This window comes from Streptomyces sp. NBC_00210 (assembly GCF_045160975.1).
GTDB lineage: Bacteria > Actinomycetota > Actinomycetes > Streptomycetales > Streptomycetaceae > Streptomyces.
The window spans coordinates 5055760-5171102 of the sequence record NZ_CP108120.1 but is presented as its reverse complement, the minus strand read 5'-3'; the positions used below and the strand labels follow the sequence as shown (position 1 = coordinate 5171102).

The window sequence follows — 115343 nt, the reverse complement described above, 5'->3', positions numbered from 1 at the left end:
TCTCGTCCCGGAGCCGTTCGACCTGCTGCCGGGCGTCCGCCATCCGGCGCTCCTGGTCGCTTATGTCGGCACGCTGGGACACGTACTGCCGCATCGGATAGGCAAGCGCGACGACCAGCGAGCAGACCACCAGTGCCAGAAAGGCCGCGCGGCCGGTGAGCCGGGAGCGGCGGTCCTGGCGGCGGCTCTGCGAACGGTAGACGCGCGCGGCGGTCTGCTCGCCGAGCAGCCGCAGCCGTGTCGCGGTGGAGAACCGGTCCTGGTCCCCTTTGCGTGCCATGATCTCGCCTCCCCGTTACGCGCGTACGTCCCCGGACACGGTACGGGACCGCGACCGGGGACGTATGCAGGCGGGAGCCTCAGCCTCTTACGGGCGTCAGCGCCCTGCGGGCCTCAGCCCCTTGCGGGCGTCAAGCACCCTACGGGCCTCAGCCCTTGAAGCGCGGGAACGCCGAGCGGCCCGCGTACACCGCCGCGTCGTCGAGGATCTCCTCGATGCGCAGCAGCTGGTTGTACTTGGCGACGCGCTCGGAGCGGGCCGGGGCGCCGGTCTTGATCTGGCCGCAGTTGGTGGCGACGGCGAGGTCGGCGATGGTGACGTCCTCGGTCTCGCCGGAGCGGTGGGACATCATGCACTTGAAGCCGTTGCGCTGGGCAAGCTCCACGGCGTCCAGGGTCTCAGTCAGCGAGCCGATCTGGTTGACCTTGACGAGCAGAGCGTTCGCGGCGCCGTCCTCGATACCGCGGGCCAGGCGCTCCGGGTTGGTGACGAAGAGGTCGTCGCCGACGATCTGGACCTTGGTGCCCAGCTTGTCGGTGAGGACCTTCCAGCCGGCCCAGTCGTCCTCGAAGAGCGGGTCCTCGATGGAGACGAGCGGGTAGGCCGCCACGAGCTCCTCGTAGTACTCGGTCATCTCGGCGGCCGAGCGGGACTTGCCCTCGAACTCGTACAGGCCGTCCTTGTAGAACTCGGACGCGGCGACGTCGAGCGCCAGCGCGATGTCCTTGCCCGGGGCGTAACCGGCCTGCTTGATGGCCTCGAGGATGAGGTCGAGGGCGGCGCGGTTGGAGTCCAGGTTCGGCGCGAAGCCGCCCTCGTCGCCGAGGCCGGTGGACAGGCCCTTGGTCTTCAGAACGGACTTGAGGGTGTGGTAGACCTCGGCGCCCCAGCGCAGCGCCTCGGAGAAGGACTCGGCGCCGATCGGCGCGATCATGAACTCCTGGATGTCCACGTTGGAGTCGGCGTGCGAGCCGCCGTTCAGGATGTTCATCATCGGAACGGGCAGCAGGTGCGCGTTCGGGCCGCCGAGGTAGCGGAAGAGCGGCAGGTCGGAGGCCTCGGAGGCAGCGTGCGCGACGGCGAGGGAGACGCCGAGGATGGCGTTGGCGCCGAGGGAGGACTTGTCCGGAGTGGCGTCCAGGTCGAACATCGCCTGGTCGATCAGGCGCTGCTCGGTGGCGTCGTAGCCGACGAGCTCCGGGCCGATCTGCTCGATGACGGCGAGGACAGCCTTCTCGACGCCCTTGCCCTGGTAGCGGTTCTGGTCACCGTCGCGGAGCTCAAGAGCCTCGAACGCACCGGTGGAGGCGCCGGACGGAACAGCAGCACGACCCGTGCTGCCGTCGTCGAGGCCAACCTCGACCTCGACCGTGGGGTTGCCTCGGGAGTCCAGGATTTCCCGGGCTACGACGACGTCGATGGACGGCACGAGCATCTCCTTCTGGGATGTGACGCTTGAAGTGCAGGGTCTCTTTGGCCTTGCGACATGAGCCTAACCGGCTCCAGGGCCCTGGCCGGCCGATGCCCGCCCGCTGGGACAAAAAAGGACCTCAAGGCTCGCGACAGCGGACAAAGGGGTACGAGGTCTACCAGCGGGTAACAGCCTGCGGCGGCTGACGGGGGCGGCAGACAGAACCCCGGCCCGGCGCGTTCGGGGGAAAACGCGCCGGGCCGGGGTGGCTGGGGGGACGGGGGTCCGCCGCTTCCGGTGGGCCGCCGGGTCCACCGGAATCCGCGGGCCGGATGTCCGGTCCCGGACAACTGATGGCAGAAGTCCGGGGGCTGGGCCGGCTCAGACGGAGCTGCCGGGCCAGGGTCCTCGGGTCAGCTCAGGTGGAGCTGCTGGCCCGGGTAGATCACATCGGCGTCGCTGATGATGTCCTTGTTCAGGTCGAACAGCTTCTTCCAGCCGCCCTTGACCTTCTCGGTCTGCGCGATCTTGCTGAGCGTGTCGCCGGCCTTGACCTTGTACTCGCCGTCGCCCTTCTTGACGCCCTTGGCCGTGGCGGCGGGCTTCGGGGCGGCGGGGCGCGCGGAGCGGGTGGTGGGGGCCTCGGCGCGCTTCGGGGCGGGCTTCGCCTGCTGCGTGGTGCCGGAGTCGGCGGAGCCGCCGTCGTACGCGGCGTTGGACAGGCCCACGCCGCAGTTCGGCCATGCGCCCTTGCCCTGGCCCGCGAGGACCTTCTCGGCGACGGCTATCTGCTGCTCCTTGGAGGCCAGATCGGCGCGCGAGGCGTAGGCGGTGCCACCGTAGGCGGCCCAGGTGGAGCTGGTGAACTGCAGGCCGCCGTAGAAGCCGTTGCCGGTGTTGATGGACCAGTTGCCGCCGGACTCGCACTGGGCGACCTGGTCCCACTCGGCGGCGGTGGCGGCGGAGGCCGAGGTCGCGCCCAGCAGCGGGACGGCGGCACCGGTGACACCGGCGAGCGTGGCGATGCGAGTGGTCTTCGACGGGCGGCGGTGCTTGCCCTTGCTGGAAAACAGCATGGAACGTCTCCTCACCGACGCCTACGAGGTGAGCTGTCGGGTTCGGGCCTGTGAGTTGCCCGGTCGTGCGTCCTAGCGCGACTTCACCCCTAGCCGGTTGGTGACCACCTCTCAGTGGCCGGGGCCGGCGCTTACCTTGGGTCCCCCGCTCCTGCCTTCGGCGCTCTACGCGACGACTACTCCCCCCGACCGACGGCAGGATTCGGCGTGACGGTCAGTGGTGCCCGCGATGGCGAGCGGTCAGACCGTAGACACACCTCTCCCCGATGTTCAAAAGATGAACATCGGGGAGAAATCGCCCATCTCGCCTCTCCGGTAACACTCGTTTCCGCAGGTAGCGGGCGGAATGAGCGATTCCGCCCGACGAGTCATGCCAGTTGGGACAAAGAGACTCATGTCTCACTTGCGCAGACTCGGACATAAGCCCGCGAACTGCCGTTACTTCGCGCCCAGATCGAGGCTCTGGCCAGGAAGGATGAGGTCGGGGTCGTCGCCGACGGTCTGCCGGTTCGCCTCGTAGAGCGCGGTCCAGCCGCCGGACAGCTTCTCCTTGTTGACGATCGCGGACAGGCTGTCGCCGGCCTGGACGGTGTACTCGCCCGGCGGGACGTCCGAAGTGTCACCCTTGTCCGCTTCGGCGCGTGTCGGGCCGTCACTTCGCGAGGCATGACGTCCCGCTTCGCGCGTGTTGTCCGCATTGCCCGGCTCGGTCTCCTCCGGGGCGGACTCGCCGCGGTGCTTGCCGCTACCGCTGTCGACGCCCGCGTCCGCGCTCGGGGTGGCATCGGGGGTCGTCGGCTCCGTCGCGTCCGCGGACGGCTCGGCGGACGGCTCGGCAGGCGACTCCGCAGCCTCGGACGGCCCGGTCGACTTCGCCGACGCGTCCGGCTCGTCCGGCACATCCTTCGCCGCCGGGGCGCTCTGCCCGGGCAGGGGCAGGACGCCCGGGTCGACGCCGGTCGCGGCGCCGTCGTTCTGCAGCCCCGCGATCGCCGCACAGCCGGGCCAGGCCGCCGGACCCTGCGCCTCCAGGACCTTCTCCGCAACCGCGATCTGCTGAGAGCGGCTGGCGAGGTCGGCGCGGGCCGCGTACGCGGTGCCGCCGAAGCTCTGCCAGGTCTCCTGCGAGAACTGCAGCCCGCCGTAGAAGCCGTTGCCGAGGTCGGCCATCCACATGCCGCCGCTCTCGCACTCCGCGACCCGGTCCCACATGGAGGCGTCGGCGGCGGAGGCCGAGCCGGCACCGAGAAGGGGGATCGCGATGGCCGATCCGGTCACACCTGCCGCGACAACGATGGCCGGAGCCTGACGGGGGCGGCGGTGTCGACCATTACCGGAGAGCATGCGGTTGCCTTTCGCGTGACTGCCGAGACGGCAGTGAAAGTAACCGCATACGAACGCATGTCACAAGTCGATGCAGCGGAGATCACGTGAAAGTCACAGTCTTGACAGGCCGTCAGATCTGTCGAGCCCTGAACTCAACGGGCAAGGTGCGCAATCCACGCATAATGAGTCCTCCACGCCACCGCAAATCGGCCGGATCGCCCGCAAGCCGCAAGTCCGGCATTCTCCTGAGCAGCGTGGCGATCGCGGTCTGCCCCTCCAGCCGGGCGAGCGGCGCACCGAGGCAGTAGTGGATGCCGTGCCCGTATCCCAGATGCTGGTTGTCGCGCCGCGACAGGTCGAGGGTGTCCGGTTCGGCGAACCGCTCCGGGTCCCGGTCCGCGGCCGCGAGTACGACGAGTACGGGATCGCCCGCCGCGATCTCCTGGCCGCCGATGACGAGCGGCTCGGTGGCGAACCGCCAGGTCGCGAGCTCCACGGGCCCGTCGTACCGCAGGAGTTCCTCGACGCCGGTGGCCAGCAGGCCACTCTCGCCCGCGTCGAGGGACGCCTGGAGCCTGTGGCGCTGGTCCGGGTTGCACAGCAGGGCGTACACCCCGTTGCCGATGAGATTGACCGTCGTCTCGAAGCCCGCGAAGAGAAGGATGAAGGCCATGGCGGCGGCCTCGTTCTCGGTGAGGTGCTCGCCGTGGTCGCTGGCGCGGATGAGGCCCGAGATGAGGTCGTCGTCCCCTCCTTGCCGCAGGCCCTCCCTCTTGCGGTGGATGAGTTCGGCGAGATAACCGCGCATCTTCTTCACGGAACGGGCCACGCCTCCGCGCGGCCCACCGCCGTGCCGGATCATCATCCCCGCCCAGTCGCGGAAGTCGTCCTGGTCCTCTCGCGGGACGCCGAGCATGTCGCAGATGGCGTAGATGGGGAGCGGGAACGCGAACTCGTGAATGAGGTCCGCCTCCCCCTTCGCCACGAAGCCGTCAATAAGACGGTCCGTCAACTCCTGCACCCGTGGCGCGAATTCGGCGACCCGGCGCGGGGTGAACGCCTTCGACACGAGGCGGCGCAGCCGGGTGTGGTCGGGCGGGTCGATATTCAGCAGATGCGTCATCAGGTCGGCCTTGCGCTCGCCGGGGATCCCCGTCCTCCCCTTGGCGTGGGCGGGCTCGTCGTGATGCGCGGGATTCTTACTGAGCCGCTGGTCGGCGAGGGCCTGCTTGGCATCCGCGTACCGCGTCACCAGCCATGCCTCGACCCCGCTGGGGAGGGTGGTCCGGTGGACCGGCGAGTTTTCCCGGAGCCAGGTATAAGCGGGGTAGGGGTCGGTGGCGAACTCCCAGGTGAACAGCTCGGGCTGAGCGCTCACTCCTGCCCCTCAACGGCCCGGATCGCATCCCGGTAGGCCCGGGCAGCAGCCCGCAGCGCGGCCTCCGGGTCAGTGCCGGACGCCTCGGCACGGGCGGCGAGTGCGAGCAGTTCGTACCCGATGCCGTCGCCGGCGGGCAGCGGCACGGTCAGTCCCGCGGTACGGACCCGGCCCGCGAGCTTCGCGGCCAGCGCAAGGCCGGGCTGGCCGAGCGGCACGCCGTCCGTCACCGAGTCGCGCTGTTTCTCTATCGCCTTCGTGCGGAGCCAGTGCTCCTTGACGTCCTCCGGGGTCTCGGCGCTCTCGTCGCCGAAGACATGCGGGTGGCGGTGGATCAGCTTCTCGACGATCGTCCCGGCGACATCGTCGACAGAGAACGGCTCCGCACCGTCCTCCTCGCGGCCTTCCTCCGCGATGCGCGCGTGGAAGACGACCTGGAGCAGTACGTCCCCGAGCTCTTCGCGCAGCTCGTCACGGTCGCCGTCCTCGATCGCCTCGACGAGTTCGTACGCCTCCTCGATGCCGTACTTGGCGAGACCTTTGTGGGTCTGCTGCGAGGACCAGGGGCACTCGATCCTGATCCGGTCCATGACCTGCACGAGGTCGAGGAGGCGGGCGCCGGGCAGGTCGTACGAGCCCGGCAGCAGCTCCAGGTCCGGCATCTGCACCCGCCCGGACCCGGCGAGCCGGGCGAGCCCGTCGGTCAGGGCCTGGTCGCCCTCACCGGAGGGCAGCACCACGACGGTCCGGCCGCCCTCACAGGCGTCGACCAGTTCCTGGGCGGTGGGCGCGGTGATCTCGACCCCGATGCCCGCCTCGCGCAGATACGGCAGCTGCGGGTGCCCCTCGTCGGCGCACAGCACCCGGTCCGCTGCGTGCAGCGTCTGCCACGCGGGCCAGGACAGCAGTCCCGGGGCCACGCGGTGGCTGGCGGTGAGCAGGACGATACGGCCGGGGGCGACGGGTGCTTCGGTGGTCACCCCTCGAACCTACCCCGGGCCAGTTCCTGTCCGGTCGATCAGGCCGGATCAGTGCCAGGGCACGCGAGCCCGGCAAGATCGGCGGGACAGGGCCTACGCACCGGCCTCGACGGGCTCCTGCTCCTTGCTGACCTGGCTGATCCAGGGAGCCTTGTAGCTGCCGAGCTCGAGCTTGTTGTCGTCCCAGACGCCGAAGCGGGGGTTGACGTCGATGTCCAGCGACTTGGCGGCCGCGGTGAAGGCCTTGTTGAGCTTCTGCTGGCCCTCGGGGGTGTTCGTGGCGCCGAGAGCGGTGGCGAGCTTGCTGACCAGGATGTCGCGGCGTACGACGTCGTTGAGCTGGTCCGGGGCGACGCCGCGCTGCTGCAGATACATGGCGGCCAGCTGCTCCTCGCCGCCCGACTGCTGCACGAGCGCGGCCCGCGCGTCCAGGATCTCCTTGCGGTTGACCTTGACCCCGGCGTCGTCGGCGGCGCGCTGTACGACCTCCTCGACGATGAGGTCGTACAGCTTGGCGCGGCTGAGCTGCCCGCTGTCCTTGATCAGCTGGGCTGCCTGGGGCGAGCGCTGCTGTGCGGCGCGCACGTCCTTCACCTTCGCCTGAACGGTGGCCACCTCGATCCGCTCCCCACCGACGACGGCGGCGGCGCCCGGGTGGGCCTCGCTGCCGCAGGCGGCGAGGAGGGGCGCGGCGGAGAGGAGAGCGGCGGAGACGGCGAGCGCGGTGCGACGGCGGCGGTGCAAAGGAGCCTCCCGGCGTGATTGTGCTTCGGTGCACAAGACCCTGCGGTGATCGATGGTAGGCAGTCCCAGGGGTCTGGGCCACTGATTCGCCGAACGATTCCTCCGCAGTTGCGGATGCGCGGAGCGACAAAACGCCGCCGCTACGACTGGTGTCGCTTCAGGCGGGCGGCCAGGGCAAGGTCTCCGGGAGGTGCGCGCCCGACTCTCCGCACCCACACCGCAGACCGGCCCAGTCGTGGCGCACCAGCTCGAGCAGCGACGCCCTCATGGAATTCAACTCCCGCACAGTCACCGGAGGTTGGCCGAACGGCCACCCTCAAGCGTCAGGCCTGAGGGACCCGCTCCGGCTCCCGCTTCGGTTCCCGCTCCCGCCGGACCGGCTCCGGGCGCAGCATGATCGTGCGGGAGACGACGAAGGTGATCGGTATCGCCGCCCCCGCCGCGATCAGCGGGGCGTAGCGGCTGCCGAAGTGCAGCACGTCCACCAGCAGATAGACGCCGCTCGTGGTGACGACGAAGTTCGCGGCGTTGGTGAGCGGAAACAGCAGGAACTTCCGCCAGGTGGGCCGGGTCCGGTAGGTGAAGTACGAGGTCAGGAAGAAGGACCCGACCATGCTGAGCGCGAAGGCGACGACATGGGCCGCGACATAGGGCAGCCAGGTCAGCAGGGCCAGATACAGGCCGTAGTACGTCCCGGTGTTCACGACACCCACCAGGGCGAATCTGACCATCTGGACCTGGACTGTCATCGTCTTACGAGCTCCCCCGTGCGTTTGTGCCGGTCCGCTTCCCGCTGCTCGGGAAGGTCGGCATTGGTGGCCTTCACCAGGAAGTGCGGTCGCCGCTTCACCTCGTAGTAGATACGGCCGACGTACTCGCCGACCACCCCCAGCATCAGCATCTGGACGCCGGCGAGTGCGGTGACCGCCACCAGAAGGGTGACATACCCAGGGGTGTCCACGCCGTTCACCAGGGCGACACCGACGATCCAGGCGGCATACGCCATGGCGACGGTGACCAGGAGAAGCCCCAGATAAACGGCCGCGCGCAGCGGCTTGTTGTTGAAGGAGAGCAGTCCGTCGAGCCCGTAGTTGAGCAGTTTTCCGAAGCTCCATTTGGAGCGGCCCTGTTCACGTACCGCATTTTCGTACTCAAAGGTCGTGGTGCGGAATCCGACCCAGGCGAAGATGCCCTTGGAGAAGCGGTTGTACTCGGTGAGTTCGAGGATCGCATCCACCGTACGGCGCGACAGCAGCCGGAAATCGCCTACGCCGTCGACGAGCTCGACATCGACAAGGCGGTTGATCAGCCAGTAATAGGCCCGCGCGGTGACGGTGCGAGTGACCCGGTCGCCCTTGCGGGTGCGCCGCGCGATGACCTGGTCGAAGCCCTCCTCGTGCAGCTGCAGCATGCGCCTGACCAGCTCCGGAGGGTGCTGGAGGTCGGCGTCCATGATGACCACGGCGTCGCCCTCGGCATGCTGGAGTCCGGCGAGCATCGCCGCCTCCTTGCCGAAGTTGCGGCTGAAGGAGACATAGCGGGTGCGAGGGTCGGCCCCGGCGATCTCCTCAAGGAGAGGCAGGGTTCGGTCCTGGCTTCCGTCGTCCACATAGACCAGCTCGAATTCCTGCCCGAGCAGGGCGAGTTCCGTGGTCACATGGTCGTGGAAGCGGCCGATGATCTCCTCTTCGTTGAAACAGGGAACGACTATCGAGATCAGCACGGAAGAACAACATCCCACCCGAATGTCCGAGGTGGATTCCTCACATGACGCGTAGGCGACCATCCAGTGAACTGGGCTTCCTGCGGCATGTTTTCACGATCGGCGCTGGCATATTCGAGTAATCATGACTCTGCAATCCGCGCGCGGCCGCGCCGCCGCTCTCGCCGCGCTGATCACCGTGGGGACCGTGTGTGCCGGTGACGCCGTGGCCCGCAGCTTCCCCTTCGGGCCGAAGACCCGCAGCGTGAACGACCTCGGGAATCAGTTCGTGCCGTTCCATGCCCATCTGTGGGATCTGTTGCACGGCCGAGCGGACGGCGGGCTGCTGCTCAACTGGCAGTCCGGGTACGGCACCAGCTTTCTGCCGGACCTCGGGACCTATCTGACCAGCCCGTACTCGGTACTGGTCGGGCTCTTCCCGCGGGACGAGATCGACCTCGCCGTCTATGTCATCACGCTGCTGAAGATGGCGACGGCGGCCGCGGCCATGACCTGGCTGCTGTTCTGTCTGCATCGAGGCGGCGGCGAGGGCGGCCGCTGGTGGATGGCGGCGGTGCTCGGCGGCTCGTACGCACTGTGCGGCTGGTCGGTCGTCGAGGCCTCGTACAACCCCATGTGGATGGACGGCCTGGTCGCCTTCCCTCTGCTGTGCCTGGCGGGCGAGTGGGCGCGCACGGGACGGCGGCCGCTGATCGGCCCGCTGATCGTCGCGGTGGCGTGGATCGCCAACTTCTACACCGCCTACATGGCGACCATCGGGGCCGCGCTGGTGCTCGCGGTGCGGCTGCTGCTCGCGGATACGGACGTACGGGAGCGGACGCGGGCGCTGGGGCGGGCCACCAGGACGGTGCTGCTCGGGATCGCGCTGGCCGGGCCCGTGCTCATCCCCGTCTTCCTCGGTTCCCGGCACGCCTATCCGGGGTGGACGAAGCAGTTCGCGCCGGCCGGCTGGGCCGATGTGTTCGCGCGCACGCTGCCCGCGACGTACAGCTTCTTCACTCCCGCCCTCTTCCTGGGCAGCGGTGCGCTGCTGCTGGCGTGCACGCTCGCCTTCAACGGCGCGGTCCCGCGGCGCGAGCGCCAGGTGTGGACGGGGCTGGCCGTGGCGGTCGCGCTGTCCCTGCAGTGGGCGCCGACGCATCTGGTGTGGCATGCCTTCGCGACGCCCAACGGCAGCCCGTACCGGCAGACCTTCGTCTTCGCCGGAATCCTGGTGATCGCCGCATGGGTCTGTCTCTCGTACGACTGGCCGGGGCGGCGCGCCCTGCTCGGCGGCGGCGCCGTGATGACGGTGACCGCGCTCGGGGGCGCCACCAGCGAGCTGGTCACCGTCTGGACGTTTCCACTGTTCGCGGCCGGGTTCGCGGCGGTCGTCGGCGGTCTGGTCCTGGCCAGGCGCGGCAGGTACGCCGTTGTCGCCGCGCTGCTGCTCAGCGGCGCACTGGTCGGCCAGGCCGCGGCAACCACCGCGTACTCCGACCGGATGCGGCTCGGCAGGCTGGACGACTACCCGGCCTGGGGCGAGCCCCACAGCGAGCGAGCGGCGGCCGTGGCGAAGGCCGACGGCTGGCCGCGCTACCGCACCGACCCGGGCCGCGACCAGCTCACCGGCAACGATCCGGTCCTGGTGGGCGGCCAGGGCGGCTCGTACTACAGCAGCCACACCCCCGATGTGTACACCCGCACGCTGGCCGCACTCGGCGCGGGCTGGACGTCCAACGGCCGCAGTGTCCAGTCCCTCGACAACCCGGTCACGGACGCGATCTTCGCCGTCGGCGCCCGGGTGCGCACGGCGCCCGGCGCGCACCCGGCGGTGATCCGGGCCGACCGGACGCCACCGCTGATGACCGTGCGGCCGCCCGGGGCCGAGCCGCGCTACGACTGGAACCCGTTCCGCAACCAGGAGAGGCTGCTCGGCTCGCCGGTCTACAGCGCCCCCGCCGGTGGCTCCTGCCCGGTCGGCAGCGAGGTCTTCCTCTGGGCCCCCAACTACACCGGCAGGGCCAGGCTGGGCGACTCGCCGTGGGTGACGCTGCGCGGCGGACAGCCCAAGCGGCGTGCCGCGCTCACCTCACTAGGGACGGTGAACTCGCCCGGTGAGAAGGTCGGTTACAGCAAAGACCCGCACCGCACGACTCTCGGCTGTCTGGACCGGGCCAGACTGACCGCCGCCGTGGACCGGCTGAAGAGGACGGGCGCGGTCTCGGTGAAGGTCACCGACAGCGGTGTACGGGCCGAGCTCCCGCCCGGCACCGAGGGGACGGCCGTCCTCGCCGCGCCCCGGATCGCGGGCTGGAGCTGCAACGGCAAGCCCGCCGGCTCCTACCTGGGGCTCGTCGCCGTACCGCTGAACGGCTCGTCCACGACGGTGGACTGCACCTTCCGCCCGCCCGGCCTGAAGGCGGGATCGGCACTGGGGGCCGCGGGCCTGCTGGGGCTCGTACTGCTTGCGCTGCTGCCCAGGCTCCTCAAGCGCTCGAAACGCACCCCAGGTGCCCCCGAAACCACCGGCATCACGAGCAACAGCCAACTACAGCAAGCTCACTGACCGTTCATCAACCAGTGAAGCTGTCAGCGCAGGGGTACGCCCGGATGTGATCCGCCGCCGTTGAACTGCTGCTGCCTCTCGAGCGCACGACGCAGTTCGACCGGCAGCGGGTGGTACGGCCCGTACGCACGCTCAGCGTCGTGGAGCAGTCCCTGAAGCTGCCGCCACGCCGCCGTGTGATCGCCCACCGCGAGCAGCAGATTCCCGATGCGGTGGCGCACGTCGAAGGCGCGGGCGGGATCGGCGGCCTGCCGGCTCTCGTAGTACGGCAGCACGGCCCGGTACTCCGCGAGCGCGGCGGCCGGCTCGCCCAGCTGCTCCAGGCACTGCGCGGCGTCGTAGCGGTAGTGCAGTGTCTGCGGGTCGGCCGGGCCCGCCTCGGCGGTCCGGTCGTCGGCGAGCCGCCGCAGCTCGGGCAGCGCACGCCGGTACTGCCCGTCGTCCAGCAGCGTCGCCGCGTACTGCTTGCGCAGGATCCGCACCACCGGGGAGTGCTCGCCGTGCTCGGCGGCGGCCGCCGGGAGGATCCCGCCGAGGATGTCCACGGCCTGGGTGATGCTGCCCTCGCCGAGGAGACGCTTGGCCTCGTCGACGGCGGCCGCGACATCCGGGCGGGGCGCGGCCGGCTCCGGGGGCGCGGCGGGCGGCGGCGGGGTCGCCACGCGGTCCGGCCAGGGGGCGTGCGGGCGCAGGAAGGGGCGGGTCGGATCGAGCGGCCCTCCCCCGGGACTCCGCCCGGGCGCACCGCGGCTCGGCAGCAGCGGCACCAGCGCCTCGTACACCTCCTGCGCGCCGGACGGGCGGTGCTGCGGGTCCTTGGCGAGCAGCCGCAGGACGAGAGCTTCGAGCGGCTCGGGTATCTCCGGGCGCAGCTGGCGGACCGGGAGCGGCGGCTCGTAGAGGTGGCGGTGCAGCACGCCGAGGGCGGTGGAGCCCGCGAACGGGACGTTCCCGCTGAGCAGTTCGTGCATCAGCACGCCGAGGGCGTAGAGGTCGGTGTACGGGCCGACCGCGCCGCCCATCGCCTGCTCGGGGGCCATGTAGGCGGGGCTGCCGATGGGTGATCCGGTGTGGGTGAGGCGGGTGGTGTCCACATCGATGACGGACGCGACGCCGAGGTCGAGGACGGTGACCGTGCCGTCGGGCTTGACCATCACATTCCGCGGCTTGAGGTCGCGGTGGACGATCGGCACGGCGTGCACGGCGGCGAGCACCGCGCACAGCTGTGCGGCGACGGAGGCGGTCCACGTCCAGGGGTACGGCTCGTGCTCGGCGAGATGGTCGGCGAGGTCCGCGCCCTCGACGTACTGCATGACGAGATAGAGGTCGTCCCCGTCGCTGCCCGCGTCGTGGACGGTGACCAGGCCGGGGTGCGAGACCTGGGCGGTGACCCGGCACTCGCGCACGAACCGGCGGCGCATCTCGTCGGCGGCGGTGGCGGCGGCCATGCGGTCGGGGCGGAGCAGCTTGACGGCGACGCGGCGGTCGAGACGGCCGTCGTATCCGGTCCAGACCTGGCCCATGCCGCCCTGGCCGATGACGGCGGAGAGCTCGTAACGGTTCGCTATGACGCGTCCGTTCACCGGCCCTGCCCCCGGTCCTGCTCCTTGCGCAGGTAGTCACTGAGCTCGTCGAGCTCGGCACGGACCTGGTCGATGCGGGGCTTGTCGGACGGGGAGTGCGGCTGAGGCTGGGCGGCCTCCGACTGCTGCTGGGGCTGGGGCTGGGGCTGCGGCCGGGGCGGGGGCGGGACCGTCGGGTATCCGTATCCGGCCACGGGCGGCTTCGGCGGCAGCGGCTGTGCCTGCGGCGGCAGGCCGTAGGGCACGGTGGGCCCGTAGTGCGGCTGCACGACCCGGGAAGCGAAGTGCTTGATGTCCGTGTACAGGAAGTAGGGCACCACAGCCAAGGCAACAGCGAGCATGATGCCGATCGACACGTCCGACCGGGTCATGGTCAGGTTTTCGGTGGGGTCCGACAGCAACGTGCCGAAGCAGGCCATGAAGGAGACCAGCACCACTGCGAAGAGCACCCAGTCGAGCGCGCGCCGGGTGACGAGCGCGAGCCGCAGCATCGTGCCCCAGGCCAGCATCCCGCAGCTGAAGACGGGGAGTATCGCAAAGAGCACCCGCAGCACGATCACCGACGTCGGTATGTCGCGCGGAGACTGCGGCGGCATATAGCCGGGGCCATGCATTGGTGCTCCTGAAGGCCTGGGGACGAGGCGGTTTGCGAGAACGAGCGTATACACCGACACCGACGACGGCTGCGGGGTTGTACGGAACCGTTGTCGAACCGGTCACGCCGTGAGACTGCCGTCCGCCAGACCGTCGTACAGCCCCTGGACCAGCTGCTCGCCGAGCCGCCCGGCCTGCCTGAGCGCGTCCTCGAACGCGGCCAGTGCGCGGAAGCGTTCACCGTAGCGCTGCTGGTCGGCGAGCGGCAGCCGGGGCAGCTGCAGTCGGCGTACGTCCAGCCGGGTCGAGGTGGACGCATAGCTGCTGGCCTGCCGGGTGTTGGCGGTGCCGCGCAGGAAGCCGGCGAGGAACCAGGGGTCGAGCGCGGCCGGATCGGGGTGCAGCAGCTGGAGGTTTCGGCCCAGGGCCGCTCCTGCGGTGGCCTCGTCGATGACGCGTACGACGGATCCGCCGCCGAGCACGGGCACGACGACATCGCCCTCTTCGACGCGTACGGGCTCCTCGTCGGGGCCTTCGGGGAGCGTGCCCGAGGGTGCGGTGCCGGAGAGCACGTCCTGCTCGGTGAGTACGGGCACGGGCACGGTCTCGGCGCTCGTACTGCGCGTGCTGCCCGCGCCGCTCGTACTGCCCGTGCCGCTCGTGCCGCCCGTGCCGCTCGTGCTGCCCGTGCCACCGGCGCTGAGCACCAGAGCGCCCGCGCGGGCCAGTTCGCCGACGGTGGTGGCGGGCCAGGGCGCGGGCTCCGCGTGGGCGGCGGGCGCAGGGGTGAGCTCTCCGGCCAGCCGGAGGGTTTCGGCGAGCCGGTCCCGCACCCGCAGCAGCTCGGCCGCGCCGCCGCCCGCGGCGGGGGGCGGCAGATGCCGGGCGGGGGCCAGGTCCACGTCGTCGTCGAGGAGTTCGATGACGGGGACCGAGCGGCTGACGCCCGGCTGCTCCTCGGCCGTGCCGTGCTTCTCGAAAGGCTGCCAGGCGTCGAGTACGGCGTCGTGGACGGCCTGCCAGTCGAGCTTGTCGCGGCCGCCGCCCGCCCCGGCGTGCTCCGCGGTGTCGACGAACAGCAGCTCGGGCGGGGCCGGCCGGCCGGGGTCGGGCTTGCGCAGCACCCAGATGTGCAGGGGGATGCCGTACGGGGGCGCGGCCCCGGCGGGCAGGGCGACGACGGCCCGCAGCGCACCGCGGCGCAGCAGCCCGGCGCGGATCCGGCGGCCGGAACGGCGGGACGCGGCGGCGGGCGGCATCAGCAGGACGGCGGCGCCGCCGGGGCGCAGCCGGGCCAGCGCGTGCTGGACCCAGGCCAGTTCGGACTCGGTGCGGGCCGGGAAGCCGTACTCCCAGCGGGGGTCGTAGGCGAGTTCGTCGTGCCCCCAGTTGCGTTCGTTGAACGGCGGGTGGCAGAGCACGGCGTCGAAGGCGGGCTTCGGGAACGCGTCGCCGCGCAGGGTGTCGCCCGCGCGGGCGCGCACGGTGGCGTCGCAGTGCAGGGCGAGGCGCAAACCGGTGAGCGCGGCGAGGTCGGGGTCGGCGTCCTGCGCATACAGCTCGGCGGGCCGCTCGACGGCTCGCAGCAGCGTCCCGGTCCCGGCAGCGGGATCGAGCACGACACGGGCTCCGGCTCCGGCGAGCGCGGCCATGAGCGCGGCGGGCCCGGGCGGAGTGAGCGTGTACTGCCGCGGGTTGGCATCGAGGTAGCGCCCCAGCAGAAACTCGAAGGCCTGGCGGGCGCCGAGTTCGGCGGCCAGCTCGGCGACACCACGCAGGAAGGGCACGGACGCCTGCAGCGAGGCCTCCGGCCGGGAGCCCGCCGACTCTGTGAACAGTTCCGGGCGCGTCACCGAGCTCGCGTGCGCTGTGAACACTTCCGTGAAGAGCGCGACCGCATCCTCTCCGAAGCGCGCCGTGAGCACCTGCTCCAGCGCGCCGGGCAGCAGCTTCGCCAGGCGCTCGTCCGAGACCGCGGCCAGCTCCAGCCAGGCCGGGTGACGGTCCCTCACGAGCAGCAGCGTGCAGCCCGCCTGCACCAACGCCGGTACGGGTCCCGCGAGATGACCGGACAGCTGTTGCCAAACCCTTTCACGGAGCGGGACTTCGGCGAGCTTTCCCTGGTCACGGAGCCACTGCTCGACCTCGGCGAGAGCGAACGAAGGGCTCGTCTCCGTGCCGCCGACCGGCTTCGGGAAGTCGGCATGACGGCGCCGCCAGTTGCTGACCGCGGCGCGTCCGACTCCCGCAAGCCGGGCGATTGAGGCCGCGGTCACCTCGCTCGATTTCTCCGGCACCTGGCTGGCTCCCTCGCGTAAGCGCTGATCTGCACTTGCCTGTTGTGTGGCCGAGCATAGCGGCGCGCACAGGAGAAACCCCTTCACAGCGTGAGCGAATCACGATTCCGTGACGCACGTTGACTCGGTTCACAGGCTCTGCTCTCATTAACTCGTCGCCGCAACGGCACGCTGAACGGGGCCCATGACACGGTCCCGACCACACTCCACGTCCGGGAGGGCACCCATGTCCCACTCCACGCAGCAGCCCCAGTACGACCCGCAGCAGCCGCCCGGCGCGGCCCCCTACGCGCCGGCCCCGCAGCAGCTGCGGGGCGGGCTCGGCACGGCCGCTCTGGTGCTCGGGATCATCGGCACCGTCTCCGGCCTGATCCCCTTCTTCTTCTGGCTGGCCGGCATCCTCGGCCTGATCGCCCTGATCCTGGGCCTGGTGGGCCGCGGCCGCGTCAAGCGCGGCGAGGCCGCCAACAAGGGTGTGACCACGACCGGCGCGATCCTCGGACTGGTCGCGCTGATCCTCTCGATCGTCGGTGCGGTCATCACCTTCAAGGCCGTGGGCGACGCGGTGGACGAGATCAACAAGGCCACCTCGGGCACCACGGCGTCGAAGGCGCCGGCCGCCGCAAAGAGCGACAAGGGCAAGGCCGACACGGCCGAGAAGCCCAAGAGCGACGACAAGGCCGACCCGGCCGAAACCCTCGCGGCGGGCGACACGTCCATCTACGACGACGACCTTCAGGTCACCGTCTCCGCGCCCAAGGACTTCACCCCCAACGATTTCGCCGTCGGGCACACCAAGGGCCACAAGGCCTATGTGGTGACCGTCCTCATCGAGAACGCGGGCAAGGAGACGTTCGACGCCACCCTGGCGACCGCCGAGGCGCGCGCCGGCAAGGACGGCGTCAAGGCCGAGCAGATCTTCGACGAAGGGGTCGGCGACGGCTTCAACGGCAAGATCCTGCCCGGAAAGAAGGCCACGGTGAAGTTCGCCTTCGACGCCCCGGCCGAAGCCAAGATCCTCACGGTCGAGATCAGCCCCGGCATCTCGTACGACGCCTCCCAGTGGGAGCTGACGCTCTGACCCCCCGCCGCCCCTCGGGCGAAGAGGCCGCCTCCAAGGGCGGCCTCTTCTCGTTCCCCCGGCACGGGTTCTTCCCCCGGGACGGCTTGTTCCCGCGGCACGGCTCGTCCCACGGCACGGCCCGTTCCCCCGGCACGGCCTGATTCAGCCGCCGCACTGCGTGAGCATCGCCCTCTTGTCCGCCGCCGTCACCGGCAGGCCGTACTTGAGCGCCACCTGCGAGAGCCGTACCGCGTACGAGCAGCGGATCCGCTTGTTCGGGGGCAGCCAGGACGCCGGACCCGAGTCGCTCTTCGAGCTGTTCGCGGAGCCCTCGACGGGCAGCAGATTCAGCGGATCGTTGGCGAGCTGCTGCCGCTTCGCCCTGTCCCAGCGGGCCGCACCCATCTGCCAGCCGTAGGAGAGCGGCACGACATGGTCGATCTGGACCGCCGATGCCTTCTGCTTCTTCCAGTCGATGACGGTGCCGGTGTACGGGTCGTTGAGCGTCATCGCGATGACGACGCAGTCCGATCCAGAGCGGTAACGCAGCTTCCGGCCGTCGCGGGCGAGCAGATCGTTCCTCGTGTCACAGCCGTTGCGGGCGAGCGGCACACCGTCGGCGGTGTCCATCCAGGCGTGGCCGAAGCGGTCGCGGGCATAACCGGTTTTGGGACCACGCCCCTTGGTGGCCACCTTCTCGATCAGCCGACGGGCGGCGGCGCGGTCCTGCTCGGAGGTGAGGGCCCCGAGGCCGGGCTTCGTACCGTCGGGGTTGGCCAACGGGGAGGTGCCGGTGGCGGCGGAGTCACCGGGCGTCGAGCTGTCCGGGCGTCCGCCTCCGCCGAGTCCGTTTCCGTCGAGTCCCGCTCCGTCGCAGCCGGTGAGCACGGCGACGGCGACCAGCGCGGCCGAGAGCGCACGCGATATTCGTACCCCGAGTCTGTCCACCGTCGTACCTTACTGAGCCCAAGTCCGTTGTCCGGCGCGCGGGATGCGCAGGGCGGGCGTAGCGTCGAAAACGCACAGGCCCGAGCAGAGGCCTCCCACCCACCGGAGGCGACATCAGCAGACCGAGGCATCAGATACATACGCACACGCACCGCCCGCGGAGCCGAGCCGGCCCCCGCGGGCGGTGTCGCATTCGCAGGCTTTTCGCCGGCCCGGGCCTCACACCTTGCCGATGCCGAGGGTCGTCTCGGCGGGCAGCACACCGGCGCTCAGCACCTCGACCCACAGCGTCCCGAGCAGGTCCGTGAGCCGGTCCCGGTCCGCGGGCCCGAGTGCCGCCCAGGGTGCGGCGGCCAGTTCGTCCGTACGCCGCTCGACCTCGGCACGCAGTTCGCGCCCGGCCGCTGTGGCCGTGCCGTCCGCGTCCAACAGGCCGCGCGCGACGAGCCGTTCACGTGCCGCGCCCCACTCCTGATCGCTCCAGCCGCGGCTCGCGAACCTCTCCACAGAGGCCGCGCCGATGGCCGCGAAGGAGACGAGCGACTCGACGGGGTCGAGCCCCGCGGTCAGCAGCGCGGCGAGATGACCGTCACCGCGGTGCTCGCGCAGGATCGTCGCGGCCTGCCAGAGCACCAGATGCGGCTCGTCGGGCCAGGCGAGCTCGGCGTTGCCGGCGGCCAGCGGCCGCCCGGCCGGGTTCGCGGCCTCGGCCGCACGACGCAGAAGCGCGGCCGCCTCGGCGGTCTCGGGTGTGTCCACCCGCTCCCCGAAAACCTTCCGGTAGGTGCGGTCGACGGCCCGCAGTCGTGCGTCGAGTACGGCGCCGGGCGAGGCGATGTCCCAGACGGCGGGGACGTACTGCTCCACCATCCGCGGGCTGAAGCTGTAGAACGCCGAGGTCACCCGCTCCGCCCCGGCCGCGCCGAGCGGCGCGGCACGCCAGGCGAAGTAACTCGGCCAGCGTTCATCGGTCTTGTAGCCGAGGGCGGCGGCCTCCTCGAAGGCCTCCGGCGCGTAGTAGAGCACGGCGTGCAGGGGCTCCAGCAGATGCCACATCTGGCGGACCTTGCCCAGCTCAAGCTGCTCCGACATGTCCTTCTCCTCAACCCGTCGCCATCTTGACATCGACTAGATTGCTCCCTCGCGTCGAACTTGTCAATGCCTAGATTTCGCGTAGCCTGAACTCATGAGCCAGCGCACCTACCACCACGGCGATCTGCGGCAGGCCGTCCTGACCGCCGCCCTCGACGTCATCACCACCGAAGGGCCGTCCGCCCTGAGCCTGCGCGACCTGGCCCGCCGCGCGGGCGTCTCGCACGCGGCCCCCGCACACCACTTCAAGGACCGGGCCGGCCTGCTCACAGCGATCGCGACGGAGGGCTACGACCGCCTGGCCGCCTCCCTCGCGGGCGCGCCCGACCTTCGCGAACGAGGCGTGCACTACGTCCGTTTCGCGGTCGAGCACCCCGCGCACTTCCAGGTGATGTTCCAGCCGGACCTGTACCGCCCCGACGACCCGGAACTCCTGGCAGCCAAGGCCCGGGCCGCGGAGGAACTCCGCGCGTCAGTCGCGGACCGCAACCCCGCCGAGGACACCGGCCTGATGGGCATCGCGGCCTGGTCGATCGCCCACGGCTTCGCCACGCTGCTGCTGAGCCACAACCTGGACCGGCCGGTGGGCGACCGCGACCCCGAGGAGGTGTTCCGGGCCCTGACCGGCCTGACCTTCAAGGCCCCGCCGGGCTGACCGGCATTGGCACGCCTCCACGGCGACCGGATCAGCCTCATCCTGGTCGAGGGGTACGGCAAAGAGCTGACGCGAACTCACTTCGACGGCAAGGTCTTTGAATCGCGAGCCCGGCAAGATCGGCCGGACAGGGCCGAAGGCGCTACGACCCCAGGATCGTGGTCAGGAACTCCCCCGTCCACGCCAGCAGTTCACGCCCCACCACCGGCTTGCCGCCGATCTTCCCCGCCGTCGGGCGCGGCACCAGGACCTGGTGCACCGCCGGCTTGATCACCGTACGCGGATACAGGCGCTTCAGCCGCAGCTCCTGCGACTCCCTCAACTCCACCGGCGCGAAGCGGATGTTCGGCCCCTGGAGCACGATCTCGCCCACTCCGCAGGCGCGGGCCAGCATCCGCAGGCCCGCCACCAGCAGCAGGTTCTCGACGGGCTCGGGGAGCTTGCCGTAGCGGTCGGTGAGTTCTTCGCGGACCGCCTTGATGTCCTCCTCGCTGTTCGCCGAGGCGATCGCGCGGTAGGCCTGCAGGCGCAGCCGCTCGCCCGGCGCGTAGTCGTGCGGGACATGCGCGTCGACCGGGAGCTCGATCTTGACCTCGAGCGGGGGCTCCTCCTCCACGCCGCCCTCGACCGCGGCGCGGTAGTCGGCGACCGCCTCGCCCACCATGCGGATGTACAGGTCGAAGCCGACGCCCGCGATGTGGCCGGACTGTTCCCCGCCCAGGAGGTTGCCCGCTCCGCGGATCTCCAGGTCCTTCATCGCGACATACATGCCCGCGCCCATCTCGGTGTGCTGGGCGATCGTCGCGAGACGCTCGTGGGCGGTCTCGGTGAGGGGCTTCTCCGGCGGGTAGAGGAAGTAGGCGTAACCGCGCTCGCGGCCACGGCCCACGCGGCCTCGCAGCTGGTGCAGCTGCGAGAGACCGAAGTTGTCGCCGCGCTCCACGATCAGGGTGTTCGCGTTGGAGATGTCGATGCCGGACTCCACGATGGTGGTGGAGACCAGGACATCGAACTTCTTCTCCCAGAAGTCCACCACGACCTGTTCGAGCGCCGACTCGGGCATCTGGCCGTGCGCGGTCGCGATGCGGGCCTCGGGCACGATGTCGCGAAGCCGGGCCGCGGCCCGGTCGATCGACTCCACACGGTTGTGGATGTAGAAGACCTGGCCCTCACGCAGCAGTTCACGGCGGATGGCCGCGCCGAGCTGCTTCTCCTCGTACGGGCCGACGAAGGTGAGGACAGGGTGCCGCTCCTCCGGGGGCGTCGTGATCGTGGACATCTCGCGGATGCCGGTGACCGCCATCTCCAACGTACGGGGGATCGGTGTCGCGGACATCGTCAGCACGTCGACGTTCGCGCGGAGCTTCTTCAGCTGCTCCTTGTGCTCGACACCGAAGCGCTGCTCCTCGTCGACGATCACCAGACCCAGGTCCTTGAACGTGGTCTCGGCGGAGAAGAGGCGGTGCGTGCCGATCACGATGTCGACCGCGCCGTCGCGCAGCCCCTCCAGCGTCGCCTTCGCCTCCGCGTCGGACTGGAAGCGGGACAACGCCCGTACGTTCACCGGGAATTGGGAGTAGCGCTCGGAGAACGTGCCGAAGTGCTGCTGCACGAGCAGGGTCGTCGGGACCAGGACCGCGACCTGCTTGCCGTCCTGGACGGCCTTGAACGCGGCCCGTACCGCGATCTCCGTCTTTCCGTAACCGACGTCGCCGCAGATCAGGCGGTCCATCGGGACCGTCTTCTCCATGTCCTCCTTGACCTCGGCGATGGTGCTCAGCTGGTCGGGGGTCTCCACGTACGCGAAGGCGTCCTCCAGCTCCCGCTGCCAGGGGGTGTCCGCGCCGAAGGCATGGCCTGGCGCGGCCATCCGGGCGGAGTACAGCTTGATGAGGTCGGCAGCGATCTCCTTCACGGCCTTCTTGGCGCGCGCCTTCGTCTTCGTCCAGTCCGCGCCGCCGAGCCGGTGCAGCGTCGGGGCCTCGCCGCCGACGTACTTGGTGACCTGCTCCAGCTGGTCCGTGGGGATGTACAGCCGGTCGCCGGGCTGGCCGCGCTTCGCCGGCGCGTACTCCACCAGCAGGTACTCACGCGTGGCGCCCTGGACGGTGCGCTGCACCATCTCGATGTAGCGGCCCACACCGTGCTGCTCGTGCACGATGTAGTCGCCCGTCTCAAGGGTGAGCGGGTCGATCGTCTTGCGGCGCCGGGTGGGCATCCGCTGGCCGTCCTTGCCGGCCGCCTTCTGGCCGGAGAGATCCGTCTCCGTGAGCACGGCCAGCCTGAGCGCCGGGTCCACGAAGCCGTAGTCGATGGAGCCGCAGGCGACATGGACGACGGACGGCGAGATCTCGCCGAGCTCAGCGACCAGGCGTGCCGGGACTCCCTCGCCGCCCAGCACCTCGACGGTGCGGGCCGCGGGGCCGTGCGCCTCCGTCACGAACACCGTGCGCCAGCCGTCCGCCAGCCAGCCCTTGGTGTCGGCAAGCGCGCGGGCCGTGTCGCCGCGGTACACCTCCGGGGCGTGCATCCCCAGCTTGATCGTGTCGTCCGCCAGCTCCTCGTCCGCCGCGAAGGGGGACACCGACCACCACATCATGCCGAGCTCGCGCGCCCGGTCCCGGACATCGGCGATCCCCCACAGCGAGGCCGCGCCGACGTCGATCGGGGCCGAGCCTCCGCCGGCGGTCGCGGCCCAGGACGCCTGGAGGAATTCCTGGCTGGTGGCCACCAGGTCCGCCGCCCGGGTGCGTACCCGCTCCGGGTCGCAGACCACGGCCATGGAGCCCTCGGGCAGCACGTCGAGCAGCAGCTCCATGTCGTCGACGAGGACCGGTGCGAGGGACTCCATGCCCTCGACCGCGATGCCCTCGGCGATCTTGCCGAGCAGCTCGCCCAGCTCGGGGTGCGCTGCGGCGAGGGCCGCGGCCCTCTGCCGTACGTCCTCGGTCAGCAGCAGCTCGCGGCAGGGCGGCGCCCACAGCCCGTGCTCGGCGACCTCCAGCGAACGCTGGTCCGCGACCTTGAAATAGCGGATCTCTTCCACGTCGTCGCCCCAGAACTCCACCCGAAGGGGGTGCTCCTCGGTCGGCGGGAAGACATCGAGGATGCCGCCGCGTACGGCGAACTCGCCGCGCTTCTCCACCAGTTCGACCCGGGAGTACGCGGCGGCCGCGAGGCCGTCCACAACCTCGTTCAGATCGGCCTGCTGCCCGGTGCGCAGAGCCACGGGCTCCAGCTCCCCGAGCCCCTTGACCTGCGGCTGAAGTACGGAACGGATCGGCGCGACGACCACCGAGACCGGCCCGGCGCTCGGGTCGTCCTTCGACGGGTGCGTCAGCCGGCGCAGCACGGCCAGCCGGCGGCCCACGGTGTCGGAGCGGGGCGAGAGCCGCTCGTGCGGCAGCGTCTCCCAGGAGGGGTACTCGGCGATGCCCTCCTCGGGCAGCAGCGAACGCAGCGCTGCCGCAAGATCCTCGGCCTCCCGCCCGGTCGCCGTGACGGCCAGCACCGGCCGGCCGGTCTCGCGGGCGAGCGTGGCCACCGCGAAGGGGCGCGCGGCGGGCGGGCCGACCAGATCGACATGCATACGGTGACCGTCGCTCGCCGCCTTCACCGCTTCGGCGAGCGACGGGTCACGTACGACGGCATCGAGCAGACCGTGCAGGCTCATGAAGGGCTTCCATCCGGGGGCGAGACTGGGGCGGGGGTGGGCAACGCGAACCGCCCGACACGTCGAACGGGCCGGGGGTCTCCAGCGTACGACGTGGGTGCGACACCCGCCGTCCGGTTCCCCTTCTGCGGCAGGCTCGGGCGTCCGCCGCGGGCGCCACCCCGCTCGCCGGGCGCCGGGAACGGCAGGTCACATGCGGTCGGCCGGCATGTGCATGGCCCCGGTGAGCACAGATGTGCTCACCGGGGCCCGCCGGCCATCGGCCGGACAGGACGTCCCCCGCCCCTACTCCGTGGCGATCGCGTTCAGTACGTTCATCCGGCCCGCCCTGAAGGCGGGGACCAGGGCCGCGAACAGGCCCACGAACGCCGAGGCCACGAAGACCGTGATGATCGTCGGCCATGGGATCTCCAGGACCCCCAGCCCCTCCAGCGCCAGCAGCTTCTGGGCCGCCGTGCCCCAGCCCATGCCCAGACCGAGGCCGAGCAGGGCGCCGAAGAGGGCGATGACCACCGACTCCAGGCGGATCATCCGGCGCAGCTGGCGGCGCGAGAGGCCGATCGCCCGCATCAGGCCGATCTCCCGGGTCCGCTCGACCACCGACAGGGCCAGCGTGTTCACCACACCCAGCACCGCGACGATGATCGCGAGCGCCAGCAGGCCGTAGACGATGTTCAGCAGCTGGCCGATCTGGTCCTTCAGTTCCTGCTTGAAGTCGGTCTGGTTCTGCACCTTGTACTGCGGATACTTGGTCAGCGACGCCTTGAGCGCCGCGTACGCCTCCTTCTCCTTGCCGTCCTGGGCCGACGCGAACATGATCACGTTCTTCGGCATCCTGTCGGCGGGGACGTACTGCGCGGCGGTCGTGATGTTGGTGTACATCGCGCCCTTGTCGACGTTCGTGTCGTCGGACGTGATCGCCGCCACCTTCAGCTCGGCGGTCCGGCCGTTCTTGAACGCGACCTTGATCTTGTCGCCGACCTTGACGCCGTGCTCCTTGGCGTACGCGTCACCGACCGACATGGCGTCCTTGCCGTACGCCGCCGAGAGCTCGCCCGCGACCATCTCGCGGCGCAGATCCTGTGCGTACGTCGGGTCGGCGGCGATCAGGCCTTCGTCCTCGGTCTTGCCGTCCGGGGCGGTCAGCTTGGTCATGACCTCCTTGTACTCCGTGACATGGGAGAGGTACCGGGACTTCTCCAGGGCCTCCTGCGCCTTCGGCACGATCGTCTGGCCGTCTTCGCCGGCCCGGACGATGAAGTCCGCGCCGACCGACTTGTCGAGCTCCTGCGTCGCCGAGGCGACCATCGAGGAACCGACCACCGACAGGCACGCCACCAGGGCGAGGCCGATCATCAGGGCGGCGCCCGTGGCTCCCGTACGACGGGGGTTGCGCAGCGCGTTGCGCTCGGCGAGCCGGCCGACCGAGCCGAACATCCGCAGTACGACGGCGCTGAGCGCCTTCACCACGACACCGGCGAGCAGCGGGCCGATGACCACGAAGCCGATGAGGGAGAGGACCACGCCGAGGCCGAGGAACATCGAGCCCTCGCTCGCCTTGTCGGCCTGGGTGGCGACCAGCAGCGCTGCCGCGCCACCGCCCGTGAGGACCAGGCCGATCGCGGCCCGGATCCAGCCCGCCTTGCCGTCGGCCGGCGTACCGGACTCGCGCAGGGCGGCCATCGGGGAGACCTTGCCGGCCCGGCGCGCCGGGACGTATGCGGCGACGACGGTGACGACGATGCCGAGGACGAGGCCGACCGCAGGGGTCGTCCACTTCACGGTCAGATCCCGGGTGGACAGCTCCATGCCCATGGAGCCCATCAGCTTCATCAGCCCCACGGCCAGGCCCACGCCGGCGGCGACGCCCGCGATGGATCCGACGATGCCGAGCAGCAGCGCCTCGACCAGGACGGAGCGGTTGATCTGCTTGCGGCTGGAGCCGATCGCCCGCATCAGGCCGATCTCGCGGGTGCGCTGGGCGACCAGCATCGAGAAGGTGTTGACGATCAGGAAGATGCCGACGAGGAGGGCGATACCGGCGAAGCCGAGCATCGCGTACTTCATCACCTTGAGGAAGGAGCCGACGTCCTCGCGGTTGGAGTCGGCGGACTCCTTCGCCGTCTGCAGCTTGTACGTGCCGCTGCCGAGCACCTGGGCGACGTTCTGCTTGAGCTGCTCGTCGCTGACGCCCGCCGCGGCGGTGACGGAGACGCCCGTGAACAGGCCCTCCTTGCCGAGCAGTGCACGCTGGGCGGTGGGGGTGTCGAAGTAGACGACCGCCGCACCGGGGTTGGTGACCTTGAAGGAGGCGATGCCGGAGATCTTGGCGGTGAGGTCGCCGATGACGGAGATGGTGCGCAGTTCGTCGCCGAGCTTCAGATGGTGCTTCTCGGCGGTGTCGGCGTCGACCATCACCTCGGTGGGACCGCGCGGCGCGTGGCCGGAGCTGATCTCCATCGCCTTGAGGTCGTTCTGGTTCCAGTTGCCGGCGATCGTCGGAGCGCCGGTGCTGGAACCCATCTTCTCGTTCCGGGAGTTGACGACGGTCACGCTCATGCTGGTGACCGAGCCCTCGGCCGACTTCACGCCCTTGGCCCCCGCCACCTTCCCGACGAGCGAGGCGGGCAGCGACTCGGGCTTGCCGGTCCGCGGGTTGTCGTCGTCGCCTGCGCCCTTGGGGCTGACGGTGACATCGGACGCGGTCGCGGCGAAGAGCTTGTCGAACGTCGCGTTCATCGTGTCGGTGAAAACGAGCGTCCCCGAAACAAAGGCGACGGACAGCAGCACCGCCACCGCCGAGAGCGCCATTCTCCCCTTGTGCGCAAGGAAGTTGCGCAGGGAGGTCTTGAGTACGGTCACGACGTCCGCTCCCCGCCGTCGAAGTTGGGGGTCTGGGGGTGTCCCCCAGAAAAGAGGCGCATGCGGTCCAGTACGGCGTCGGCGGTGGGCCGGAACATCTCGTCGACTATCCGGCCGTCGGCGAGGTAGAGGACCCGGTCCGCGTACGAGGCGGCCACCGGGTCGTGCGTGACCATCACGATGGTCTGGCCCAACTCGTCGACCGAACGGCGCAGGAAGCCCAGCACCTCTGCGCCCGCGCGGGAGTCGAGGTTTCCGGTCGGCTCGTCACCGAAGATGATCTCGGGTCGGGCGGCGAGCGCCCTGGCCACGGCGACACGCTGCTGCTGGCCGCCGGAGAGCTGGGTGGGCCGGTGCTTGAGGCGGTCGGACAGGCCCACGGTCTCGACGACCCGGTTCAGCCAGGCGGCGTCCGGCTTACGGCCGGCGATGTCCATGGGAAGGGTGATGTTCTCCAGGGCGTTGAGCGTCGGCAGCAGATTGAAGGCCTGGAAGATGAAGCCGATGCGGTCCCGGCGCAGCTGCGTGAGCTTCTTGTCCTTGAGCCCGGTGATCTCGGTCTCGTTGAGGTAGATCTTGCCCGAGGTGACGGTGTCGAGGCCGGCCAGGCAGTGCATCAGCGTCGATTTGCCGGACCCGGAGGGACCCATGATCGCGGTGAACTGCCCGCGGGCGATGTCGACATCGACATGGTCGAGGGCGACGACACGGGTCTCCCCGGAGCCGTATGCCTTGACGACCTGCCGCCCACGAGCGGCAACGGCCGTACTCCCTCCGGTGCCCCCGTGCCGAGGAATGGTCACAGCCGTTGTCACGGTATTTCTCCTATGTCGGTGATGAGCGAGTGTCGCCGCGTACGGTTTGAGTCTGTCGGCGCAGACGGTCCGGGTCGCTGGTGCGCAGCGCAGTCTTGGGCCGGGGGTTTTCCCCACCCCCCGGTGGGGTTGGCCTCAGCTGCGGCCGTAAGACCAACCTAAGGAATCGCTCCCGCCTCCTCCTCGTCCCCCGGGACGAACCTCCCCTGGCCATCAGTAAGGAGGAGCCCCTAGGGGGACTCCACCTGCGGGTGGATCCGCACGGCTTGAGCCTGCACCCTCCCCCTGCGTAAGGCTCAAGTGAGATGGTGTCCCGGGAAAATACGTGCAGGGGGAAAGGATCCTGGGGTGAGCGCGGAGGGAAGCACGGACGATCCGGAGGGCATACGGACGAGGCCCCCGACAGACACGGCGCGCGGGGGCCGTGTGCCGCGTCGGTCGCCCGCCGGCGAGGTCCGGCGCGGGGGCCGCGCCACGGCCGCTCCGGCGGGGACCACGCCCGGCACTCCCGCCGCCGGGGCCAGGCCTGCGGCCGGCAGTGGGACTGCCGACACCGCGGCGGCCCCTGGTGCCGCCGCCGCGCCGGGAAGCGGCCCGCGGCACGCGGCCCGCACGAGACCTGCGGCCGACGCACCCGAGCCACCCGCGACACCCGCGACACCCGGCGCCGACGCCGCCCGCCGTGGGCCCGTCGTCGCCGCGCTCATGCTCGGCATGGCGCTCGCCGCGCTCGACGGGACCATCGTCTCCACCGTCGTCCCCCAAATCGTCGGCGACCTCGGCGGCTTCACCGTCTTCTCCTGGCTCTTCTCCGGCTATCTCCTCGCCGTGACCGTCACGCTTCCCGTGTACGGAAAGCTCTCCGACACCTTCGGCCGCAAGCCGGTCCTGATCGCCGGCATCGTCCTCTTCCTCGCCGGCTCGGTGCTGTGCGCCGCCGCCTGGAACATGGCCGCGCTGATCGCCTTCCGCGTGGTCCAGGGACTGGGCGGCGGGGCGCTGCAAGGAACCGTCCAGACCATCGCGGCCGACCTCTACCCGCTGAAGGAACGCCCCAGGATCCAGGCCAGGTTGTCGACCGTGTGGGCGGTCTCGGCCGTCGCCGGGCCCGCGATCGGCGGGCTGCTCGCCTCGTACACCGACTGGCGCTGGATCTTCCTGATCAACCTCCCCGTGGGCGCGGTCGCGCTCTGGCTGATCGCCCGCCATCTGCGCGAGCCGTCCCGTACACGACCGGCCGCCCGCCCCCGTATCGACTGGCCCGGCGCACTGGCCATCTTCGCGGCGGGCACACTCCTGCTGACCGCACTCGTCCAGGGCGGCATCGCCTGGCCGTGGCTGTCCGCGCCGTCACTCGCGCTGCTCGGCGCAAGCGCGGCCCTCGTCGCCGTCATCGTTGTCATCGAACGGCGGGCCGCGGAGCCGATCATCCCCGGCTGGGTCTGGCGGCGGCGCACCATCGCCGCGGTGAACCTGGCGCTCGGCGCGCTGGGCCTGCTGATGGTGGCCCCGACCGTCTTCCTCCCGACGTACGCACAATCGGTGCTCGGCCTCGGCCCGATCGCGGCAGGCTTCGTACTGTCGGTGATGACGCTCAGCTGGCCGGTCAGCGCGGCACTGTCGAACCGGGTCTACACCCGGATCGGCTTCCGACGGACGGCGATCATCGGCATCACACTCGCCGGCCTGATCCTCGCGGCCTTCCCCCTCCTCCCCTTCCCCGGCGAACCCTGGCAACCGGCCCTGATCATGCTGCTGCTCGGCGGGGCACTGGGCCTCTTCCAACTGCCGCTGATCGTCGGCGTCCAGTCGACGGTCGGCTGGTCGGAACGCGGCACGACGACCGCGTCCGTACTCTTCTGCCGCCAGGTCGGCCAGAGCGTGGGCGCGGCGCTGTTCGGCGCCGTGGCCAACACCGTCCTCGCCGCCCGCCTGGGCGGCACGGGCGACCTGGACTCGGTCGCGCACGCGCTCGCCCACCCGTCGTCGATGACGGCCGCGGCGACGGACCATCTGCGGCGGGCGGTGGACGCGGCGGTGGACTACGTGTACGTGGGCGCGGCAGCGGCGGCCGGAGTCGCCCTGCTGGTCCTGGTGTTCGTCGCCCCGCGCCGCTTCCCCGTAATCGACGAACCGAAGCCGGATACTCCTGTCCGCCAAGGGATTGTGCGATCTCCGTGAAGCTTTCACCACCGAGGCTTTCCCGCTTGGCAATCGCACACGACACCCGTCTACCGTGGAGCGGAGTGAAGTCATGCACATTGCAGTGATCACGACGGGGGCAGCCAGTGGCATGGGACGAGTGGGAGCAGGCCAAGTCCAGTTCGACGCAGACGCGGCTGAATCAACTGCCCGCGGAGGGCGGTGGATCAGGCGGTGGGAAGGACGACCTGACTGTCCACGACGATGAGTTGGGCAAACTCGGCGACCTGGCACGCTCCCTGCGCGAGCAGTTGTCCACCGATGGCGATCACGCCCGCGTAGCCACTTTCGAGGCCTCGAATCAGCTCTTCAACGACGGCCTGGACATGGGCTCCGGACTCCTTGAAGTGCACGACGCCTGGAGCACCAAGCTGGCCACGCTCAAGGAAGCCTGTGCGCACATCTCCAACCATCTCGACTATTCGCGCTCCACACATGCAAAGCAGGAGCACAAGATCGTGACGGGGATGCAGTCCCTGGACGGCAAGACGATGACCGTGTCGCGCATCTACGACGAGTTCAAGTAGGGCAAAGGGGAAGCTCGCCATGGTCACATGCCAGGAACTGCAGGACCTCAATCTCACCAAGCTGAACACCGCGGTCACGCAGTGGAAGCAGATGCTCGACAAGCTGGTCACGCTCGCCGACGGGGGCGACGGAGGCATCAACGCCGCCGATCTGGAGCGCAAGGCAAACGCCGCGGACTGGAAGGGCGACAACGCCACCGTCACCAAGGAGTTCACCACCACGACGGCGCGCCAGTTCGACGACATGGTCACCGAGGCCCGCAGCATCCACAAGATCCTTGAGGAAGCCCACGCCAACCTGAAGAAGCACAAGGAAGACCTGAAGACCACGATCGACACGTGGGCCAAGAAGTACGTCTACATCGACGAAAAAGGCAGCGCGATGTACTCCGGTCCGCAGCGCGAGGTCCCGGGCGGCCCCAAGGAGCAGACCAGCCAGGAAGAGGTCGACCAGGCGGCACGCGAGGTCGGCAGGATCCTGGAGGCGGCGAACGAGACCGACCGGATCGCCGCGCGTGCGCTGCGCAAGCACGCCCAGAGCAAGTACGACTTCGACGAGACGGGCTACAAGGGCCTCAAGGACGCCGACCGGCAGCAGGGCATCGAGGACGCCGACGCGATGGTGAAGCTCGCGTCCAAGGGCGACGGGATGACCGACGACGAGCTGAAGCGCTTCAACGAGATCTCCAAGTACCACCGCGACAATCCGGCCTTCGCCGAGCGGTTCGCGACCAAGCTGGGCCCCGAAGGCACGCTCGAGTTCTGGCGCAGCCTCGCTGACCCGGGCCGGGGACGCACACCGGACCCTGACGGCGATCGCGCGAAGATCCTCGCGAAGGTGCAGGACAACCTGGGCATCACCCTCGCCAACGCCACCCGTGTCGACACCCCTGAAATGCAGGCGTGGAAGGACCGGATGATCGAGCTGGGCGACGATCCGATCAAGGCCAAGAGCGGCATCCCCAGCGCACCGTACGGCTTCCAGGTCCTGGGCCCGCTGATGACTGAAGGCAAGTGGGACACGTCCTTCCTCAACAAGTACGGCGAGAAGATGCTCGAGTTCGAGCGCAAGTCCGACGACCCGGTGCTGGGCGGCCCGAAAGAGCTCTGGGAGAACCGCTTCAACCCTGCCCAGCTCTCATACCCGCCCGGCGGCACCAAGCCGGACAGTGACCCGGTCGCCAACCTGATGGAGGCGCTCGGCCACAACCCGGACGCCTCCCTGCAGTTCTTCAACGGCTCGTCCGGCAAGGGCGACGACGCCATGAGCAACTGGGACTACCTGGTCAACAAGGACGGTGAGGGCGCGCGCGAGTGGCCGACCGACGATGACGGGAAGACGACGGGGTTCAAGAACCTGGGCCACGCGCTGGAGTCGGGGACGCTCGGGTACGCGTACGACGACAAGGACCCGTCCATCCCTCCGATGAAGACCGATGAGCAGATCGCGGCGCGCGAACAGCGCACGTTGCTCATGGACCGCGTCGTGGACCACTATCAGAGCGCCGACATGATCGACAAGCAGGACGGAATCCGCGACAGCCTGGCGAACATGGCGGCCGGCCATATCGACAGCCTCGACTACACAATGGCCAACTGGGGCGGCACTGGAGAAGCCTCCGGCAGGGATGATCTGTTTCATGCCAAGGAGCAACACCTTCGCGACTTCGGAGAGATGGGCAGCAAGAACTTCCTGCGAGCCCTGGCCTCCGACGAGGGCTCCTACGAGACGGTTTCAACAGCCCAGCAGGTGTACGGGGCCAGCTCGATGGCCGCCCAGGGCGCCGACCACGAGGCCGCGCTGGACGCCGGGGTAAAAAGCGTCAGGATGCACGGTCTGCTGGACCAAGCGCGAGCCGAGGCCATCGGCCACGAATTCGCCGACGACAAGGACCGGCGGAATCTGGAACTCGAAAAGCAGGGCGAGTGGCGTAAGTTCGCCGGCGAGGCTGCAACCGGCGTCGGTGTCGGTGTGGCCACCGCCTTGATCGTCCCGACCGGTCCGGTGGCGGTGGTCGCCGTGCCCCTCGCCATCGAGACGATCGGCGGCGCAATCAACACCCAGATCTCCACGGACACGTTGCAGTACCTCAAGGACCATGAGTTCGACAACTTCGACGACTCGGTCGAGGGCATCGACAAGGCCAAGTACGACGGCCGCAGAAATGCGATGACTCCTCTCCTGAACTACGCAGAGGCGCACGGAATGAGCGAAAAGCAAGTCGGCGATCTGGCTGAACGCGCTGAGGGCCAGTACAACAACGGCGGGCATCTCAGCGACACCGGCGCCTCCCGAGGATGGTAACCATGAGAAACACGCTCACGCTCACCGCTGTGGCTGTCCTCCTGCTGGGTGCGTCCGCCTGCACGGCGGACAAGGAGCCGAAGGAGAAGGCCGGAGAGACGTCCAAGGACGCCGTTGCCGACGACGCCACCTGCAACGAACTCCTGGGCGACGCCGGACTGAAATGGCTCAGGGAGCGTACGGGAGGCAAAGCACGTCTGAAGGTCGTCGACGATCTCAAGAGGGCGCGCTCGCTGTTCTACCAGCAGGTGAAGAACTGGGGCCCGGAGGACAGCGGAGCCCGCACCTTCCAGCGGGCCGACGCCTGCTTGGCGAGGACGGACGTCGCGGATGCCGAAAGGCAGCTCGAAATCCGGTACGGGCCCTCGTACTTCCCCTTCGACGCTTCTTTCGACAAAGCCTCAGAAGTCAGCCCCGCGCAGACTGTGACTCCGGTCAATTCCGCCGTCAAGCTTGTCCACGGGAAGGACCGCGATGGCGCGGTCCGCTACCGCGTGTACGTCAAGTGCAAAATTCCGGGCACCTCGGCCAAGCAGGAGAACGAGATCCCGATCGAGGGCCAGCTGACCGACACGCTCACCGGCGACTCCGGTGCCCGCGTCCACCTCACCCATCTGCTGCACTCCGCCAAGGTGATGGCCGACAACCTGGACTGCCAGAACAAGCCCGTCGTCCCGGCCGAGCCGCCCGCCTCGGTGAAGTAGCGCCTTCCGCGGCGGAGGGCTGCTCAGCTCTCCGCCGCCGTGCGGACCGGCCGCTCAGCCCGAACCCCGGAACCCCCGTCAGCCCTCCGCCGCCGCCCGGCCCGTCAGTGCCGCCAGGCTGTTGCGAATGTGCGCCATGTGCGCCTGCATCTCCTCGCGCGACTCCTCGTGCTGCCGCAGCGCCCGCTCCACGTCCCGCCCGATCCGCTCCTCGTGGACCCGGGCCTCGGCAATCAGCTCCGCGGCCCGCGCCTGAGCGTCCTCCTGGCCGTGGCGGGCGCTCTCCTTTGCCTCCGCGAGGGTGCGCTCGGCCGCCGAAAGACCGGCCTCGGCGCAGGCCGTGAGCTCGGCGTGGTGGGCATCCAACACGGCCTCGCAGTCCGCCAGTTCACGCTCCATCCCGTCCCGGCGTTCGGCCTGCTCCTGCTCCAGCTCGGCCACCATGCCCTCGGCCCGGCGGCGCATCTCCTTCCAGGCGGCCACCGCCTCGCCGCGCAGCTCCTTCACCTGGCGGCGGGCCCGGACACGGGTCTCGTCGGCCTCCGCATGCGCCGCGAGCAGAATCTGCTGGACACGCGCCTCGGCATCCGCCCGTACCGCCTCGGCCTGTTCACGGGCCGCGTCACGCGCCTGCCGGCCCGCCGCGTCGGCGGCCTCGATCAGCCCCTGTGCCTCTTCCCCGGCCGCGGTGCGCACTTCCTCGGCCTCCTCCTCAGCGACCGCCAGCAGATACTGCGCGCGCGTGCCGAGCGTCTCGTACATCTGCGGGACGAGAGCGGAGACCACCTCGCGCAGGCCGACCGCCTCCGCCTCCATGTCCCTCGCGAGGACGGTGAGGCGCGCGGCACGCTCCCACGCGTCGTCGCGGTTCCGGGACAGTGCGGTGACATAGGCGTCGGCCTCCTCCATGCGGTAGCCACGGCCACGTACGGCGACGAAGCCGTGAGGTGACACCGATGCAGCACTCATCCTTCAAGCCCCTCTCCGACAGACAACGCGATTGGCGCACATCCTGCTCGATCGCAGCGAAGTACCCATAACCGACACTCCACCAGCCGCAGCGATCAGGGGTGCGCCATTTATCAAAAGAGGGATGAAAGAAGTCGGAATCAGACCTATCGGGGGCAAAAGGCAGGGGCGCCCGGCCTGCCGCAAGCAGGCAGGGCGCCCCGGTGATCCGTGAGTGCCGGGCTACAACAGTCCGTCCCACATCTGCTCGAGCAGCACCGACCACCAGCTCTCCGGCGACGCCAGCGCCGCCGGGTCCAGCGCCGCGAGCTGCGCCTGGAAGTCGACCGTCCAACGGCCGGCCTGCTCCGGGTTGAGGTTGAACCGCAGCCGCCACATCCGGCCGAGCAGCGCCAGGCAGCGGACGAACTCCGGCAGCCCGCTGTTCACGAACTGCGGCGCCACCGGCTGACCGCCCGGGCCCGCCTCCACCGGCACCGCCACGATGTGCGCCGTGCCGTACTGGACGCAGATCGCCCGGCCGAAGTCACTGCCCACCACCAGATACGAACCCGCGTCGGCCGCGGGCTGCACCTGCCGCTGCGCCGCCAGCTCCGCCAGCGTCGGAACGACCGGCTGCGCGGGCTGCGCCCAGAAGAACGGGTTGAAGTCACCCGGCAGCCCCGCCCACACCAGCGTGGCCGCGACGATCTCCGGCACGCCCTGACGCGACACGGCCCGCTGGTCGAACCGGCAGATGCCCTGCGGCCCGAACGCGGCCACCAGCTCCTGCGCGATCCCCTCCGGGGGAATCGGCGGAGCCGGCGGCAACTGCGGCAGCGGCGCCCGCACCGGCGCGGGGCGCGCCGGGCCGTCCGCGACCTGGTGCAACTCGCCCTGGTGGGTCAGCAGATGCTGCATGCCCTGCTGCCGGCTGGCGTGGTCCCTGCCGTACGGCGCGACGGAGGTGATCCGCACCTGCGGCCAGGTCTCCCGGATCATCCGGGCGCAGTAGCCGCCGGGCAGCTCGCACGACTCCAGCTCGGTGTGCAGCTCGAGCACCTGCTGCGGCGGCACGTTCATGGCACGCAGCTCATGCAGGATCTGCCACTCCGGATGCGGAGTGCCGGGCGCCGAGCGGCGGATCAGCTGGGCCTCGGAGCCGTCGGGCGCGCGGTAGCGCAACACGGCCTGGTAGCCGGGGCCGACGGTCGGCTGACCGGTCGGCTGCTGCGGATAGCCGTACGCGGGCGGCTGACCGCCGTGCGGGGGCTGCAGCGCATGCGGTACGGGACCGGGCGGCGAGCCGGGATTCGCACCGGGCGGTACACCGGGCGGACCGGGCGGCTGCGGAGCGCCGGGACCCATCTGGGCGGGTCCGGCGAGCATGGTCGCAGCGTGGTGCACGCCACCACCGGGCGGCCCGGGCGGCGTCGGCGCTCCGGGCGGACCGGGGGGCTGCGGCGCACCCGGACCCGGACCCATCTGACTCGGGTCGGCAAGCATCGTCGCCGCATGATGGACACCACCGCCCGGCGGCGGCGTGGACCCCGGAGGAGGACCGGGCGGACCAGGAGGCTGCGGAGCCCCGGGCGGACCAGGAGGCTGCGGAGCCCCGGGCGGGCCGGGCGGCTGGGGAGCCCCCGGACCCATCTGACTCGGGTCCGCAAGCATCGTCGCCGCATGATGCACGCCACCGCCCGGCGGCGGCGTGGACCCCGGAGGAGGACCGGGCGGACCAGGAGGCTGCGGAGCCCCGGGCGGGCCGGGCGGCTGCGAACCCTCCGGGCCGAGCTGCGAGACAAGCTGCGTCGGCAAATAGCCGGCCGCCGCACCGGGAGCACCCGGAGCCCCGGGCGGGCCCGGCGGAGTCGCACCCGGCCGCGCACCCGGAATACCGGGAGCGCCGGGTGGCGGCGGAGTCGTGGAACCGCTGCCGCGCGAACCACGCCGCGGCACCGCCGCCTTGCTCGTCGCCGCGTCCGCGATGTCACTGGCCCCGGGCGCAATCGGGCGGGAAGGAGCACCGGGACCGGAAGGCGCACCAGGACCCGAAGGGGCGCCGGGACCAGGCTGGTTCAGCGCTGGGGAGACCGTTGTCCGCGGCAGGCTGCTGCCGCCCGACATCAGCGCCGTCGGCGCGTCCGCGCCCACCACGGGCGACGGAGTGTCATCGTCGTCGGCCCCGGAGATCGGCGGCGCGAACACCGTCGCCGGCAACGGCACTGACGCATCGTCGGAGACGGCCGCGTTGGTGTCCGTCCACGGCGTGGCCCCGGACGGCGCCGGCGGAACTCCGTCGGAAGCCGTCGGCTCGTAGTCGCCGCCACCGGCGCTGGGCCACCCGGCCCCGCCCTGCGAGGCGCCGCCACCCAAGGAACCGGCCTCGGGCCACAGGGACCCCGCCGCGGACGAGCTCCCGCCGGCCTGCGAGGCATTGGGGCCCGTTGCGCCCGAAGCTGCAGCGGTAGCCGACCAGTCCGCCCCGGACGAAGGCGCGGAAGGCGGCGATGAAGTCGGCGCGGACGAAGGCGCGGAAGCCGACGCAGCCGCAGCCGCCCCCGAAGCGGCCACAGACTCCCCCGACCCCGACCCCGACCCCGACCCCGGCGAACGCCGGTCCGGGATCCCCAGCTTGTCCGCCGCATCCTGGAGCCACTCCGGCGGGCTCAACAGGAACGACGTCTGATTCAGATCGATCCGCTGCGGCGGCTCCGGCGCCGCCGAAGCCTCCTCCTGCGCCCCGTACTCCTCCTCGTACCGGCGAATAACCTCACCCACCGGCAGCCCCGGCCACAGCGTCGCCTCACCGCTGTCCCGGGCGATCACCAGACGCTGCTGCCCGCCGTCCGAGCGCACACCGCCCTCGCGGTCCTCCGCCCACACCACAAAGCCCAGCTCGAACTCCCGCACCCGCACCTCGCGGTGCTGATACGCGGGCACATCGCCATTCACCCACTCTTCCGCGCGCTCCTGCGCCTGCGCGAAGGTCACCATCGGACCGTCACCCCTCGTCCGAAATCGGGACGGCACGCGCGAAGCCGCCGTCCACCATCAGGTTCGCCACGGTCTCCAGCTCCGGCGGACTGCCCGCAAGACGCTGCAGAAAACCGTCGAAGTCGTCGCCGCACGGCAGCAACAGCCGCTCCACACGCTCCTGCACGCTCCACCCGTCCTGGTCCCGCGCGTCGTCGTACGCGCAGAACCACACCGAGCCGGTCGCCGAACCCTTGACCTTCACGGCCAGGATCCCGCCCTGAACGAACGCAACACCCAAGTAGTCCTTGGTGAGATGGTCCCGCAGACACTTGTTGACGTACACCAGATCATTGACCGCGGCCTCGTCCCGTACCGTGAAGAACGGCTGGTCGACCAGCAGCCCCAACTCGGCGTCGAGCGCCGCCCCGACCGGGGCACAGCCACCGGCCGCCTTCAGGAACGTGCGGTACGCACCCGGCAGCCGGTAGCCCAAGTCCTCCTCGACGCCCAGCAGTTGCTGCTCGGTCACCGAGACCGCACCCTTGGGCAGCCCGAAGTGCGTGGGCCGGGTCTCCTGCAACGGCCGCGTGCCCCGCTTGCCCTGGTCCACCGGCGCCGTCGCCAAGCCCCCGTGATGCCGCAGCAGCGCCTTCACCTCGACCGGCACCAGCTCAAGACGGCGAGTGCCCGGCACGTGGTGCCACGTCCAGCCGTGCGGAGTGGCGACCGAAGCAATCGTGTCCCACAAAGCATGGCCATCGGCGTGCAGCGCCGCGTTCGCCGACACATAGTCGGTGAGCCGCAGCTCGTCGATGCCGAAGCCCTGCGGAGGTTCGGCGATCTCCGCGGCCGCGCGCGCGTACGGCGAGAAATCCGGATGGCCGTGCTCGTCCACGCGCACACCTCTGGGGTGGCGGGAAGCCCGGACCGGGTCCGGGAAATTCACGACCTGCCCGGCGTAGGCCGCGTTCGGTGGCGCGGCATGCTGCTGCCCGAGCCGACCTGTCGTCATGGCGGTTGCCCCCTGCTGCTTCTGGCTGGTTCAGGACAGCCTAAGCGGTGGGGCAATAGAGGGAACCAACGCTCCACTTCGATCACGATCAGTCACATACGAGTGACCCAAAGCCGAAGCATCGACGACACGCAGACACGTTTCAGTGCCCCAGCTTCCACACCACCCGCCCCATTTGGCAGGCTGTCCCCTCAACTGGGGGGCGTGCACGGGAGGGGACCACAGCACCATGCACACAGCGCAACCAAGCGCGTCGGGCACCTCGGGTGATCCACGCCTCAGCTGGAGCAGCACCGAGGCCCATCACCCGCCCGCACTGAACCACCGCCGCGACGGCATCCTGCCCGCCGTCGCCGCAGCACTCTCGGTACGCGGCGAAACCCTCACCTGCACCGCGGGCAAGGGCGACCAGCCACCCGTACTCCACCCACTCGTACAGGACTTCCTCGACACCCTCACCAGCGGCCAGCGCGAACGCTTCACCGGCCGCTGCCCCGAGGCGATCCTGCTCTCACGGCATCTGACCGCGGCGGAGTCCACGCGCTCGAAGCGGGCACAACGCAAGCCACTGACACACAGCGAGGCAAAGCGGTCCCTCAAACAGGCGAAACTGACCGCACGCCGCATCCGCGAGGACGGCGACCCGCTGCACGGCAGCTACGCACCACCCTGCCGCTCCTGTACGGAGATGCTCGACCACTTCGGGGTACGCCCCGTCGACCCGACCACACCCGAGAACGGCTGACCCCGCACCGATGCGCGACCACCTCAGCACCACCCGATTCCCGGTCGCGGTCGACGCCGCGCTGCGCGAGGCAGGCTGGCAGCCCGGCCGCTGGGACATCAAGCTGGCCGAACACTGGGCCGACACGCTGCGCTCGTACGCCTCCCCAGCGGGCCACCGGCACACCGTCTTCCCAGCAGCCGTCGAGGCGTGGGCGGAATTCGGCGGCCTGCGCATCACATCCCCCGGCCCCGGCCGCCAGACCGCCCCCACCCCGGTGCGCTTCGACCCGCTGGCCGGGCTCCACCTCGCCCGCACGCTGGCCGACCTCGGCCGGGCGCTGGACACCGAGATCTCCCCGCTCGGCGAGGAGGGCGACAGCCAGGCGGTGCTGGCGATCGACACCGAGGGCCGCGTCTACAGCCTGGACCACACGGGCGACTGGTACCTGGGCCCGGACCTCGAGCACGCCCTGACAACCCTGGTCACGGGCATCCAGCCGGCCCGCCTGACCCTGGACTGAGAACACCGAGCGACGGCCCGCGGGAGCGCGCCCGCACGGTGGACGGCGTGCGCCAAGCTCGCAGGGGTCGGCCGAGCAGAACGCGCCCGCCCGCACCCGGCAAGCGACGCGGCACCGAGCCCGTACGCGACGGCCGCGCGTCGCTGCGCCCGACCGACGTCCCGCACCCGGTCCGCACCCGGCCCCTCGCTCAGGCCGGCTCCGGGGCCCCGACCCGGTCCGGCAGCACCGCCGAGACCCGGAAACCGCCCGCATCCGTCGGGCCCGACACAAAGACCCCGCCCAGCGCCAGCACCCGCTCCCGCATGCCGACCAGGCCGTTGCCACCACTCGGCAGGCCCGCGGCCGCCGTCGCGCCACTCGCGTCCGGGGCGCCGTTCTCCACCTGCATCGCAACCTCGGACTCACGGTGCGCGAGGCGCACCATCACCTTCGCCCCCGCCGCATGCTTGTGGACATTCGTCAGCGCCTCCTGAACCACGCGGTACGCGGTCTGCTCCACCTCCGGCGCATACACCTTCGCCTCGCCGTGCACGGCGAGCTCCACGACCATCCCCGCCTGCCGGGACTGCCCGACAAGCGCATCGATGTCCGCCAGAGAAGGCCCGTCGTCCGCGGCGGCCGCGGCCGCCGCAGCAGCAGCAGCCGCACCCACCGCCGCCAGCGGCACCGGCGCCGCCCCCCGCTGCTCGTTCTCGCCCGCCCGCAGCACCCCGAGCATCTCCCGCAGCTCGGTCAGCGCCTGCCGCCCCATGTCGCCCACCAGCGCCGCGTTCTTCACAGCCTTCTGGGGATCCTTCAAAGCCACCGCCTGCAGCGCGGCCGCATGCACCACCATCAGGCTCACCCGGTGCGCCACGACATCGTGCATCTCGCGCGCGATCCGGGTCCGCTCCTCCGTACGCGCCCACTGGGCCCGCTGCTCCGCCCGGTCGGCCAACAGCGACAGCTCCTGCTCCAGACTGTCGGCGCGGTCCCGCAGACTCTCCATCAGCCGACGCCTGGCCCCTACGTACAGGCCGAGCAGCACGGGCGGCGCGGTCAGCCCGACCGACATGAAGCCCGCCATCGTCGGCACGTACCACGCGCCCGGCTCCGGATCGAAGTCCGCGGACTGCACGTCCTGCCGCACCCGTACGAACGTCACGATCAGCGTCGCGGCCAGCGACATCCCCGCGAGCGTCGCGGTGATCCGGCGCGGAACGTCGGACGCGGCGAGCGTATACAGCCCGACGACGCCCATCAGATAGCCCATCTCCGCGGGCGTGGTCGCGATCGACACCAGCACCACGGCGATCGGCCACCGCCGCCGCAGTACCAGCACTCCCCCGACAATCAGCCCGAACAAAACCCCGAACGGCACGGGAAGCGCGGCCTTGTCCGCGAACCCGACACCTTCCAGAGCGCACTCGAAAGCAGAGACGAGCCCGAGCCCCACGTCTAGTACGACGCTGCGCCGCCGCCCCCACCACAGCCAGGTACGGGCTGGGCTGCCCGTGGCGTCCTGGTGTGCCCCCGTTGTGGTCATGTCGTCCAGCCTAAGGGCGGGCGCGACTCAATTTCCTGAGAGTTTCGACAGCACGGAACGCGATCGAACACGTACGAAACGTGCACTGATCGCACGATCCGGTGAATCGAGCGGACTTTCGAGACGGACGTCCGCATTCCGGATGACGATCACCGCATGACAGAGATCCTCGGCAAGTACGCCGACTTCGAGGGCCTGCGCGAACAGGCGATCACCCTGCGCCGGGAAGGCCTCAGCCGCCGCCAGATCCGCGACCGCCTCCACATCGACAACAACGACATCCTGAACCGGCTGCTGGAGGGCGAGCCGCCACCGGAGTGGACGAAGCGCCCGAACGCGAAGGACGACCTGCGGGCGAAGGCGAGGGAGCTGCGGCTCCAGGGCCTGACGTACGACCAGATACAGGTGGAGCTGGGCTGCTCGAAGAGCTCGATCTCGTTGTGGGTACGGGATTTGCCGAAGCCGGAGCGACGGCGCACGCGCGAGGAAGCCTCGGCAATCGCGAAGCGCGGCTGGGAAGCCACCCTCCGGCGACGCGAGACGGAGCGCCAGCAGACCAAGAGGGCAGCGGCGGACGACATCGGCAAGATGTCCGACCGGGAGCTCTTCCTGCTCGGCGTCGGCCTCTACTGGGCCGAGGGATCCAAAGCCAAAGCACACCGTCGGGAAGAGAGGGTCACCTTCATCAACAGCGACCCTCACATGATCGCGGTCTACCTGGCATGGCTCCGCCTGCTGGGCGTGAGTACGGACCGCCTGCGCTTCCACGTGCACATCCACGAATCCGCCAACGTGGCAGGAGCAGAACGCTACTGGGCAGACCTCACCGGTGCAGACACTGCCGCTTTCGGCAAGACGTCGCTCAAGAAGCACAATCCGAAGACCCATCGCAAGAACGTGGGCGAGGATTACCGCGGCTGCCTCGTGGTGCGCGTTCTGCAGAGCGCCGATCTCTACCGTCGCATCGAAGGCTGGTGGTACGGCATAGTGGGGGCTGCACGTGTGCCCGGTCTACAGAATCGGACATAAGCGGCGAACCATCCCGGGTCGTCTAAAGGCAGGACAAATGGTTTTGGTCCATTGAATGAGGGTTCGATTCCTTCCCCGGGAGCTCAGTTCGGGTCCTGACCTCCTCGGTCAGGACCCGCCCTTATTTCACCCCCGAAACCCCCCGGTATCCTTCGGATGTCCACCACCCGAAGCCGAAGGGCATTCCCGTGAGCGCCAACCGCCCGGCAGCCGTCGTCGTCCTCGCAGCGGGTGAGGGCACCCGCATGAAGTCGAAGACCCCCAAGGTCCTGCACGAGATCTGCGGGCGCTCGCTCGTCGGACATGTCGTCTCCGCAGCCCGCGAGCTGGACCCCGAGCACCTCGTCGTCGTTGTCGGCCATGCGAGTGAGCAGGTCAAGGCGCATCTCGCCGAGCAGTACGCCGGCACCCGCACCGCCTACCAGGCCGAGCAGAACGGCACCGGGCACGCCGTGCGGATGGCGCTCGAAGAGCTCGGCCGGACGCCCGAGGGCACCGTCGTCGTCGTGTGCGGCGACACCCCGCTGCTGTCCGGCGAGACCCTCACCGCGCTCGCCGCGACGCATGCCGCCGACGGCAATGCCGTCACCGTGCTGAGTGCCGAGGTGCCGGACTCGACCGGCTACGGCCGGATCGTGCGGGACGGCGTCACGGGCGCGGTCACCGCGATCGTCGAGCACAAGGACGCCACGGAGGAGCAGCGCGCCGTCCGGGAGATCAACTCCGGGGTTTTCGCCTTCGACGGGCAGCTGCTCGCGGATGCGCTGGGCAAGGTGCGTACGGACAACAGCCAGGGCGAGGAGTACCTCACCGATGTGCTGGGCATCCTGCGCGAGGCCGGTCATCGGGTGGGTGCGTCCGTTGCCGCCGATCACCGCGAGATTCTCGGTATCAACAACCGTGTGCAGTTGGCGGAGGCGCGTCGGCTGCTCAATGGGCGGTTGCTGGAGCGGGCGATGACGGCGGGCGTCACGATCGTCGACCCGGCTTCCGTCTTTGTCGATGTGACTGTCACCTTCGAGCGGGATGCAATTGTTCATCCGGGCACGCAGCTGCTGGGTTCGACGCATCTCGCGGAGGATGCGCAGGTCGGTCCGAACAGCCGCTTGAAGGACACTGTCGTGGGCTGCGGTGCGCGCGTGGACAACACGGTCGCGGATTCTGCCGAGATCGGCGAGGGCGCTTCGGTGGGTCCGTACGCGTATCTCCGTCCCGGTACGAGGCTTGGCGCGAAGGCCAAGGCCGGTACGTATGTGGAGATGAAGAACGCGACGATCGGCGAGGGCACGAAGGTGCCGCATCTGTCGTATGTCGGCGATGCGACGATCGGCGAGTACACGAACATCGGTGCCGCGAGTGTGTTTGTGAACTATGACGGTGAGGCCAAGCACCACACCACGATCGGTTCGCACTGCAAGACGGGCTCGGACAACATGTTTGTGGCGCCTGTCACGGTGGGGGACGGCGCGTACACGGCGGCGGGCTCGGTCATCACGAAGGATGTGCCGGCTGGTTCGCTGGCTGTCGCCCGGGGCCAGCAGCGGAATATCGAGGGTTGGGTGGCTCGTAAGCGTCCTGGGAGTGCGGCCGCGCAGGCGGCTGCTGTGGCCGCGGAGCAGGGCGAAGGCGAAAACTGACCGGAAACGGGTGCGCCCAAGTCGGCGTACCGTGATACGTGCACATAAATTCGGCTGGTTCGCGCACGTCCAGATCGCGGCCAGAGAACCCCTCTTAGGAGACAGTGCTGTGACCGGGATCAAGACGACCGGCGAGAAGAAGATGATGTTCTTCTCCGGCCGCGCCCACCCCGAGCTGGCCGAGGAGGTCGCGCACCAGCTGGGTGTGGGCCTCGTGCCGACGAAGGCTTTCGACTTCGCCAATGGCGAGATCTATGTCCGCTTCCAGGAGTCGGCGCGTGGCGCGGACTGCTTCTTGATCCAGAGCCACACGGCTCCGATCAATAAGTGGATCATGGAGCAGCTCATCATGATCGATGCTCTGAAGCGGGCGTCCGCCCGGAGCATCACGGTGATCGTTCCGTTCTACGGCTATGCGCGTCAGGACAAGAAGCACCGTGGCCGTGAGCCGATTTCGGCCCGTCTGGTTGCCGATCTGATGAAGACGGCGGGCGCGGACCGTATTCTCACGGTCGATCTGCACACGGACCAGATCCAGGGTTTCTTCGACGGCCCGGTCGACCATCTCTTCGCGCTGCCGATTCTCGCCGACTATGTCGCGACGAAGGTCGACAAGTCGAAGCTGACGGTTGTTTCTCCGGATGCCGGCCGTGTGCGGGTCGCGGACCGCTGGTGCGACCGGCTGGACGCGCCGCTGGCGATCGTTCACAAGCGTCGTGACAAGGATGTGGCCAATCAGGTCACGGTTCACGAGGTTGTCGGCAATGTCGAGGGCCGGGTCTGTGTCCTGGTCGACGACATGATCGACACCGGTGGCACGATCTGTGCCGCTGCCGACGCGCTGTTCGCGCACGGTGCGGAGGACGTCATCGTGACGGCGACGCATGGTGTGCTGTCGGGCCCGGCGGCGGACCGTCTGAAGAACTCGAAGGTCAGTGAGTTCGTCTTTACGAACACGCTGCCCGATCCGGGCGACCTGGAGCTCGACAAGATCACGGTGCTGTCGATCGCGCCGACGATCGCGCGCGCGGTGCGTGAGGTCTTCGAGGACGGTTCGGTGACGAGCCTCTTCGAGGAGCAGTAGATCGAGTAGAAGATCGAGCAGTAGATCTTCGCGTGGAGATCCTTTTGGGGCACGGCCTCCCTGCCGGGTAGACTCGCAGAGTTGCTCGGCGAGGGAGGCCGTACTCATATGTACGGCGGTCCGTTATCGACGCGCTCTTCGTAGCAGGCCTGTCGTGGCCGGGTGACCGCCACCAGATTTTTCTGCAATACGAGGAGTGCACATGTCCGAGGTGAAGCTCGCCGCCGGGATTCGTTCCGAGTTCGGCAAGGGTGCGGCGCGGCGCGTCCGCCGCGAGAACAAGGTTCCCGGTGTTCTGTACGGTCACGGTTCCGACCCGGTCCACATCACGCTGCCGGGTCACGAGCTGCTGCTCGCCCTGCGTACGTCGAACGTCCTGATCTCCCTGGACATCGAGGGCCGCACTGAGCTGGCCATCCCGAAGTCGGTCCAGCGCGACCCGCTGAAGGGCTTCCTTGAGCACGTCGACCTGCTCATCGTGAAGCGCGGAGAGAAGGTCAATGTCGAGATCCCCGTGCACACCGAGGGCGAGCTGGCCCCGGGTGCGTACCTGGTCGAGCACGTGCTGAACGCTCTGCCGGTCGAGGCCGAGGCCACGCACATCCCCGAGTCCGTCACGGTCTCCATCGCCGGCCTGGCGGCCGGTGACTCCATCCTCGCCAAGGACGTGCCGCTGCCGTCCGGCACGACGCTGGCCGTCGAGGACGACACCGTCGTCCTGCAGGTCCTGGCCGCGCAGGCCGAGGAGCCGGCCGCCGAGGGTGCCGAGGGCGAGGCGGAAGAGACCGCCGAGGTCTGAGCCGTACGCTCTGCTTGACGCGGACGGGGTGGTGGGCTTCGGCCCGCCACCCCGTTTCCCTGTCCCTGAACTCCCTTGAGCTTCCTGCCCCGAACTCCCTGAACCCTGAACCCCCGACCCCCTGAACTCCCTGTACGTACGCGAGGAGACGCCGCGAGATGACGACCGACGCCAACGCTCCCTGGCTCATCGTGGGCCTCGGCAATCCCGGGCCCGGTTATGCCGCGAACCGGCACAACGTGGGGTTCATGGTGGCCGACCTGCTGGCGGAGCGCATCGGTGGCTCGTTCAAGCGGGCGCAGAAGGCGCAGGCTCAGGTGCTGGAGGGGCGGATCGGCCCGCCGGGTCCGGGGAGTCGGCGAGTGATCCTGGCCAAGCCGATGTCGTACATGAATCTTTCGGGCGGCCCGGTGACGGCGTTGCGCGATTTCTACAAGGTGCCGGTCGCCAACATTGTTGCGATTCATGATGAGTTGGACATCGATTACGGCATGCTGCGGCTGAAGCTGGGTGGTGGCGACAACGGGCACAACGGTCTGAAGTCGATGACCAAGGCGATGGGCCCGGACTATCACCGGGTGCGTTTCGGGATCGGCCGTCCGCCGGGCCGGATGCAGGTCGCGGACTTCGTTCTCAAGGACTTCTCGTCGGCGGAGCGCAAGGAGCTCGGGTACTTCGTGGATCGTGCGGCGGATGCGGTGGAGTGTCTGGCGATTGACGGCCTGGAGCGGGCTCAAAGTACCTATAACTCCTGATAAGGCGGGGCCATGGTTTGACCGAGCGCGGTCGCATGGCCAAGGATCGCGCCCCATGAAGCGGAGTTCCCCCCACCGCCTACTGGCTCATGCCCGCCACGCGGCAATGGCCCTCGTCGCTCTCCTGCTCCTGGTGGCCGGCTTCTGGTCGTCGTGGGGCACGGCACAGCACGTTCTGCTCGCGAAGGGCCGCGAGCACGGCACGATCACGGTCGCGAGCTGTGGCGAGAAGACCTGCACGGGCCCGTACGACCCGGAGGGCTCGCCGGGGCCCCGCAAGGGCATGACGATCGAGAAGTCGGTCGGCGTGAAGAAGGGCGCGAAGCTTCCGGTTGTGGTGAAGCCGGACACGGACGAGGTGGTTCGCACGGGCACGGCGGGTGCCCTGCACGCCTGGCTGCCGATGGGGGGCGCGCTGCTTCTTGCGGCCCTGGTCGTCGGCGGTGGGCTGAGACTGACGCGGACGGCGTGGGGGATGGCGGCGGCGGGCTGTGCGCTGCTGCTCGGGGCGTTCTTCGCGCTCTGAGCCCCTTGGGCCCTTGGCCCCTGGACTCCCTGGACTCCCTGAACCCCTGGCTCCCGCACCGGAACGCCGTACCGGAACGTCACATTCACCTGATCGTTATCCAGGACTATTGGGACAAGGTGAGGCGCTTGGGGCGGATGCGACCTCACGTGTCTTGACCTGCTCACGGGTTCACAGGACGCTGAGCCGCCCCCCACGGCAGCCGCCCTCTCTCACGTTGGATTGCCCATGCGCACCCTCAAGTCCACCGGCGTAGTGGTGACGGCAGCGGCGCTCTCGCTGCTGGCCGCGCCTTCCGCGTTCGCAACCCCTCCCGGCGACAACGGCACCGTGAAGATCCACGACGCCAAGACCGGTGAAGCACTCCGTAAGAACGAGCCGCACGTCTGCTCCTTCTATCTCGACGCCTTCGGCTTCGACGGCGCTCAGGAAGTCGACTGGAAGATCGTCGAGATGCCGCCCACGGGCACCAAGGGCAAGCTCGCGGACAGCGGTTCGCTGACGCTGGACGCCAAGGGTCACGGCCGTACGGACGACAAGACCCTGCCCGACGGGCACTACAAGCTCATCTGGAACTTCGACGGTGAGCACGGCGCGGCGAAGCACAAGGTCTTCTGGACCGACTGCGAGGACGACTCCGAGCCGAGCGAGGAGCCGAGCGGCAAGCCCAGCGACGAGCCGAGTGAGCAGCCGAGCGAGCAGCCGTCCGACGAGCCGTCCACCCCGGCGGACGACCAGTCGACCTCCCCGGCCGACACGAAGCCCACGTCGGCCCCCAGCCCGGGCGGCGACCTCGCCGAGACGGGCAACGGCGCCCCCGTCGGCGTCCTGGCCTCCGTAGCGGCCGCGCTGGTGGCGGCCGGCGGCTACCTGCTGGCCCGCCGCCGTACCGGCCGCCAGCACTGACACAACCGACGCAAAGGGTGCCCCCACCGGAATTCAGGACTTCCGGCGGGGGCACCCTTTTGTGCGTCGGCGCGGGCGTCAGCCCGTGTTGCGCAGGCCCGCCGCCACGCCGTTGACCGTCAGCAGCAGCGCCCGTGCCAGCAGCGGGTCCGCCTCCTCGCCCCGTTCCGCCGCCCCGCGCTGGCGAGCCAGCAGCGAGACCTGGAGGTAGGAGATGGGGTCCAGATACGCGTCGCGGATCCCGAACGTCTGCTGCAGTGCCGGGTTCGAGCTCAGCAGCCGCTCCCCGCCCGTCACCTTCAAAACCTCGCTCACCGTCAGCGCGTGCTCCGCCTCGATCGTGGCGAAGACGTGCTTGAGGTGTTCGGGGACGAGCGTGTCGATGTAGTGGCGCGCGATCCGCAGGTCCGTCTTGGCCAGGGTCATCTCGACGTTCGCGATGAAGTTCTGGAAGAAGTGCCACTGCTCGTGCATCTCGTCCAGGACCGTGTCCAGGCCCGCCTCGCGCAGTGCCTTGAGGCCCGAGCCGACGCCGAACCAGCCGGGCACGATCTGCCGGGACTGTGTCCAGCCGAAGACCCACGGGATGGCGCGGAGCCCGTCGAGACCGGCCCCGCTGTCCGGGCGGCGGGACGGGCGCGAGCCCAGATGGAGTTCGGCGAGCTGGTCCACCGGCGTGGAGGCGAAGAAGTACGCGGGCAGGTCCGGGTCCTCGACCAGGCGCCGGTACGCGTCGTGTGCCGCGTCGGAGACCGTGTCCATCGCCGCGTCCCAGCGGGCGAGTGCCTCGTCCGACTGGCGCGGGGCGGTGTGCAGCGCGGACGCCTGAAGCGTGGCCGCGACCGTCAGCTCCAGGTTCTCCCTGGCCAGGGAGGGGATCAGATACTTGTCGGAGATGACCTCGCCCTGCTCGGTCACCTTGATCTCGCCCTCCAGCGTGCCCCACGGCTGCGCGAGGATCGCGTCGTGCGAGGGGCCGCCGCCGCGGCCGACGGTGCCGCCGCGGCCGTGGAAGAGCCGCAGCCGTACGCCGTACCGGTGCGCGACATCACGCAGCCGCCGCTGAGCGCGGTGGATCTCCCACTGCGAGGTGGTGATGCCGCCGAACTTCGAGGAGTCCGAGTAGCCGAGCATGACTTCCTGGACGTCTCCGCGCAGGGAGACGAGGCGGCGGTACGAGGGGTCCGCCAGCATTTCGTCCAGGATCACGTCCGCGGCGCGCAGCTCGTCGGTCGTCTCCAGCAGCGGCACGATGCCGATCTTCGCCCAGCCCGCGTGCAGATCGATCAGACCGGCCTCCCGCGCCAGCACCGCGGCCGCGAAGACGTCGTCGGCGCCCTGGCACATCGAGATGATGTACGACTCGATGACCTCGGGGCCGAACCGCTCGAAGGCTTCCTTGACGGTGTGGAAGACGCCCAGCGTCTTGTGGCCCGCCGCGTCCAGCGGCGCGGGTGTCGGCGCGAGCGGCCGCCGTGAGCGGAGCTCCTTGGCGAGCAGCTTCTGCCGGTAGTCGCGCGGCATGTCCGCGTAGCGCCAGGACTCCTCGCCGAGCCGGTCGAAGAGCTGCCCGAGGGCGTGGTGGTGCGCGTCCGCGTGCTCGCGTACGTCCATCGTCGCCAGCTGCAGCCCGAAGGCGGAGAGGGTACGGATCGTACGGTCCAGGCGGCCGTCGGCGAAGAGCCCGCCGCGGTGCGCGCGCAGCGAGGTCTGGATCAAAGTCAGGTCCTGCAGCAGCTCGGCGGTGCCGAGGTAGTCGCGGCCCGGCTCGTGCGGCGTGCCCTTGGCGAGCCGCTCGCGGGTGTTGACGAGCTTCTGCCGGATGCAGGTGGCCTTGAGGCGGTACGGCTCCTCCGCGTTCAGCCGCTTGTAGCGGGGGCTGATCTCCGGGAGGCGCTCGAGGTCGCTCTGGAGGGAGGCCAGCAGCTCTTCGGTCGCACCGGTGTAGCGGATGGAGTTGGACAGCAGTGCGCGCAGGGAGTCGACCGCATCCAGCGCGTCGGTGATGCCGTGCTCGTGCTGGAGGATCAGCACCTCCCAGGTCACCGCGGGGGTGACATTGGGGTTGCCGTCGCGGTCGCCGCCGATCCAGGTGCCGAAGGTGAGCGGCCTGGTGCCTGCGGGCAGTTCCACGCCGACCCGCTCCAGCTCGGCGGCGAGGTCCTCCAGGACGTCGCCGACGGCGTTCGCGTGCAGCTCGTCCAGGTAGTAGATCGCGTTGCGCGCCTCGTCGGCGGGCTCGGGGCGGACGACCCGCAGCTCGTCGGTCTGCCAGATCAGGTCGATGCTCTCGGCGAGCCGCAGATCGTGCCGGCGCCGGTCGGCGGGGCTGACCGGGGTCTCCAGCAGCTCGGCGATCCGGCGGAGCTTGTTCAGTACGGAACGCCGCGCCGCCTCGGTGGGGTGCGCGGTGAAGACGGGCCGCACGTTGAGGTTCTTCACGGTTTCGCGCAGATGCTGGGGGTCGGCGTCCTTGAGCATGTCCGCGGTGCGGGCGAGCAGCCCGCCCTCGGCGGCCCGCCGCTCGCGCATCTCGTGGCCGCGGTGCACCTGCTCGGTGACGTTGGCCAGATGGAAGTAGGTGGAGAAGGCCCGCACCAGCTTGGCTGCGGTCTCCAGGTCGGTGTCGCCGAGCAGCTCGGCTGCGGCCTCACCGTCGCTGCGCGTCAGGGCCCTGACCCGCTCGACGAGCTCGAGGAGCTCGGGGCCCTCCTGCCGGACGAGGGTCTCGCCCAGCAGGTCGCCCAGTCGGCGGATGTCGGCACGCAGTTCGGCGCTGGCGGTGGGAGTCTGGTCGGCACTGCTCACAGGTGCGGCTCCTTGCAGTGTTTGAGCACGTCTGGAGGGGTCTGGAGGCTGCGGACCGCGCTGTCCGACGACACCCAGGATAGGTGGCCTTTCCTTCGACGTTCGCCGCCGTTCTCCACAGGTCTCTTGCTGCGAGGCCGCACGCTGCCATACTTACGTTGCCGTAGGTTACGGATCCGTAGCACGGCTTCGGTTCTACCTCTCACCCCACAGGGGACCCTCATGACGACAAGCCCCGATCTGCTGGACGACGTCCCGAAGGCGCCGGCGGCCGACCTCCCCTATGCCACGCTCAGCGGGGACAGCAAGCGGTCGATCGAGCAGATCGCCCTGCTGCTCTTCATCACGGTGCCCTTTCTCGCCCTGCTCGCGGCGGTGCCGCTGGCCTGGGGCTGGGGAGTGAGCTGGCTCGATCTGGGCCTGCTGGTGGCGATGTACTACATCGGCTGCCACGGCATCACGATCGGCTTCCACCGGTACTTCACCCATGGCTCCTTCAAGGCGAAGCGCCCGCTGCGCATCGCCCTCGCGGTCATGGGTTCGCTGGCCGTGGAGGGCCCGCTGGTGCGCTGGGTCGCCGACCACCGCAAGCACCACAAGTTCTCCGACGCGGAGGGCGACCCGCATTCGCCGTGGCGCTTCGGCGAGAGTGTGCCGGCGCTGATGAAGGGCCTGTGGTGGGCACACATCGGGTGGATGTTCGACGAGGAGCGCACGCCCCAGCACAAGTACGCACCGGATCTGATCAAGGACCCGGCGCTGCGCCGTATCTCCCGTGACTTCATCTACTGGACGATCCTCTCGCTCGCGATCCCGCCCCTGGTCGGCGGCCTGGTCACGATGTCCTGGTGGGGCGCGTTCACGGCCTTCTTCTGGGGTTCGCTGGTCCGTGTCTGCCTGCTCCACCACGTCACCTGGTCGATCAACTCCATCTGCCATGCGGTCGGCAAGCGGCCCTTCAAGTCCCGCGACCGCTCGGGCAACGTGTGGTGGCTGGCGGTGCTGTCCTGCGGCGAGTCCTGGCACAACCTGCACCACGCCGAGCCGACCAGCGCACGGCACGGGGTGCTGCGGGGCCAGGTCGACTCCAGCGCCCGGCTGATCCGCTGGTTCGAGCAGCTGGGCTGGGCCTATGACGTCCGCTGGCCAAATGCCTCCCGTATCGAAGCCCGGCGCAGGGAAGCGGCCACGGAAGCGGCATGATTGACAACGTGGCGATCGAAGGCAGTACCAGCAGCGACAGGCCCCGCCGCGGGCGCAGAGTCCGGATGACCGGGGCGGAACGCCGCGAGCAGCTGCTGGACATCGGCCGCACCTTGTTCGCCGAGAAGGGCTTCGAGGGCACGTCCGTCGAGGAGATCGCCGCGAAGGCGGGGGTCTCCAAGCCGGTGGTGTACGAGCACTTCGGCGGCAAGGAGGGCCTGTACGCCGTCGTGGTCGACCGCGAGATGCGCCAGCTGCTCGACATGGTGACGGGGGCGCTGACGGCGGGGCATCCGCGTGAGCTCCTTGAGCAGGCGGCGTTCGCGCTGCTCGACTACATCGAGGCGTACACGGACGGTTTCCGCATTCTGGTGCGGGACTCGCCGGTCGCCCAGTCGACGGGCACCTTCGCCTCGCTGATCAGCGATATCGCCACCCAGGTCGAGGACATTCTGGGTCTGGAGTTCAAGGCCCGCGGCTTCGACCCGAAGCTCGCCCCGATGTATGCGCAGGCGCTGGTCGGCATGGTGGCGCTGACCGGCCAGTGGTGGGTGGACGCCCGCCGCCCGAAGAAGGCGGAGGTCGCGGCCCATCTGGTGAACCTGGCATGGCATGGACTTGACGGTCTGGAGCAGAAGCCGAGGCTGATAGGGCACCGCAAGAACTGATGCCCCCTCGGCCCCGGATGTGTCTACCGGCCCAGATTCCTCAGTTGTAGAATTCGGGCTCATCCGGGGAACGGTTCGCCACTCAAAGAGAGCAACTGCGAACGTCTTCCACCCGGTTCCACCATTTTCCCCAGGGGGGGACCTTTGTTTTCTGTGGAACCCGGCCGCCTTGCCGGTGTGCGTTTCAGACGTGCCCGCCGGATCGCGGCCTGCACGGCCCTGGCCGTCTCGGCGGGCATGCTGCTCGCCGTCCCGGCCGCGGCCGACGGCACGCCGGCGCCGCACCACGGGGTCGAGCAGACCAGGCCCACCGCCCAGCAGCCGAAGCTGACGCTTCCCGCGCCCACGTCCAAGGACGGCGAGCAGCGCGCCGCGGCGCAGGCGGACGACGTCCCGGTCGCCAAGACGCGCGCCGACATCGACGGCGACGGCTTCAGCGACCTTATCTACCGCGCGGTCAACGGCAAGATCTATGTGGCGCCGCACAGCGGCGCGGGGGCGTACGAGTACCCCTTCGACGCCGGCGTCTACCAGGACCTCAACGAGACCTACAAGGACCTCTTCTCGGTCGGAGGCCTCCAGGCGAACCCGGTCCACTTCACCCTGTCGGCGACCGGCCGCCTCAACGCGTACGCGAGCTCCGTCAGCGGCGCGAGCATCTTCTGGTCCGGCACGGGCTGGCAGGCGTACAACAAGGTCTTCTCGCCCGGCGACCTGACCGGTGACGGCAGCGGCGACATTCTCGCGCGCACGCCGTCCGGCGACCTGTACCTGTACCGCAGCACGCCGGGCGCGGCCGCCCCGATGGCCGCCAGGATCAAGATCGGCTCCGGCTGGGGCGCGTACGACCAGATCGTCGGTGTGAACGACGTGAACAGCGACGCCATCGCGGACCTGTTCGCCCGTACGCCGGGCGGCGATCTGTACTTCTACTCGGGCAACCCGGACCCCGCGGCCCCGTTCAAGCCCCGGGTCAAGGTCGGCTCCGGCTGGAACGGCTACAACCAGATCTTCAGCCTCGACGACACGAGCGGCGACGGTCTCGGTGACCTCGTGGCCCGTACGCCGGCGGGCGTGCTGTGGACGTACGAGTCCACGGGCACGGGCGCTTTCCTTCCCCGGGTCCAGGGCGGCTCGGGCTGGAACGCGGCCGCGCAGTTCTCCGGGGCGGGCAACAATCCGCACTGGGGCAAGGACGAGGTCCTCGGCCTGGACACCAACGGCACGCTGTTCACGTACTACTCGATGAACAACGGCCTGCTGAGCGCCCGTGACCAGGCGAGCGAGATCGGCGGCTTCAAGGGGGCGAAGCTCACCTTCACCTCTTCGCTCGACAGCAACGGCTTCGGTGATCTGCTGGAGCTCTACAACGGCACGCTCTACAACCTGAGTCACACCTCGGGCAATGCGCAGACCATCGGCAGCGGCTGGGGCATCTACAACCTGCTCACCGGCCCCGGCGACCTCGACGGCGACGGCAAGGGCGACCTGCTGGCGCGGGACGGCTCCGGTGCGCTGTATCTGTACCGCGGCAACGGCAAGGGCACGGCGTTCGCCGCCCGTATCAAGGTCGGCTCCGGCTGGAACACCTTCAACAAGCTGGTCGGCGCCGGTGACATCAACGGCGACGGCCGCAGCGACCTGCTCGCCCGCGCGACGGACGGAAACCTGTACCTGTACGCGGGTACGGGCGTGGCTTCCGCGCCGTTCAAGGCGAAGTCGCTGATCGGCTCCGGCTGGAACACGTACAACAAGCTGGCGGTGCCCGGCGACCTCGACGGCAACGGGCGGGCTGATCTGCTCGGCGCGAACTCCGCGGGCGAGCTGTACCGCTACACCTCCAACGGCACCGGCGGATTCAACGCCAAGGCCAAGCTCGGCACCGGCTGGAACACGTACAGCTCCCTGTACTGATCCGGCACCTGATCCGAAGTCCCAGAACGCCCCGTTGCCGGTCACCCGGCGGCGGGGCGCTTCTGTGCGCTCAGCCTGTCGGCTGGACATGGTCGACGGCGACGAGCATCAGAACCCCTTTCGTGCGACGGCAAATATCCGGCGGAACGGGAAGACCGTGCCGTGCGGGCCGGGCGGATATGCCTTGCGGAGCAGGTCGCGGTACTGGCCGAGGAATTCGTTCGTGGCGGCGGGATCGTCCGCGAGTTCGGTGAGGACCGGGCGCAGGGCCGTGCCCTTGACCCAGTCGAGCACCGGGTCCTCGCCGACCAGGAGTTGGAGGTACGTGGTCTCCCAGGCGTCCGTCTCGCAGCCGAGGTCGACAAGCCGGCCGAGGTAGTCGGCCGGCTCGAGTATGTGCACGAAGCGGCGTCCGTGGTCGCCCAGGCGGCCGCGCCACTGCGGGGTCTCGCAGAGCTCGCCGAGGATGGCGTGGCTGGGTGAGGTGAAGTTTCCGGGGACCTGGAAGGCGAAGGTGCCGCCGGGGGCGAGGCCGTCGATCCAGATGGGGAAGGACTCGGGGTGATTGGGCACCCATTGCAGTGCGGCGTTGGAGACGATGAAGTCGTACGGCTCGTCGGGTGTCCAGTGCGCGGCGTCGGCGAGCCTGAAGTCCAGCCAGCCGCCGCCCGCCGTGGTTCCGGCGTGCTCCTTCTCGGCGATGGAGAGCATCTCGGGTGAGAGGTCGAAGCCGGTGATGTGCGCGGTGGGCCAGCGGTCGGCGAGGAGTGCGGTGACGTTTCCGGGTCCGCAGCCGATGTCCGCGATTCGGGCGGGCCGCTCCCCGTTCGGCAGCCGGGGGATCCGGCTGAGCAGATCCAGGAACGGCCGGGTCCGGTGACCGGCATGGCGCAGGTACTGGTGTGGATCCCAGGTTGGTTCGGAATGCATGTTCGAGCCCCCTTGCAGGAACGGTGTGCCGAAGCGGAACGAGGTTCCGGCCCGACCATGCCCAAGCCTGCGCCCGAATATATCTTGATGTCAAGAGACTTCACATCGAGGGACCCTCTACACTGATCGACATGGAGGACGAGGTCGATCGACTGGTCGCAGCATGGCGCCGTGAGCGCCCCGACCTCGACGTGGAACCGCTCGAGGTGCTCAGCCGTGTCTCCAGGCTCGCCCGCCACCTCGACCGGGCCCGCCGGCTCGCGTTCTCCGAACACAATCTGGAGCCGTGGGAGTTCGACGTGCTGACCTCGCTGCGCCGCGCGGGAGCTCCGTACCAGCTCTCACCGGGCCAGCTGCTGACCCAGACGCTGGTCACCTCGGGCACCATGACCAACCGTATCGACCGCCTGGCCAAGAAGGACCTCGTCGAACGGCTGCCGGACCCCAGCGACCGCCGGGGTGTGCTGGTGCGCCTCACTCCCGAGGGGCGGGACCGCGCCGATCAGGCGCTGGCCGGGCTGCTCGCGCAGGAACGCGCGATCCTCGCCGAGCTGTCGCGGGCGCAGCGGGCGGAACTGGCCGCCCTGCTACGCCAGTTGACCGCCCCGTTCGACAACATCCCCGGCTAGGTCGACCGGGCCGACGCCGGCCCGGCGCGCGAGGGCCACGGCGGCGAGCGTGGAGTGGACGCCCAGCTTCCCCAGAACGTTCTGCATATGCGTGCGGACGGTGTGCGGGGACAGGAACAGGCGCTCGGCCACGGCTTTGCGCCCCAGGCCCGCGACCATACAGCGCAGCACCTCCCGCTCGCGCGGTGTGAGGGACTCCACCAGCCGCTCGCTCTCGGTGCGGTGCTTGCGGGCCGCGGTCAACTCCCGCAGTACGCCGGTGAGCAGGGCGGGCGGCAGGTGCGTTTCGTCCCGCAGCACTCCCCGTATCACCGCGAGCAGCCGTTGCAGCGAGCAGTCCTTGGCGACCCAGCCCGAGGCGCCGGCCTGCAGCGCGAGTGCGGCGCGGCGCGGGTCGTCCTTCTCGGCGAGCACGACGGTACGGACGGCGCTCTGGCCGGAACGGACGCCGGCGACCAGCGAGATGCCGTCGACGAGACCGTCCTCGCCGTTGTCCGGCACGGCACGGGCGACGACCGGGCGGGCGCCGGGCACCGCCTGCGCACCGAGGTCGGCGTCGACGAGCATGACGTCGAACCTGCGCCCCTCGGTGGCGGCCCGCTCCAGGCACCGCAGCGCGGCGGGACCGCTGCCGGCCGCCGCGACGTCGACGTCGGGCTCGGCCGCGAGGGCGGCAGCGAGCGACTCGGCGAAGATTCGGTGGTCGTCGACGACCAGGACCCGGATACGAACCACAGACACCCCCAGTGTCGGAGGACGGACCGGCGCAGGTACGGCGCCCGGAGAAATGGGGTAGTACAGCGGTCGCTCGGCCGCCGCCGTGCTGTGACTGATACCCCACCCCGGGCGTCGTACCCGACTGTCTCGCCCCCTGATCAACACCGGCCCCCACCGGTGCTGAGCATCAGAGTACGGCTGGGGGGCTGGAGCGGAAGCCTATTTGCAGAACTGATTGGCCAGGCTGTTTACGGTGTGCCAGATGTTTCGTATTGAGGCAGAAGTCGACAAAGATCGTCGCAGGCTGCTCGGCGAACGGCCCGGAACACTCCGTCAGGACACACGCCCAGCGCCTCGCGAAGGGGTCGCCGGGAAGATCCGGGGAGCCTTGTGGCCCGCCGATGCGAACGCCTCAGACAGACACGTGCGTACCGCCGCGGACTGAGAGGTGTCCGTCAGGACGATCGCCGAGCCGCCGAAACCGCCCCCTGTCATCCTCGCCCCCAGCGCCCCCGCCTCCAGCGCCGTGTCGACCACCAGGTCCAGCTCCGGGCAGGAGACCCGGAAGTCGTCCCGCAGGGATGCATGACCCTCGGTCAGGACCGGGCCTATCGCGTGGACCTCGCCCGCCTCCAGGAGAGCGATCACTCGCTCGACGCGGTGGTTCTCGGTCACGATGTGCCTGGCCAGGGGCCTCAGCTCCGGGTCGGCCAGCCGGTCGAGGGCCGCGAGAAGTCCCTCGTACGGGATGTCCCGGAGCGCCGGGACGCCCAGTGCGGCCGCAGCCGACTCGCAGCCCGCGCGGCGCTTGCCGTATTCCCCGTCGCTGTGCGCGTGTTTGACGCGGGTGTCGACCACCAGCAGTTCGAGGCCGCGCGCCGCCAGGTCGAAGGGGATCTGGCGCTGCGCGAGGTCCCGGGTGTCCAGGTGCAGCGCATGGCCCTCGGTGCAGCACGCCGACGCCGTCTGGTCCATGATCCCGGTGGGCGCACCGACGTACTCGTTCTCGGCGCGCTGGCACAGTCGCGCCATCCGCGGGCGCTGAAGGCCCAGTTCGTACAGATCGTTCAGGGCCAGCGCGGTGACGACCTCCAGCGCCGCGGAGGAGGAGAGGCCCGCCCCCGTCGGCACCGTCGACTCGTAGTGGATGTCCGCCCCGCCCACCGCATGGCCAGCGTCCCGCAGCGCCCAGACCACGCCCGCCGGGTAGTCGGTCCAGCCCCCGGGGCCGCGGCCCGGCTCGAGATCGTCGAGGCGCAGTTCGACCGCACCGCCCGCGACGTCCGCCGAGTGCAGCCGCAGCACACCGTCGTTTCGCCGGGAAACGGTGGCGACGGTGGTGTGCGGCAGCGCGAAGGGCATCACAAAGCCGCCGTTGTAGTCGGTGTGTTCACCGATCAGATTCACCCGGCCCGGTGCCGCCCACACTCCGTCACTCATGAAGCGCCCTCCCTTGCCCGGGCGAACTCCCATGCGTCCGCAACGATCCCCGCCAGATCCGCGCGGGACGGGTTCCAGCCGAGCCGCTCGCGCGCGGTCGTGGCGGACGCGACGAGCACCGCAGGGTCGCCGGCCCGGCGATCGGCCACGACCTCCGGGACCGGATGCCCGGTGACCTCCCGGACCGTCTCGATGACCTCGCGCACCGAGAAGCCGTTGCCGTTGCCGAGGTTGCAGATCAGGTGCTCGCCCGCGACCGCCGCGTCCAGCGCCAGCAGATGCGCCTGAGCCAGGTCCGCGACATGGATGTAGTCCCGTACGCAGGTCCCGTCCGGCGTCGGATAGTCGTCCCCGAAGACGGAGATCGACTCGCGCCTGCCCAGGGCGACCTGGAGCACCAGGGGAATGAGGTGGGACTCGGGGTCGTGGCGCTCGCCGCAACTGCCGTACGCCCCCGCCACGTTGAAGTACCGCAGAGACACCGCCGCCAGGCCGTGCGCCGCCGCCTCCCCCGTGATCATGTGGTCGACGGCCAGCTTCGACGCGCCGTACGGGCTGGTCGGCGCGGTCGGGTCGGACTCGGTGATCGGCGTCGAGACCGGTTCGCCGTATGTCGCCGCGGTGGAGGAGAAGACCAGCGTGCGCACCCCCGCCGAACGCATCGCCGCGAGCAGCGCCATCGTCCCGCCGGCGTTGTTGTCCCAGTACTTCTCGGGCTTCAGCACGGACTCGCCGACCTGCGAGAAGGCGGCGAAGTGCAGCACCGCGTCGTATGTGGAGTCCAGCCATTTGGCGGCGTCGCGGATGTCTCCCTCGATGAAGTCCGCGCCCGCGGGCACGCCCTCCCGGAAGCCGGTGGAGAGGTTGTCGAGGACGGTCACCTGGTGACCCGCCTCCAGCAGGTGCTGGGCGACCACGCTGCCGACATAGCCCGCACCGCCGGTGACCAGGTACTTCCCACTCATGAACTCGCTACCTCTCGCAGTCGCTCGGCCGCGGTTTCCGGCGGCACGTCGTTGATGAACACGCTCATACCGGACTCCGAACCCGCGAGGAACTTCAGCTTGCCGGAAGAGCGGCGGATGGTGAAAAGCTCGAGATGCAGCCCGAAGTCACCTCGGCCGGGCCCCTCGAAGGGCGCCTGGTGCCAGGCCGCGATGTACGGCGTCGGCGGTTCGCCCTCCCCGAAGATCCGGTCGAAGCGCCTCAAGAGTTCCAGATAGATCTGTGGGAACTCTGTGCGTGCCGCGTCGCCCAGCGCCCGCAGGTCCGGCACGCGCCGGCGCGGGTACAGATGCACTTCGTACGGCCAGTGCGCCGCATACGGCACAAAGGCGACCCAGTGCTCGCCCTGCAGCACCACACGCGAGCCCGCCAGGCGCTCCTGCTCGACGATGTCGTCGAAGAGATTGCGGCCGGTCCTGGCCCGGTGCTCGGCGGCCGAACGCAGCATGAGCGAGGTCCGCGGCGTCACGAAGGGGTACGCGTAGATCTGGCCGTGCGGATGCCCCAGCGTCACGCCGATCTCCGCGCCCCGGTTCTCGAAGCAGAAGACCTGCTCCACCTGCGGAAGTTCGGCGAGCTCGGCGGTGCGGTCGGTCCAGGCGTCGAGGACCAGCGCGGCCTGCTCCTCGCTGAGGTCGGCGAAGGAGGCGTCGTGGTCGGAGGTGAAGCAGACGACCTCGCAGCGTCCGGAGTCGCCGGCGAGTGAGGGGAAACGGTTCTCGAAGACGGCGACGTCGTAGTCGGCGGCCGGGATCTCGCTGAGGCGTCCGTTCCGGGAGGGGCAGAGCGGGCATTCGTCGGCCGGCGGGTGGTAGGTGCGGCCCTGGCGGTGCGAGGCGATGGCGACCGAGTCGCCGAGCAGCGGGTCGTGGCGGATCTCGGAGGTGGTGGCGATGGGATCGAGCGGGCGCCGGTCGACGGCGTCGCGTACGGCGTCGTCGCGGGAGTCGTAGTAGAGCAGCTCACGACCGTCGGCTAGCCGGGTCGACGTCTTCTTCACTATGGGGCTCCCTCAGCCTCCCAACAAAACAGAACCGCACACAACAAACCACAAGCCAACAGGCGGCGTCAATGGGCGGGCCCGGCAGCGTAGAGAGCGCTTGCGGGCAGATGAGAGGTCCCGACCAGGGGGCATACGGCGCGCGAACAGCGCAGCTACGTGTGCGGGCCGAAGCTGCGCCCGACGGCGCACGCCCTGTACGACGATGTGTGGTCGCTACTGCGCTTCGGGCCCGGGCGGTGCCGAGACGATCGCCCGGTCGAGCAGCCCGGTGCGCGCGGCCAGCGCCGCCGCCTCCAGCCGGGAGCCGACCCCCAGCTTCATCAGCACCCGCTGCACATGCGTACGGGCCGTGCTCGGCGCTATCCCCATGCCGGCCGCGATCAGCCGGGTGTCCTCACCCTCGGCGACCCGGACCAGCACCTCGACCTCGCGCGGGGTGAGCAGCTGGAGCAGCCGCTGGCCCTCGTCGTCCGGCTGGGCGGCCGGGTTGAGCAGCTCGGCGAACGCGCCCTGCAGCAGCTGCGGAGCCACCACCGCCTCACCCGCCCGTGCCTTGACCATGGCGCGTTCGACGCCCTCGATGCGCTCGTCGTGCCGTACGTAGCCGGAGGCGCCGGCGGCGAAGGCCGCGGCAATCCCGCGCGGGCTCGGCACCGGGCCGAGTACCACCACGGCGACCTGCGGCCGCTCCCGCTTGATCCTGACGATCGGGTCGAACGCCCCCGGTTCGGCGGGCGTCGCCGTGCCCAGCAGGCACACCTCGGGCGCCCTGCTGATCACCAGCTCGGCCGCGCCGGCCGCGGGCGCGGCCGCGGCGAGAACCCGGTGCCCGCGCAGTTTCAAGGCCGAGGCGAGCGCCTCGGCGAGCAGTCGATGATCGTCCACCACCATGAGCCGCACGCCCATCGAGCAACCCCAATCCCCGCTGGTGCTGGCCCCCCGGCCCTCTGCCCCGGCAAGCTACACGCTTGTTCGACATCGCGCGCCCCTAACTCGGCAGAAGTCCCCCAGAGTGCCGAATTCTTCGCCAAACAGGGCTACTTATGACCGAGGCCCGGCACATCGAAGATCGGATGTGCCGGGCCATGGGCCGGGTTACCCCGCGAGCGAGGGGTCAGTCGGCCGTGCTGAACGCGACAGCCAGGTACTTCTTCCCGAACGACGAGGAGGACGGCTTGCTCATCAGCACCGCACCGATGTAAAGCCGGCCATTCGCATAGCGGTATTCGGCGTAGTCCGTGGAGAAGGCGGTCTCCGCCTCCCGTACCGCCTTGTCGGCCGGGTTCTCCACCAGCACCGTCTGCTTGAAGGTGCTGCCGTCGATGCTGACGACCTGGCCGCCCTTGTCGTAAGGGGGCCACTTGTACGCGATGATGTTGCCGCCGTCCATGCGGATGGGGAACATCGTGTACCGGTCGCCCGCGTCCGCGCGGTCGCTGGTGGGCTTTCCGGTGGCGAGGTCGAAGGACACGATCTCGTTGGTGTCGCCGAACTCACCGGAGCCTTCGTGGTCCGCAGTCGGCAGATAGATCCGGCCGTTTCCGACGACGACCTTCTGGCACTGCTCGACCTCGGTGGACCCGCAGCGCGCCTGGAACTTGTCGCCCGTCGCCGAGATCTTGGCCTTCAGCGCACCGGTCTTGTCGTCCAGCGAGAAGAAGTCCGAGATACCGCCGGAGCCGGTGTCGCCGACGTCGGCGGCGACGACCAGCGGCTTGGTGGAGACGATGCTCGCGTAGCCGACGCCGGCCGGCAGCTTGTACGAGAACGCCGGGGTGCCGTTGTCCGGATTCAGGCCCTGGATGATGACCTGCGGGTTGTCGTACGTACCGCACTTGCGCGCCGCGACGAGCGCCGGGCCGCCGCCGTACCCCATGTCGTAGCAGCCCTCGGCGTTGACCGTGGGCTTCCAGCGGACCGCGCCGCTGTTGAGGTCGAAGGCCGCGCCGCCGTCGGTGCCGCCCGCGGCGACCGTGGTGCCGCTCTGGGTGATCTCGCTGAAGGCGGCCTTTTCGTCACCGGACTTGTCGCCCTTGACGGACTTGCTCCACAGCAGCTTGCCGGTGCCGAGGTCGACGACGCCGACCTCGGTGCACTTCTGGAAGTTCTTCGGCGGAAGCCGCTTGGCGGCCTCGAAGACGATCGCGGCCTTGTTGTCCTCGGAGACATGGCGGGAGGCCGCGCAGATCTGGCCGGGGAGCGGGAGGGTCCACAGCGGGGTGCCCTTGGCCGCGTCATGGCCGACGAGGGAGTTGATGCCGGGCTTGACGTAGGCCTTGTCCGTGACCCAGGAGCCCTTGACGCTGGTGATGTCGGTGCGCGGGGGCTCCGGCAGCTGGAAGGCCACCTTGGAGTGGATGTTGGCGGGGGCCTTCTCCTTGCCGGGGCCGTCGGCGGCCTTGCCGCCGTTCTTCTCGCCGCCGGTGGAGCCCTCGGATCCGCCGCCCGAACTGCTCTTGCTCTCGTCCTTCTTGCCGTCGCCGCCCTTGGAGGAGGCGAACCAGATGCCGCCGCCGACGATCAGCACCACGGCGAGGGACGCCGCGATGATGATCTGCATCTGCGTGCTCAGCTTCTTGCCGCCGCTGCCGCCGGGCTGGGGCGGCATGTACTGCGGCTGCATGGGCTGCGTCGGGTAGCCGAAGCCCGGCTGTCCCGGCGGCTGACCGGGCTGCCCCGGCTGTCCGGGCGGAGTCTGCGGATAGCCGTAGCCCGGCTCCTGGCCCGGAGCCTGCGGGTAGCCGTAACCGGGCTGACCCGGCGGTGTCTGCGGGTAGCCGTAGCCCGGCTGCCCCGGCGGCGTCTGCGGAGGCTGGGCGGGCGGCGGCGTCTGCGGATAGCCGTACGAAGGGTCCTGCGGGGGCGGCGTCGGGGCTCCGAAGCCTCCTGGCGGAGGATCCTGGGGCGCGCCGAACCCACCTCCCTGCGGGGGCTGGTTGGGCGGCGGGGGCGGCTGCGTCATGGCGTACGTACCTCGAAAGGATGCTGGCGAAAGGGAGTTGGGGCGGAATGACTCGTTGCGCGCTCAGTACGCGCTCAGTGCGCGATCAGTACGCGGTCACTTGCCGAAGGCCATCATGGTCTTCGTCTCCTTCTCCTCCGCGTCATTGCTGGCGCTGACGCGGCCGCTGGCGAGGAAGAACCGGCCGTCCGCGTACACCATGTGCGCGGAGAAGAAGGAGCTCTCGATCTCGGCGGTCGAGGCCGGGTGCTGGAGCAGCACCTTCGGCGCGCCACCCGTCGGAGCGATCGCGGCGACCGCGCCACCGGCGTCGTACTTCGCGTCCATGTAGACGAGGACGTTCCCGCCCTCCATCCGCAGCGGCGTCATCTTGCGCTCGCCGCCGGCGGGCGAACGCCACTTCTCCTTGCCGGTGTCCAGGCTGAAGGCGACGACCTCATTGGCCGTGCCGTAGGCGGTCTCGGTCGCCATGTAGAAGTTCGAGGCGTCGGCGGCGACACCGGTGCAGCCCTCGAGGTTGTGGCCGAAGACCACGAACGCACCGCCGCAGCGCGGCGCGAACTTGTCCTTGCCGCCGGCGATCTGCGAGCGCAGCGTGCCGTTGTCCTTGAGCGCGATGATGGCCCACTTCTTCGGCTCACGCTGCGTGATGGAGACGACGAGCGGCCTGGCCGAGTAGACCTTGTCGATCTCCCAGCCGACCGGGGTCTTGTACGTCCACTTGGCCTTGCCCGTGGCCGGGTCGACCTCCGACAGCTGCTGCTTGGGCTTGTCGTAGTCCGAGGTGGGGCAGCTCGCTGCGGCGAACAGCTTGGGGCCGCCGGCGAAGGCGAACGGCTTGCAGCCTTCCGTGGGGCCCTTGAAGAGCTGTCTGCCGTCGGCCATCGAGAAGCCGTAGGAGTTGCCGGAGCCACCCGCCGCGAGGGTGTTGCCGCTGATCGACAGGGTGAAGTCGGAGAGTGCGGAGAAGCCGCTGCCCTCCGGGATCGACTTCTTCCAGCCCGCCTTGCCGGTCTTCAGATCGATCTGCTGGAGCACCAGGCACTTGGCCTTCTCCGTGAGACCGTCCTTGATCCCGACGACGATCTTGCCGTCGGTCGTGGTCTGGCTCGGCGCGGAGCAGATCTGGGCAGCGAGCGGCAGGGTCCACTTCTTCTTGCCGTCGGCGGCCGAGTAGCCGACGACCTCCTTGTACATGCCCTTGGCCACGATGTCGCCGGCCGTCCACGGCCCGAACACCTCCGCGCCGTTGCGCGGCAGGTCGACGTCGTTCTTCGTCAGGAACAGCACCTTCGCCTCGCCCGGCTTGCGCCCGGCGTTGAGGTCGTCGTTCCCGTCCCGGCCGGTGCCGCTGCCGTCGCCCTCGTCGACGGACGGCGAGCCGGACGGCTTGGGGCCGTCGCTCTTGCCGACGTTCTGCTTGTCGTCCTTCTTGTCGTCACCGCCGCTGAGCGCCAGGTAGGTCCCGCCGCCTATCACCAGCAGTCCGGCCACGGCCGCGGCGATGATGACGCCGGGCTTCTTCGTGAAGAAGTTGCCGCCACCGCCGCCGGGCGGGGTGGGCGCACCCGGGTACTGCGGCTGCGTCGGGTAGCCGCCGTAGGGCCCCGGCTGCTGGTTGTACGGGCCGGGCTGCTGGTTGTACGGACCCGGCTGGCCGGGGGCCTGCTGCGGGTAGCCGTAACCGGGCTGGGCGGGCGGCTGCTGCGGATAGCCGTAGCCAGGGGCGCCGGGAGGGGCCGCGGGCGGCGGAGTCTGCGGCGGTCCCTGCGGTACGGGCGGCATCTGGGGCGGCTGCGCGGGCGGCTGAGGAACCCCGGACTGAGGGTCCTGCGGAGCTCCGAAGCCCCCCGGCGGTTGCTGGCTGGGCGGCTGAGTCATCAGCGCTTCCCCCTTCGTACGGTCCGCTGCCCGGCCGGACTCCCCCGCTATTCCGGCGAGCACTCGACCCGGAAAGGAGCGTTTCGGACATGGATACCGCTGTTTCACGTCAGTCGAGCGGGAGTTCTTTCTATCATTCGGGCACTCTCGAACGAGGGGCCGGTGCACCCCTGTTCCCAAGGGAGGACCGGCCCGTGATGCTGCTGTTACGCCCGGAGGTCCGAGGTCTGCCCGCACGATGAGCCCGGCGGGATCTCCACGATTTCTCTACGCCTCTTCGGCTTTGCTACGCCTCTTCGGCGAGCTCCAGCCAGCGCAGTTCCAACTCCTCGCGCTCGCCCGCCAGTTCCCGCAGCTCCGCGTCGAGTTTCGCCACCTTCTCGAAGTCCGTCGCGTTGTCGGCGATTTGGCCGTGCAGCTTGGACTCCTTCTCGGAGAGCTTGTCGAGCTGCCGCTCGATCTTCTGCAACTCCTTCTTCGCCGCGCGGACATCGGCCGCGGACTTCTCCGTGACGGCGGGAACGGGAGCCGCGACGGCGGCCGGGGCAGCCGTCTCAAGCATCCGCTGACGGCGCTCCAGATACTCGTCGATGCCGCGCGGCAGCATCCGCAGGGTCGCATCGCCCAGCAGCGCGAACGTCTTGTCCGTCGTCCGCTCGATGAAGAACCGGTCGTGGGAGATGACGACCATCGAGCCCGGCCAGCCGTCGAGCACGTCCTCCAGCTGGGTCAGGGTCTCGATGTCGAGGTCGTTGGTGGGCTCGTCGAGGAAGAGGACGTTCGGCTCGTCCATCAGCAGCCGCAGCAGCTGGAGCCGGCGCCGCTCACCGCCGGACAGATCGCCGACGGGCGTCCACTGCTTCTCCTTGGTGAAGCCGAACTGCTCGCACAGCTGACCCGCCGTCATCTCGCGGCCCTTGCCGAGGTCGACGCGGTCGCGCACCCGCTGGACGGCCTCCAGCACCCGCAGATTCGGGTCGAGCTCGGTGACCTCCTGCGAGAGGTAGGCGAGGCGGACGGTCTTTCCGACGACGACCCGGCCGGCCGCGGGCTGTGCGTCGCCCTGCGTGCGGGCGGCATCGGCGAGCGCGCGCAGCAGGGAGGTCTTGCCCGCGCCGTTCACGCCGACCAGGCCGACGCGGTCGCCGGGACCGAGCTGCCACGTCAGATGCTTCAGCAGCACCTTGGGTCCGGCCTGGACCGTCACGTTCTCCAGGTCGAAGACGGTCTTGCCGAGGCGGGCGCCGGCGAACTTCATGAGCTCGCTGGTGTCCCGGGGCGGCGGCACATCGGCGATCAGCTCGTTGGCGGCCTCGATGCGGTAGCGCGGCTTGGAGGTACGGGCGGGGGCGCCGCGCCGCAGCCAGGCCAGCTCCTTGCGCACCAGGTTCTGCCGCTTGGTCTCCTCGGTGGCCGCGATGCGCTCGCGCTCGGCGCGCGCGAAGACGTAGTCGCTGTAGCCGCCCTCGTACTCGTACACCGAGCCGCGCTGGACGTCCCACATCCGCGTACAGACCTGGTCGAGGAACCAGCGGTCGTGGGTGACGCAGACGAGCGCGGAGCGGCGCGCCTGCAGATGCTTGGCCAGCCAGGCGATGCCCTCGACGTCGAGGTGGTTGGTGGGCTCGTCGAGGACGATCAGGTCCTGCTCGGCGATGAGCAGCTTGGCGAGCGCGATACGGCGGCGCTCGCCACCGGAGAGCGGGCCGATGACGGTGTCCAGGCCCTGCTCGAAGCCGGGCAGGTGCAGATCGCCGAAGAGCCCGGTGAGGATGTCGCGGATGCGTGCGTTGCCCGCCCACTCGTGGTCGGCCAGGTCGCCGATGACCTCGTGCCGGACGGTCGCGGCGGGGTCGAGCGAGTCGTGCTGCGTGAGCACGCCGAGCCGCAGCCCGCCGCTCTGGGTGACCCGCCCGGTGTCGGGCTCCTCCAGCTTGGCGAGCATGCGGATGAGGGTCGTCTTGCCGTCGCCGTTGCGGCCGACGACGCCGATGCGATCCCCCTCGGAGACGCCGAGGGAGACTCCGTCGAGCAGGGCACGGGTTCCGTACACCTTGCTGACTGCCTCGACATTGACCAGATTGACGGCCATTTCACTCCTGTACCGGGGGATGGATCGACGTCCCAGCCTAGTCGTCGCGGGGCGTCCGACAACGTGCGGCGGTCGATCAAGGGCCGAGGTACGGGGTGGCACGGCTGCGGGGCCCGCTAGGAGACGACAGGCCTCGGGGTCCGGCGGCCCGCGCGCTCGACGAGCAGCCAGCCGACGAGGGCCATGGCGACGGCGACCGGCGCGGTTACGCGTACGGCGACGAGCATCGCGGTCCGGCCCTGAAGCATTCCGCCGAAGCCGACCATGGACAGGCCGAGGACGCCGAAGAGGCAGAGTGTGATGCCGAGGGCGGCGACGGGTCCGCCGGAGCCCGGGCCGGGTTTGGCGGATGCGGGTCGTTCGAAGGAACGGAACGCAGTGACCAGGAGCGCCGTGAGGACGAGCGCGGCGGCGATACGGACCGGGACCTGGGCCCACCACGCGGCGGTGGCGGGCGCGGGCAGCGTGACGTCGAGGGCGAGCATCGCGCCGTACACCCCGAGCATCGCGGTGAGGTGCCACAGGAACGCGGTCATGGCGACCCCGTTGGCCGCGACGACACCGCGCCAGACCTTCGGGCGGGCAGCGAACCGGGCGCCGGGCGCCCGGAGCAGCTCCACCGCGCCGACGAGCCACAGCCCGTGGCACAGGAGCGCGAGGGTGGGCGGGGCCATGTTGGAGACCTTCTCGCCGGGCATCCCGACCATGGACAGGGGGTACGGCCCGAACGCGACGAGCGCGGCGGCCCCGGCCAGCCCGGCGGCGGCGAGGGCGACGGGCATCCGTATGCGGCCGTCGGCGCGCAGGAAGCCGAGTTGGTGGACGGCGAGCCAGACGAAGGCGAAGTTCAGGAACTCGACGAAGGGCACGTGCCCGGCGAAGCGCGCCACGTCGACGAGGACGGCACCCGCGACGAGGGCACCGAAGGCCCCCCATCCGTACCGCTCATGGAGCTTCAGCAGCGGCGGGGTGAAGGCGACCATCGCGAGGTAGATCCCGATGAACCAGAGCGGCTGCGCGACGAGCCGCATGGCGACGCCGGTCAATCCGCTGTCGCCGCCGAGGAGTTGAACGATCAGCGCGGCGGCTCCCCACACGAGGATGAACACCACGGTGGGCCGCAGGAGCCGCTGGAGGCGGGCCCGCAGAAAGGCGGAGTAGACCGAGCCGTCGGGCTGCTTGCGGCGCAGGGAACGGTAGGAGAGGGCGTGCGAGAAGCCGCCGACGAAGAAGAACACGGGCATGATCTGCAGCACCCAGGTGAGCAGTTGCAGCCCGGGCACCACGGCGAGGAGATTGCCGACCTCGTCCCCGGTGACGACGGCCATCAGCCAGTGCCCGAGCACGACGGTCCCCAGCGAGGCGACCCGCAGGAGGTCGACATACCTGTCCCGCGTCCCGGGTGTGGCGGCGGCGAGCTCACGAACGCTTGATCCCATGGGGGTACGGTGCCGCGGGGGCGAGGGGGTGCGTGAGGGCGCTCGTACTCAACCGTGGCCTGAGTACGGTCACACCACCACGCGGGAACGGGCGGGGTGGGGGATGAGTCAGGCCCGGGCCACAACCGTCGCGCCGCCCGCCGGGGACGACGCCACCCTCGCCGCCCGGCACGTGCCCGAGCCCAGCAGCGCCTCCGCCACCGACCGCGCCGACTCCTCGTCCTTCGTCAGGAACGCCGTCGTCGGTCCCGAGCCCGAGACCAGGGACGCCAGCGCGCCCGCCGCCATGCCCGCCTCCAGCGTCGCCGACAGCGAAGGCCGCAGCGAAAGCGCCGCGGGCTGGAGGTCGTTCGCCAGCGCACCCGCCAGGGCCGTCGCGTCGCCCGTGCGCAGCGCGTCGAGGAGGGCCGGGGACGCGACCGGGGCCGGGACCGCGACGCCCTCGTTCAGGCGGTCGAACTCCCCGTACACCGCCGGCGTCGACAGACCGCCGTCCGCCACCGCGAACACCCAGTGGAAGTCGCCGCCCACCTCGAGCTCGGTGAGCATCTCGCCACGGCCCGTGCCCAGTGCCGCGCCCCCCACCAGGCTGAAGGGGACATCGCTGCCCAACTCCGCACAGATGGAGAGGAGTTCGGATCGCGACGAACCCAGTCCCCACAGCACGTCGCACGCGAGCAGCGCACCCGCTCCGTCCGCGCTGCCGCCCGCCATGCCTCCCGCCACCGGGATGTCCTTGGCGATATGGATGTGCACGTCGGGGGACAGACCGTGCCGCGCCGCCAGGAGCTCCGCCGCCCGCGCCGCCAGGTTCGTACGGTCCAGCGGGACCTGCGCCGCGTCCGGGCCCGAGCAGGTGATCGTCAGCGACGACGCGGGGCTCACCGTCACCTCGTCGTACAGGGACACCGCCAGGAAGACGTTGGCGAGGTCGTGGAAGCCGTCGGCCCGCGCACCCCCCACCGCCAGCTGGACGTTGACCTTCGCCGGCACCCGTACCGTCACGCTCACGCCTTGGCCTCCGCGATCCGTGCGAACTCCTCGACCGTGAGGGACTCGCCCCGGGCCTGCGGCGAGATTCCCGCGGCCACCAGCGCCTTCTCCGCCGCCGCGGGCGATCCCGCCCACCCCGCCAGCGCCGCCCGCAGCGTCTTGCGCCGCTGCGCGAACGCCGCGTCGACCACCGCGAAGACCTCCTTCTTCGAGGCCGTCGTCTTCACCGGCTCGGACCTGCGCACCAGCGACACCAGACCCGAGTCCACATTCGGCGCGGGCCAGAAGACATTGCGGCCGATCGACCCGGCCCGCTTCACGTCGGCGTACCAGTTCGCCTTGACCGACGGGACGCCGTAGACCTTGTTGCCTGGCGAGGCCGCCAGCCGGTCCGCGACCTCCGCCTGCACCATCACCAGCGTGCGCTCGATCGTCGGGAAGCGGTCCAGCATGTGAAGCAGGACCGGCACGGCCACGTTGTACGGCAGGTTCGCGACCAGGGCCGTCGGCGCGGGCCCCGGCAGCTCCTGCACCAGCATCGCGTCGGAGTGGACCAGCGAGAAGTGCGTGGCCCGCTCCGGCAGCCGCGCCAGAATCGTCGACGGCAGCGCCCCCGCCAGCACATCGTCGATCTCGACCGCGACGACCCGGTCCGCCGCCTCCAGCAGGGCCAGGGTCAGCGACCCGAGGCCCGGGCCGACCTCGACGACCACGTCGTCCTCGCGCACCTCGGCCGTGCGCACGATCCTGCGGACGGTATTGGCGTCGATGACGAAGTTCTGGCCGCGCTGCTTGGTGGGGCGTACGCCCAGCGCTGCGGCCAGTTCACGGATGTCGGCGGGGCCGAGGAGTGCGTCGGGCTCAGTGGTGCTCACCGATACAGCCTACGGCCGCAGTGCGGCCACGGACTCGCCCCCCGCTGCACGTAGAGCTTCTTCGCCCGGTACGTCTGTTCCGCCGCGGGTGCGTCCTGCGGCCGCCCGCTGCCGCCCAGCGAGTGCCAGGTCCCGGTGTCGAACTGGTACAGCCCGCCGTAGTTCCCCGACGGGTCGACCGCGTCGGGACGCCCGCCGGACTCGCAGTGCGCGAGGGCGCTCCAGTTCAGTCCGTCCGCGCCCTCCACAGAGGTCGGCAGCGGCTTGGTGCCCACCACCACCCGCTCGGTGACCGGCTCCCGCAGCACCCTCTCGGCGATCTTCTTCGGCTTCTGCCGCACGCCGTTGACCGTCCGCAGGGCGTAGGTGACCTGGCGCGCGCCCGCCCTGCCCTGCCGTACGACGACCTGGGTGCCGACGAAGAGCGAGCTGTCGCGGGTCTTCTCGGTCTTGTAGCCGATCGGCTCCTCGCGCACCTGTCTGGTGCGTGTGATGCGCATGACGGTGACGGTCTGACCGTCGCGCGGGAAGCTGCCGGGCGGCACGGACGTGGTGTCCTCGTCGCCCAGCTCGATCCCGGCCTCGTCCAGCGCCTCGCGCAGGGTCGCCGCGTTGGTGCGGATCGTGTGCTCGCGGCCGTCGGCCATGAAGGTCACGGTGCGTTCGGTCCGTACGTCGAGCGCGAGGCCCCGGCGGGAGATCGCCTGGGAGCGGGACGCGGACAGATACGCGCCTTCGGCCCGCACCCCGAGCTGCCGCAAGGCATCGTCGACGGTGCGCCCCGTGGTCCACACCCGGCGGGGTTGGCCGTCCAGGGTGAGCGTGACGGGCCGGCCGTAGCGGACAACGACCTCGTCACCGCTGGCGAGGACCGAGCCGGGGCCCGGGGCGACGATGTCGTGCGCGCTGACGGCCAGGCCCTCGTCCTGCAGGAGCTCGTGCACATCGTCGGCGAAGGTGTGCATGGTGCGCGGCACGCCGTCGACGGTGAGCCGCACCGCCTTGTCGCTGGCGACGAAGGCCGAGGTGCCGCCGGCCAGGAAGGCGACGACGAGGGCCTGCGGGATGAGCCGGCGCAGGGCGTCGGGCTTGCCGCCGGATCTGCGACGTCGAGCGGCGCGACGGGCTTCGGCACGACCGGCGGCCGGCGCAGGGGTGGGGACGGGCACGGGAGCGGGCACGCGCGTGGGCACGGGAGTTGAGGCAGTGGCGGACCTGGCGTGCTCGTCGGGAACAAAGCTCTGACGCGGCAGCGCCGGCACGGTCGGGGTGTACGCCGACGGGTACGGCCCGTACGCCAAGGTGGGCGCTTCAGGCCCCTCGTATGCCGAGGTCGGCGCTTCATGCCGCTCGTGGTGCGCCAAGGTGGGGGCTTCATGCCACTCGTACGCCCAGGTGGACGCTTCGTACGGCGCTGCCACCCGGTTGGCGGCGGCACGGCCGCCCAACCCCGCGACCGACTCGTACGGCTCGTACCGCTCGTACCACTCGTACGACGGAGTCGTCCCGTACGACCCTGCAGGCGCTTCGTACGGCTCTGCCGCCCCCGCGGCACGATGACTGCCCTGCGAATTGCTCACGACGCTCCGTAGGTCCGGTCCGGTCCGCCCGATGGCGTTGCGGGCCGGGACCCTATCGGAGCTCCGGTCACTCTCCAAAGCGATTCGACTACGCAGTGTCGTGCCGCTGCCCTGCGCGTGCGTCGGCCCCTGTTATCGCTCAGTAATCAAAGGCGTTGGCCGTATTAGCCGAAATCGCCGCGGCCAGCGTGTCCTCGTCGACGCCCCGCACCGCCGCCATCGCCCGCACCGTGATCGGAATGAGATACGGCGCATTGGGCCGTCCGCGGTACGGCGCCGGAGTGAGAAAGGGAGCGTCCGTTTCGACGAGTACCAGTTCCAGCGGGGCGAAGGCGAGCGCGTCGCGCAGCGGTTGGGCGTTCTTGAAGGTCACATTGCCGGCGAAGGACATGAAGTAGCCCGCGGCCGCGCACACTTGTGCCATTTCCGCGTCACCGGAATAGCAGTGGAAGACGGTGCGCTCGGGAGCGCCCTCCTCGGCGAGAATCCGCAGTACGTCGGCGTGCGCCTCGCGGTCGTGAATGACCAGCGCCTTGCCGTGCCGCTTGGCGATCTCGATGTGCGCGCGGAAGGAACGCTCCTGGGCGGCCATGCCCTCGGGGCCGGTACGGAAGTAGTCGAGGCCCGTCTCTCCGACGGCCCGCACCTGGTCGAGGGCGGCCAGCCGGTCGATCTCGGCGAGCGCGTCGTCGAGCGCGGCATCGCCGCCGGCCTCGCGCGCACCCTGCCGGGACCAGCCGTCCGGGTCCCCCAGCACGATGCGCGGGGCCTCGTTGGGATGCAGGGCGACCGCGGCCCACACGCTGTCGTGGGCCGCTGCCGTCTGAGCGGCCCAGCGGGAGCCCTTGATGTCGCAGCCGACCTGGACGACGGTGGTCACGCCCACTGCCGAGGCCCTGGCCAACGCCTCCTCAACGGTGCCCTCCTGCATGTCCAGGTGGGTGTGCGAATCGGCGACCGCCACCCGGAGCGGTTCGGGCAGCGGCGGTGGTGCGGACTTCGAACTCATGGGCGCGATCCTACGAGGCTCGCGCCCGTGACTTCATTTGCGGTGGAAGGGGTGCAGGAGATCGGAGAGGTGCCAGTGATGGCCAGGTTCCGCGGGCTCTACCTTTTCCGGCTTTTCGGTCTTCTCGGGCTTCTTGATCTGCTCGGGCTGTCGGGGCCCCTCGCTCGGCCATGGCCCTGCGATCGACCCGGCCTGCGCCATGAGGCCATGCAGTGAGGAGACCTGCCCCGACCGCATGATCCGCACGACATGTCCCCCGCAGGTCGGGCAGCTCGGGCTCGAGAGCGGGGAGGGCACCCGCAGACCGCCGGCCTTGTAGATGACGAATTCATGCCCGGATATGTCGACGTGGTGCTCTATCTCGTACGACTCTTCCCAGCCGTGCCCGCAGCGCATGCAAGCGAAGGCGTATGCCTCGTGGACCTTGGCGGCGCCTGTGATCTCACTCATGCCAGCTCCTCTCCACCGACCAGTGGACGCCCATTCGAGCGGGAGCGCATCAGCGCCTGTCGATTAATGGTGTGGTCTTTGGCCTTCCCATGCAGAAACGCTCAGGACACGGTCTGCGCTTTGCTTTTTACGATAGTCCTTTACCGTCCGCGGGGACCGGCCGATCCGCGTTCTTTGCCGCGACCACGGCATCAAACACCTCTCGCTTGGGAAGCCCCGCCTCCGCGGCGACCGCGGCGATGGCCTCCTTGCGCCGCTCCCCCGCCTCCTCGCGCACCCGCACCCTGCGCACCAGCTCGGCGGGGTCCAGCTCACCGGGCCCGGTCTCGGGCGCGCCCTCGACGACAACGGTGATCTCACCGCGTACGCCCTCGACGGCCCACGCCGCGAGCTCGCCGAGACCGCCGCGCTTGACCTCCTCGTACGTCTTCGTCAGTTCGCGGCACACCGCGGCCCGGCGCTCGGCGCCGAAGACCTCGGCCATCGCGGCGAGGGTGTCGTCGAGCCGGTGCGGCGCCTCGAAATACACGAGAGTCCGCCGCTCGTCGGCGACCTCGCGCAGCCTGCCGAGACGCTCGCCCGCCTTGCGCGGCAGAAAGCCCTCGAAGCAGAAACGGTCCACGGGCAGCCCGGACAGGGCGAGCGCGGTCAGCACGGCGGACGGCCCCGGCACCGCCGTGACCTTGATGTCCTTCTCGACGGCCGCGGCGACGAGCCGGTAGCCGGGGTCGGAGACGGACGGCATTCCGGCGTCGGTGACCAGCAGCACCCGGGCGCCGCCCACCAGTGCCTCGACCAGCTCCGGCGTACGGGCGGTCTCATTGCCCTCGAAGTACGACACGACCCGGCCCCGGGTGTGCACACCGAGCGCCTGGGTGAGCCGGCGCAGCCGCCGGGTGTCCTCGGCGGCCACGATGTCGGCGCCCTCCAGCTCGGCGGCGAGCCGCGGCGGCGCGTCCGCGACATCGCCGATGGGCGTCCCTGCGAGTACCAGCGTTCCTGTCACACAGGCCATCCTCGCAGGACCAGTCGCACGACTCGCACAGTCGCGTTCCCTACGATGGCGCGGTGACCAGTACCGCGCCACAGACCCTGCAGGGCAAGGACGCCGATCGGCAGCCGCCAGACTGGCAGCAGCGACTGCGCAGATTCGGCTACGCGCCCCGGCCCGTGATCGGGCTGCGCGACCGCCTGGTGCCGCCCTACACCCGCCCCTCCGAGCGGCTGTGGCAGGTGTTCGGCATCCCTCCGGCGGTCGTGAACCCGCTGCTGCGCTGGGCTGCTTGGGGCGGGCCGCTGCTGGTGGCGCTGGTCGCGGGCGTGCTGCGGTTCTGGAACCTCGGCAAGCCGGACGCGGTGATATTCGACGAGACGTACTACGCCAAGGACGCCTGGGCCCTGATCAACCAGGGGTATGAGGGGAGCTGGCCGAAGGACGTCGACAAGCGGATCCTGATCGATCCCTCCAGCGTCCCGGTCCCCACCGACCCCGGCTATGTGGTGCATCCACCGGTCGGCAAGTGGGTCATCGGCATCGGCGAGCACTTCTACGGGTTCACGCCGTTCGGCTGGCGGTTCATGGTCTTCGTGCTCGGCACGCTGTCGGTACTGATGCTCTGCCGGATCGGCAGGAGGCTGTTCCGCTCGACGTTCCTGGGCTGCCTTGCGGGCACGCTGCTCGCCTTCGACGGCCTGCACTTCGTGATGAGCCGCACGGCGCTGCTCGACCAGGTGCTGATGTTCTTCGTGCTTGCGGCCTTCGGGTGTCTGGTCATCGACCGGGACTGGGCGCGCAGAAAGCTTGCGGCAGCGCTCCCGACGGACGAGGAGGGGGTCCTGCGGCCGGACGCCACGGTCGCGGAGACGCTGCGGCTCGGCTGGCGGCCCTGGCGGCTGGCGGCCGGCCTGATGCTGGGCCTGGCCGCGGGCACCAAGTGGAACGGCCTCTATGTGATGGTCGCGTTCTGCCTGATGACGGTCCTCTGGGACGTCGGCGCCCGCCGGACGGCGGGCGCGGTGCAGCCGCACAAGGCGGTGCTCCGGAAGGACGTCGTACCGGCCTTCGTCTCAACGGTGCCGGTCGCGATCGCCACGTACATCGCCTCGTGGACCGGCTGGATCGTCACCGACAAGGGCTACTTCAGGGACTGGGCCGAGAAGGACGGCAAGGGCGGCAGCTTCACCTGGCTGCCGGACTGGCTGCGCAGCCTGTGGCACTACGAGAACGAGGTCTACGAGTTCCACGTCAATCTGACCTCCGGCCACACCTACCAGTCGAACCCGTGGAGCTGGATCGTGCTGGGCCGCCCGGTCTCGTACTACTACGAGGACCCGAAGGCGGGCACCGGAGGCTGCCCGGTCAACGCCGGGGACAAGTGCGCGAGCGAGGTGCTGGCGCTCGGCACACCGCTGCTGTGGTGGGCGGCGTGCTTCGCGATCTGCTACATCCTGTGGCGCTGGCTGTTCCGCCGCGACTGGCGCGCGGGCGCGATCGCCTGCGGCGTCGCGGCCGGGTGGGTGCCCTGGTTCTTCTACCAGGAGCGCACGATCTTCCTGTTCTACGCGGTGGTGTTCGTGCCGTTCCTGTGTCTGGCGGTGGCGATGATGCTGGGCGCGATGCTGGGGCCACCGGGCTCGGACGAGCGCAGGCGGGCGCTCGGGGCGATCGGCGCGGGGGTGCTGGTGCTGCTGATCATCTGGAACTTCATCTACTTCTATCCGCTGTACACGGGGATCCCGATTCCGGTGGATCAGTGGCGGAACAGGATGTGGCTGGATACGTGGGTCTAGCGACGGTCCAGCGGGGACGAGGGCGGGTGCGGCACCGGTTGGTGCGGCACCCGCCTTGGTCGTTGTTGGTGGTCGCTGGTCATCGGAGGCCGTCCTTTGACGGCCGGCAGAAACCGGCGGCCGCGAGGCCGCGGCCGCCGTTGCGAAGGGTTCGACTCTGTTCGAATGTCACCAGTCCGTGAGGTCCACAAGGCGGGAGCAGTGCGGGTCGGTGTCATCTACAGAGATGCGCTCTTCCTCGGTGATCAGAGGCCGGATGGCGGCGAGCAGCGCGGTGATCGCGCCGGACGCTCGTACGTCGACAGCGGTCACGTCGACGGTACCCTCGCTGTCGAAGTAAAGGCGCAGCCGGTCCGGGTCTTGCAGAAGGAAGCCACGGAGGCGGAGAGCGGGCCGCTCTTCGGTCCAGGGGTAGGTGAGGCTGCGCAGGATGGTGAAGGCGTTGTCGGCCGCGCCCGGGGCGACGGGGTCGACCGTCGTGAGGTCCACACGGACGAGCATCATGCCCATCACGCTGCCGATGCGGTCACTGGGATAGATGTGGGTGCCAGTGTGAAGGGCCCGCAGGATGCCGAGGGAGTCGTCGGCACCCACTAGGTCCTCGGGGTCGTCAGCGGAACGGAGGGGGATCTCCCAGGCGGTCAACTCGTCCGGGATGCGGGCGTTCTGAGCGCCGGTGACGATGCGGATCGCCTCGGCAGGGGGCGGCGCGGGAAGAACCCCCCGGATGAACTGGGCATCAGGAAGGGGCGCGTGGATGTGGTGGAGCAGCAGACGGGTGATGTCCGCCTGCTGCTCCGCGACGTCTCCATGCATGGAAGTCACTCGTCGACGATGTCATTGGTTGAGCCAGTTCGGGCACTTGGTCATGCCCTTGCAATAGGCGGTGATGACGCCGATCTTCTGACCGCGGCCGGCATCGTAACGTCCGTCTTGGGTCTTGCGCGCGTTCTGGACGACAACGACGACCTGCACTCGGCGGCTGCCGTTCCAGGCATAGGCCCAGTATTCGAGGTGGGCGCCGTGCTTCACGTCGGGCTTGCCGTTCAGGGCGGCGTTGACGATCCGGCACTTCTTGGACGTTGCCCAACCCCCAGCAGACTGGGCCTGGTCTCCTTGCCCCGGCACGGCAACGGCCCCGCTGATGGGTGGAGGTCACAGTCAGCCGTGGGTATCAGGTCGACTCCCAAGTCGCCGTCCACGGGCGGGGGCACGCATCCCTCCTCGACGTGCCACATCCCCGTCCTCGTCGGGGATTTCGGCGGGGTTCCGTACCACTTCCTTTCCGGCACGGTGAACTACATCAACTCCGCCACGTCGGACTGGGAAGAGAATTCCCGGGCGACGGTCCAGGAGGCGGATGTCTGCGTATTCGTCATCGTGGAGCAGATCGGACGCATCACCTGGGAGACGGAGGTGACCGAGGCCCTGCTGGCCGGAAAGCCGTTCCTGGTGCTCTGCCTGGACAAGACGTACCAGAGATACCTCACCCTGAATTCGACGTTCCCGCCACCCGCCGACCTCTCGGTACTGCCGGAACAGGAGAGGAGTCTGATCGCGACGTTACGGGAGATCGAGGAGGAAAGGCGGCTGACGGCCGTCGCCTACAGCCCAGGAATCTTCCGGAACGTTCTCCGCCGCGAACTCTCGAAGCTCTTCGACATCGCGCTCGGGCAGTTGGAGGACCGCAACCGGAGGAGAGCGACCGTGCCGCTGCTCACCGACCCCGCGCGGCTGACCATGACCGACCTCAGGGTGGCCCAGGCCATCGCCGTGGACGAGTGGGAGGACAAGCGGCTTCGCAAGGCGGCGCTGCGCGCCCTGGCCGCCCGCGGAACGCTGGACGAGGACGCCCTGCTCTCGCTGCTGGCCAGCACCGAACAGGGGGTACAGCGGATGACTGTGGAGCTCCTCGGCGACCTGCACGCGGCCAGACCGGTCGACCCGGCCCTGTTCGAGCACGTCGTCGCAGTGGCCAACGCCTCGGACGACGTGGGGATACCGCGGCGCCTGGTCCCGGTCCTCCTGGACATGAACCTGCCTGCCGCGATCGACGCCCTGGAGATGCTCGACATGGAGGACTCGGGCAGCAAGCGCAGGCTCGCCGACGCCCTGGAGACGCACGAGGCCGCCATCGCCCGCGAGGGGCTCCAAGCCGCCGCTGCGCACCTGCTGGAGAAGTGCCTGTCGAACACGTCCGAGTCGGACTGGAAGACCCGCTGCCGGGCCTACCTCGCGCGCCTGGGCTTCGGGCCGGCCGCCGCCGGCACCGCCTGACGGCACCCCGCCCTATCGCACGGCAGGCCGCCGTACGTCGCTCGCACCCGACCACTGCCACGACACCACGGAGGCACCATGCCACTCTTCGGACGACGCAAGCAGTAGCCGCAGCCGGCCAGACCGCCCGCCTGCATCGGCCGCAAGTTCCAACTCGGACGCGGGCGTCGAGGAGTCGGTGGCGAACTTCCGGGCCATGATCACCCAGCGGCTGGGTCACGAGCCAGCCTTCGCCACGACGGACTGGACGGGCCCGGCCCCGGCCCCCGAGCGCGTCATCGCCGCTCGCACTCCGGACGGTACGGCCTACCTCGCCCTCTGGCCCGAAGGCGCGATGCACTTCGCCCCCCCGACTACCAGCAGCGGCCGACCCCGCCGCTGGTCGGCATGAGGAAGATGCGCGACGGCTCACTGCGGAGCACTGGCAGCGTCGAGGCAGGCGAGTTCGGCGTCGGCGGCGCGGACTGATCCGCGAAGGTCCGCCGGACAGACCCCGGGGTCTGTACGGTCGCTCCGGACCTCAATGGGTGAGTCAAGGCCTGTCTTCAAACCCTGGGTCTACTGCTGATCTTGGTGACCTGCCTTTCCACAGCTGCGGCCACTGGGCTACAGAGGCCGTTCACCTTGGTTCACCGGCGGTTGGCAGCCGAGATGAGCTTGGCTCCGAGTCTCATCTGAACGACCGCGACCGCGGCTGGATGAGACGGAAACCGAGACGGGCCGACACCGCGCACCCGGACTCGTCTTGCCGCCGGCCACGGGGCACCAACTCCTGCGTGCGGTCAGCAGTCCTCGGTGAACTTCACTGCGTCGATGGTGACTGGCTGTCCGTCGAGCTTGGCCCCGGCGGCGGGTTCGGTCCGGCAGACCTGCCAGTTGGATTCGACGATCACTATGCGGTCCTGACCAGTACTGTCGTGGACCGCGATGCTGGTCGACGAGTCGAGGGTCTGGCGCGCGACCTTGACCGACTTGCCCTTGAGGTTGGGCATGGTCTTGCCTGCGGGTTCCGGCTCGGCCTGGTCGCCGCCTGCGGGACAGTCCTCGTCGAGCTTCACCGTACCGAAGTCGACCTTGGTGTCCGTGGAATGGCTGCCGGGCGCCGGGGTCTGCGAGCAGACCTTCCAGTGACGATCCAGGACTTGCATGCGGCCACGGCCGAGAGAGTCGTGTGAGGCGAGGGCATAGAAGCCGGCGGCTTGGGCTTCGTCCTGGGCTGACTGGAGGCCTTTGCCTACGAAGTCGGGCAGTGAGGCTGTCTCGGATCCGCCGCCCTTCCCGGCGGCTGGTGCACTGGTGTCATTTTTCGTCGGCTTTTCCGACGAGCTGCTACCGGTCGGTCCGCAGGCACTGAGGCTGGTGAGCAGGAGTGCGGTGGCGATGACCGCGGTGGTGCGGGTGCGCATGATCCCCCCAGGATATTGCGTGTTGAGAGGGTCATCATCGGGCACTTCGGGTGATCACGGCTGCATAGTGGTCGTTCTGTGACGCGCAGCGGCGAATCGCTGCACCGGCCTGAGGCAGCCCGCCTGGCCGCGGGTTCGCCTCGGGAGCGTGCGCATCGTAGCCGCCTCCCGGCGCCGGAGCGCTGGTTGCCCTCGAGGTTTCGGCGTGGCTACTGTGCTCGCACAAGTGATCAATTTTGTGGGGGGAACAACTGTGAAGTTCCGCATGCGCGCGATCGGGCGTGGGTTGACTCTTGCTGCGGCAGCTGTGGGGATGACGGCTCTGGCGGTTGGTCCTGCTTCGGCGGCGACCAACTGGAAGCCGTTTACCCCCGTCGAGGGGATGTTGTGCGCGGACACCATCACGCATCACGTCTATAAGGATGTGGGGTTCCAGGGCTGCTGGATCCACAACGCCAAAGATGACGCACAGATGGTGCTCGTGGTCATCAACAACGGACCCAAGGCCGTCAACATCAGCGGTCACATCATCTCCGACCTCGGAAGCAACGCCGACTGCGCCACCTCGGTGCTCAACCCGCGTATCCGGGTGGCTTGTTACGCCCCGACCAAGCACACCAACTGCGACGAGGTGTACGACAACACAGTGCAGCTCGTCGTAAACGGATCCATCAAGGCCGGCCCGGGACCCAGCATCGTGCGCGGCTGCAGCCCGGTCGGACTCAGGGCCTTCCACCAGGCTGACTGACCGTCAGCCAGGGCGGCGAGCGCCAGCGATCACGGAGTAGCAAGAATCGGCCCCGCCAGGTTTTCTGGGCAGGGGCCGATTTGATTGCGGCTGCGTCAGCCAGGGCGCCCGCACCCAACTGACCGGCACCACGGACCACGGGCGTGTTCGGGCCGGGCTATTCGGGTTCAACCGTGAAGGAAGCGTGGGCAGTTGCGACGTCAGCTTCCGGAGGCGTACGACACGAAGCCCGCCCACGTGGCGGACGTGACTGCGAGGCGGGACCTCGTGCCGGAGAACGGCGCATCGCCGCACGTTCCACCGGAGCACGGGCACCCGTGTTCCGGGCGCACGGGCGGTCTTTCCCAAGGAACGGAAGAGAAGCGTGGACATCAAGACCCTGGCCGCCCGCTTTCCCGAGGGCGCGGACGGCATCTCCGGCGCTCTGCGCGAGCTGGAGGCCCATGGCTATCTGCGGCGGGCGCGCGAGCGCGTTCCCGGTGGTCGGATCGTCACCCGCACCGTCTCCTGCAACCAGCCCGCCGCCGAGCGACACCCTCACCCCAGCAAGGCGGCCGACCGCCCCTGCCCGCCCGACCCCGGACGTACGGACCCACCGGCCGCCCCCGCCCCTCGCTGCCCCGAACCGCGCCGCAAAACCTCGCCCCTGCACGTACCGCAGCCCGCCTTCCCCGCCCCGCCCCTCCTTCAGGCCGCCACCGAACTCCTCGCAGGACTGCACCACCAGGACCCGCGCCTGCTTCTCTCCGCACGGGACGCGGACCGCCTGGCACCAGGGGTCGCCGCATGGCTGGAGCGTGACGTCAGCCCCGCCGCCGTACGGCACGCCCTGACCGCCGATCTCCTGCCCGACGGTGTGCGCCGCCCCGTCGGCCTCCTCGCCCACCGGCTCACCGTCCGACTTCCATCGCCACCCCCGTTCCGCGCACGTGCCCAACAGCACCCGCTCCAGAACTGCGACAGCTGCGACCGGGCCTTCCGCTCGCCGGAACCAGGTGACTGTCGCGCCTGCCTGGCCGCCGCACCCCGAAAGCCGGACTGATTCCGCTTGGTCGTCGCGGTTCCCGGCCCATCGTCGCGGTCTCGTAACAGCCGCGACGACTGTCACTCCTGTCCCGTAGAGTGCATGCGATGCCGCTCTTGAACATGTTCAAGAGCCGCGCTCCTGGGAGGGGAACGCAGCAATGCGCAGTGGAGCGAAGGTCGCCGTCGTCGGCGGCGTGTTTCTGGTCGTCGCCGGTGGCGTCGGCTACGGGGGATACAACCTGTACAGCGGGCTGACCGGCGGCGCTGGGACGGGTACCAAGTCCGCGTCCGAGACCAAGAGGTCCGGGCCGCCGAGTGCGGACGAGATCGACACGACCGCGAAGGACTTCCTGTCGGCGTGGGCGAGCGGTAAGGCGTCCGAGGCCGCGCAGCTGACCAACAACGCGTCCGAGGCCGAGCCGTTGCTCGCCGGATACCGGGATCAGGCACATGTCTCCGCGGCCGTGATCACGCCGGGGAAGGCCGTCGGCGCCAAGGTGCCGTTCACGGTGAAGGCGACGGTGTCGTACGAGGGGCAGAGCAAGCCCTGGTCGTACACCTCCGAGCTGACCGTGGTCCGCGGGCTGACCACCGGCAGGCCGCTCGTCGCCTGGTCGCCGACTGTTGTGCATCCCAAGCTGACGAAGGGCACGACACTCAAGACGGAGCAGGCGTCGGCCCCGCCGATCAAGGCCGTCGACCGCAAGGACCGGGAGCTGACGAAGGAGAAGTACCCCTCGCTCGGGCCCGTTCTGGACGCGCTGCGCAAGAAGTACGGCGAGGACGCGGGCGGGACGGCGGGCATCGAGCTTGTCGTCGCGTCGAGCGACCAGAATGTGGCCGATCAGAGCCTGCTGACCCTCACCAAGGGCAAGGAAGGCACGCTGAAGACCACGCTGGACGCGGATGTGCAGGCGGCGGCGGAGAAGGCCGTGAAGCAGTACGGCCAGGCGTCCGTGGTCGCGATCAAGCCGAGCACGGGTGAGATCCGGGCCGTCGCCAACAGCCCGGCGGGCGGCTACAACACGGCGATGATGGGCGCGCAGGCGCCGGGCTCCACGATGAAGATCGTGTCGTCGGCGATGATGATGGACAACGGTGTCGTCAAGGGCCCGGGCGCCAAGGTGGAGTGTCCGCCGGACGTGACGTGGGAAGGCGTGAAGTTCCAGAATCTCGACCGGTTCGAGATCAAGAACGGCACCTTCAAGGACAGCTTCCGGCGCTCGTGCAACACCGCCTTCATCAAGGCCGTCAAGCCGCTCAACAAGAAGGGCATCGCCGGAACGGCACTGGGCGAGACGGCCCGCAAGTACTTCGGCATCGGCCTCGACTGGCAGACGGGCGTCGTCAGCGTCGACGGCAGCGTGCCCGAGTCGTCGGGCGCGGAGACCGCCGCCTCGTACATCGGGCAGGGCAAGGTCACCATGAACGCGCTCAACATGGCGTCCATCACCGCCACCGCGAAGAGCGGCGGCTTCCACCAGCCGGTGATCGTCCCGCAGTCCCTCGACAACCGTGAACTGGCCACCGCGCAGCCCCTGCCGGGCTCCATCGCGCAGGCGTTGCGCGAGATGATGCGGGCCACCGCGCAGAACGGCACGGGTCAGGCCGCGATGGCGAGTGTCGGCGGCGACAAGGGCGCGAAGACCGGCTCCGCGGAGGTCGACGGACAGGGCAAGTCCAACAGCTGGTTCACCGGGTTCGCCGACGATCTGGCCGCGGCCGCGGTCGTGCAGTCCGGCGGGCACGGCGGCGACGCGGCGGGTCCGGTGGTGGCGTCGGTGCTGCGCGCACGGTGAGCGTCCCGTTGGGATGGTTCCGCGGGCTCGCGGAGTGGCCCGGGCTCGCGCTGGCCCGCGGAGTGGCGTCGGCGCGGGTGAGTCCCACGAGCCCGGCGTGAGTCCCGGGCTGCCCGGCCATGGCGCAGGAAAGCCACTCGCATGGCCCGTACAGCCACCGCTAGCGTGCGTGCCATGAGCACTCAAGACACCGACGCGCACCCCCGTTTCGCCGAGGCTCTGCGCGAGCTGGGGCTCGAGGTCCCGGTCCGGCGCTTCCCCGACGCCACTCGCACCGCCGCCGAGGCAGCCGCCGCGATCGGCTGTCACGTCAGCGAGATCGTCAAGTCGCTGATCTTCGAGGCGGACGGTGTGCCGGTCCTGGTGCTGATGGACGGCTCCTCGCGGGTGGACGTCGAGCGCGTACGGCAGGAGCTGGGCGCCGAGTCCGTGAAGCGCGCGAACGCCGATCTCGTCCGGGAGACCACCGGCTACGCGATCGGCGGCGTACCGCCCTTCGGGCACGCCACCAGGACCCGGGTGCTGGCCGACCGCGCCCTGCTCGACCACGACGTGGTGTGGGCGGCGGCCGGGACCCCGCACGCGGTTTTCCCGCTCGACCCCAAGTCGCTGATCGCGCACGCGGGCGGCGCGCTGGTGGACGTGCGCGAGCGCACGGCGTGACGGTCCTCGTCGCCACGGCCGTCCTGATAGCCGCGGTCACACACGCCAGCTGGAATGCCCTTGCCCACACCATCAGGGACCAGCTGGTCGCCTTCACACTGATCGCCGGCGGCGGCACGGTCATCGGGGCGGCGCTCGCCTGCTTCTCCCCACTGCCCGAGGCCGCCGCCTGGCCGTATCTGATCGCCTCCGCGCTGCTCCACATCGGCTACCAGGCGCTGCTGATGCGATCGTTCACTCTGGGCGACTTCGGCCAGATGTATCCCATCGCCCGGGGTACGGCGCCGCTGGTGGTGACCGTGCTCGCGGCGCTGTTCGTCGGCGAGAGCCTCAACGGCTGGCAGCTGGCGGGCGTGGTGGTCGCCTCGGCGGGCCTGGTGGGCGTGGCCCTGTGGGGCATCAGGGGCTCGGATGCCCATCCGCACTGGCCGGCGCTGCTGGCCGCGCTGGCGACCGGTCTGTCGATCGCCGCGTACACGGTGGTCGACGGTGTCGGCGTACGCGCCTCGGGCACGCCGCTCGGCTATATCGCCTGGCTGATGATCCTGGAGGGGGCGCTGATCCCGGCGTACACGCTGTACGTCCACCGGGGCGGCCTGCTCGCCCAGTTGCGCCCGTACGCGGCCCGCGGGCTGCTCGGCGCGCTGCTTTCGGTATCGGCGTACGGGCTGGTGCTGTGGGCGCAGACCAAGGCACCGCTGGCGCCCATAGCGGCGCTCCGCGAGTCGTCGATAATCGTCGGAGCCGCGATCGGGGCGGTGTTCTTCAAGGAGAAGTTCGGCGGTCCGAGGATCGCGGCGGCGGGGCTGATGGTGGTGGGCATCGGTCTGATGCTGCGGGCGAGTTGAGGATCATCGAACCGCGCGGGGTGTTCCAGGCGCCTCTCCCGGCATGGGGATGATCTCGCACTGGGCACATCAGCTGCTCCGCTTCGGCAGGGCCCCGGACACAGCGCCGGTTTCCACGGGCCTTCGCCATCAGCGCTCGGAGCTGTGCTTGTGGAGCGCCGCACTCGCCCGGAAACGGACACGTCCGCAGCGTTCGCGCTCCTCCTCGGATGCGTCCGGAGGACAGCAACAAAGGGGAGAGCCACCGAAGGTCCTCAGGGTCGAGCCAGAGGGGGACGCGCCCCTTCTCCAGCTCGCTCTTCGGATCGGTCGGTTCGATGGCAGCCATGGAGCGAGCGTAGTCGTGCACCTCGCGTGCCCGACCGGGCGGAGCCTCGCGGGAAGCCACCGGGAGTCGGCCTCTTCATCCAGTTGGGTTCGGGCGAAGTCGCGGTCGTGGGGGGTGCGGGGCTCTAGCCTCGGTGTGGGACGGAGCCGGGGGTGGCTGGGTGGTGGGCAGCGGGGGCGTTGTGGGCGGTGAGCGGTTGTTCATCTCTCATGCGGGTGCGGATCGTGCGTGGGCGGAGTGGGTGGCCTGGCAGTTGCAGGATGCCGGGTATGAGATCGAGCTGGATGTGTGGCATTGGGGGGCGGGGGACAACTTCGTCCTGAGGATGAATGAGGCCCTGGAGCGGGGCCGGATGGTGGCGCTGTTCTCCGAGGCGTATTTCGACACCGCACGGTTCACCACCGAGGAGTGGACTGCGGTGCTGGCCGCCCGGGAGAAGTGGGTGCCGGTGCGGGTCGAGGACGTCTCCGTCCCGCGGATTGTGAAGCCGTTGCTGGCCCCGGAGTTGTTCGGGCTGGGCGAGGAGCAGGCCCGGACGGTGTTGTTGCAGGCTGTGCAGGGCCCGCCGGGGTCCCCGAGCAGCCCGCCCGCCTTTCCGGGCAACGGGCTTGGGCGGTTGCGTCAGGTTGGGGCGACGGGGCCGCGTTTGCCGGGCAGTCTGCCGCGGGTGTGGAACATCCCGCCCCGTAATGCCGGGTTCACCGGTCGCGATGAGTTGCTGGTGCAGGTCCGCACCCGGCTGGCCGGTACGCGGGCGGTGGCGGTGCTGGCGCTGAACGGCTGGGGCGGGGTGGGCAAGACGCAGCTTGCCATCGAGTACGCCTACCGGTTCAGCGGCGAGTACGAACTGGCCTGGTGGGTGCGGGCGGAGGATGCGGCCCTGATCCCCGAGCAGCTGGCCGCCCTGGCGGTGGCGACCGGCTGCGCCCGGCCCGATACGCCTCAGGCCGAGGCGGTGGCGGCGTTGGGGGTGGAGTTACGTACCAGGGCACGGTGGCTGCTGGTGTTCGACAACGCCGAGGACCCCGCCGCGCTGGCCGCGTATCTCCCGGCCGCGTCCGGTCATGTGCTGATCACCTCGCGCAATCCCCGCTGGCACCAGGTTGCCGCCCCGGTCGATGTTGCGGTGCTGGCCCGGGGGGAGTCCGTCGCCCTGCTGCAGGCGCGCAGTCGGGACTTGAGCGCCCGGGACGCGGACCGGCTGGCCGCCGCTTTGGATGATCTGCCGCTGGCGTTGGTGCAGGCGGCCGAGACCCTGACCGCCTTCACCCCGGATCAGTACCTGGCGCTGCTGGAACGCAATCCCAGTGACGCGACCGAGGACGGCACCCCGCCGGACTATCCCCGGTCGCTGGCCGCGCAGGTCAAGCTGAGCACTCAGCGCCTGGCCGAGCAGGACCCCGACGCAGCCGGACTGTTGCAGGCGTGTGCGCTGCTGGCACCCGAGCCCTTCCCCCTGCACGCCTGCACCCCGTCCAAAGCCGCAGAAGATGACGAGGGCAACGGCTCCACGGTGGTGCGGGTGCTTTCGGACCCGCGCGCCGTCCGGCGGGTGCTGACGGTCCTGGACCGGTTCGGGCTGGCCCGCGTGAGCGGCGGCAGCGTGCAGTTGCACCGTCTGACCCAGGCCATCCTGCGCGACCAGCTCAACCCCGACCAGCACGCCCTCGCTGCCCACAACGCCAGCCTCCTGCTGGCCGCCGCCTACCCCGGTGACGCAGCCGATCCTGCCACCTGGCCGCGCTGGCCCGACGCCCTGCCGCATCTGCTCGCTGTTGCCCCCACCGACCTCACCACCCGGAAAGCCCGACATGCGGCCGGCGATGCCTGCTGGTACCTGATGGACCGCGGCGGCGCCCGCACCGTCCTGCCACGCCTGGAAGAGCTCTACCGCACCTGGACTGGGCAGCTGGGCCGCGACCACGCCAGCACTCTGGGAACGGCGATGATTTTGACCCGCGCCTACAGCGACACCAACGACCACACCCGTGCCCGCGCCCTGGCCGAGGACACTCTGGGCCGGCATCGGCGGATCCTGGGCGACGACCACCCCGACACCCTGACCACCGGCAGCAACCTCGCAAACTGTCTGGCCGCGCTGGGGCAGACGGAACAGGCCCACGCCCTGGCCGAGGACACCCTGACCCGGCGACGACGGCTGCTGGGGGAGGACCACCCCAACACCCTCGCCGCCGCCAGCAACCTCGCCCTCCGTCTGGCGGATCTGGGGCAGACGGAACAAGCCCGCGCCCTGGGCGAGGACACCCTGACCCGGCAACGGCAAGTGCTGGGCGAAGACCACCCCGACACCCTGACCACCGCCGGCAACCTAGCCGTTGACCTGGCGGAGCTGGATCATACGGAACAGGCCCGCGCCCTGGACAGCGACACCCTGACCCGGCGACGCCGGGTACTGGGCGAAGACCACCCCGACACCCTGACCACCGCCCACAACCTCACCCTCCGTCTGGCGGATCTGGGACAGACGGAACAAGCCCGCACCCTGGGCGAGGACACCCTGCCCCGGCAACGGCGGGTCCTGGGCGACAACCACCCCGACACCCTGCGCGTGGCCGCCCTACTGGACCGCCTCAAGTAGTCCAAGAGCATTTGCAGCCCTCAGATGAGCGTAGAAGGCGATCGCGGTCGTCGACCTGATGGCCGCCATCGGTCAGCCGTCGTTGGCCCCCTTCACCAGGGACAAAGGCCTCTCTGGATAGCTTCTCCGAGTTGGCCCGCCCCACCTTGCCGTGAGCCGCCGGCTCTGACCTGGGCATGCGCATGGCTGGCACTAACAGCAGGTACGCGCATTGCGGATGCACACACGCGGCACTCAACGGCGAGAAGAAGTGTGGACGTTCGGTCTCTGCCGGACCGTTGGGATCGTTCACTCGTCGGGAGCCCGCAAGCACAATTAGGGGAATCGCGATCGGGATCGGGACTGCGACCGGATCGGGATCGGCCCGGCCCCACTCCCCACCGAAAGGCCCCCCGCCTTCCCCGAAAGTTCTGGACCTTACGGTCTGTAACCCTGGCCATGGGCGGGACGCGCTGCTGGGATCGGACCAATCGCTTCTGTGAACGCCGAGGTCGCAGGCATCCGGACTCCTTCGGCGTTCGGAGCGGACGACCCGTGAAGGAGTACGAGTGAATCCAGCGAAGACCCGCCGTAGGGCCCGTCCCCTCCGCACCACCGCGGTGGCGTTGGGCTCGGCCGCGTTCTTGGCCGCGTCCGCCACCGCATCCCCCGTCGTGGCGGCCGAACAGGGGCCGCGTCCGTCCGTGGCGCTCGACTGGTACGACACCACGGCCGCGACCGTCGCGGCCGGCGGCGCCCAGACCCAGATCACCAACAGCCGTACCTGGGCGATCAGTTGGCTCGCGGCGGCGCGGGCCACACAAACGGTGCCGTCCGGCGTCGCCCGGCGCGACTTCCAGGACGCCGCCGTGGCCTCCGCCGTGCACGACGCGCTGGTCAGCCTCGTCCCCTCCCGCGCCAAGGAGCTGGACGCCGCACTCGCCACGACACTGGGCCGCATTTCCGACGGTCCGGCCGAGACCCGCGGTGTGGCGGCCGGTGCCCGCGAGGCGCGGCTGGTGCTCGCGTCCCGGAAGGACGACGGCCTGGACCCGGCCTCGGTGAACAAACCGTTCACTGTGCCGCCCGCGACTGCGGGAGTGTGGCAGCCGACCCCGCCCGCCCTCGCGGCCGCCCAGCAGAACGGCAACCGCTTCGCCAAGCCCTTCCTGCTGGAGAGGGCCGACCAGTTCCGGGTGCCCGCGCCGCCCGCCCTGGACTCCGCGCGCTACCGCACCGACCTGGCCGAGGTCCGTGCCTACGGTGCCGAGAACAGCACCCGACGCACCCCGCGACAGACCGAGACCGCCACCTTCTGGCTCGGCGGCTCGCTGCCGATCTTCACCGAGCCGCTGCGGGTGGCCGTGTCCCGGTCGTCGTCGTCCACGGCCGGGAAGGCCAGGCTGGTGGCGCTGTTCCACGTCGCCCTGGTGGACACGCAGATCGCCACGTCCGACAGCAAGTACACCTACCTGCGCTGGCGCCCGGTCACGGCCATCCGCACCGGCACGATCGACCCCGACCCCCAGTGGACGTCGCTTCACGCCGCACCGTCCCACCCCGAATACCCCAGCGGTCACAACACCTACGCCGGTGCGGCGGAGACGATCCTCTCGGTGCTCACCGGGTCGCGCACGGCGCCGTTCACGATGACCAGCCCCACCGCCCCGGGGGTGACCCGCACCTACACCTCCTGGCACCAGCTGTCCGAGGAGAACCTGGACGCACGCGTGTTCTCGGGCATCCACACCCGCACGGCCGACGAGGTCGGCCTGGTCCTCGGCAAGCAGGTCGCGGCCCACTCCCTGCGCAACGCGGGACGACTGTTCTGCCGGCTGTGAGCGCCGCCGGCACCTGAGGACGGCCCCGGGACCGCCCGCACCGGCAGGCTGTCCCGGACACCGCTGGTGTCGGCGCACATCTCCGTCGCCTCCCGCCCTCCAAGGCATCGCGAAGCTCCGTGCAAGCGCAGAGAGCTCAGGCAAAACGGCGAGGCCAGGCAGAACAGGCCGTTCCGTCGAAGGCGATGCCCCATGGGCGTAGCCGAAAGAGCGCGCAACTCCGATGGTTCAGGGTTGCAGGTACCTCAGGACTCCTTCTGATGTAATCCGTGACCAGGCATCCGCGACGCTGAACGCGCACACCACAACCGCGCCATGAGGGCACTGAACGCCGTGCGTTCGGCATCCGTATTACGGGAAGCAAGAACGCGCGGGCGGACACGCAGCATCACCGCATACGGGTATCTCGCGCGCCGCAGCACGTTGAGGTCCGCCCATCAGCAACTCGCAAGGCTGCTCCCTCACTCCAGGGCCGTGAGGCGCCGATTCTTGACCACCAGGGGAGATTGACGTTGGAAAAGCCGGAGCCCCTTACCGAATTGAACGTCGCCAGCACCGACAAGTACGTGATGAAGAAACTTCCGGAAGTCACCCTGGCCTTCTGGATCATGAAGATCGCCGCGACGACCCTCGGTGAGACGGCTGGTGACCTCTTCGCCCAGACCCTCAAAGTCGGCTACTTTCTCACCACGATCGCACTTTTCCTGATCTTCGTCGTCACGCTGGTCGTTCAGCTCAGGTCCAAGCGCTACAACCCCTTCTTCTACTGGACCGTCATCCTGTCCACCAGCACGGCCGGCACCACGATGTCCGACTTCATGAACCGCGACGCCAGCGCCGATTACCTCTCCAACGGGGCCACATCGCTGGGCTGGGGGCCGCAGGGTCTTGGATGGGGATACCCCGTTGGTGCCACGATCCTGACCTCGCTCCTGATCGCCATCTTCATCGTCTGGAAGTTCAGCGGGCTGACGTTCTCCATCCGCGACATCACCACCTTCCGCGGAGAGGCCCTCTTCTGGTCGGCGATTCTCGTGTCGAACACGCTCGGGACTTCCATGGGTGATTTCCTGTCCGACAGCTCCGGACTCGGCTACGCGGGTGGCGCGCTTCTCGTCGCCGGGCTGCTGTCCGTACTCCTCGCCCTCATGCGCGTACCTGTCGTGCCGAACGTCCTGCTGTTCTGGATCGCCTTCGTGCTCACCCGCCCCCTCGGGGCCACCGCCGGTGACTTCCTGACCAAGCCCCTCGCCAAGGGCGGCCTCGACCTTGGCACGGCGGGCTCGTCGGCCGTGCTCCTTGCGCTCCTCATCGGCCTCATGGGTTTCGCTCATATGCAAGAGCGGAAGAAAACCGTCCCGCCAAACGAGCTCCTTCCCCAGAATTCCTGAAGGCAGAGCGACAAGCGCGCTTTGCTGCTCCCTCCGCTGCTGCGAATTCCCCCTTCAACCGCCGAACGGGACCGATCCTCACCCAGCGGTAACGTTGAATCGCGCCCCTGACCAGCCACCTTGGTCGGGGCCGCGCCAAGCCTCGCCGGTTCGGTCGGGGTGAGGAGACGGTCCTGATCGTCAGCCGACGCGATGCAGGCGGGACACAGGCCCACCGACCAGCGGTCCCCCTGGTGACCTGGGTCGGGCGTGGCCTGTTGGATCAAGGTAGGACCCCCCGAGGATAGGCCGCTGATCCCAGCAGGACTAAGGTCTGAAACAGGGAACAGAACGAGGGAGGCGGCCGCCAGTGGCACAGGACGAGGCCGTGATCGGCTGTCCGGGAGAGCTGCTCATCGGCACACGTGGTTCGGCCGGTCCCGGCGAGATCCTGGTGCGGGTCAGAGGCGGATCCGAGACATTCCTCGCCTGGTCCGAAGAACCCCTGCCGAGGGGCGCGACCGTGCTCGTGATCGGATCCCGTGGCAATCGCCAGGTAGACGTCATCGAGTGGGCCGATCCGTTGGATGCGCTGGGCGGCGGCGCCGTCGGCGCTGGTTAAGGAGACGAACGATGTTCGGTTACCGAGTTCCCGCCCCCGACGAGGCGATGCTGATCTCGGGAGGCAGGCGTGGGCTGGGGGGTGCGCCGTTCCGTGTGGTGACAGGCCACGGCAAGTTCGTGCTCCCTATCTTCCGCAAGACGCGCTTCCTCACACTGTCGATGTGCGAGTCCGAGGTCACCGAGACGTGTGTCACCCGGCAGGGCATCGCACTTCACGTCCGCGCCGTGATCGCTTTCAAGGTCGGCAATGACCACGAGAGCATCATCAACGCGGGCCAGCGATTCCTCTCCGACCAGGACCAGATGTCGGTGCTGACCGGGCGGATCTTCGCCGGCCACTTGCGCGCCATCATCGGCTCGATGACGGTCGAGGAGATCGTCACCGAACGGCAGAAGCTCGCGGCCGAGGTCCTGGACACCTCGAAGACCGAGATGGCCAAGATCGGTCTGATCGTGGACTCGCTGCAGATCCAGTCGATCGACGACGGCGACACCGGCTACATCGACGCGATGTCGGCCCCGCACAAGGCGGCCATCCAGCGGCAGGCCCAGATCGCCCAGGCCCAGGCCACCCAGGCGTCGGTCGAGGCGCAGCAGGTGGCCGCGCGGAACCAGGCCGAGTACGCGCGGCAGACCGCGGTGGTGAAGGCGGAGTACTCCGCGGAGGTGGAACGAGCAGAGGCCAAGGCGGCGCAGGCCGGGCCGCTGGCGAAGGCGCACGCGCAGCAGGAGGTGCTCGCCGCACAGACCGAGCTGGCCCAGCGCGCGGCCCAGCTCCGCCAGCAGGAGCTGATGGCCGAGATCGTCAAGCCGGCCGAGGCCGAGGCCGAGCGGATCAGGGTGCTGGCCGTGGCCGAGGCGGAGCGGATGAAGATCCAGGCCGAAGCCGCAGCCTCCTACGACCGGGTGGCGCTGGACCGGATGCTGATTGACCAGCTGCCGCAGATCGTGAAGGAGGCCGCGGGCGGCCTCGCCGGCGCCAATGTCAATGTGCTCAACGGCGCCGACGGCCTCGGCGAGATCGCGGCGGGCCTGGTCGGCCAGGGGCTGACGATCCTGGACTCGGTCAGGAAGAACCTGAGCGGTCCCGACAACCACCCGGAGAAGGGCAACGGTCGGCTCGGTCTGCCACGCCTGGCTGCACCCGAGAAGGGCTCGGAGAAGAAGGACGGCCCGGGCAAGCCGGCCCACGGCCAGGTCGTGATCGACTAGGTCCTGTCGTGACGCGGCGGCGGTCCGAGGGCCGCGGCGGCGGGGCTGCTGGTGGTGGGCATCGGCCCGACGCTGCGGGCGAGTTGAGGATCATCGAACCGCGCGGGGTGTTCCAGGCGTCTCTCCCGGCATGGGGATGATCTCGCGCTGCGCTCATCAGCTGCTCCGCTTCGGCTGGCTGCAGGCCCGCTGCTGCGCCTTCGCGTTCGCGCTCGTCGGCGGCATCGCGGTCTCGCGGCTCCTGCCCGACGACCTGCCGATCGCCCGCTACGACCTGGTGCTGGTGTACGGAATCCTGCTCGCGGTGCTGGCCAGGAAGGTCGGGTGGGACAGCGCCCGTGACACCGCGGTCATCGCCGGATGTCATCTGATCGGGCTGTTCTTCGAGCTGGTCAAGGTACGGATGGGGTCCTGGAGTTACCCGGAGGAGGCCCTGACCAAGGTCGCGGGGGTGCCTCTGTACGGCGGGTTTCTGTACGCGGCCGTGGGCAGTTACGTCTGCCGTGCCTGGCACCTGTTCGAACTGCGCCTGGACGGCTACCGCCCGCGGATCATGGCCGCCCTCGCCGGTGCGGTCTATCTGAACTTCTTCAGCCACCACTGGCTGCCCGACCTCCGCTGGGCGCTGGCCGCGCTGCTGCTGTGCGCGACCGCCAGGACGTTCGTGCGCTACCGCGTGGGCGCGCACAGCTATCGCATGCCGCTCGCTCTGTCGTTCGTGCTCATCGGGTTCTTCCTCTGGGTCGCGGAGAACATCGCGACGTACGCGGGCGCCTGGAGCTATCCGGACCAGCTCGGTGGCTGGCAGCCGGTGTCGGTGGCGAAGGTCGGGGCGTGGGCGCTGCTGATAACCGTGACCTTCGTCCTGGCGGCCGGGCAGCGCCGCCAGACACCCCGACCGACATAGCCGCGCTATGAGAAGCGGACTGTCAGAGGCGGGGCGTAACCGTTCAGTCGCCCTCGACAGCCCGCATGAACGCCGTGTTCACCGCGAGCAGTCCGCCGTCCACACGCAGCGTCGTGCCCGTGATCAGTACGCCGTACCCCTCGAAACGTCTCGTCGCGCTGCTCATAGCGCTGAACGTACCGCCCTGATCAGCGCCTGGGCCCGCGGATCCGCCGTAACACCCTTGCGCAGACCGTTGGTTACGTATCCGAGCGCGATGCCCGACTCGGGGTCGGCGAAGCCGAGCGAGCCGCCGCGGCCGGGGTGGCCGAAGGAGCCCGTGCCGAACAGCGGGGAGGCCGGACCGTGCAGCATGAAGCCGAGGCCGAAGCGGGTGGGCACGACCAGCACGCGGTCTGCTCCCGCCGACTCCTCGGTGCGGGCCAGAGTGAGCGTGGCGGGGGCGAAGAGCCGGCGTCCGCCGTCTACCTCGCCGATGGTGGCTGCGTAGAAGCGGGCGAGCGCACGGGCGGTGGAGATGCCGTTGGACGCGGGGAGTTCGGCGGCGCGGTAGGCGGGGTCGTTCTCGTCGGGGGCCGGGTCGATCGCCCCGAAGGCGCGCCGGGTGAGGGATTCGGGATCGTGGTAGGCCGCGGAGACGGCGGGCTTGGGGCGCAGCTTGAGGCCGCCGCCGTCCGCCGCCGCGGGCTCGTCGACCGGGCCGAGGCGCCCCACCCGGTGTGCCTCGTCCTGCGCCAGCCCGATCCAGAAGTCCAGGCCGAGCGGGCGGGCGATTTCCTCGGCGACCCAGCGGCCGATGGTGCGGCCGGTGACGCGCCGTACCAGTTCGCCGAGCAGCCAGCTGTAGGTCTGGGCGTGGTAGCCGTGTGCCGTGCCCGGCTCCCAGGCGGGGCGCTGGGCGGCGAGCGCGGCCGGACCGCTCACGCCGTCGGCGGCCTCGGCCGGGGTGAGCGGGCGGTCCAGGGCGGGCAGCCCGGCGCGGTGCGAGAGCAGTTGGCGTACGACGACGCGCTCCTTGCCCGCCGCCTTGAACTCCGGCCAGTACGTGCCGACGGGGGCGTCCAGGTCGATCCGGCCGCGCTGGTGGAGCAGGAGGACGACGGCCGCGGCGATGCCCTTGGTCGCCGAGCGGACGATCTGTGCGGTGTCCACGGCCCACGGCTCATGGCCGGCTGCATCGTCGGCGTTCCTGGTGCCTGCCCACAGGTCGACGACCTTGCGCCCGTCCCGGTAGACGGCGACGGCGGCGCCGCGTTCGCCGCGCTGCTCGAAGTTGCGTAGGAAGGCGTCCTTGACCGGCTCGAAGGCCTCCGTCACCGTGCCCCGGACGTCCACTGCGCCTGCCCTTCCGCTCCCGCTCATCCCCCCATGGTGCAACGGGCTCCGCCGGACTTGACTCGCGGGTCAGCTCAGCGGGAGGGAGCAAGCCCGGCCGAGAGGGACCAAGCTCGGCGAGAGGGACCAAGCTCGGCGAGTGGGATCACGAGAAGGATCACGAGAGGGTTCAAAGAGAAACAGATGCGGGGTCGAAGCCGAACGGGAGCTCCAGCCGGTGCGCCCGCATCAGTTCCTCGTCGCCCAGCAGCTTCTGCGTCGCCCCGTCCGCCGCGATCACGCCCTCGCTGAGGATCACCGACCGCGGGCACAGCTCCAGCGCATACGGCAGGTCGTGCGTCACCATCAGCACGGTCACGTCCAACGACCGCAGGATGTCGGCCAGTTCACGCCGCGACGCCGGGTCCAGATTGGACGAGGGCTCGTCCAGCACCAGGATCTCCGGCTCCATCGCCAGCACCGTGGCGACCGCGACCCGGCGGCGCTGCCCGAAGGAGAGGTGGTGCGGGGGCCGGTCCGCGTACCGCTCCATGCCGACCCGGGTCAGCGCCGAGACGACCCGCGCCTCCAGCTCCGCGCCGCGCAGCCCCGACGCCGCCGGCCCGAAGGCCACGTCCTCCCTGACCGTCGGCATGAAGAGCTGGTCGTCCGGGTCCTGGAAGACGATGCCCACCCGGCGGCGGATCTCCGCGAGGTTCGCCTTGGCGACCGGCAGGCCCGCGACCGAGACAGAGCCGACGCCGCCCGCGAGGATGCCGTTGAGGTGCAGGACGAGCGTGGTCTTGCCGGCACCGTTGGGGCCGAGCAGGGCGACCCGCTCGCCGCGCCCGACCGTCAGGTCGACGCCGAAGAGCGCCTGGTGGCCGTCGGGGTAGGCGTAGGCGAGGCCGCTGACCTCGAGAGATGCGGTGGTCATAGGGTCCATCCCAGCAGACAGACGGCGAGAGCCGTCAGGGGGAGTGCGGCCGCGTAGGTCCACTGCGCCCGGCTCGCGGTCACCTCGTCGATGACCGGCATGGTCCCGGCGTACCCGCGGCTGACCATGGCCAGGTGGACCCGCTCGCCGCGTTCGTAGGAGCGGATGAAGAGCGCACCGGCGGACTTGCCGAGGACGCCCCAGTGCCGCACGCCCTTCGCCTCGAAACCGCGCGACCTGCGCGCGATCGACATACGGCGCATCTCGTCGGTGACGACATCGCCGTAGCGGATCATGAAGGACGCGATCTGGACCAGCATCGGGGGCAGTTTGAGCCGCTGCAGGCCGAGCAGCAGGGAGCGCAGCTCGGTCGTCGAGGCGAGGATCACGGAGGCGGCGACGCCGAGTGTGCCCTTGGCGAGGACGTTCCAGGCGCCCCACAGACCGGGGACGCTCACCGACAGACCGAGGACGTGGACCTGCTCGCCGGGGACGACGAAGGGCATCAGGACCGCGAAGGCCACGAACGGGATCTCGATGAGAAGGCGCCGCAGCAGAAATCCGGCAGGGACATGGGCAGCGGCCGCGACCGCGGCGAGCAGCACCGCGTACAGCCCGAAGGCCCACATCGCCTCGCGCGGCGTGCAGACCACGACGAGCACGAAGGCCAGGACGGCCGCGAGCTTGCAGTGCGGCGGCAGTGCGTGGACCGGCGAGTGCCCGTGCCGGTAGAGCTTGTGCGTGTGGCCCGCGCCCATGTCAGACGGCGTCCGGTACGCGTGCGGGCCCCGCGTCCTTCGTCTGGCGGCGGCGCACCGACCAGAAGATGCCGGTGCCCGCGACGACGGTGACGCCGACGCCGATCACACCCGCGAGGCCGCCGGAGATCCGGGCGTCGGAGATGTCCTTGACGCCGTAGTCGGCGAGTGGGGAGTCCTTCGCCGCGTGGTCCTCGACCTTCTTGTCGATGCCCTTGTCGGCGGCGACCTTCTCCAGGCCGTCGGGGCTCGCGGAGGCGTAGTAGGAGACGAAGCCCGCCAGCACGAGGGCGGTGACCAGGCCGGTCGCCCAGACGGCCCGCGGGGACCGGGCGGCGACGGGGGCGGCCGCGGGGGCGTCGACGAGCTCGCCGCCGACGCGCAGCTTCAGCGGGGCGGCCAGTCCGCGAGCCCCGTGGACGAGGTCCGGACGTACGGCGATGACGGCGCCGACCGTCAGCATGGTGATCGCGGCCTCGCCGATCCCGATCAGGAGATGGACGCCGACCATCGCGGTGAGGACCTTGCCCACCGGGACATCGGTGGTCCCCCCGACGGCATAGATCGCGGTGAAGACGATGGCCGCGGCAGGCACCGAGACGAGCGCGGCGACGAAGGAGGCGACGGTCACCGAGCGGCGCTTCCGCGGCAGCACCGTGACCAGGCCGCGGAAGAGTGCGTACGAGACGACGACCGTGACCACGCCCATGACGGTGATGTTCACGCCGAGCGCGGTGAGTCCGCCGTCGGCGAAGAGGATGCCCTGCATCAGCAGCACGACGGATATGCAGAGCACGCCGGTGTACGGACCGACGAGGATCGCGGCGAGCGCGCCGCCCAGCAGATGTCCGCTGGTGCCGGCGGCGACCGGGAAGTTCAGCATCTGCACGGCAAAGATGAACGCGGCGACGAGGCCCGCCAGCGGCGCGGTCCTTTCTCCCCCATGGCCTTCGCCATGGGTGGGGGTCCCCCCGGCGGAGCCAGGGGGAGTACCCCCAAGCTCACGGCGGGCGCCGCGCAGGCTGACGGCAACGGCGCCGGCGGCGACGGCTCCGGCGGCCACCGATACCGGCGCGTTGATGAATCCGTCAGGGACATGCATGGCGGGCTCCGCTTCGGACAGATGAATAACTGTTCAATGATAGAGCCTTGTTGCAAACCATGTGCAAGAGCATGTCTGTCACAGATGGAGTCGAGCATCCGGTCAAAAATATGGGACATTAGAGGACAAAGGGGACGAAGTGAGGAGCGGCCGATGTCACCCGTCGTCGAGAATCATGCATTGGCCAGAATCATTACCGACGCTCCCCAGTACCGATCCGTCGAGGTCATCCTGGGTTACGACCCGGACGAGGATCCGCAGGCAGTGCGCTTCGGGTTCCCCAGCGGCCGCGCCTGGACCTTCCCCCGCGAACTGCTGGAGAAGGGGCTGCGAGTACCCGCCCGGATCGGCGACGTCGGGGTCTGGCCGTGCGGCCGGGTGCTGGCCATCCTCGAGTTCCATACGCCGGACGGCGTAGCGGTGGTCCAGTTCGACTCGAAGACGCTGATCCGATTCCTGCGGGAGACATACGAGATGGCCGCACCCGCCACCCAGAGGTGACGAGCACGGCCATCGGGTCGCGCGACGGTCCCCGTCCCCACGGCGCCGTCGCGCTGCCGGGAGTACGCCGCGGTGCAAGCACCGGCTCCACTGGAGCGGCTACGCCGCGCCCCTTGCCGGCGCACATCCCGGGGTCTACGCCGACTCAGACGCGCACCAACGCGCGTTCCTCGTCCGGGTCCTGAGGACCGGCGTCCGTCGCGCCGCCCGCCAGTTCCTTGTGCAGCTTCTCGCCCTCCACGTCCACATTCGGCAGCACCCGGTCCAGCCAGCGCGGCAGCCACCACGCCTTGTGACCGAGCAGCGCGAGCACGGCAGGCACGATCGCCATCCGGACCACGAAGGCGTCGAAGAAGACCGCGATCGCGAGACCGAAGCCGATCATCTTGATCATCTGCTCGCTCGAGCCGATGAAGCCGGAGAAGACCGCCATCATGATCACGGCCGCGGCCGTGACCACCCGGGCCCCGTGCTTGAAGCCGGTGACGATCGCCTCGCCGGGCCGCTCGCCGTGGACGTACGCCTCACGCATCCGCGTGACCAGGAAGACCTCGTAGTCCATGGCCAGGCCGAACACGACGCCCACCATGAAGATCGGCATCATCGACATGATCGGGCCGGTCTGCTCCACCCCGAACAGCGAGCCCAGCCAGCCCCACTGGAAGACCGCGACGACCGCGCCCAGCGCCGCGACGACGGACAGCAGGAAGCCGAGGGCCGCCTTCAGCGGCACCAGCACCGAGCGGAAGACCAGCATCAGCAGCAGGAACGCGAGACCGACGACGAGCGCGAGATAGGGCAGCAGCGCGTCGTTCATCTTCTGCGAGAAGTCGATGTTCATCGCGGTGGCGCCGGTGACCAGCACATCGTCACCGCTGTCGGCCCGGATGGAGTGGACGAGGTCCTCGGTCTCGACCGAGGACGGACGGTCCTTGGGGATGACCGTGATCATCGAGGTGTCGCCGGCCTTGTTCGGGGTCGGCGGCGTGACGGCCACGACGCCGTCGAGGCCCCGGATCTGCTTGACCGTACGCTCGGCCGCGCTCTTGTCGCCGTCGACGACCACCAGCAGCGGGCCGCTGAAGCCGGGGCCGAAGCCGTCGGACAGCAGGTCGTAAGCCTTGCGCTGGGTGGTCGAAACCGGCTGGGAGCCGTCGTCCGGCAGACCCATCTCCAGCGAGGCGGCCGGTACGGCGATGGCGCCGAGGCCGACAACTCCGGCGAGCAGCACGGTGACCGGGCGGCGCAGTACGAAGCGCGACCAGCGGGTGCCCATGTTCGGCTTCTCGCTCGTCTGCTTGCCCTTGCGGACCTTGCGGCCCAGCACCCGCTTGCCCGCGAAGCCGAGCAGCGCGGGGATCAGGGTGAGCGCGATGAGGACCGCGATGACGACGGTGCCCGCGGCGGCGAAGCCCATCTTGGTGAGCATGGGGATGTTGACGACGGCGAGGCCGACCAGCGCGATGACCACGGTCAGGCCCGCGAAGACGACCGCGGAGCCCGCGGTGCCGACGGCCCGGCCGGCCGCCTCCTCGCGCTCGCGGCCCTCGGCCAGCTCGGCGCGGTAGCGGGAGACGATGAACAGCGCGTAGTCGATGCCGACCGCGAGACCGATCATCGTCGCGAGCGTCGAGGTGGTGGAGCCCAGGTCGAGCACGTTCGCCAGCGCGGTGATGGTGGAGATGCCGATGCCGACGCCGATGATCGCGGTGAGCAGCGGAAGTCCGGCGGCGACCAGCGAGCCGAAGGTGATGACCAGCACCACTGCGGCGATGGCGACGCCGATGATCTCGCCCGGGCCGGTCTCCGGGACGGCCTGCAGCGCGTCGCCGCCGATCTCCACGGTCAGCCCGGAGTCACGGGCCTCGGTGCCGGTCTTCTCCAGCGCTTTGCGGGTCTCCTTGGTCAGCTCCATCGAGCTGACCTTGTACGTGACGGCCACGTAAGCCGTACGGCCGTCCTTGGAGACCGCCTTGGCGGTGTACGGGTCGGCGACGGAGGCGACCTGGTCGGAGCCGTCCTTCAGCGCGGTGACCGCCTTGTTCACCTCGGCCTTGTTGGCCGCGTCGGTCATCTTGCCGCCGTCGGGCGCCTTGAAGACGACGCGGGCGGTCGCACCGTCGGGGCTGGCCCCGGGGAAGCGCTCTTCCAACAGGTCGAAGGCCTTCTGCGCCTCCGTGCCAGGTATCGAGAAGGACGACGAGGTGGCGGTGGACGCGGAGGCCGCGCCGACCCCGGCGAGCGCCAGCAGCGCCACCCACAGCAGGGCGACGAGGCGGCGGCGCCGGAATGCGGACCGCCCGAGTTTGTAGAGAAACGTGGCCACGAGGGCGTACTCCCGTGTGTGAGGTGAACAGGGCATGGGGAGCCGGCCCGACGACGAGAGCGGCGCGCGTCAGGGTGGTGCGGGGAGGGATCAGCCGTACGGGGAGGTACGGAGGAGGTCAGACGCCGAGGGCGGGGAGAACCACGGCGTCCAGGTAGTCGGTGAGGAAGGTCCGGTCGGGGGTCCGGTCCTCGATCAGCTGCCGGGCGACGAACGCGCCGACCAGCATGTGCGCAACGAAGTCCAGCGCGCGGTTGTCCACGCTGACCTCGCCCCTTTCCACGGCCCGCCGCAGCAGCGTGTCGAGTCCGGTGATCTCGGGCTCGATCAGCAGCTCCCGCAGGGCCTGGTGGAGATCGGGGTTGCCGTGGATGGCCTGGGCCAGACCCCGCATCAGCGCGGAGTCCTTCTCCATCTGGCAGTCGTCGGTGCGCTCCAGCATCGTGTGGAAGTCGCCGCGCAGGGTGCCGGTGTCGATGTCGGCGACACTCACCGGCTTGTTGTGCCGCAGCGCCCTGGCGACCAGCTCCGGCTTGCTCCGCCACTGGCGGTAGAGCGTGGCCTTGCTGGACCGGGTCCGGGCGGCGACGGCGTCCATCGTCAGGGCGTCGTAGCCGACCTCGCGCAGCAGGTCGAGCACGGCTTCGTACAGCTCTGCCTCGCGCTCGGGCGTGAGCCGGCTGCGCGTCATGGTCGACCTCCCGTCACTGTCAATGTCACTGTCACCGTCACTGCCGAACGAAACGGTTTCGTACACCTCGACGTTACCCCCGACCGCCCGCGAAACGAAACCGTTTCGCTTGTGTCCTGAGTCACGGCGCGGATTCGCCCCGCTCCACAAGTTGCCGCACCTCCGGAGCGCGGAAAGCATTGGGGGGTGAGTGACGACGTCGCGTATCTCCGTTTCCCTCATCTCCACGACGACGTGCTGTGCTTCGCCGCCGAGGACGATCTCTGGATCGCCCCGCTGGTACCGGCCGGGCAGCGGCCGGAACGCGCCTGGCGGCTCACCGTCGACCGCACCCGAGTCGGCCATCCGCGCTTCTCCCCCGACGGCACCGAGATCGCGTACACGAGCTGGCGCAGCCTCGACCCGGAGATCCACCTGGCGCCGGTCGCCGGCGGGCCCGCGCGCCGGCTGAGCTACTGGGGCTCGACCGACACCCGGGTGTGCGGCTGGGACCCGGACGGCCACATCCTCGCCGTCTCCTCGCACGGCCAGCCGTTCTCGTACTTCTCCTGGGCCTACAAGGTGGACACCGACGGCTCCCCGGGCCGGCGGCTCCCCTGGGGCCCGGCCTCCGACATCCAGGTCATGGACACCGAGGGAGAGCACCGCACGCTGCTGCTCACCGGCAAGCCGCCGCACGAGCCGGCCGCCTGGAAGCGGTACCGCGGTGGGGCGACGGGCCGGCTCTGGCTGCACGGCGAGCGGCTGCTCGGCGATCTGAACGGCCATCTGGACTGCCCGATGTTCGTCTCGGGCCGCATCGCGTTCCTCTCCGACCACGAGGGCATCGGCAATCTCTACTCCTGCCGGCCCGACGGGACCGATCTCCAGCGGCACACCGATCATGACACCTTCTATGCCCGGCACGCCTCGAGCGACGGTCGCAGGGTTGTCTACCAGTGCGCGGGCGACCTGTGGATCGTCGACGAACTGACGCCGGACGCCGAGCCGCGCATGCTGGCGGTACGGCTCGGCGGGCCGCGCGCCGGACGGCGTACGTACCAGGTGCCGGCCGCCAACCATGTGAACGCGATCGCGGTGGACACGACGGGGCGGGCCAGCGCCGTCTCCGTACGCGGCAGCCTGTACTGGCTCACGCACCGCGACGGTCCGGCGCGGACGATCGCGGACACCCCGGGCGTACGGGTCCGCAGGCCGGAGATGCTCGGCAGCAGCGGCCAGGTCGCGTATGTCACCGACGCGGACGGCGAGGACGCGATCGAGATCGCCTATCTGCCGCGGGCGAGCGGCGACCGGGAGCCGCGGCGGCTGGCCTCCGGCGAACTGGGCCGGGTCCAGGAGCTGGTCTCGGACCCGGACGGGGAGCGGCTCGCGATCGCCTCGCACGACGGTCGCCTGCTGCTGATCGACGCGAGTGAGGAGGCCGGGGAAGGTGAGGTCACCGAACCGAGTGCCGGTGAAGGCGAGGTCACCGAACTGATTCGTTCGGACAACGGCCCGGTCCGCGATCTGGCCTTCTCGCCCGACGGTCATTGGCTGACCTGGTCGCACCCGGGCATCGGCCGCTCGCTGCGGCAGATCAAGATGGCGCGCATCAGCGACCGTACGATCGTCGACGTCACCAACGGCCGCTTCGAGGACGAGAATCCGGTCTTCACGCGCGACGGCCGCTACCTCGCGTTTCTGTCCTGGCGGGGCTTCGACCCGGTGTACGACGTGCACACCGGGGACCTGTCCTTCCCGCTGGGCTGCCGCCCCTATCTCGTACCGCTGTCCTCGGCCACTCCCTCGCCCTTCGCGCTGCTGCCGGACGGACGGCCCGCGGCGGGCGGGCTCGACCCGCTGGACGAGCCGGCCAACGGGGGCGGGGACGGAACGGTGACGGTCGAGGTCGAGGGGCTGGAGAGCCGGGTGACACCCCTTCCGGTGTCGGCCTCCAAGTACTCGGCGCTCCACCCCGTCAACGGTGGCGGCCTGGTCTGGCTGCGCTGGCCGATCTCCGGGGCGCTCGGCGAGACCTTCGCCAACCCGGCGGACACGTCCGGCCGCCCCGCCCTCGAACACTTCGACATCACCAAGGCGCGGCGGACCGAACTGGTCGGCCATGTCGACTGGTTCTCGGTCAGTGGTGACGGCAGCCGGCTGGTGGTCGTGGACGAAGGGGAGCTGCGGGCCGTCCCGGCGACCGAGTCCGGCGACATCGACTCGACGGTCTATCTGGACCTGCGCCGGATCCTGCACGAGGTGGACCCGGCGTCCGAATGGCGCCAGGCGTACGACGAGGCGGGCCGGATCATCCGCGCGTACTTCTGGGAGCCCGGCATGTGCGGGATCGACTGGGGCGCGGTGCTCGATCAGTACCGTCCGCTGGTCGAACGGGTCGCGGCGCCGGACGAGTTCGCGGATCTGCTGCGCGAGGTGCTGGGCGAACTGGGCACGTCCCATGCGTACGTCACGCCCGCGCGGCGCAGCGAGGGGCCGCCGCACTACCAGCGGGCGATGGGTCTGCTGGGCGCGAACCTGGTCCGCCGGAACGGCGACTGGGTGGTCGCCAGGATCCTGCCGGGCGACTCGTCCGACTCCAAGGCGCGCTCGCCGCTGGCGGGCACGGGCATCCGCGACGGCGCGATCCTCACGCATGTGGACGGCCGGCGGGTGGATCCGGTGACGGGCCCGTACCCAATGCTCTCGGCGGCCGGCGGCACGACCGTCGAGCTGACCTTCCGGCCGCCGGAGGGCGAAGGGCCCTCCCGGCGGGTCGCGGTCGTCCCGCTGGTGGACGAGCGGCCGCTGCGGTACCAGGACTGGGTGGCCAAACGCCGTGAGGTGGTACGGGAGTTGAGCGGCGACCAGTGCGGCTATCTCCATATCCCGGACATGGGCGGCTCGGGCTGGGCCCAGTTCAACCGTGATCTGCGGATGGCGATGTCGCGCCCCGCGCTGATCGTGGACGTGCGGGGCAACGCGGGCGGCCACATCAGCGAGCTGGTGATCGAGAAACTGACCCGCAAGATCATCGGCTGGGACCTGACGCGGAACGCCCAGCCCGTCTCGTACGCCTCCAACGCGCCACGCGGCCCGATCGTCGCGCTGGCCGACGAGGCGACGTCCTCCGACGGCGACATGATCACGGCGGCGTTCAAACTGCTGGGCCTGGGCCCGGTGGTGGGCAGCCGGACATGGGGCGGCGTGGTGGGCATGACGGGCCGCCACCGTCTGGGCGACGGCACGGTGATCACGGTCCCGATGAACGCGGCGTGGTTCGACGCGTACGGCTGGTCCGTCGAGAACCACGGCGTCGAACCGGACGTGGACGCGCTGCGCACCCCCCTGGACTGGGCCGAGGGCCGCCATGTGCAGCTGGACGACGCGATCCAACTGGCGCTGGAGCTGCTGAAGACCCACCCCGCGGCGACTCCGCCCGACTACGAGGGAACACCGGATCTGCGCCGCCCGAAGCTTCCGCCGCGACGGAAGGGACGTGGGCGGCGGCGGAAGTGACATGGGGGCGCCCCCATGCTCGCGAGCGCCCCGCTACTTCCTCAGCCGCCGGTCCATGGCCATCGAGAGTTCCGCCTCCACCACGCTCTTCGCCAGCGGGCGCAGCCTCTCCACTTCGCCCTCCGCCGTGTGGGCCTGCAGGGTCTCGACGAAGAGGTCCGCCAGGGCATCGGCGTGGGCGCGCACCTTGCGGCCCACCTCCAGGACCTCCGAGAGCGGCACGCCCTCCCGTACCAGTGCCGAGGAGACCTCCAGCAGGCGGCGGCTGATGTGGACGATCTCGTCGCCGTCCGTCGCCAGATAGCCGAGGTCCAGCGCGGCCGCCAGGTTCTCGGGGGTGACCTCGCCCTCGAAGTAGTCGGCCAGTTCCTGGGGGGTGAGGCGGATCGGCTCCTCCTCGGTGGGAGCGCCCAGACCCAGGACGTCGCCGACGTCCCGGCCGCTCTCGAACGCCGTGGCCAGATCCGCGATCCCGTTCAGCGTGTGGCCGCGCTCCAGCAGGGCGGCGATCGTACGCAGCCTGGCCAGGTGGTGGTCGTCGTACCACGCGATACGACCCTCGCGGCGAGGTGGCGGTATCAGCCCGCGCTCGCGGTAGAAGCGCAACGTGCGCACCGTGATGCCGGCCTCCTTGGCCAGCTCTTCCATGCGGTACTCGCGTACGTCTGCCACAGCGGAAGCCTATGTTGTACCACCGGTAACTTGTCGCGTCCTACCCCTACCGCAAGGTATGCCGCTCCTCTACTCTCCCAACCATGCCAGTGATTGCTGGCAGGGTTATGACGTTCAGCGGGAGGCGGCGGCATGGGCCAGCGCGAGCACTCACGACACGAGCACGTACGGGTGGCGGTGATCGGATCCGGCTTCGGCGGCCTGGGCGCCGCGGTCCGGCTGCGCCGCGAAGGGATCACCGACTTCGTCGTCCTGGAGCGTGCGGACTCGGTCGGCGGGACCTGGCGGGACAACAGCTACCCCGGGTGCGCGTGCGACGTGCCCTCGCACCTCTACTCGTTCTCCTTCGCGCCCAACCCCGACTGGCCCCGTACCTTCTCCGGCCAGGAGCACATCCGCGCCTATCTGGAGCATGTCGCGGACACCTTCCGGCTCCGCTCCCACATCCGCTTCAACCACGAAGTGCTGATGATGCGCTGGGACCGCGACGAACTGCGCTGGGAGATCGAGACCTCCCAGGGGACGCTCACCGCGGATGTGGTCGTCTCCGCGACCGGACCGCTGTCCGACCCCAAGATCCCGGAGATCCCCGGTCTCGCCGAATTCCCCGGCAAGGTCTTCCACTCCTCCCGCTGGGAGCACGACTACGACCTGCGTGGCAAGCGGGTCGCCATGATCGGCACCGGCGCGTCCGCGATCCAGATCGTGCCCGCGATCCAGCCGCAGGCAGCGAAGCTGACCCTCTTCCAGCGCACCCCGCCGTGGGTGTTGCCGCGGATGGACCGGCAGATCACCGGAGTCGAGCGCTGGCTGCACCGGCAGCTGCCGTTCACCGGGACCGCGCGGCGCGGACTGCTGTGGGGCATCAGGGAGTTGCAGGTCTCGGCCTTCACCAAGCGGCCGAACGAGCTCGGGCTGATCGAGGCGATGGCCAGGGCGAATATGGCCAAGTCCATCAAGGACCCGGCCCTGCGGGCCACGTTGACACCCTCGTACCGCATCGGCTGCAAGCGGATCCTGCTGTCGAGCGAGTACTACCCGGCGCTCGCCAAGACCAATGTGGATGTGGTGGCTTCCGGGCTGGCGGAGGTACGGGGATCGACGCTCGTGGCCGCCGACGGCAGCGAGACCGAGGCCGACGCGATCATCTTCGGCACCGGATTCCGTGTGACGGACATGCCGATCGCCGACCGCGTGGTCGGGGCGGACGGGATCACCCTCGCCGAGTCGTGGAAGGACGGGATGCAGTCGCTGCGCGGCGCGACCGCGGCCGGGTTCCCCAACTGGATGACGATCATCGGCCCCAACACGGGCCTCGGGAACTCCTCGATGATCCTGATGATCGAGTCGCAGCTGAACTACATGGCCGACTACATGCGGCAGTTGACCGTCCTCGGCGGGCGCGGGGCGCTGGCGGCCCGGCCGTCCGCCGTGGGCGCGTGGAACCGGCGGGTGCAGGAGCGGATGAAGCGGACCGTGTGGCAGACCGGCGGCTGCACCAGCTGGTATCTGGACGCGAACGGCCGCAACACGACGATCTGGCCGGGGACGACGGGGGAGTTCCGGAAGGCGACGCGTGCGGTGGACCTCGCGGAGTACGAGGTCATACGCGTGCCCGCGAAGGATGTCCGGCCTGTCGTGGAAGCCGCTGAAGCCTCCGAAGCCGCGGAGGTTGCGCGATGAGCCGGACACTGACCGCCGTCTCGGCCGACGGATCGCAGATCCATGTCGAGGTGCACGGCCCGGACGGCGCACCCGCCGTCGTACTGGCCCACGGCTGGACCTGCTCGACCGAGTTCTGGGCCGCACAGATCCGGGAACTGGCGGGCGATCACCGGGTCGTCGTCTACGACCAGCGGGGTCACGGCCGCACACCGGCCGCCGCGGTCGGCACCGACGTACTCGCCGACGACCTGGAGGCGGTGCTCGGCGCCGTACTGGCACCGGGCGAGAAGGCCGTGCTCGCCGGGCACTCGATGGGCGGGATGACGCTGATGGCGGCGTCCGGGCGGGCCGCGTTCACGGAGCACGCGGCGGCGGTGCTGCTGTGCAGTACGGGCAGTTCACGGCTGATCGACGAGTCCCTGATACTGCCCATGCGCGCCGGGCGGCTGCGCACGAGGCTCACCGGGCTGATCCTCGGCGCGCGAGCCCCGCTCGGCCCCGTGACGCCGCTCTCCAAGCGCATCCTCAAGTACGCGACGATGGGCCCCGGTTCGGCGCCGGAACGGGTCGCGGAGTGCGCCCGTATCGTGCACGCCTGCCCGCGGACGTCCCGGGTGACCTGGTCGCAGGTGCTCGCCGGGCTCGATCTCGACTCGGGCGTACGGGAGTTGAGGGTGCCCACGGTCGTGGTGTCTGGCACGGCGGACCGGCTCACTCCGATCGTGCACGCGCGGCGTATTGCCGCCGCGCTGCCAAAGTGCCTGGAGCTCGTGGAGCTCGCCGGGATGGGACACATGACGCCCGTGGAGGCGCCGGAAGCCATCACCGCGAAGATCCGTGAGCTGGTGACTACGTTTGTGAAGGCGAAGGAGGAGGCCGCATGAGCAGGGTGAGCCTGGAGGGACAGGTCGCGGTCGTCACCGGCGCGGCACGAGGAGTGGGCGAGCTGCTGGCCCGCAAGCTCTCGGCGCGCGGCGCGAAGGTGGCACTGGTCGGCCTGGAGCCGGACGAGCTGAAGCAGGTATCGGGCAGGCTGCACACCGAGAGCGACTGGTGGCATGCCGATGTCACGGACCACGAGGCGATGGCGCAGGTCGCGCAGGAGGTCAAGGAGCGCTTCGGCAAGGTCGACATCGTGGTCGCCAACGCGGGCGTGGCCTCGGGCGGTCCTTTCCTGGACTCGGACCCGGTGGCGTGGCGGCGGGTGATCGAGGTCAATCTGATCGGGAGCGCGGTGACGGGGCGGGCGTTCCTGCCGGTCCTGGTGGAGAGCCGGGGCTACTTCCTGCAGATCGCGTCGCTGGCGGCGATCACGCCGGCGCCGATGATGACGGCGTACTGCGCGTCGAAATCGGGCGTGGAGGCGTTCGCGCACAGCCTGCGGGCGGAGGTCGGCTACCGGGGTGTGCGGGTCGGCGTCGGCTATCTGTCCTGGACGGACACGGACATGGTGCGGGGCGCGGACCAGGACGAGGTGATGCGGGAACTGCGGCAGCGGCTGCCGTGGCCGACGAACCGCACCTACCCGCTGGGCCCGGCGGTGGACCGGATCGTGGCGGGGATCGAACGGCGTTCCCCGCATGTGTACGCGCAGTGGTGGCTGCGGGGGATGCAGTCGGTGCGGGGATATCTGCCGTCGCTCATCGGCGTGGTGGGGCAGCGGGAGATGAGGCGCTTCGAGCCGCGGCTCGGCGGGGTCGGGAAGGGGCTCGTGGGAGCGGGCGGGGCGGCGGACGAGGCGGAGCGTACACAGCGGCATTGATCGAAATGCGTGGAATGTTCCTGCGTGCCAGGCTGGTCGGGGGTCCGGGGGTGTTCGTCCTCGGCCCCCTCACACCCCGAGGAGTGAACTTCCATGGGCAGGAAAGGCCAGTCCCAGGACAAGAAGAAGCTCAAGGAGCAGCCGAAGCGGGCGCCGAGCAGCAGGCATGACGAGGCGTGGGAGCGGACTGCGCAGGGGGATGAGCTGGTGCGGCCTACGGACGAGATGATGCGCGAGGCGGAGGACAAGCTCCGCCAGGACTACAGGGACTGAACGGTGCGGGTGGTGTGAGGGGCGCGTTTCCCCCACCCACCCGCCCTGAAATGTGGGGGTACGGGGTACCCCCACACCCCCTGACTGCCGCAGACCGGGGGACGGAGCCGTCCCCCGGCGCGAAGCTGCCGCACCCCTCCCCCACGCCCGCAGGGCGGGGCTGAATTTTCAGCCCGTCCGGTGATTGAGGACTGGGGGTCTGGGGGCGAGGCCCCCAGTTTCGGGATGGGGGTACCTCCCACGGCCGCCAGGCCGTAGGGGGAGGGCGGGGTGGGGGAACAAGCCCCGGCCCGAGCCACGGCACCCCGCAGATACGCGCCCCGCGGCGCGAAGCTGCCGCACCCGGCGTACGCGGCGTCAGCCCCCGCGAACACTTCCCCCGGGGTCCGGGGCAGCGCCCCGGTTCGGGGAACCCACCTACAGCTCATACACCGCGCTCACCGGCGCATGATCACTCCACCGCTCCCCATGCGTCGCCGCCCGCTCCACCCACGCCTTCACCGCGCGCCCCGCCAGCCCCGCCGTCGCCACCTGATAGTCGATCCGCCACCCCGTGTCGTTGTCGAAGGCCCGCCCCCGGTACGACCACCACGAGTACGGCCCCTCCATATCCGGATGCAGCGCCCGCATCACGTCCACGTACTCCGCCTCGTCGAAGACCCGCGACATCCACTCCCGCTCCTCCGGCAGAAAGCCGGAGTTCTTCTTGTTGCCCCGCCAGTTCTTGAGGTCCGCCTCGCGATGCGCGATGTTCCAGTCGCCGCACACCACCACCTCACGGCCGTCCGCCGCCGACCGCGCCTTCAGTTCGCGCAGATACGGCAGGAACTCCGCCATGAACCGCATCTTCTCGTCCTGCTTCTCCGTCCCCACCTCCCCCGACGGCAGGTACAGGCTCGCGACCGTGACGCCCGGCAGATCCGCCTCGACGTACCGCCCGCTCGCGTCGAACTCGCTCGACCCGAAGCCGATCCGCACCCCGTCCGGCTCACGCCGCGTATAGAGGGAGACACCCGCGCGCCCCTTCGCCAGGGCCGGGGCGTGCACCGTGTGCCAGCCGGCCGGCTCGCGGACCTCGTCCGGGAGCTGGTGTGCCTCGGCCCGTACCTCCTGGAGGCAGATCACGTCCGCGGCAGTGCCGGCCAGCCACTGAACGAAGCCCTTCTTGGCCGCGGCGCGCAGCCCATTCACATTCACGGTTGTCACGGTGAGCATCCCGGCACCCTACCGAGCACCACACCGGCAGCCCGCATTCGCACCCACGTACCCTCTTGCGCATGCATTTCCGCCAGCTGCCCTTCGACCACCCCGATGCCGTCAAGCTCAACGACGAGGTCCAGCTCGAATACGCCCGCAGGTACGGGGACGGGGGCGATGCCACCTCCCTCGATCCCTCGATGTTCATGCCGCCGCTCGGGCTCTACCTCCTGGTGTACGACGGTCAGGACCGCCCCGTGGCGACCGGCGGCTGGCGCTGCCAGGACGAGAACGACGAGGGCTACAGCGACGGCGACGCCGAGCTCAAGCGCATGTATGTGATCCCCGAGGCGCGCGGTCTCGGTCTCGCCCGCCGGATTCTCACCGCCCTGGAGGACGATGCCCGCGCCGCCGGCCGTATCCGGATGGTGCTGGAGACCGGCACCAAGCAGCCCGAGGCGATCGCGCTCTACACCTCCGCCGGCTATGAGCCGTGCGCGAAATTCGGCCACTACCGCGAGTACGAGAACAGCCGCTGCTTCGCGAAGCCTTTGTCGCGGCCCTGACATAATCGCGCTTCCCGTGGCACTCTGCCTCACGCACGCCGATCCGCACCGCCTCATTCCCCACCCTGCCCGCGCGACACCACGCGCGGGCACGGCAGAAGGAGATATGCGTGAGACGCCATCGCACTGCCGCAGCGATCCTGTTGGCCGTCGGCACCCTGCTCGCCGGCGCACTGTCGGCCACCGCCGCCGGCGCCACCCCCACTCCCTCCCCCACCCCCACGGTCTTCAAGCAGCAGCAGACGAAGGGCTTTTGGACCGCCGAGCGGATGCGCCACGCAACCCCGCTCGATCTGCTGCCGCTGACCCGGAACGGGCTCAAGGCGCTCAAGGCCCCGAAGCGCGCGGGCACTGAGACCGTCATATCCCCCACCGGCGTCTCGGTCATGTCCTTCCCGCAGGCGGGCGGAGCATGGACGGGCGGCGGCGCGGTGGTCAAGACGTCCGGCCGGGTCTTCTTCACCTTCCAGGGGCGTACGGCCTCCTGCTCGGGCGACTCGGTCACCAGCCAGAACGGCAGCACGGTGATCACCGCGGGACACTGCGTGAAGTACCAGGGCAGCTGGCACACCAACTGGGTCTTCGTGCCCGCGTACAGCAACGGCCAGGCGCCGTACGGCCAGTGGAGCGCCACCAAGACGCTGACCACCCCGCAGTGGCAGGCGAGCGAGGACATCAACTACGACGTCGGCGCGGCGGTTGTCGCCCCGCTGAACGGCCAGAAGCTCGCCTCGGTCGTCGGTGCGCAGGGCCTGTCCTTCAACGGCGGCTACAACAAGCAGATGTACGCCTTCGGCTTCCCCGCGGCCGCTCCGTACGACGGGACCAAGCTGGTCTACTGCAGCGGGAACTCCTCGAAGGACTTCCTCTTCTCGCAGGACCACAGCCTGGGCTGCAATATGACGGGCGGCTCCAGCGGCGGCCCCTGGTTCACGTCCTTCAGCGAGTCCACCGGCACCGGTCTGCAGGCCTCGGTGAACAGCTTCGGCTACACCTTCCTGCCGAACCGGATGTTCGGCCCGTACTTCGGCAATGACGCGAAGGCGCTCTACGACAAGGCCCAGGTCTCCTGAGCCGCGCGGGCGGTCGGCGGGGGCGGCTCAGCCCCCGCCGGTCTCCCCCGGCGCTACGGCGGGCAATCCCCGTATGCCGCCCGGAAGTTGCGACCTGAGCCCGCGTCAGCGCGGTGTTCCGATCCTTCCCGGCGCGGCGGCGCCCGCGTCGTGCTCGCCCTCCGTGTCCACATGCGGCAGGATCCGGTCCAGCCACCGCGGCGTCCACCACGCGGACTTGCCGAGCAGCGTCATCACCGCCGGGACCAGCAGCAGCCGCACGACGGTCGCGTCGATGAGCACGCTCACGGCAAGGCCGAGCCCCAGCATCTTCACCACGATGTTGTCGCTGATGATGAACGCGGCGAAGACGCTGACCATGATCAGGGCCGCACAAGTGATCACCCGTGCGGTGATCTCCAGCGCATGCGCCACGCTCTCCTTCGGGTCGCCCGTGCGCAGCCAGGCCTCATGGATGCGGGAGAGCAGGAAGATCTCGTAGTCCATGCTCAGACCGAAGACGATCGCGAACATCATCATCGGCACATAGCTCTCGATGGGCACATCGCCCGACACTCCCAGCGCCGGGCCGCCCCAGCCCCACTGGAAGACGGCGACGACGACTCCGTAAGAAGCGGCGATCGACAGGACGTTGAGCACGGCGGCCTTGAGCGCGACCAGCACCCCGCGGAAGACGATCAGGATAATGAGGAAGGCGAGCGCGACCACCACCAGGATGATCAGGAGCAGCCGGCTGGAGACGAGGTCCAGGAAGTCGACCTGGGCGGCCGTCGTGCCCGTCACATAGCCCTTCGCGGAGGTGCCCTTGACAGCGTCGGGCAGGACGTCGTCCACCATGTGGTTGACCAGTTCTGTGGTCTTCTCGTCCTGCGGCGCCTGAGTCGAGTAGGCCGTGCCGACCAGGACGTCCCCGTCCTGAGTGGGTTTCAGCGGAGTGATGGTGGCGGCGTTCGGTACATCGGTGAGCGCCTTCTGTGCCTGTGTGGCGAGCGCCGACCGGTCTGCCGCGGGCACCGAGGTCTGGTCGATGACGAGGGTCAGCGGCCCGTTGGAGCCGGGCCCGAAGGCGCTGGACATCAGGTCGTACGCACGCCGGTCCGTGAAGGACTTGGGATCCGCGCCGTCGCCGATGTGGCCGAGCTGGATGGAGAAGAGCGGGATGGCGAGTACGGCGATGACGATCACGCCGCCGGTCAGGAACGTCCACGGGCGGCGCTCGACACGCATCGCGTACCGGTGCCAGGTGCCGTGCGCCTCGGCACCGGGCTCCGCTTCCGTCTCCGCGATCGGCCTGCGCACGTGGTACTTGTCGATCCGCCGGCCGATCAGCCCCAGCAGGGCGGGCACCAGGGTGAGCGCGCCGGCGACCGCCGTGACCACGGTGACGGCGGCGGCCACGCCGAGTTTGCCGATGAAGCTGATCCCGGAGACCCAGAGGCCGGACAGGGCGATGATCACCGTGCAGCCGGAGACGAGCACCGCCCGCCCGCTGGTGGACACCGCGTGCCCGGCGGCCCTCGCCGGATCCATGCCGTCCATGATGTTCTGCCGGTGCCGGGTGAGCAGGAACAGCGCGTAGTCGATCCCCACACCGAGACCGATCATGGTGGCCAGGGTGGGCGAGACCGTGGCGAAGGTGAACGCGGCGGCGAGCAGGGCCAGACAGGCGAGCCCGCAGATCACGCTGATCAGTGCCGTCACCAGCGGCACACCGGCGGCGATCACACTGCCGAACCCGACCAGCAGCACCACGATCGCCACCGCGAACCCGATCAGCTCACTGATCCGGTCGTTGGCCGCGGGGCGAGCCAGCTCCCCGAGCGGACCGCCGTACTCCACATCCACCCCGGCGTCCCGCAGCGGCTTGACGGCCTGATCCACCCCGTCGAGATACGACTCCCCCAAAGTGGAGGGCTGAACGTCGAAGCGGACGGTGATGTAGCCGGTTGCGCCATCCGTGGACAGCGGGCCCACGTTCGGTCCGGGCGGCGGCGGGGGCGGAGTCGTGCCCGCGGGTGGCAGCGGACTCTGCGCGGAGAGCACATGCGGCAGCTTCTGGAGGCTGGCGACCGTCGAGGACATCTGCGAGCCGAAGTCGGTGAGCGGCTTCGCGGTGTCGTGCAGCACGATCTGGCTGCCGTAACCCCCGGCTGCGGGGTCGTGCTTCTGGAGCACGTCCAGCCCGTCCTGCGACTGGGTGCCCGGCAGTGCGAAGTCGTCTGAGTAGTCGCCGCCGTAGGCGTGATTCAGTACCTGAAGACCCGCCAGCGCGACCAGCCAGGCCACGATGACCAACACACAGCGCCGAGCGCACCATTCACCGAGCCGACGCAGCATGCGTTTCTCCCGACGGGAAGCCGAAGCGGACATTCAGCATTAAAAGCCGATTCCGCCCGGACGGCATGCGCAACTCCACCCAGCACAACGACGAGGTCCCGTCTGATCGTGATGATCGGACGGGACCTCGTCAGTTGTTGTGGGCCGTTCGCGGGTGGGTCTGAGCTGGGGGGATGGCGACGTCCATCGAAGGCTTCCCAGGACTGGAAAGATCATTTCCCAGCTGGTTGCAGAGCACACGCAGTGGCCCGCACCCTGCCATCGCCACGGCAGATGGGGAGTAATCCGCGATTTACCAGCTGCGTGGACGTGGGATTCCTACCCGTTGTGGAGCTGCCCCGAGACGGCAGCGCTTCGGCCCGCCTTGCCTAGGCAATGGGGGAGCCACTGCGCCGCCAGTCGTGGTCTGCGCTGCACGCCGGATGGCAGCTTCGGCTCACGACGATGCGCGGCGGCCACGGGCCGGTCCGCCGGCGGCAGCAAGGCTGTGGCTGAGGGCTCTCTGCTCGGATCCGCTCGCCGCACCACGAGAGACCCCCCATTGGATACGATCCGAAAAGGCTGACGCATGGGGCTGGGGGCTGAAGATGCGCGCATGGGTCGTCAGGGCTGGCAGCGACGGCGAGCGCGAGGGGCCGGAACTGAGTCAGGGCATTGTCGCCGCCGGATGGCCCGAACTCGGAGACATCACAGCAGCGGCCGGCCGCGAAACCCTTCGCGCTGCGTTGGAGAAGACGTACGCGGGCTACAGCCCACGAGTAATCGGCAACTGGGCGGGGCAGCTGTGGCGCTTCCGTCATGACATGTCGGCAGGTGACCTGGTCGTCCTTCCGCGCCGCTCACGGCAGCTAGCGCTGGGGCGCATCGCGGGCCTTTACGAGTTCGTCCCCAACGCCGACCCGGGCTTGCAGCACACTCGGTCTGTCGACTGGGTGCGGACGGACCTGGACCGCAACGCGGTGCAACAGGACCTGCTCGACAGTATGGGTTCGCTTCTCACGATCTTCGAGCTCCGCCGGTACGACGCCGCCAACCGCGTCGCCGCCCTGCTCGACAGCGGGGCGGACCCCGGCCCCGGCAACACCGCTCCAGACAGCCCCACATTCGCCTCCTCGGTCAAATTGCTGGAGGCAGCCGTCGATGCCCCGGCTGATGCGCCTTTGACCATCACTGTGCGGAACTTGCTGAGCGGGTGGGGCGCGACGCGCCGCGGATCCACCGTCGTCGACCAGATTGAGGCGAAACTGGGCGAGAAAGGCCTCACGGCGGCTCCGCCGATCACCTCAGTCGGTTTCGACAGTCAGGTAGCGCTCCTTCGCGTGGGAGTAGAGCCAGGTCCCGGCCAGCCGTTGCTCACCGCCCGCGATGTGCCGGACGAGGCAGCCGAGCAGGCCCCGCTTACCTACCGCATCGCCCA

At 69.8% G+C, this 115343-nt stretch carries 93 protein-coding genes, 1 tRNA gene, 1 pseudogene and 1 riboswitch (2 of these 96 only partly in view); of the genes and pseudogenes, 44 read left to right on the top strand and 51 right to left on the bottom strand.

The features are described 5' to 3' along the window. The 9 genes from OG729_RS23470 to OG729_RS23430 all read right to left on the bottom strand — a co-directional run. Positions 1 to 280 carry the 5' portion of a septum formation initiator family protein gene (locus OG729_RS23470; protein WP_360884862.1) on the bottom strand. Its footprint begins 197 nt before the window's first position, so only the first 280 of its 477 coding nucleotides appear in the window; the start codon lies at positions 278 to 280; its stop codon lies beyond the left edge, outside the window. A gap of 148 nt (positions 281 to 428) precedes the next feature. Beyond that, positions 429 to 1715: a phosphopyruvate hydratase gene (eno, locus tag OG729_RS23465; RefSeq protein WP_360884865.1), complete on the bottom strand. Its 1287-nt coding sequence runs from the start codon at positions 1713 to 1715 to the stop codon at positions 429 to 431. A gap of 389 nt (positions 1716 to 2104) precedes the next feature. Next, positions 2105 to 2767 (bottom strand): transglycosylase family protein, encoded by a 663-nt coding sequence (locus OG729_RS23460; RefSeq protein ID WP_405807992.1) that lies wholly within the window; start codon positions 2765 to 2767, stop codon positions 2105 to 2107. A 3-nt stretch (positions 2768 to 2770) separates the two neighbouring features. After that, positions 2771 to 2940: riboswitch (cyclic di-AMP (ydaO/yuaA leader) on the bottom strand. A gap of 265 nt (positions 2941 to 3205) precedes the next feature. Further along, positions 3206 to 4111 (bottom strand): transglycosylase family protein, encoded by a 906-nt coding sequence (locus tag OG729_RS23455; RefSeq protein WP_405807991.1) that lies wholly within the window; start codon positions 4109 to 4111, stop codon positions 3206 to 3208. A gap of 112 nt (positions 4112 to 4223) precedes the next feature. Beyond that, complete coding sequence (locus tag OG729_RS23450; protein WP_405807990.1) at positions 4224 to 5471, bottom strand: cytochrome P450; 1248 nt, start codon at positions 5469 to 5471, stop codon at positions 4224 to 4226. After that, positions 5468 to 6451 (bottom strand): nucleoside triphosphate pyrophosphohydrolase, encoded by a 984-nt coding sequence (locus tag OG729_RS23445; RefSeq protein ID WP_405807989.1) that lies wholly within the window; start codon positions 6449 to 6451, stop codon positions 5468 to 5470. The genes OG729_RS23450 and OG729_RS23445 overlap by 4 nt, the downstream gene beginning before the upstream one ends. A 93-nt stretch (positions 6452 to 6544) precedes the next feature. Then, the gene (locus OG729_RS23440; protein ID WP_360884880.1) at positions 6545 to 7195 is read right to left on the bottom strand and encodes a SurA N-terminal domain-containing protein; all 651 of its coding nucleotides are present in this window, start codon (positions 7193 to 7195) and stop codon (positions 6545 to 6547) included. 323 nt (positions 7196 to 7518) lie between these two features. Further along, positions 7519 to 7944: a GtrA family protein gene (locus OG729_RS23435; RefSeq protein ID WP_405807988.1), complete on the bottom strand. Its 426-nt coding sequence runs from the start codon at positions 7942 to 7944 to the stop codon at positions 7519 to 7521. Beyond that, positions 7941 to 8918, bottom strand: a complete 978-nt coding sequence (locus OG729_RS23430) for a glycosyltransferase family 2 protein (protein ID WP_360884886.1) — start codon at positions 8916 to 8918, stop codon at positions 7941 to 7943. Before OG729_RS23430 ends, OG729_RS23435 begins: the two co-directional genes overlap by 4 nt. Positions 8919 to 9042: 124 nt before the next feature. Between OG729_RS23430 and OG729_RS23425 the strand changes: the two genes are divergently transcribed. Next, positions 9043 to 11466, top strand: coding sequence for a YfhO family protein (locus OG729_RS23425; protein WP_405807987.1), 2424 nt, complete (start codon positions 9043 to 9045; stop codon positions 11464 to 11466). A gap of 23 nt (positions 11467 to 11489) precedes the next feature. Here OG729_RS23425 and OG729_RS23420 read toward each other — a convergent pair whose 3' ends face one another. From OG729_RS23420 to OG729_RS23410, 3 genes are all read right to left on the bottom strand, one after another. Continuing rightward, a complete protein-coding gene (locus OG729_RS23420) occupies positions 11490 to 13049 on the bottom strand; it encodes a protein kinase domain-containing protein (protein WP_405807986.1) in 1560 nt (519 codons plus the stop codon). Next, a complete protein-coding gene (locus tag OG729_RS23415) occupies positions 13046 to 13663 on the bottom strand; it encodes a hypothetical protein (RefSeq protein WP_405807985.1) in 618 nt (205 codons plus the stop codon). The genes OG729_RS23420 and OG729_RS23415 overlap by 4 nt, the downstream gene beginning before the upstream one ends. A gap of 102 nt (positions 13664 to 13765) precedes the next feature. Then, the gene (locus OG729_RS23410; protein WP_405807984.1) at positions 13766 to 15940 is read right to left on the bottom strand and encodes an N-6 DNA methylase; all 2175 of its coding nucleotides are present in this window, start codon (positions 15938 to 15940) and stop codon (positions 13766 to 13768) included. Positions 15941 to 16166: 226 nt separating this feature from the next. Here OG729_RS23410 and OG729_RS23405 point away from each other — a divergent pair, with 226 nt between their 5' ends. Next, entirely contained in the window at positions 16167 to 17021 is an 855-nt protein-coding gene (locus OG729_RS23405) for a DUF4352 domain-containing protein (protein ID WP_405807983.1), read from the top strand. Between the two features lie 144 nt (positions 17022 to 17165). Here OG729_RS23405 and OG729_RS23400 read toward each other — a convergent pair whose 3' ends face one another. After that, positions 17166 to 17951 carry an HNH endonuclease family protein gene (locus OG729_RS23400; protein WP_360881735.1) on the bottom strand — a complete coding sequence of 262 codons (786 nt, stop codon included), beginning with the start codon at positions 17949 to 17951 and terminating at the stop codon, positions 17166 to 17168. Between the two features lie 219 nt (positions 17952 to 18170). After that, a complete protein-coding gene (locus tag OG729_RS23395; RefSeq protein ID WP_405807982.1) occupies positions 18171 to 19043 on the bottom strand; it encodes an SCO6745 family protein in 873 nt (290 codons plus the stop codon). A gap of 94 nt (positions 19044 to 19137) precedes the next feature. On the opposite strand from OG729_RS23395, the gene OG729_RS23390 reads away from it, so the two are divergent. Next, positions 19138 to 19698: a TetR/AcrR family transcriptional regulator gene (locus OG729_RS23390; protein ID WP_360881739.1), complete on the top strand. Its 561-nt coding sequence runs from the start codon at positions 19138 to 19140 to the stop codon at positions 19696 to 19698. Between the two features lie 142 nt (positions 19699 to 19840). Here OG729_RS23390 and mfd read toward each other — a convergent pair whose 3' ends face one another. From mfd to OG729_RS23375, 3 genes are all read right to left on the bottom strand, one after another. Beyond that, positions 19841 to 23371 carry a transcription-repair coupling factor gene (gene mfd / locus OG729_RS23385; protein WP_405807981.1) on the bottom strand — a complete coding sequence of 1177 codons (3531 nt, stop codon included), beginning with the start codon at positions 23369 to 23371 and terminating at the stop codon, positions 19841 to 19843. Between the two features lie 285 nt (positions 23372 to 23656). Beyond that, positions 23657 to 26233, bottom strand: coding sequence for an ABC transporter permease (locus tag OG729_RS23380; protein ID WP_405807980.1), 2577 nt, complete (start codon positions 26231 to 26233; stop codon positions 23657 to 23659). Next, positions 26230 to 27048: an ABC transporter ATP-binding protein gene (locus tag OG729_RS23375; protein ID WP_405807979.1), complete on the bottom strand. Its 819-nt coding sequence runs from the start codon at positions 27046 to 27048 to the stop codon at positions 26230 to 26232. The genes OG729_RS23380 and OG729_RS23375 overlap by 4 nt, the downstream gene beginning before the upstream one ends. A 348-nt stretch (positions 27049 to 27396) precedes the next feature. Between OG729_RS23375 and OG729_RS23370 the strand changes: the two genes are divergently transcribed. The 4 genes from OG729_RS23370 (at position 27397) to OG729_RS23355 (ending at position 32786) form a co-directional block, all read left to right on the top strand. Then, positions 27397 to 29229 carry an MFS transporter gene (locus OG729_RS23370; protein ID WP_405807978.1) on the top strand — a complete coding sequence of 611 codons (1833 nt, stop codon included), beginning with the start codon at positions 27397 to 27399 and terminating at the stop codon, positions 29227 to 29229. Positions 29230 to 29336: 107 nt separating this feature from the next. Beyond that, positions 29337 to 29777 carry a hypothetical protein gene (locus OG729_RS23365; protein ID WP_404724817.1) on the top strand — a complete coding sequence of 147 codons (441 nt, stop codon included), beginning with the start codon at positions 29337 to 29339 and terminating at the stop codon, positions 29775 to 29777. A 19-nt stretch (positions 29778 to 29796) separates the two neighbouring features. Further along, positions 29797 to 32082 carry a DUF6571 family protein gene (locus OG729_RS23360; protein WP_405807977.1) on the top strand — a complete coding sequence of 762 codons (2286 nt, stop codon included), beginning with the start codon at positions 29797 to 29799 and terminating at the stop codon, positions 32080 to 32082. A 2-nt stretch (positions 32083 to 32084) separates the two neighbouring features. Next, positions 32085 to 32786, top strand: coding sequence for a hypothetical protein (locus OG729_RS23355; protein ID WP_405807976.1), 702 nt, complete (start codon positions 32085 to 32087; stop codon positions 32784 to 32786). Positions 32787 to 32864: 78 nt separating this feature from the next. Here the strand turns inward: OG729_RS23355 and OG729_RS23350 are convergent, their stop codons facing one another. From OG729_RS23350 to OG729_RS23340, 3 genes are all read right to left on the bottom strand, one after another. Next, complete coding sequence (locus tag OG729_RS23350) at positions 32865 to 33755, bottom strand: cellulose-binding protein (protein ID WP_405807975.1); 891 nt, start codon at positions 33753 to 33755, stop codon at positions 32865 to 32867. A 222-nt stretch (positions 33756 to 33977) separates the two neighbouring features. Next, positions 33978 to 36731 carry an SUKH-4 family immunity protein gene (locus tag OG729_RS23345; protein ID WP_405807974.1) on the bottom strand — a complete coding sequence of 918 codons (2754 nt, stop codon included), beginning with the start codon at positions 36729 to 36731 and terminating at the stop codon, positions 33978 to 33980. A gap of 7 nt (positions 36732 to 36738) precedes the next feature. Further along, positions 36739 to 37725, bottom strand: coding sequence for an SMI1/KNR4 family protein (locus tag OG729_RS23340; RefSeq protein WP_405807973.1), 987 nt, complete (start codon positions 37723 to 37725; stop codon positions 36739 to 36741). Between the two features lie 229 nt (positions 37726 to 37954). Here OG729_RS23340 and OG729_RS23335 point away from each other — a divergent pair, with 229 nt between their 5' ends. Both OG729_RS23335 and OG729_RS23330 read left to right on the top strand, forming a co-directional pair. After that, positions 37955 to 38470, top strand: coding sequence for a YwqJ-related putative deaminase (locus tag OG729_RS23335; RefSeq protein WP_360881755.1), 516 nt, complete (start codon positions 37955 to 37957; stop codon positions 38468 to 38470). A 10-nt stretch (positions 38471 to 38480) separates the two neighbouring features. Next, a complete protein-coding gene (locus OG729_RS23330; RefSeq protein ID WP_405807972.1) occupies positions 38481 to 38972 on the top strand; it encodes an SUKH-3 domain-containing protein in 492 nt (163 codons plus the stop codon). Between the two features lie 190 nt (positions 38973 to 39162). On the opposite strand, the gene OG729_RS23325 is transcribed toward OG729_RS23330, so the two are convergent. Further along, positions 39163 to 40500 (bottom strand): sensor histidine kinase, encoded by a 1338-nt coding sequence (locus OG729_RS23325; protein WP_405807971.1) that lies wholly within the window; start codon positions 40498 to 40500, stop codon positions 39163 to 39165. A 156-nt stretch (positions 40501 to 40656) separates the two neighbouring features. On the opposite strand from OG729_RS23325, the gene OG729_RS23320 reads away from it, so the two are divergent. From OG729_RS23320 to OG729_RS23285, 8 genes are all read left to right on the top strand, one after another. Then, on the top strand, positions 40657 to 41529 hold the full coding sequence (locus OG729_RS23320) for a hypothetical protein (protein ID WP_405807970.1): 873 nt from the start codon (positions 40657 to 40659) through the stop codon (positions 41527 to 41529). An 11-nt stretch (positions 41530 to 41540) separates the two neighbouring features. After that, a tRNA-Gln gene (locus tag OG729_RS23315) sits at positions 41541 to 41611 on the top strand. Between the two features lie 106 nt (positions 41612 to 41717). Continuing rightward, positions 41718 to 43166, top strand: a complete 1449-nt coding sequence (glmU, locus tag OG729_RS23310; RefSeq protein WP_405807969.1) for a bifunctional UDP-N-acetylglucosamine diphosphorylase/glucosamine-1-phosphate N-acetyltransferase GlmU — start codon at positions 41718 to 41720, stop codon at positions 43164 to 43166. Between the two features lie 109 nt (positions 43167 to 43275). Next, complete coding sequence (locus tag OG729_RS23305) at positions 43276 to 44250, top strand: ribose-phosphate diphosphokinase (RefSeq protein WP_360881765.1); 975 nt, start codon at positions 43276 to 43278, stop codon at positions 44248 to 44250. Positions 44251 to 44452: 202 nt separating this feature from the next. Continuing rightward, a complete protein-coding gene (locus tag OG729_RS23300; RefSeq protein WP_360881767.1) occupies positions 44453 to 45049 on the top strand; it encodes a 50S ribosomal protein L25/general stress protein Ctc in 597 nt (198 codons plus the stop codon). Positions 45050 to 45207: 158 nt separating this feature from the next. After that, complete coding sequence (gene pth / locus OG729_RS23295; protein ID WP_360881769.1) at positions 45208 to 45804, top strand: aminoacyl-tRNA hydrolase; 597 nt, start codon at positions 45208 to 45210, stop codon at positions 45802 to 45804. Positions 45805 to 45859: 55 nt separating this feature from the next. Further along, positions 45860 to 46330, top strand: coding sequence for a hypothetical protein (locus tag OG729_RS23290; protein ID WP_405807968.1), 471 nt, complete (start codon positions 45860 to 45862; stop codon positions 46328 to 46330). Positions 46331 to 46558: 228 nt separating this feature from the next. After that, positions 46559 to 47236 (top strand): PT domain-containing protein, encoded by a 678-nt coding sequence (locus OG729_RS23285; RefSeq protein ID WP_405807967.1) that lies wholly within the window; start codon positions 46559 to 46561, stop codon positions 47234 to 47236. Between the two features lie 78 nt (positions 47237 to 47314). On the opposite strand, the gene ppc is transcribed toward OG729_RS23285, so the two are convergent. Continuing rightward, on the bottom strand, positions 47315 to 50044 hold the full coding sequence (gene ppc, locus OG729_RS23280) for a phosphoenolpyruvate carboxylase (protein WP_405807966.1): 2730 nt from the start codon (positions 50042 to 50044) through the stop codon (positions 47315 to 47317). Between the two features lie 222 nt (positions 50045 to 50266). Between ppc and OG729_RS23275 the strand changes: the two genes are divergently transcribed. The 3 genes from OG729_RS23275 (at position 50267) to OG729_RS23265 (ending at position 53829) form a co-directional block, all read left to right on the top strand. Beyond that, the gene (locus OG729_RS23275) at positions 50267 to 51247 is read left to right on the top strand and encodes an acyl-CoA desaturase (RefSeq protein ID WP_405807965.1); all 981 of its coding nucleotides are present in this window, start codon (positions 50267 to 50269) and stop codon (positions 51245 to 51247) included. Next, a complete protein-coding gene (locus OG729_RS23270) occupies positions 51244 to 51915 on the top strand; it encodes a TetR family transcriptional regulator (protein WP_405807964.1) in 672 nt (223 codons plus the stop codon). The genes OG729_RS23275 and OG729_RS23270 overlap by 4 nt, the downstream gene beginning before the upstream one ends. A gap of 177 nt (positions 51916 to 52092) precedes the next feature. Further along, positions 52093 to 53829: an FG-GAP repeat domain-containing protein gene (locus tag OG729_RS23265; protein ID WP_405807963.1), complete on the top strand. Its 1737-nt coding sequence runs from the start codon at positions 52093 to 52095 to the stop codon at positions 53827 to 53829. 108 nt (positions 53830 to 53937) lie between these two features. On the opposite strand, the gene OG729_RS23260 is transcribed toward OG729_RS23265, so the two are convergent. Beyond that, positions 53938 to 54759, bottom strand: a complete 822-nt coding sequence (locus OG729_RS23260; protein ID WP_405807962.1) for a trans-aconitate 2-methyltransferase — start codon at positions 54757 to 54759, stop codon at positions 53938 to 53940. Between the two features lie 131 nt (positions 54760 to 54890). Here OG729_RS23260 and tamR point away from each other — a divergent pair, with 131 nt between their 5' ends. After that, a complete protein-coding gene (tamR, locus tag OG729_RS23255) occupies positions 54891 to 55388 on the top strand; it encodes a MarR family transcriptional regulator TamR (RefSeq protein WP_360881784.1) in 498 nt (165 codons plus the stop codon). On the opposite strand, the gene OG729_RS23250 is transcribed toward tamR, so the two are convergent. The 15 genes from OG729_RS23250 to rsmI all read right to left on the bottom strand — a co-directional run bounded on the left by OG729_RS23250 (position 55347) and on the right by rsmI (position 73849). Then, positions 55347 to 56123 carry a response regulator transcription factor gene (locus tag OG729_RS23250; RefSeq protein ID WP_360881818.1) on the bottom strand — a complete coding sequence of 259 codons (777 nt, stop codon included), beginning with the start codon at positions 56121 to 56123 and terminating at the stop codon, positions 55347 to 55349. The two genes, tamR and OG729_RS23250, sit on opposite strands and share 42 nt — an antisense overlap. A 315-nt stretch (positions 56124 to 56438) precedes the next feature. After that, positions 56439 to 57545, bottom strand: a complete 1107-nt coding sequence (gene galK, locus OG729_RS23245; protein ID WP_405807961.1) for a galactokinase — start codon at positions 57543 to 57545, stop codon at positions 56439 to 56441. After that, positions 57542 to 58510 carry a UDP-glucose 4-epimerase GalE gene (gene galE, locus OG729_RS23240; RefSeq protein WP_360881788.1) on the bottom strand — a complete coding sequence of 323 codons (969 nt, stop codon included), beginning with the start codon at positions 58508 to 58510 and terminating at the stop codon, positions 57542 to 57544. Before galE ends, galK begins: the two co-directional genes overlap by 4 nt. Then, the gene (gene galT / locus OG729_RS23235; protein WP_405807960.1) at positions 58507 to 59550 is read right to left on the bottom strand and encodes a galactose-1-phosphate uridylyltransferase; all 1044 of its coding nucleotides are present in this window, start codon (positions 59548 to 59550) and stop codon (positions 58507 to 58509) included. The genes galE and galT overlap by 4 nt, the downstream gene beginning before the upstream one ends. 216 nt (positions 59551 to 59766) lie before the next feature. Next, positions 59767 to 60459 carry a LuxR C-terminal-related transcriptional regulator gene (locus tag OG729_RS23230; RefSeq protein ID WP_404724792.1) on the bottom strand — a complete coding sequence of 231 codons (693 nt, stop codon included), beginning with the start codon at positions 60457 to 60459 and terminating at the stop codon, positions 59767 to 59769. Positions 60460 to 60667: 208 nt separating this feature from the next. Further along, a complete protein-coding gene (locus OG729_RS23225) occupies positions 60668 to 62515 on the bottom strand; it encodes a PQQ-binding-like beta-propeller repeat protein (RefSeq protein WP_405807959.1) in 1848 nt (615 codons plus the stop codon). Between the two features lie 96 nt (positions 62516 to 62611). After that, positions 62612 to 64396 (bottom strand): PQQ-binding-like beta-propeller repeat protein, encoded by a 1785-nt coding sequence (locus OG729_RS23220; RefSeq protein ID WP_405807958.1) that lies wholly within the window; start codon positions 64394 to 64396, stop codon positions 62612 to 62614. Between the two features lie 286 nt (positions 64397 to 64682). After that, the gene (locus OG729_RS23215) at positions 64683 to 66488 is read right to left on the bottom strand and encodes an ABC-F family ATP-binding cassette domain-containing protein (protein WP_405807957.1); all 1806 of its coding nucleotides are present in this window, start codon (positions 66486 to 66488) and stop codon (positions 64683 to 64685) included. 116 nt (positions 66489 to 66604) lie between these two features. Further along, entirely contained in the window at positions 66605 to 67927 is a 1323-nt protein-coding gene (locus tag OG729_RS23210) for an acyltransferase (protein ID WP_405807956.1), read from the bottom strand. 108 nt (positions 67928 to 68035) lie between these two features. Then, entirely contained in the window at positions 68036 to 68938 is a 903-nt protein-coding gene (locus OG729_RS23205) for a 4-(cytidine 5'-diphospho)-2-C-methyl-D-erythritol kinase (RefSeq protein WP_405807955.1), read from the bottom strand. Continuing rightward, positions 68935 to 69795, bottom strand: coding sequence for a 16S rRNA (adenine(1518)-N(6)/adenine(1519)-N(6))-dimethyltransferase RsmA (gene rsmA, locus OG729_RS23200; protein WP_360881804.1), 861 nt, complete (start codon positions 69793 to 69795; stop codon positions 68935 to 68937). The genes OG729_RS23205 and rsmA overlap by 4 nt, the downstream gene beginning before the upstream one ends. Continuing rightward, positions 69792 to 71375: a ubiquitin-like domain-containing protein gene (locus tag OG729_RS23195; RefSeq protein WP_405807954.1), complete on the bottom strand. Its 1584-nt coding sequence runs from the start codon at positions 71373 to 71375 to the stop codon at positions 69792 to 69794. The genes rsmA and OG729_RS23195 overlap by 4 nt, the downstream gene beginning before the upstream one ends. A 139-nt stretch (positions 71376 to 71514) precedes the next feature. Further along, positions 71515 to 72384, bottom strand: coding sequence for a TatD family hydrolase (locus OG729_RS23190; RefSeq protein WP_405807953.1), 870 nt, complete (start codon positions 72382 to 72384; stop codon positions 71515 to 71517). Positions 72385 to 72417: 33 nt separating this feature from the next. After that, positions 72418 to 72834: a hypothetical protein gene (locus OG729_RS23185; protein ID WP_360881810.1), complete on the bottom strand. Its 417-nt coding sequence runs from the start codon at positions 72832 to 72834 to the stop codon at positions 72418 to 72420. A gap of 127 nt (positions 72835 to 72961) precedes the next feature. Continuing rightward, positions 72962 to 73849 (bottom strand): 16S rRNA (cytidine(1402)-2'-O)-methyltransferase, encoded by an 888-nt coding sequence (rsmI, locus tag OG729_RS23180; RefSeq protein ID WP_405807952.1) that lies wholly within the window; start codon positions 73847 to 73849, stop codon positions 72962 to 72964. A 53-nt stretch (positions 73850 to 73902) separates the two neighbouring features. Between rsmI and OG729_RS23175 the strand changes: the two genes are divergently transcribed. Beyond that, a complete protein-coding gene (locus OG729_RS23175) occupies positions 73903 to 75624 on the top strand; it encodes a dolichyl-phosphate-mannose--protein mannosyltransferase (protein WP_405807951.1) in 1722 nt (573 codons plus the stop codon). Between the two features lie 168 nt (positions 75625 to 75792). Here OG729_RS23175 and OG729_RS23170 read toward each other — a convergent pair whose 3' ends face one another. After that, positions 75793 to 76449: a hypothetical protein gene (locus OG729_RS23170; RefSeq protein WP_405807950.1), complete on the bottom strand. Its 657-nt coding sequence runs from the start codon at positions 76447 to 76449 to the stop codon at positions 75793 to 75795. A 12-nt stretch (positions 76450 to 76461) separates the two neighbouring features. Then, on the bottom strand, positions 76462 to 76752 hold the full coding sequence (locus OG729_RS23165; RefSeq protein ID WP_405807949.1) for a hypothetical protein: 291 nt from the start codon (positions 76750 to 76752) through the stop codon (positions 76462 to 76464). 39 nt (positions 76753 to 76791) lie between these two features. On the opposite strand from OG729_RS23165, the gene OG729_RS23160 reads away from it, so the two are divergent. Together OG729_RS23160 and OG729_RS23155 are read left to right on the top strand one after the other, a co-directional pair. After that, positions 76792 to 77901: a hypothetical protein gene (locus OG729_RS23160; protein ID WP_405807948.1), complete on the top strand. Its 1110-nt coding sequence runs from the start codon at positions 76792 to 76794 to the stop codon at positions 77899 to 77901. Between the two features lie 196 nt (positions 77902 to 78097). Continuing rightward, positions 78098 to 78292: a hypothetical protein gene (locus OG729_RS23155; RefSeq protein ID WP_405807947.1), complete on the top strand. Its 195-nt coding sequence runs from the start codon at positions 78098 to 78100 to the stop codon at positions 78290 to 78292. Between the two features lie 391 nt (positions 78293 to 78683). Here the strand turns inward: OG729_RS23155 and OG729_RS23150 are convergent, their stop codons facing one another. Next, positions 78684 to 79307 carry a hypothetical protein gene (locus OG729_RS23150; RefSeq protein WP_405807946.1) on the bottom strand — a complete coding sequence of 208 codons (624 nt, stop codon included), beginning with the start codon at positions 79305 to 79307 and terminating at the stop codon, positions 78684 to 78686. 205 nt (positions 79308 to 79512) lie between these two features. On the opposite strand from OG729_RS23150, the gene OG729_RS23145 reads away from it, so the two are divergent. From OG729_RS23145 to OG729_RS23095, 11 genes and pseudogenes are all read left to right on the top strand, one after another. Then, positions 79513 to 80055, top strand: a complete 543-nt coding sequence (locus OG729_RS23145; RefSeq protein ID WP_360882461.1) for a hypothetical protein — start codon at positions 79513 to 79515, stop codon at positions 80053 to 80055. 364 nt (positions 80056 to 80419) lie between these two features. Further along, a pseudogene (locus OG729_RS23140) lies at positions 80420 to 81097 on the top strand (helix-turn-helix domain-containing protein); the annotation flags it as partial. 142 nt (positions 81098 to 81239) lie between these two features. Then, the gene (locus OG729_RS23135; protein WP_405807945.1) at positions 81240 to 82880 is read left to right on the top strand and encodes a penicillin-binding transpeptidase domain-containing protein; all 1641 of its coding nucleotides are present in this window, start codon (positions 81240 to 81242) and stop codon (positions 82878 to 82880) included. Positions 82881 to 83054: 174 nt separating this feature from the next. Beyond that, positions 83055 to 83543 carry a YbaK/EbsC family protein gene (locus OG729_RS23130; RefSeq protein WP_360882469.1) on the top strand — a complete coding sequence of 163 codons (489 nt, stop codon included), beginning with the start codon at positions 83055 to 83057 and terminating at the stop codon, positions 83541 to 83543. Beyond that, positions 83540 to 84391 carry an EamA family transporter gene (locus tag OG729_RS23125; RefSeq protein WP_405807944.1) on the top strand — a complete coding sequence of 284 codons (852 nt, stop codon included), beginning with the start codon at positions 83540 to 83542 and terminating at the stop codon, positions 84389 to 84391. The genes OG729_RS23130 and OG729_RS23125 overlap by 4 nt, the downstream gene beginning before the upstream one ends. 461 nt (positions 84392 to 84852) lie before the next feature. Next, positions 84853 to 87318: an FxSxx-COOH system tetratricopeptide repeat protein gene (gene fxsT / locus OG729_RS23120; RefSeq protein ID WP_405807943.1), complete on the top strand. Its 2466-nt coding sequence runs from the start codon at positions 84853 to 84855 to the stop codon at positions 87316 to 87318. Between the two features lie 548 nt (positions 87319 to 87866). Continuing rightward, complete coding sequence (locus OG729_RS23115; protein WP_405807942.1) at positions 87867 to 89138, top strand: vanadium-dependent haloperoxidase; 1272 nt, start codon at positions 87867 to 87869, stop codon at positions 89136 to 89138. 539 nt (positions 89139 to 89677) lie between these two features. Then, positions 89678 to 90529, top strand: coding sequence for a hypothetical protein (locus OG729_RS23110; RefSeq protein ID WP_405807941.1), 852 nt, complete (start codon positions 89678 to 89680; stop codon positions 90527 to 90529). 349 nt (positions 90530 to 90878) lie between these two features. Further along, positions 90879 to 91130, top strand: a complete 252-nt coding sequence (locus OG729_RS23105) for a hypothetical protein (protein ID WP_355829128.1) — start codon at positions 90879 to 90881, stop codon at positions 91128 to 91130. An 11-nt stretch (positions 91131 to 91141) separates the two neighbouring features. After that, positions 91142 to 92344: a flotillin family protein gene (locus OG729_RS23100; RefSeq protein WP_405807940.1), complete on the top strand. Its 1203-nt coding sequence runs from the start codon at positions 91142 to 91144 to the stop codon at positions 92342 to 92344. A gap of 130 nt (positions 92345 to 92474) precedes the next feature. After that, the gene (locus OG729_RS23095) at positions 92475 to 93251 is read left to right on the top strand and encodes a DUF817 domain-containing protein (protein ID WP_405807939.1); all 777 of its coding nucleotides are present in this window, start codon (positions 92475 to 92477) and stop codon (positions 93249 to 93251) included. A 43-nt stretch (positions 93252 to 93294) separates the two neighbouring features. Here the strand turns inward: OG729_RS23095 and OG729_RS23090 are convergent, their stop codons facing one another. The 5 genes from OG729_RS23090 to OG729_RS23070 form a co-directional block, all read right to left on the bottom strand. Further along, the gene (locus tag OG729_RS23090; protein ID WP_405807938.1) at positions 93295 to 93417 is read right to left on the bottom strand and encodes a hypothetical protein; all 123 of its coding nucleotides are present in this window, start codon (positions 93415 to 93417) and stop codon (positions 93295 to 93297) included. After that, positions 93414 to 94586, bottom strand: coding sequence for a serine hydrolase domain-containing protein (locus OG729_RS23085; RefSeq protein WP_405811245.1), 1173 nt, complete (start codon positions 94584 to 94586; stop codon positions 93414 to 93416). Before OG729_RS23085 ends, OG729_RS23090 begins: the two co-directional genes overlap by 4 nt. Before the next feature lie 169 nt (positions 94587 to 94755). Further along, positions 94756 to 95511 carry an energy-coupling factor ABC transporter ATP-binding protein gene (locus tag OG729_RS23080; protein ID WP_405807937.1) on the bottom strand — a complete coding sequence of 252 codons (756 nt, stop codon included), beginning with the start codon at positions 95509 to 95511 and terminating at the stop codon, positions 94756 to 94758. Next, positions 95499 to 96260, bottom strand: coding sequence for a cobalt ECF transporter T component CbiQ (gene cbiQ, locus OG729_RS23075; RefSeq protein WP_405807936.1), 762 nt, complete (start codon positions 96258 to 96260; stop codon positions 95499 to 95501). Before cbiQ ends, OG729_RS23080 begins: the two co-directional genes overlap by 13 nt. 1 nt (position 96261) lies before the next feature. After that, positions 96262 to 97362 (bottom strand): energy-coupling factor ABC transporter permease, encoded by a 1101-nt coding sequence (locus OG729_RS23070; RefSeq protein WP_405807935.1) that lies wholly within the window; start codon positions 97360 to 97362, stop codon positions 96262 to 96264. Positions 97363 to 97515: 153 nt separating this feature from the next. On the opposite strand from OG729_RS23070, the gene OG729_RS23065 reads away from it, so the two are divergent. Beyond that, entirely contained in the window at positions 97516 to 97863 is a 348-nt protein-coding gene (locus tag OG729_RS23065; protein ID WP_405807934.1) for an SsgA family sporulation/cell division regulator, read from the top strand. A gap of 145 nt (positions 97864 to 98008) precedes the next feature. Here OG729_RS23065 and OG729_RS23060 read toward each other — a convergent pair whose 3' ends face one another. Both OG729_RS23060 and OG729_RS23055 read right to left on the bottom strand, forming a co-directional pair. After that, positions 98009 to 100189 carry an MMPL family transporter gene (locus OG729_RS23060; RefSeq protein WP_405807933.1) on the bottom strand — a complete coding sequence of 727 codons (2181 nt, stop codon included), beginning with the start codon at positions 100187 to 100189 and terminating at the stop codon, positions 98009 to 98011. Positions 100190 to 100307: 118 nt separating this feature from the next. Beyond that, on the bottom strand, positions 100308 to 100880 hold the full coding sequence (locus OG729_RS23055; RefSeq protein ID WP_360882502.1) for a TetR/AcrR family transcriptional regulator: 573 nt from the start codon (positions 100878 to 100880) through the stop codon (positions 100308 to 100310). A gap of 186 nt (positions 100881 to 101066) precedes the next feature. On the opposite strand from OG729_RS23055, the gene OG729_RS23050 reads away from it, so the two are divergent. Then, entirely contained in the window at positions 101067 to 104381 is a 3315-nt protein-coding gene (locus OG729_RS23050; protein WP_405807932.1) for a S41 family peptidase, read from the top strand. Positions 104382 to 104414: 33 nt separating this feature from the next. Here the strand turns inward: OG729_RS23050 and OG729_RS23045 are convergent, their stop codons facing one another. Then, complete coding sequence (locus OG729_RS23045) at positions 104415 to 105029, bottom strand: MerR family transcriptional regulator (protein ID WP_360882571.1); 615 nt, start codon at positions 105027 to 105029, stop codon at positions 104415 to 104417. 156 nt (positions 105030 to 105185) lie between these two features. On the opposite strand from OG729_RS23045, the gene OG729_RS23040 reads away from it, so the two are divergent. The 4 genes from OG729_RS23040 to OG729_RS23025 all read left to right on the top strand — a co-directional run bounded on the left by OG729_RS23040 (position 105186) and on the right by OG729_RS23025 (position 108753). Next, entirely contained in the window at positions 105186 to 106736 is a 1551-nt protein-coding gene (locus OG729_RS23040) for a flavin-containing monooxygenase (protein ID WP_405807931.1), read from the top strand. Further along, complete coding sequence (locus OG729_RS23035) at positions 106733 to 107602, top strand: alpha/beta fold hydrolase (RefSeq protein ID WP_405807930.1); 870 nt, start codon at positions 106733 to 106735, stop codon at positions 107600 to 107602. Before OG729_RS23040 ends, OG729_RS23035 begins: the two co-directional genes overlap by 4 nt. Next, positions 107599 to 108480 carry an SDR family oxidoreductase gene (locus OG729_RS23030; RefSeq protein ID WP_405807929.1) on the top strand — a complete coding sequence of 294 codons (882 nt, stop codon included), beginning with the start codon at positions 107599 to 107601 and terminating at the stop codon, positions 108478 to 108480. Before OG729_RS23035 ends, OG729_RS23030 begins: the two co-directional genes overlap by 4 nt. 93 nt (positions 108481 to 108573) lie before the next feature. Further along, on the top strand, positions 108574 to 108753 hold the full coding sequence (locus tag OG729_RS23025; protein ID WP_360882515.1) for a hypothetical protein: 180 nt from the start codon (positions 108574 to 108576) through the stop codon (positions 108751 to 108753). A gap of 417 nt (positions 108754 to 109170) precedes the next feature. Here OG729_RS23025 and OG729_RS23020 read toward each other — a convergent pair whose 3' ends face one another. Further along, positions 109171 to 109968, bottom strand: a complete 798-nt coding sequence (locus OG729_RS23020) for an exodeoxyribonuclease III (RefSeq protein WP_405807928.1) — start codon at positions 109966 to 109968, stop codon at positions 109171 to 109173. A gap of 62 nt (positions 109969 to 110030) precedes the next feature. On the opposite strand from OG729_RS23020, the gene OG729_RS23015 reads away from it, so the two are divergent. Further along, positions 110031 to 110516, top strand: coding sequence for a GNAT family N-acetyltransferase (locus OG729_RS23015; protein ID WP_360882521.1), 486 nt, complete (start codon positions 110031 to 110033; stop codon positions 110514 to 110516). A gap of 110 nt (positions 110517 to 110626) precedes the next feature. Next, the gene (locus tag OG729_RS23010) at positions 110627 to 111589 is read left to right on the top strand and encodes a trypsin-like serine peptidase (RefSeq protein WP_405807927.1); all 963 of its coding nucleotides are present in this window, start codon (positions 110627 to 110629) and stop codon (positions 111587 to 111589) included. Between the two features lie 105 nt (positions 111590 to 111694). Here OG729_RS23010 and OG729_RS23005 read toward each other — a convergent pair whose 3' ends face one another. Beyond that, a complete protein-coding gene (locus OG729_RS23005) occupies positions 111695 to 113959 on the bottom strand; it encodes an MMPL family transporter (RefSeq protein WP_405807926.1) in 2265 nt (754 codons plus the stop codon). Between the two features lie 554 nt (positions 113960 to 114513). Between OG729_RS23005 and OG729_RS23000 the strand changes: the two genes are divergently transcribed. After that, positions 114514 to 115343 carry the 5' portion of a CBS domain-containing protein gene (locus OG729_RS23000; RefSeq protein WP_405807925.1) on the top strand. It continues 715 nt past the right edge of the window, so 830 of the gene's 1545 nt are visible here — the first part of the coding sequence; its start codon is at positions 114514 to 114516; its stop codon lies beyond the right edge, outside the window.

Bases quoted from the DNA above. Each gene is read 5' to 3' on its own strand.
- eno (WP_360884865.1), bottom strand. From the start codon at position 1,715: ATGCTCGTGCCGTCCATCGACGTCGTCGTAGCCCGGGAAATCCTGGAC.
- OG729_RS23460 (WP_405807992.1), bottom strand. From the start codon at position 2,767: ATGCTGTTTTCCAGCAAGGGCAAGCACCGCCGCCCGTCGAAGACCACT.
- OG729_RS23455 (WP_405807991.1), bottom strand. From the start codon at position 4,111: ATGCTCTCCGGTAATGGTCGACACCGCCGCCCCCGTCAGGCTCCGGCC.
- OG729_RS23435 (WP_405807988.1), bottom strand. From the start codon at position 7,944: ATGACAGTCCAGGTCCAGATGGTCAGATTCGCCCTGGTGGGTGTCGTG.
- OG729_RS23425 (WP_405807987.1), top strand. From the start codon at position 9,043: ATGACTCTGCAATCCGCGCGCGGCCGCGCCGCCGCTCTCGCCGCGCTG.
- OG729_RS23415 (WP_405807985.1), bottom strand. From the start codon at position 13,663: ATGCATGGCCCCGGCTATATGCCGCCGCAGTCTCCGCGCGACATACCG.
- OG729_RS23405 (WP_405807983.1), top strand. From the start codon at position 16,167: ATGTCCCACTCCACGCAGCAGCCCCAGTACGACCCGCAGCAGCCGCCC.
- OG729_RS23395 (WP_405807982.1), bottom strand. From the start codon at position 19,043: ATGTCGGAGCAGCTTGAGCTGGGCAAGGTCCGCCAGATGTGGCATCTG.
- OG729_RS23390 (WP_360881739.1), top strand. From the start codon at position 19,138: ATGAGCCAGCGCACCTACCACCACGGCGATCTGCGGCAGGCCGTCCTG.
- mfd (WP_405807981.1), bottom strand. From the start codon at position 23,371: ATGAGCCTGCACGGTCTGCTCGATGCCGTCGTACGTGACCCGTCGCTC.
- OG729_RS23360 (WP_405807977.1), top strand. From the start codon at position 29,797: ATGGTCACATGCCAGGAACTGCAGGACCTCAATCTCACCAAGCTGAAC.
- OG729_RS23355 (WP_405807976.1), top strand. From the start codon at position 32,085: ATGAGAAACACGCTCACGCTCACCGCTGTGGCTGTCCTCCTGCTGGGT.
- OG729_RS23350 (WP_405807975.1), bottom strand. From the start codon at position 33,755: ATGAGTGCTGCATCGGTGTCACCTCACGGCTTCGTCGCCGTACGTGGC.
- OG729_RS23345 (WP_405807974.1), bottom strand. From the start codon at position 36,731: ATGGTGACCTTCGCGCAGGCGCAGGAGCGCGCGGAAGAGTGGGTGAAT.
- OG729_RS23340 (WP_405807973.1), bottom strand. From the start codon at position 37,725: ATGACGACAGGTCGGCTCGGGCAGCAGCATGCCGCGCCACCGAACGCG.
- OG729_RS23335 (WP_360881755.1), top strand. From the start codon at position 37,955: ATGCACACAGCGCAACCAAGCGCGTCGGGCACCTCGGGTGATCCACGC.
- OG729_RS23330 (WP_405807972.1), top strand. From the start codon at position 38,481: ATGCGCGACCACCTCAGCACCACCCGATTCCCGGTCGCGGTCGACGCC.
- OG729_RS23325 (WP_405807971.1), bottom strand. From the start codon at position 40,500: ATGACCACAACGGGGGCACACCAGGACGCCACGGGCAGCCCAGCCCGT.
- OG729_RS23320 (WP_405807970.1), top strand. From the start codon at position 40,657: ATGACAGAGATCCTCGGCAAGTACGCCGACTTCGAGGGCCTGCGCGAA.
- OG729_RS23300 (WP_360881767.1), top strand. From the start codon at position 44,453: ATGTCCGAGGTGAAGCTCGCCGCCGGGATTCGTTCCGAGTTCGGCAAG.
- pth (WP_360881769.1), top strand. From the start codon at position 45,208: ATGACGACCGACGCCAACGCTCCCTGGCTCATCGTGGGCCTCGGCAAT.
- OG729_RS23290 (WP_405807968.1), top strand. From the start codon at position 45,860: ATGAAGCGGAGTTCCCCCCACCGCCTACTGGCTCATGCCCGCCACGCG.
- OG729_RS23285 (WP_405807967.1), top strand. From the start codon at position 46,559: ATGCGCACCCTCAAGTCCACCGGCGTAGTGGTGACGGCAGCGGCGCTC.
- OG729_RS23275 (WP_405807965.1), top strand. From the start codon at position 50,267: ATGACGACAAGCCCCGATCTGCTGGACGACGTCCCGAAGGCGCCGGCG.
- OG729_RS23270 (WP_405807964.1), top strand. From the start codon at position 51,244: ATGATTGACAACGTGGCGATCGAAGGCAGTACCAGCAGCGACAGGCCC.
- OG729_RS23260 (WP_405807962.1), bottom strand. From the start codon at position 54,759: ATGCATTCCGAACCAACCTGGGATCCACACCAGTACCTGCGCCATGCC.
- tamR (WP_360881784.1), top strand. From the start codon at position 54,891: ATGGAGGACGAGGTCGATCGACTGGTCGCAGCATGGCGCCGTGAGCGC.
- galK (WP_405807961.1), bottom strand. From the start codon at position 57,545: ATGAGTGACGGAGTGTGGGCGGCACCGGGCCGGGTGAATCTGATCGGT.
- galE (WP_360881788.1), bottom strand. From the start codon at position 58,510: ATGAGTGGGAAGTACCTGGTCACCGGCGGTGCGGGCTATGTCGGCAGC.
- OG729_RS23230 (WP_404724792.1), bottom strand. From the start codon at position 60,459: ATGGGCGTGCGGCTCATGGTGGTGGACGATCATCGACTGCTCGCCGAG.
- OG729_RS23225 (WP_405807959.1), bottom strand. From the start codon at position 62,515: ATGACGCAGCCGCCCCCGCCGCCCAACCAGCCCCCGCAGGGAGGTGGG.
- OG729_RS23220 (WP_405807958.1), bottom strand. From the start codon at position 64,396: ATGACTCAGCCGCCCAGCCAGCAACCGCCGGGGGGCTTCGGAGCTCCG.
- OG729_RS23215 (WP_405807957.1), bottom strand. From the start codon at position 66,488: ATGGCCGTCAATCTGGTCAATGTCGAGGCAGTCAGCAAGGTGTACGGA.
- OG729_RS23210 (WP_405807956.1), bottom strand. From the start codon at position 67,927: ATGGGATCAAGCGTTCGTGAGCTCGCCGCCGCCACACCCGGGACGCGG.
- OG729_RS23190 (WP_405807953.1), bottom strand. From the start codon at position 72,384: ATGAGTTCGAAGTCCGCACCACCGCCGCTGCCCGAACCGCTCCGGGTG.
- OG729_RS23185 (WP_360881810.1), bottom strand. From the start codon at position 72,834: ATGAGTGAGATCACAGGCGCCGCCAAGGTCCACGAGGCATACGCCTTC.
- rsmI (WP_405807952.1), bottom strand. From the start codon at position 73,849: ATGGCCTGTGTGACAGGAACGCTGGTACTCGCAGGGACGCCCATCGGC.
- OG729_RS23155 (WP_405807947.1), top strand. From the start codon at position 78,098: ATGATCACCCAGCGGCTGGGTCACGAGCCAGCCTTCGCCACGACGGAC.
- OG729_RS23150 (WP_405807946.1), bottom strand. From the start codon at position 79,307: ATGCGCACCCGCACCACCGCGGTCATCGCCACCGCACTCCTGCTCACC.
- OG729_RS23135 (WP_405807945.1), top strand. From the start codon at position 81,240: ATGCGCAGTGGAGCGAAGGTCGCCGTCGTCGGCGGCGTGTTTCTGGTC.
- OG729_RS23130 (WP_360882469.1), top strand. From the start codon at position 83,055: ATGAGCACTCAAGACACCGACGCGCACCCCCGTTTCGCCGAGGCTCTG.
- OG729_RS23100 (WP_405807940.1), top strand. From the start codon at position 91,142: ATGTTCGGTTACCGAGTTCCCGCCCCCGACGAGGCGATGCTGATCTCG.
- OG729_RS23095 (WP_405807939.1), top strand. From the start codon at position 92,475: ATGGGGATGATCTCGCGCTGCGCTCATCAGCTGCTCCGCTTCGGCTGG.
- OG729_RS23090 (WP_405807938.1), bottom strand. From the start codon at position 93,417: ATGAGCAGCGCGACGAGACGTTTCGAGGGGTACGGCGTACTGATCACG.
- OG729_RS23080 (WP_405807937.1), bottom strand. From the start codon at position 95,511: ATGGACCCTATGACCACCGCATCTCTCGAGGTCAGCGGCCTCGCCTAC.
- cbiQ (WP_405807936.1), bottom strand. From the start codon at position 96,260: ATGGGCGCGGGCCACACGCACAAGCTCTACCGGCACGGGCACTCGCCG.
- OG729_RS23070 (WP_405807935.1), bottom strand. From the start codon at position 97,362: ATGCATGTCCCTGACGGATTCATCAACGCGCCGGTATCGGTGGCCGCC.
- OG729_RS23065 (WP_405807934.1), top strand. From the start codon at position 97,516: ATGTCACCCGTCGTCGAGAATCATGCATTGGCCAGAATCATTACCGAC.
- OG729_RS23055 (WP_360882502.1), bottom strand. From the start codon at position 100,880: ATGACGCGCAGCCGGCTCACGCCCGAGCGCGAGGCAGAGCTGTACGAA.
- OG729_RS23045 (WP_360882571.1), bottom strand. From the start codon at position 105,029: ATGGAAGAGCTGGCCAAGGAGGCCGGCATCACGGTGCGCACGTTGCGC.
- OG729_RS23040 (WP_405807931.1), top strand. From the start codon at position 105,186: ATGGGCCAGCGCGAGCACTCACGACACGAGCACGTACGGGTGGCGGTG.
- OG729_RS23035 (WP_405807930.1), top strand. From the start codon at position 106,733: ATGAGCCGGACACTGACCGCCGTCTCGGCCGACGGATCGCAGATCCAT.
- OG729_RS23030 (WP_405807929.1), top strand. From the start codon at position 107,599: ATGAGCAGGGTGAGCCTGGAGGGACAGGTCGCGGTCGTCACCGGCGCG.
- OG729_RS23025 (WP_360882515.1), top strand. From the start codon at position 108,574: ATGGGCAGGAAAGGCCAGTCCCAGGACAAGAAGAAGCTCAAGGAGCAG.
- OG729_RS23020 (WP_405807928.1), bottom strand. From the start codon at position 109,968: ATGCTCACCGTGACAACCGTGAATGTGAATGGGCTGCGCGCCGCGGCC.
- OG729_RS23015 (WP_360882521.1), top strand. From the start codon at position 110,031: ATGCATTTCCGCCAGCTGCCCTTCGACCACCCCGATGCCGTCAAGCTC.
- OG729_RS23005 (WP_405807926.1), bottom strand. From the start codon at position 113,959: ATGTCCGCTTCGGCTTCCCGTCGGGAGAAACGCATGCTGCGTCGGCTC.